This window comes from Roseivivax sp. (assembly GCF_054552075.1).
Map to the genome: position 1 here is coordinate 110,963 of NZ_JBTOLZ010000004.1, position 111,867 is coordinate 222,829.

105 protein-coding genes and 1 tRNA gene (2 of these 106 only partly in view) are annotated in these 111,867 nt (G+C 69.5%); 59 read left to right on the forward strand and 47 right to left on the reverse strand.

From position 1 onward, the window contains the following. Positions 1–42, reverse strand: partial view of a leucyl aminopeptidase gene (locus tag ACX938_RS04470; RefSeq protein ID WP_459430140.1) — the 5' end (the start) only. Its footprint begins 1,425 nt before the window's first position; 42 of the gene's 1,467 nt are visible here — the first part of the coding sequence; the start codon lies at positions 40–42; its stop codon lies beyond the left edge, outside the window. A 207-nt stretch (positions 43–249) separates the two neighbouring features. Here ACX938_RS04470 and ACX938_RS04475 point away from each other — a divergent pair, with 207 nt between their 5' ends. From ACX938_RS04475 to rsmA, 6 genes are read left to right on the forward strand one after another with little or no spacing between them, the layout of a single operon-like run. Further along, positions 250–1,368, forward strand: coding sequence for an LptF/LptG family permease (locus ACX938_RS04475; RefSeq protein WP_255702825.1), 1,119 nt, complete (start codon positions 250–252; stop codon positions 1,366–1,368). Then, positions 1,365–2,462 carry an LPS export ABC transporter permease LptG gene (gene lptG / locus ACX938_RS04480; RefSeq protein ID WP_459430141.1) on the forward strand — a complete coding sequence of 366 codons (1,098 nt, stop codon included), beginning with the start codon at positions 1,365–1,367 and terminating at the stop codon, positions 2,460–2,462. The genes ACX938_RS04475 and lptG overlap by 4 nt, the downstream gene beginning before the upstream one ends. Further along, positions 2,462–4,618 (forward strand): LPS-assembly protein LptD, encoded by a 2,157-nt coding sequence (locus ACX938_RS04485; protein WP_459430142.1) that lies wholly within the window; start codon positions 2,462–2,464, stop codon positions 4,616–4,618. Before lptG ends, ACX938_RS04485 begins: the two co-directional genes overlap by 1 nt. Next, entirely contained in the window at positions 4,603–5,835 is a 1,233-nt protein-coding gene (locus ACX938_RS04490) for a peptidylprolyl isomerase (RefSeq protein WP_459430143.1), read from the forward strand. The genes ACX938_RS04485 and ACX938_RS04490 overlap by 16 nt, the downstream gene beginning before the upstream one ends. Beyond that, positions 5,832–6,803 carry a 4-hydroxythreonine-4-phosphate dehydrogenase PdxA gene (gene pdxA / locus ACX938_RS04495; protein ID WP_459430144.1) on the forward strand — a complete coding sequence of 324 codons (972 nt, stop codon included), beginning with the start codon at positions 5,832–5,834 and terminating at the stop codon, positions 6,801–6,803. The genes ACX938_RS04490 and pdxA overlap by 4 nt, the downstream gene beginning before the upstream one ends. After that, on the forward strand, positions 6,800–7,651 hold the full coding sequence (gene rsmA / locus ACX938_RS04500) for a 16S rRNA (adenine(1518)-N(6)/adenine(1519)-N(6))-dimethyltransferase RsmA (RefSeq protein ID WP_459430145.1): 852 nt from the start codon (positions 6,800–6,802) through the stop codon (positions 7,649–7,651). The genes pdxA and rsmA overlap by 4 nt, the downstream gene beginning before the upstream one ends. 296 nt (positions 7,652–7,947) lie before the next feature. Here the strand turns inward: rsmA and ACX938_RS04505 are convergent, their stop codons facing one another. The 3 genes from ACX938_RS04505 to prfA form a co-directional block, all read right to left on the reverse strand. Next, positions 7,948–8,667 (reverse strand): DUF4167 domain-containing protein, encoded by a 720-nt coding sequence (locus tag ACX938_RS04505; RefSeq protein ID WP_459430146.1) that lies wholly within the window; start codon positions 8,665–8,667, stop codon positions 7,948–7,950. A gap of 252 nt (positions 8,668–8,919) precedes the next feature. Continuing rightward, positions 8,920–9,756, reverse strand: a complete 837-nt coding sequence (gene prmC / locus ACX938_RS04510; RefSeq protein WP_459430147.1) for a peptide chain release factor N(5)-glutamine methyltransferase — start codon at positions 9,754–9,756, stop codon at positions 8,920–8,922. After that, positions 9,753–10,802: a peptide chain release factor 1 gene (gene prfA, locus ACX938_RS04515; protein ID WP_459430148.1), complete on the reverse strand. Its 1,050-nt coding sequence runs from the start codon at positions 10,800–10,802 to the stop codon at positions 9,753–9,755. Before prfA ends, prmC begins: the two co-directional genes overlap by 4 nt. A gap of 127 nt (positions 10,803–10,929) precedes the next feature. Here prfA and ACX938_RS04520 point away from each other — a divergent pair, with 127 nt between their 5' ends. Then, complete coding sequence (locus ACX938_RS04520) at positions 10,930–11,223, forward strand: hypothetical protein (RefSeq protein ID WP_232752747.1); 294 nt, start codon at positions 10,930–10,932, stop codon at positions 11,221–11,223. Here the strand turns inward: ACX938_RS04520 and ACX938_RS04525 are convergent. The 3 genes from ACX938_RS04525 to ACX938_RS04535 form a co-directional block, all read right to left on the reverse strand. Further along, positions 11,165–11,584: a DUF1499 domain-containing protein gene (locus ACX938_RS04525; RefSeq protein ID WP_459430149.1), complete on the reverse strand. Its 420-nt coding sequence runs from the start codon at positions 11,582–11,584 to the stop codon at positions 11,165–11,167. The two genes, ACX938_RS04520 and ACX938_RS04525, sit on opposite strands and share 59 nt — an antisense overlap. A 40-nt stretch (positions 11,585–11,624) precedes the next feature. Continuing rightward, a complete protein-coding gene (gene speB, locus ACX938_RS04530) occupies positions 11,625–12,593 on the reverse strand; it encodes an agmatinase (RefSeq protein WP_459430150.1) in 969 nt (322 codons plus the stop codon). Positions 12,594–12,832: 239 nt separating this feature from the next. Further along, complete coding sequence (locus ACX938_RS04535; protein WP_459430151.1) at positions 12,833–13,999, reverse strand: M20 aminoacylase family protein; 1,167 nt, start codon at positions 13,997–13,999, stop codon at positions 12,833–12,835. A gap of 65 nt (positions 14,000–14,064) precedes the next feature. On the opposite strand from ACX938_RS04535, the gene mazG reads away from it, so the two are divergent. Together mazG and ACX938_RS04545 are read left to right on the forward strand one after the other, a co-directional pair. Further along, positions 14,065–14,874, forward strand: coding sequence for a nucleoside triphosphate pyrophosphohydrolase (gene mazG, locus ACX938_RS04540; protein WP_459430152.1), 810 nt, complete (start codon positions 14,065–14,067; stop codon positions 14,872–14,874). Positions 14,875–15,297: 423 nt separating this feature from the next. Continuing rightward, complete coding sequence (locus ACX938_RS04545; protein ID WP_459430153.1) at positions 15,298–16,254, forward strand: YihY/virulence factor BrkB family protein; 957 nt, start codon at positions 15,298–15,300, stop codon at positions 16,252–16,254. A gap of 900 nt (positions 16,255–17,154) precedes the next feature. Here ACX938_RS04545 and ACX938_RS04550 read toward each other — a convergent pair. The 3 genes from ACX938_RS04550 to fabD all read right to left on the reverse strand — a co-directional run bounded on the left by ACX938_RS04550 (position 17,155) and on the right by fabD (position 19,297). After that, positions 17,155–17,388 (reverse strand): acyl carrier protein, encoded by a 234-nt coding sequence (locus ACX938_RS04550; RefSeq protein ID WP_232752737.1) that lies wholly within the window; start codon positions 17,386–17,388, stop codon positions 17,155–17,157. Between the two features lie 194 nt (positions 17,389–17,582). Continuing rightward, a complete protein-coding gene (fabG, locus tag ACX938_RS04555; protein ID WP_459430154.1) occupies positions 17,583–18,320 on the reverse strand; it encodes a 3-oxoacyl-ACP reductase FabG in 738 nt (245 codons plus the stop codon). A gap of 44 nt (positions 18,321–18,364) precedes the next feature. Next, the gene (gene fabD / locus ACX938_RS04560; protein ID WP_459430155.1) at positions 18,365–19,297 is read right to left on the reverse strand and encodes an ACP S-malonyltransferase; all 933 of its coding nucleotides are present in this window, start codon (positions 19,295–19,297) and stop codon (positions 18,365–18,367) included. 189 nt (positions 19,298–19,486) lie between these two features. Here fabD and ACX938_RS04565 point away from each other — a divergent pair, with 189 nt between their 5' ends. Beyond that, a complete protein-coding gene (locus ACX938_RS04565; RefSeq protein ID WP_459430156.1) occupies positions 19,487–20,722 on the forward strand; it encodes a cytochrome b/b6 domain-containing protein in 1,236 nt (411 codons plus the stop codon). A 480-nt stretch (positions 20,723–21,202) separates the two neighbouring features. Here the strand turns inward: ACX938_RS04565 and ACX938_RS04570 are convergent, their stop codons facing one another. Next, the gene (locus ACX938_RS04570) at positions 21,203–21,796 is read right to left on the reverse strand and encodes a YceI family protein (RefSeq protein ID WP_232752732.1); all 594 of its coding nucleotides are present in this window, start codon (positions 21,794–21,796) and stop codon (positions 21,203–21,205) included. A gap of 679 nt (positions 21,797–22,475) precedes the next feature. Here ACX938_RS04570 and rpsF point away from each other — a divergent pair. The 3 genes from rpsF to rplI are packed head-to-tail and all read left to right on the forward strand — an operon-like array spanning position 22,476 to position 23,731. Further along, positions 22,476–22,832, forward strand: coding sequence for a 30S ribosomal protein S6 (rpsF, locus tag ACX938_RS04575; RefSeq protein ID WP_232752731.1), 357 nt, complete (start codon positions 22,476–22,478; stop codon positions 22,830–22,832). A 25-nt stretch (positions 22,833–22,857) separates the two neighbouring features. After that, entirely contained in the window at positions 22,858–23,085 is a 228-nt protein-coding gene (gene rpsR, locus ACX938_RS04580) for a 30S ribosomal protein S18 (protein ID WP_232752730.1), read from the forward strand. A 10-nt stretch (positions 23,086–23,095) separates the two neighbouring features. Further along, entirely contained in the window at positions 23,096–23,731 is a 636-nt protein-coding gene (gene rplI, locus ACX938_RS04585) for a 50S ribosomal protein L9 (protein ID WP_459430157.1), read from the forward strand. Positions 23,732–24,514: 783 nt separating this feature from the next. Here the strand turns inward: rplI and ACX938_RS04590 are convergent. The 3 genes from ACX938_RS04590 to ACX938_RS04600 all read right to left on the reverse strand — a co-directional run bounded on the left by ACX938_RS04590 (position 24,515) and on the right by ACX938_RS04600 (position 28,298). Next, positions 24,515–26,488, reverse strand: coding sequence for a bifunctional 2',3'-cyclic-nucleotide 2'-phosphodiesterase/3'-nucleotidase (locus tag ACX938_RS04590; RefSeq protein WP_459430158.1), 1,974 nt, complete (start codon positions 26,486–26,488; stop codon positions 24,515–24,517). 369 nt (positions 26,489–26,857) lie between these two features. Next, positions 26,858–28,189 (reverse strand): trigger factor, encoded by a 1,332-nt coding sequence (gene tig, locus ACX938_RS04595; RefSeq protein ID WP_232752727.1) that lies wholly within the window; start codon positions 28,187–28,189, stop codon positions 26,858–26,860. A gap of 24 nt (positions 28,190–28,213) precedes the next feature. Continuing rightward, positions 28,214–28,298: transfer RNA gene (locus ACX938_RS04600), tRNA-Leu, on the reverse strand. Positions 28,299–28,503: 205 nt separating this feature from the next. On the opposite strand from ACX938_RS04600, the gene ACX938_RS04605 reads away from it, so the two are divergent. Further along, entirely contained in the window at positions 28,504–28,968 is a 465-nt protein-coding gene (locus tag ACX938_RS04605; RefSeq protein ID WP_459430237.1) for a Hint domain-containing protein, read from the forward strand. 170 nt (positions 28,969–29,138) lie between these two features. Here the strand turns inward: ACX938_RS04605 and ACX938_RS04610 are convergent, their stop codons facing one another. Further along, positions 29,139–30,815 (reverse strand): NAD(P)H-hydrate dehydratase, encoded by a 1,677-nt coding sequence (locus tag ACX938_RS04610; RefSeq protein ID WP_459430159.1) that lies wholly within the window; start codon positions 30,813–30,815, stop codon positions 29,139–29,141. Positions 30,816–30,983: 168 nt separating this feature from the next. On the opposite strand from ACX938_RS04610, the gene ACX938_RS04615 reads away from it, so the two are divergent. From ACX938_RS04615 to ACX938_RS04635, 5 genes are all read left to right on the forward strand, one after another. Further along, complete coding sequence (locus tag ACX938_RS04615; RefSeq protein WP_232752725.1) at positions 30,984–31,322, forward strand: P-II family nitrogen regulator; 339 nt, start codon at positions 30,984–30,986, stop codon at positions 31,320–31,322. A 46-nt stretch (positions 31,323–31,368) separates the two neighbouring features. After that, a complete protein-coding gene (glnA, locus tag ACX938_RS04620) occupies positions 31,369–32,775 on the forward strand; it encodes a type I glutamate--ammonia ligase (RefSeq protein ID WP_232752723.1) in 1,407 nt (468 codons plus the stop codon). 361 nt (positions 32,776–33,136) lie between these two features. After that, complete coding sequence (locus ACX938_RS04625) at positions 33,137–33,925, forward strand: hypothetical protein (protein WP_459430160.1); 789 nt, start codon at positions 33,137–33,139, stop codon at positions 33,923–33,925. Between the two features lie 114 nt (positions 33,926–34,039). Continuing rightward, positions 34,040–34,855 (forward strand): lytic murein transglycosylase, encoded by an 816-nt coding sequence (locus ACX938_RS04630; protein ID WP_232752721.1) that lies wholly within the window; start codon positions 34,040–34,042, stop codon positions 34,853–34,855. 128 nt (positions 34,856–34,983) lie between these two features. Continuing rightward, positions 34,984–35,829 (forward strand): hypothetical protein, encoded by an 846-nt coding sequence (locus ACX938_RS04635; protein ID WP_459430161.1) that lies wholly within the window; start codon positions 34,984–34,986, stop codon positions 35,827–35,829. On the opposite strand, the gene ACX938_RS04640 is transcribed toward ACX938_RS04635, so the two are convergent. The 3 genes from ACX938_RS04640 to ACX938_RS04650 all read right to left on the reverse strand — a co-directional run bounded on the left by ACX938_RS04640 (position 35,794) and on the right by ACX938_RS04650 (position 37,779). Beyond that, positions 35,794–36,645, reverse strand: a complete 852-nt coding sequence (locus ACX938_RS04640) for a heme-dependent oxidative N-demethylase family protein (RefSeq protein WP_459430162.1) — start codon at positions 36,643–36,645, stop codon at positions 35,794–35,796. The genes ACX938_RS04635 and ACX938_RS04640 overlap by 36 nt on opposite strands. Next, positions 36,642–37,241: a biotin transporter BioY gene (locus ACX938_RS04645; RefSeq protein ID WP_232752718.1), complete on the reverse strand. Its 600-nt coding sequence runs from the start codon at positions 37,239–37,241 to the stop codon at positions 36,642–36,644. The genes ACX938_RS04640 and ACX938_RS04645 overlap by 4 nt, the downstream gene beginning before the upstream one ends. A gap of 73 nt (positions 37,242–37,314) precedes the next feature. Further along, positions 37,315–37,779: a DUF6314 family protein gene (locus tag ACX938_RS04650; RefSeq protein WP_232752717.1), complete on the reverse strand. Its 465-nt coding sequence runs from the start codon at positions 37,777–37,779 to the stop codon at positions 37,315–37,317. Between the two features lie 86 nt (positions 37,780–37,865). Here ACX938_RS04650 and purB point away from each other — a divergent pair, with 86 nt between their 5' ends. The 3 genes from purB to ACX938_RS04665 all read left to right on the forward strand — a co-directional run bounded on the left by purB (position 37,866) and on the right by ACX938_RS04665 (position 41,442). Then, on the forward strand, positions 37,866–39,173 hold the full coding sequence (gene purB, locus ACX938_RS04655; RefSeq protein ID WP_459430163.1) for an adenylosuccinate lyase: 1,308 nt from the start codon (positions 37,866–37,868) through the stop codon (positions 39,171–39,173). Between the two features lie 943 nt (positions 39,174–40,116). After that, on the forward strand, positions 40,117–40,269 hold the full coding sequence (locus tag ACX938_RS04660) for an adenylosuccinate lyase (protein WP_232752715.1): 153 nt from the start codon (positions 40,117–40,119) through the stop codon (positions 40,267–40,269). Between the two features lie 153 nt (positions 40,270–40,422). Further along, positions 40,423–41,442, forward strand: a complete 1,020-nt coding sequence (locus ACX938_RS04665; RefSeq protein WP_459430164.1) for a lysophospholipid acyltransferase family protein — start codon at positions 40,423–40,425, stop codon at positions 41,440–41,442. 244 nt (positions 41,443–41,686) lie between these two features. Here the strand turns inward: ACX938_RS04665 and ACX938_RS04670 are convergent, their stop codons facing one another. Beyond that, positions 41,687–42,391 carry a DUF1223 domain-containing protein gene (locus ACX938_RS04670; protein ID WP_459430165.1) on the reverse strand — a complete coding sequence of 235 codons (705 nt, stop codon included), beginning with the start codon at positions 42,389–42,391 and terminating at the stop codon, positions 41,687–41,689. A 221-nt stretch (positions 42,392–42,612) separates the two neighbouring features. On the opposite strand from ACX938_RS04670, the gene acnA reads away from it, so the two are divergent. From acnA to ACX938_RS04685, 3 genes are all read left to right on the forward strand, one after another. After that, the gene (acnA, locus tag ACX938_RS04675; RefSeq protein WP_459430166.1) at positions 42,613–45,402 is read left to right on the forward strand and encodes an aconitate hydratase AcnA; all 2,790 of its coding nucleotides are present in this window, start codon (positions 42,613–42,615) and stop codon (positions 45,400–45,402) included. Between the two features lie 644 nt (positions 45,403–46,046). Beyond that, complete coding sequence (locus ACX938_RS04680; protein WP_459430167.1) at positions 46,047–47,354, forward strand: short-chain fatty acid transporter; 1,308 nt, start codon at positions 46,047–46,049, stop codon at positions 47,352–47,354. 235 nt (positions 47,355–47,589) lie between these two features. Next, a complete protein-coding gene (locus tag ACX938_RS04685; RefSeq protein WP_459430168.1) occupies positions 47,590–47,790 on the forward strand; it encodes a hypothetical protein in 201 nt (66 codons plus the stop codon). A 77-nt stretch (positions 47,791–47,867) separates the two neighbouring features. Here the strand turns inward: ACX938_RS04685 and ACX938_RS04690 are convergent, their stop codons facing one another. The 10 genes from ACX938_RS04690 to yajC form a co-directional block, all read right to left on the reverse strand. Then, complete coding sequence (locus tag ACX938_RS04690; protein ID WP_459430169.1) at positions 47,868–48,425, reverse strand: DsbE family thiol:disulfide interchange protein; 558 nt, start codon at positions 48,423–48,425, stop codon at positions 47,868–47,870. Further along, positions 48,418–48,564, reverse strand: a complete 147-nt coding sequence (gene ccmD, locus ACX938_RS04695) for a heme exporter protein CcmD (RefSeq protein WP_370634868.1) — start codon at positions 48,562–48,564, stop codon at positions 48,418–48,420. The genes ACX938_RS04690 and ccmD overlap by 8 nt, the downstream gene beginning before the upstream one ends. Beyond that, entirely contained in the window at positions 48,564–49,292 is a 729-nt protein-coding gene (locus ACX938_RS04700) for a heme ABC transporter permease (RefSeq protein ID WP_232752707.1), read from the reverse strand. The genes ccmD and ACX938_RS04700 overlap by 1 nt, the downstream gene beginning before the upstream one ends. Positions 49,293–49,372: 80 nt before the next feature. After that, positions 49,373–50,029, reverse strand: coding sequence for a heme exporter protein CcmB (gene ccmB, locus ACX938_RS04705; protein ID WP_232752706.1), 657 nt, complete (start codon positions 50,027–50,029; stop codon positions 49,373–49,375). Further along, on the reverse strand, positions 50,026–50,637 hold the full coding sequence (gene ccmA, locus ACX938_RS04710; protein WP_459430170.1) for a heme ABC exporter ATP-binding protein CcmA: 612 nt from the start codon (positions 50,635–50,637) through the stop codon (positions 50,026–50,028). Before ccmA ends, ccmB begins: the two co-directional genes overlap by 4 nt. Positions 50,638–51,122: 485 nt before the next feature. Next, positions 51,123–51,476 (reverse strand): Mth938-like domain-containing protein, encoded by a 354-nt coding sequence (locus ACX938_RS04715; RefSeq protein WP_232752704.1) that lies wholly within the window; start codon positions 51,474–51,476, stop codon positions 51,123–51,125. Positions 51,477–51,493: 17 nt separating this feature from the next. Next, positions 51,494–52,249 (reverse strand): sulfite exporter TauE/SafE family protein, encoded by a 756-nt coding sequence (locus ACX938_RS04720; protein ID WP_459430171.1) that lies wholly within the window; start codon positions 52,247–52,249, stop codon positions 51,494–51,496. Continuing rightward, positions 52,242–53,213, reverse strand: a complete 972-nt coding sequence (gene secF, locus ACX938_RS04725) for a protein translocase subunit SecF (protein ID WP_232752701.1) — start codon at positions 53,211–53,213, stop codon at positions 52,242–52,244. The genes ACX938_RS04720 and secF overlap by 8 nt, the downstream gene beginning before the upstream one ends. An 11-nt stretch (positions 53,214–53,224) precedes the next feature. Continuing rightward, positions 53,225–54,886 carry a protein translocase subunit SecD gene (secD, locus tag ACX938_RS04730; protein WP_459430172.1) on the reverse strand — a complete coding sequence of 554 codons (1,662 nt, stop codon included), beginning with the start codon at positions 54,884–54,886 and terminating at the stop codon, positions 53,225–53,227. Positions 54,887–54,944: 58 nt separating this feature from the next. Further along, a complete protein-coding gene (yajC, locus tag ACX938_RS04735) occupies positions 54,945–55,232 on the reverse strand; it encodes a preprotein translocase subunit YajC (protein ID WP_232752699.1) in 288 nt (95 codons plus the stop codon). A gap of 153 nt (positions 55,233–55,385) precedes the next feature. Here yajC and ACX938_RS04740 point away from each other — a divergent pair, with 153 nt between their 5' ends. The 4 genes from ACX938_RS04740 to ACX938_RS04755 all read left to right on the forward strand — a co-directional run bounded on the left by ACX938_RS04740 (position 55,386) and on the right by ACX938_RS04755 (position 58,970). Then, on the forward strand, positions 55,386–56,033 hold the full coding sequence (locus ACX938_RS04740) for a trypsin-like serine peptidase (RefSeq protein ID WP_459430173.1): 648 nt from the start codon (positions 55,386–55,388) through the stop codon (positions 56,031–56,033). A gap of 71 nt (positions 56,034–56,104) precedes the next feature. After that, complete coding sequence (gene serS, locus ACX938_RS04745; protein WP_459430174.1) at positions 56,105–57,397, forward strand: serine--tRNA ligase; 1,293 nt, start codon at positions 56,105–56,107, stop codon at positions 57,395–57,397. Beyond that, the gene (locus ACX938_RS04750) at positions 57,394–58,110 is read left to right on the forward strand and encodes a hypothetical protein (RefSeq protein ID WP_232752696.1); all 717 of its coding nucleotides are present in this window, start codon (positions 57,394–57,396) and stop codon (positions 58,108–58,110) included. Before serS ends, ACX938_RS04750 begins: the two co-directional genes overlap by 4 nt. Continuing rightward, positions 58,110–58,970, forward strand: a complete 861-nt coding sequence (locus ACX938_RS04755; RefSeq protein ID WP_459430175.1) for a sulfotransferase family protein — start codon at positions 58,110–58,112, stop codon at positions 58,968–58,970. Before ACX938_RS04750 ends, ACX938_RS04755 begins: the two co-directional genes overlap by 1 nt. On the opposite strand, the gene ACX938_RS04760 is transcribed toward ACX938_RS04755, so the two are convergent. The 4 genes from ACX938_RS04760 to ACX938_RS04775 form a co-directional block, all read right to left on the reverse strand. Then, positions 58,957–59,994: a glycosyltransferase family 2 protein gene (locus tag ACX938_RS04760; RefSeq protein WP_459430176.1), complete on the reverse strand. Its 1,038-nt coding sequence runs from the start codon at positions 59,992–59,994 to the stop codon at positions 58,957–58,959. The two genes, ACX938_RS04755 and ACX938_RS04760, sit on opposite strands and share 14 nt — an antisense overlap. An 87-nt stretch (positions 59,995–60,081) precedes the next feature. Beyond that, a complete protein-coding gene (gene rpsI, locus ACX938_RS04765; RefSeq protein ID WP_232752693.1) occupies positions 60,082–60,579 on the reverse strand; it encodes a 30S ribosomal protein S9 in 498 nt (165 codons plus the stop codon). Further along, the gene (gene rplM / locus ACX938_RS04770) at positions 60,579–61,043 is read right to left on the reverse strand and encodes a 50S ribosomal protein L13 (RefSeq protein WP_232752692.1); all 465 of its coding nucleotides are present in this window, start codon (positions 61,041–61,043) and stop codon (positions 60,579–60,581) included. Before rplM ends, rpsI begins: the two co-directional genes overlap by 1 nt. 183 nt (positions 61,044–61,226) lie before the next feature. After that, positions 61,227–62,639 carry an aminotransferase-like domain-containing protein gene (locus ACX938_RS04775; protein ID WP_459430177.1) on the reverse strand — a complete coding sequence of 471 codons (1,413 nt, stop codon included), beginning with the start codon at positions 62,637–62,639 and terminating at the stop codon, positions 61,227–61,229. Positions 62,640–62,771: 132 nt separating this feature from the next. On the opposite strand from ACX938_RS04775, the gene ACX938_RS04780 reads away from it, so the two are divergent. Both ACX938_RS04780 and purL read left to right on the forward strand, forming a co-directional pair. Then, positions 62,772–63,002, forward strand: coding sequence for a DUF1127 domain-containing protein (locus ACX938_RS04780; protein WP_232752690.1), 231 nt, complete (start codon positions 62,772–62,774; stop codon positions 63,000–63,002). A 372-nt stretch (positions 63,003–63,374) separates the two neighbouring features. Next, positions 63,375–65,534, forward strand: a complete 2,160-nt coding sequence (gene purL / locus ACX938_RS04785; protein WP_459430178.1) for a phosphoribosylformylglycinamidine synthase subunit PurL — start codon at positions 63,375–63,377, stop codon at positions 65,532–65,534. 437 nt (positions 65,535–65,971) lie between these two features. On the opposite strand, the gene ACX938_RS04790 is transcribed toward purL, so the two are convergent. The 3 genes from ACX938_RS04790 to ACX938_RS04800 all read right to left on the reverse strand — a co-directional run bounded on the left by ACX938_RS04790 (position 65,972) and on the right by ACX938_RS04800 (position 70,937). Beyond that, a complete protein-coding gene (locus tag ACX938_RS04790; protein ID WP_459430179.1) occupies positions 65,972–68,194 on the reverse strand; it encodes an OmpA family protein in 2,223 nt (740 codons plus the stop codon). 391 nt (positions 68,195–68,585) lie between these two features. Then, entirely contained in the window at positions 68,586–69,848 is a 1,263-nt protein-coding gene (locus ACX938_RS04795; protein ID WP_459430180.1) for a vWA domain-containing protein, read from the reverse strand. 186 nt (positions 69,849–70,034) lie between these two features. Continuing rightward, complete coding sequence (locus ACX938_RS04800) at positions 70,035–70,937, reverse strand: AAA family ATPase (protein WP_459430181.1); 903 nt, start codon at positions 70,935–70,937, stop codon at positions 70,035–70,037. Positions 70,938–71,893: 956 nt separating this feature from the next. Between ACX938_RS04800 and ACX938_RS04805 the strand changes: the two genes are divergently transcribed. The 6 genes from ACX938_RS04805 (at position 71,894) to ACX938_RS04830 (ending at position 78,877) form a co-directional block, all read left to right on the forward strand. Beyond that, on the forward strand, positions 71,894–72,925 hold the full coding sequence (locus tag ACX938_RS04805) for a glycosyltransferase family 2 protein (RefSeq protein WP_459430182.1): 1,032 nt from the start codon (positions 71,894–71,896) through the stop codon (positions 72,923–72,925). Then, entirely contained in the window at positions 72,922–73,548 is a 627-nt protein-coding gene (locus ACX938_RS04810; RefSeq protein ID WP_459430183.1) for a hypothetical protein, read from the forward strand. Before ACX938_RS04805 ends, ACX938_RS04810 begins: the two co-directional genes overlap by 4 nt. Continuing rightward, positions 73,545–76,013, forward strand: a complete 2,469-nt coding sequence (locus ACX938_RS04815) for a glycosyltransferase family 2 protein (RefSeq protein WP_459430184.1) — start codon at positions 73,545–73,547, stop codon at positions 76,011–76,013. The genes ACX938_RS04810 and ACX938_RS04815 overlap by 4 nt, the downstream gene beginning before the upstream one ends. Next, positions 76,013–76,699 (forward strand): FkbM family methyltransferase, encoded by a 687-nt coding sequence (locus ACX938_RS04820; RefSeq protein WP_459430185.1) that lies wholly within the window; start codon positions 76,013–76,015, stop codon positions 76,697–76,699. Before ACX938_RS04815 ends, ACX938_RS04820 begins: the two co-directional genes overlap by 1 nt. Before the next feature lie 4 nt (positions 76,700–76,703). Next, positions 76,704–77,753, forward strand: coding sequence for a glycosyltransferase family 2 protein (locus tag ACX938_RS04825; RefSeq protein WP_459430186.1), 1,050 nt, complete (start codon positions 76,704–76,706; stop codon positions 77,751–77,753). 116 nt (positions 77,754–77,869) lie between these two features. Then, positions 77,870–78,877 carry a phosphoadenosine phosphosulfate reductase gene (locus ACX938_RS04830; RefSeq protein WP_459430187.1) on the forward strand — a complete coding sequence of 336 codons (1,008 nt, stop codon included), beginning with the start codon at positions 77,870–77,872 and terminating at the stop codon, positions 78,875–78,877. 14 nt (positions 78,878–78,891) lie between these two features. Here the strand turns inward: ACX938_RS04830 and ACX938_RS04835 are convergent, their stop codons facing one another. Beyond that, on the reverse strand, positions 78,892–79,167 hold the full coding sequence (locus tag ACX938_RS04835) for a hypothetical protein (RefSeq protein WP_459430188.1): 276 nt from the start codon (positions 79,165–79,167) through the stop codon (positions 78,892–78,894). Between the two features lie 129 nt (positions 79,168–79,296). Here ACX938_RS04835 and pyrC point away from each other — a divergent pair, with 129 nt between their 5' ends. The 15 genes from pyrC (at position 79,297) to ACX938_RS04910 (ending at position 94,531) form a co-directional block, all read left to right on the forward strand. Then, positions 79,297–80,331 (forward strand): dihydroorotase, encoded by a 1,035-nt coding sequence (gene pyrC / locus ACX938_RS04840; RefSeq protein WP_459430189.1) that lies wholly within the window; start codon positions 79,297–79,299, stop codon positions 80,329–80,331. 71 nt (positions 80,332–80,402) lie between these two features. Further along, positions 80,403–81,083 carry an orotate phosphoribosyltransferase gene (locus ACX938_RS04845; RefSeq protein ID WP_232752669.1) on the forward strand — a complete coding sequence of 227 codons (681 nt, stop codon included), beginning with the start codon at positions 80,403–80,405 and terminating at the stop codon, positions 81,081–81,083. Between the two features lie 477 nt (positions 81,084–81,560). Then, entirely contained in the window at positions 81,561–83,051 is a 1,491-nt protein-coding gene (locus ACX938_RS04850) for a replicative DNA helicase (protein ID WP_232752668.1), read from the forward strand. A 530-nt stretch (positions 83,052–83,581) separates the two neighbouring features. Continuing rightward, complete coding sequence (alr, locus tag ACX938_RS04855; RefSeq protein ID WP_459430190.1) at positions 83,582–84,616, forward strand: alanine racemase; 1,035 nt, start codon at positions 83,582–83,584, stop codon at positions 84,614–84,616. A 1-nt stretch (position 84,617) separates the two neighbouring features. Beyond that, entirely contained in the window at positions 84,618–85,007 is a 390-nt protein-coding gene (locus ACX938_RS04860) for a hypothetical protein (protein WP_459430191.1), read from the forward strand. 213 nt (positions 85,008–85,220) lie between these two features. Then, on the forward strand, positions 85,221–86,054 hold the full coding sequence (locus ACX938_RS04865) for a DNA repair protein (RefSeq protein ID WP_459430192.1): 834 nt from the start codon (positions 85,221–85,223) through the stop codon (positions 86,052–86,054). Positions 86,055–86,100: 46 nt separating this feature from the next. Next, the gene (gene radA, locus ACX938_RS04870; protein ID WP_459430193.1) at positions 86,101–87,471 is read left to right on the forward strand and encodes a DNA repair protein RadA; all 1,371 of its coding nucleotides are present in this window, start codon (positions 86,101–86,103) and stop codon (positions 87,469–87,471) included. A gap of 30 nt (positions 87,472–87,501) precedes the next feature. Then, entirely contained in the window at positions 87,502–88,074 is a 573-nt protein-coding gene (locus ACX938_RS04875) for a CvpA family protein (protein WP_232752663.1), read from the forward strand. 236 nt (positions 88,075–88,310) lie between these two features. Next, positions 88,311–89,768: an amidophosphoribosyltransferase gene (gene purF / locus ACX938_RS04880; RefSeq protein WP_232753168.1), complete on the forward strand. Its 1,458-nt coding sequence runs from the start codon at positions 88,311–88,313 to the stop codon at positions 89,766–89,768. Further along, positions 89,765–90,325, forward strand: coding sequence for a DUF2199 domain-containing protein (locus ACX938_RS04885; RefSeq protein ID WP_459430194.1), 561 nt, complete (start codon positions 89,765–89,767; stop codon positions 90,323–90,325). The genes purF and ACX938_RS04885 overlap by 4 nt, the downstream gene beginning before the upstream one ends. Before the next feature lie 114 nt (positions 90,326–90,439). After that, positions 90,440–90,712, forward strand: coding sequence for a pilus assembly protein PilP (locus ACX938_RS04890; protein ID WP_232752661.1), 273 nt, complete (start codon positions 90,440–90,442; stop codon positions 90,710–90,712). A gap of 138 nt (positions 90,713–90,850) precedes the next feature. Continuing rightward, positions 90,851–91,510, forward strand: a complete 660-nt coding sequence (locus tag ACX938_RS04895; RefSeq protein ID WP_459430195.1) for an SDR family NAD(P)-dependent oxidoreductase — start codon at positions 90,851–90,853, stop codon at positions 91,508–91,510. Positions 91,511–91,837: 327 nt separating this feature from the next. Further along, the gene (gene surE / locus ACX938_RS04900; protein ID WP_459430196.1) at positions 91,838–92,626 is read left to right on the forward strand and encodes a 5'/3'-nucleotidase SurE; all 789 of its coding nucleotides are present in this window, start codon (positions 91,838–91,840) and stop codon (positions 92,624–92,626) included. Then, complete coding sequence (locus tag ACX938_RS04905; RefSeq protein ID WP_232752658.1) at positions 92,623–93,267, forward strand: protein-L-isoaspartate(D-aspartate) O-methyltransferase; 645 nt, start codon at positions 92,623–92,625, stop codon at positions 93,265–93,267. The genes surE and ACX938_RS04905 overlap by 4 nt, the downstream gene beginning before the upstream one ends. A 124-nt stretch (positions 93,268–93,391) precedes the next feature. Then, the gene (locus ACX938_RS04910) at positions 93,392–94,531 is read left to right on the forward strand and encodes a peptidoglycan DD-metalloendopeptidase family protein (protein ID WP_459430197.1); all 1,140 of its coding nucleotides are present in this window, start codon (positions 93,392–93,394) and stop codon (positions 94,529–94,531) included. A 324-nt stretch (positions 94,532–94,855) separates the two neighbouring features. Here ACX938_RS04910 and ACX938_RS04915 read toward each other — a convergent pair whose 3' ends face one another. From ACX938_RS04915 to ACX938_RS04930, 4 genes are read right to left on the reverse strand one after another with little or no spacing between them, the layout of a single operon-like run. Beyond that, on the reverse strand, positions 94,856–95,653 hold the full coding sequence (locus ACX938_RS04915) for an ATP-binding protein (RefSeq protein WP_255702819.1): 798 nt from the start codon (positions 95,651–95,653) through the stop codon (positions 94,856–94,858). Positions 95,654–95,694: 41 nt separating this feature from the next. Next, on the reverse strand, positions 95,695–96,582 hold the full coding sequence (gene tatC, locus ACX938_RS04920; protein WP_232752655.1) for a twin-arginine translocase subunit TatC: 888 nt from the start codon (positions 96,580–96,582) through the stop codon (positions 95,695–95,697). Further along, positions 96,579–97,043, reverse strand: a complete 465-nt coding sequence (tatB, locus tag ACX938_RS04925) for a Sec-independent protein translocase protein TatB (protein ID WP_459430198.1) — start codon at positions 97,041–97,043, stop codon at positions 96,579–96,581. The genes tatC and tatB overlap by 4 nt, the downstream gene beginning before the upstream one ends. 11 nt (positions 97,044–97,054) lie before the next feature. Next, entirely contained in the window at positions 97,055–97,273 is a 219-nt protein-coding gene (locus tag ACX938_RS04930; RefSeq protein ID WP_232752653.1) for a twin-arginine translocase TatA/TatE family subunit, read from the reverse strand. A gap of 213 nt (positions 97,274–97,486) precedes the next feature. Between ACX938_RS04930 and ACX938_RS04935 the strand changes: the two genes are divergently transcribed. Then, complete coding sequence (locus tag ACX938_RS04935; protein ID WP_459430199.1) at positions 97,487–98,155, forward strand: helix-turn-helix transcriptional regulator; 669 nt, start codon at positions 97,487–97,489, stop codon at positions 98,153–98,155. 195 nt (positions 98,156–98,350) lie between these two features. Here the strand turns inward: ACX938_RS04935 and ACX938_RS04940 are convergent, their stop codons facing one another. From ACX938_RS04940 to ACX938_RS04950, 3 genes are all read right to left on the reverse strand, one after another. After that, positions 98,351–99,436 carry an ABC transporter ATP-binding protein gene (locus ACX938_RS04940; RefSeq protein ID WP_232752651.1) on the reverse strand — a complete coding sequence of 362 codons (1,086 nt, stop codon included), beginning with the start codon at positions 99,434–99,436 and terminating at the stop codon, positions 98,351–98,353. 78 nt (positions 99,437–99,514) lie between these two features. Further along, positions 99,515–100,072, reverse strand: a complete 558-nt coding sequence (locus tag ACX938_RS04945; RefSeq protein ID WP_459430200.1) for an RSP_2648 family PIN domain-containing protein — start codon at positions 100,070–100,072, stop codon at positions 99,515–99,517. Beyond that, entirely contained in the window at positions 100,069–101,271 is a 1,203-nt protein-coding gene (locus ACX938_RS04950; RefSeq protein WP_459430201.1) for an RSP_2647 family RNA methyltransferase, read from the reverse strand. The genes ACX938_RS04945 and ACX938_RS04950 overlap by 4 nt, the downstream gene beginning before the upstream one ends. Before the next feature lie 242 nt (positions 101,272–101,513). On the opposite strand from ACX938_RS04950, the gene edd reads away from it, so the two are divergent. Together edd and eda are read left to right on the forward strand one after the other, a co-directional pair. Then, a complete protein-coding gene (gene edd, locus ACX938_RS04955; RefSeq protein ID WP_459430202.1) occupies positions 101,514–103,319 on the forward strand; it encodes a phosphogluconate dehydratase in 1,806 nt (601 codons plus the stop codon). Positions 103,320–103,376: 57 nt separating this feature from the next. After that, a complete protein-coding gene (gene eda / locus ACX938_RS04960) occupies positions 103,377–104,018 on the forward strand; it encodes a bifunctional 4-hydroxy-2-oxoglutarate aldolase/2-dehydro-3-deoxy-phosphogluconate aldolase (protein ID WP_370634883.1) in 642 nt (213 codons plus the stop codon). Here eda and ACX938_RS04965 read toward each other — a convergent pair. Both ACX938_RS04965 and ACX938_RS04970 read right to left on the reverse strand, forming a co-directional pair. Then, complete coding sequence (locus tag ACX938_RS04965) at positions 104,015–104,281, reverse strand: hypothetical protein (RefSeq protein WP_232752646.1); 267 nt, start codon at positions 104,279–104,281, stop codon at positions 104,015–104,017. The genes eda and ACX938_RS04965 overlap by 4 nt on opposite strands. After that, on the reverse strand, positions 104,278–107,058 hold the full coding sequence (locus ACX938_RS04970; protein WP_459430203.1) for a [protein-PII] uridylyltransferase family protein: 2,781 nt from the start codon (positions 107,056–107,058) through the stop codon (positions 104,278–104,280). Before ACX938_RS04970 ends, ACX938_RS04965 begins: the two co-directional genes overlap by 4 nt. 128 nt (positions 107,059–107,186) lie before the next feature. Between ACX938_RS04970 and ACX938_RS04975 the strand changes: the two genes are divergently transcribed. The 4 genes from ACX938_RS04975 (at position 107,187) to ACX938_RS04990 (ending at position 109,713) form a co-directional block, all read left to right on the forward strand. Beyond that, complete coding sequence (locus tag ACX938_RS04975) at positions 107,187–107,654, forward strand: YbaK/EbsC family protein (protein WP_232752644.1); 468 nt, start codon at positions 107,187–107,189, stop codon at positions 107,652–107,654. Positions 107,655–107,845: 191 nt separating this feature from the next. Continuing rightward, positions 107,846–108,268, forward strand: coding sequence for a DUF2852 domain-containing protein (locus tag ACX938_RS04980; RefSeq protein WP_232752643.1), 423 nt, complete (start codon positions 107,846–107,848; stop codon positions 108,266–108,268). A gap of 75 nt (positions 108,269–108,343) precedes the next feature. Beyond that, on the forward strand, positions 108,344–108,787 hold the full coding sequence (locus tag ACX938_RS04985; protein WP_459430204.1) for an RDD family protein: 444 nt from the start codon (positions 108,344–108,346) through the stop codon (positions 108,785–108,787). Positions 108,788–108,900: 113 nt separating this feature from the next. Next, entirely contained in the window at positions 108,901–109,713 is an 813-nt protein-coding gene (locus ACX938_RS04990; RefSeq protein WP_459430205.1) for an arginyltransferase, read from the forward strand. An 830-nt stretch (positions 109,714–110,543) separates the two neighbouring features. On the opposite strand, the gene ACX938_RS04995 is transcribed toward ACX938_RS04990, so the two are convergent. After that, positions 110,544–111,867, reverse strand: partial view of a TRAP transporter large permease gene (locus ACX938_RS04995; RefSeq protein ID WP_459430206.1) — the 3' portion only. It continues 1,031 nt past the right edge of the window; only the last 1,324 of its 2,355 coding nucleotides appear in the window; the start codon falls outside the window, past its right edge; its stop codon occupies positions 110,544–110,546.

Sequence of the window (111,867 nt, forward strand, 5' to 3'; positions counted from 1 at the left end):
GAGGTCCGTCGCCGTCACCGTGATCGCGCGCAAATCGGTCATGCCTGTCTCCTTCGCAACTCTCAGAATGTCATCTCGGGCGTCACCGGAGCCCCCCTGAAGGAGCCGCGGGCGCCGCGGGTTGTCCCAGAGGTAGCGAGGCAGGCAAGGCTTGACCAGAGGCACCTTTCCCGGCCCTTCCCGATGGGCTAGGGTCGCGCGGAACTGACGGTCGGTCTGGGGGGATCGGTGGCCAAATTCGACAGGTACATGCTGTCGCGCCTCATGGTGCTTTTCGGCTTCTTCGCGCTCGTCCTGGTCTCGGTCTACTGGGTCAATCAGGCCGTGATCCTGTTCGAGCAGCTGGTCTCGGACGGCCATTCGGTCGGCATCGTGCTGGAGTTCACCGCGCTCTCGCTGCCCACGACCATCGTGCGGGTGCTGCCGCTCGCGGCCTTCGTCTCGGCGCTTTACTTCACCCAGCGGCTGATCGGCGATTCCGAGCTGACGGTCATGCAGGCCACCGGCTATTCGCCCTGGCGTCTGGCGCGGCCGGTCCTGGCCTTCGGCGGGCTGGTCGCCGCGATGATGCTGATCCTCGCGCATGTGCTGGTGCCGCAGTCGCTCGAGCAGCTGCGCCTGCGCGAGGCCGAGATTTCCAACGCCGCCTCGGCGCGGCTCCTGCGCGAGGGGGTCTTTCTCAGCCCCGCCTCGGATGTGACCTTCTACATCCGCGAGATCACCGAGGACGGCGAGCTGCGCGACGTCTTCCTGACCGACCGCCGCCAGCCGGGCCGCGAGGTCACCTATACCGCCGAACGCGCCTTCGTGGTGGGGGACGGCGCCGACGAGGCCAACCTGGTGATGCTGAGCGGTCTGGCGCAGACGCTGGAGCTTCAGACCAACCGGCTCTCGACCACCACCTTTGCCGATCTGACCTATTCGGTCTCGAGCCTGATCGAGGAATCGGGGCTCGGGAAACAGAAGCTCGAATCCACCCCGAGCTGGGAGATCCTCGCCGATTTCACCGGCGTGATGGAGCGCACCCGCGAACGCCCGGCGGAGCTTCTGGTGGCGCTCTTCTCGCGGGTGCAGCAGCCGCTCCTGGCGCTGGTGGGCGCCTCCATCGGCTTCGCGGCGCTGCTGACCGGCGAGTTCTCGCGCTTCGGCGTCGGGCGGCAGATGTTCCTGGCGGTCGGGCTGGTGGTGCTGGTCTATTTCCTCGAAACCGCCGTGGCGGGCGCCGCCGAGGTCAGCATGGCCAGCACCGGGCTGATCTTCCTGCCCAGCATCGTGGGCCTCGGCATCGCGGCCGGGCTCCTGCATCTCGCCGCGCGGCCGCGACGGCCGAAACGCGGGGCGGCCCAGGGCCAGGAGGCGCCGGCATGATGCTGCATCTCTACTTCGCGCGGCGCTTCCTCGTGACCTTCCTGTCGATCCTCGGCGGCGTGGCGGCCTTCGTCTATGTTCTTGATTTCGTGGAACAGATCCGCCGCTTCGACGATGACAACGTCTCCTTCGGCGGCCTCGCGCATCTGACGCTCCTGAACGCGCCGGCCTCTCTGTACGAGATGATGCCGCTGGTGATGATCCTGTCCTCGGTGGCGCTGTTCCTGGCGTTGGCGCGCTCCTCCGAGCTGGTGGTGACGCGGGCCACGGGCCGCTCGGGCATGAGCGCGCTGGCGGGCCCGGCGCTGGTGGCGCTCATGGTCGGTATGGTCTCGGTCGCGGTCTTCAACCCGATCGTCGCGGCCAGCACCCAGCGCTTCAGCGAGCTGCGCGAGCTTTACGAGGACGGGCGGCAAAGCGTGATCTCGATCGGCGCCGACGGGCTCTGGCTGCGCCAGGGCGACGAGAGCGGCCAGACGGTGATCCGCGCGGCGCGCTCGAACGCCGATGCGACGCTGCTCTACGACGTCTCCTTCCTGCGCTACCAAAGCGGCGTCGGCCCGACCCGGCGGCTGCTCGCGGGCGAGGCGGAGCTGGCCGAGGGCGCCTGGCGGCTGCGCGACGTGAAGGCCTGGCCGCTTGGCCCCGAGATCAACTCCGAGGCCAATGCCGAAAAGCTCTCGCAGATGGAGATCCCCTCGACCCTGACCCGAGACCGCATCCGCGACCGCTTCGGCCAGCCCTCGGCGATCTCGATCTGGGCGCTGCCGACCTTCATCGCCGACCTCGAACGCTCGGGCTTCTCGGCCAGGCGGCACGCGGTCTGGCTGCAGATGGAGCTGGCCCGCCCGATCTTCCTGGTGGCGCTGGTCCTCGTCGGCGCCGCCTTCACCATGGAGCACGCGCGCCTCGCAAGAACCGGCATCGCTGTCATGTCGGCGGTGCTGATCGGCTTCGGGCTCTTCTACGTGCGGAACTTCGCGCAGATCCTCGGGGAAAGCGGCCAGCTTGGACCGCTCGTGGCCGCCTGGGTGCCGCCCGCGGCCTCCCTTCTGCTTGCGCTCGGGCTGCTTTTGCAGAAGGAAGACGGCTGATGCGGCGCCTTCTCTGTCTTCTCGCGGCCCTGGTCTGGCCTCTCTCCGCCTCCGCCCAGGAGGCCGGCGGCACCACGCCACCGGCGCTGCTTGTGGCCGATATGGTCTATGTCGAAAGCGAGGACGTCCTTGTCGCCGAGGGCAACGTCGAGGCGGTCTACGACGGCCGCCGCCTGACCGCGAGCCGGGTGGTCTACGACGACGGCGCGGGCACCCTGTCGATCGAAGGCCCGATCCGCATCACCGAGGCCAATGGCGACGTGCTAACGGCCAGTTCGGCCTCGCTGGACGAGGGCTTCCGCAACGGCATCCTCGCCGGGGCGCGCATCGTGCTCGACGAACAGCTGCAGCTTGCGGCGGTCGAGGCCCGGCGCGTCGGCGGGCGCTACACCGAACTGTCGAAGGTCGCGGTGACCTCCTGCCAGGTCTGCGGCAAGAACGAGAAACCGCTCTGGCAGATCCGCGCCGGCCGGGTGGTGCACGACCAGGAGGCGCGGCAGATCTACTTCGAGAACGCCACCTTCCGCGTGCTCGACGTGCCGGTCTTCTACTTCCCGCGGCTGCGCATCCCCGATCCGACCCTGAAGCGCGCGCGCGGCTTCCTGCCGCCGCAGGTCCGCACCTCGACGCTTCTGGGCTTCGGGATCAAGCTGCCTTATTTCATCCCGCTCGGGCCGCATCAGGACGTGACGCTCACGCCTTATCTCTCGACCGAGGGGCGCACCCTCGAGATGCGCTACCGCCGCGCCTTCACCAATGGCGACATCCAGATCGACAGCGCGGTCAGCAGCGACAGCCTGGTCGAGGACCTCCGGGCCTATGCCTTCGTCTCCGGCAATTTCGACCTGCCGCGCGACTTCGTCCTCGACTTCGGCATCGAGACCACCAGCGACGCGGCCTATCTCGACGTCTACGGCTTTTCCTCGAGCGACCGGCTGAAGAACTTCGCCGAGATCACCCGCTACAAGCGCGACAGTGCCTTCTCCTCGGCGGTGAGCTTCTACGAGACGCTGCGCGACGAGGACACCACCGAGACCCGGCCCTCGGCGATCCTCGATTTCACCTACGAGCGGCGCTATTTCCCGGCGGCCATCGGCGGCGAGCTGCGGCTGAGCGTGGATTCCCACGCGCATTTCCGCCCCTCGGACCAGCCCTTCGACGGCTCGGACGCCGACAGCGTGGTCGACGGGCGCGACGTCAGCCAGCTTTCCGCAACGGTCTCCTGGCGGGACCGCTACACGCTGCCCGGCGGGCTGCGGCTGGGGCTTGTGGGCCAGGTCTCGGGCGACCGCATCCGCATCGCCCAGGACGACACCTCTGAGCCCGAGGCCTCGGTGCTGACGCCTGCCGCCTCGGCCGAGCTGCGCTGGCCCTGGGTCCGGCGCGGCGCCTCGGGGGCGCGGACGCTGATCGAACCGCTCGCGCAGATCGCCTGGTCGGGCGGCGAACGGCCCACCACCGCCGCCGACGAGAGCACCCGGCAGGAGTTTGACGAGGGCAACCTCCTGTCGATCTCGCGCTTCCCGGCGCCCGACCGGCGCGAACGCGGGGTGGTCGGCGTCGCGGGCATCCGCTGGCGCCACAGCGACCCGCTGGGCTGGAGCGCGGGCCTGACCATGGGCCAGGTCTGGCGCGAGGAGCGCGACCCCGCCTTCACCAAGTCCTCGGGCCTGAGCGAGACCGATTCCGACATCCTGATCGCCACGCATTTCGCCTCCGCGCTTGGCTTCCAGGTCTCGGGCCGCGGGCTTCTGGACCTTGATGCCGCGGATTTCTCCAAGGCCGAGGCCCGCGTCGACTGGGAGACCCGGCGCTTCGAGCTGGGCGCCTCCTACCTGCTCCTGAAGGCCGATCCCGCCGAGGACCGCGACGAGACGCAGTCCGAATGGACCCTCGACGGGGCCTATGAATTCACGCCCGACTGGTCGGCCGACGGCTACTGGCGCTACGACCTCGGCGACAACCGGTCCGACCGCGCCGGGCTGGGCGTGACCTGGCAGAACGAATGCGTGCTGGCCGAGTTTTCGGTCTCGCGCCGCTTCGCCTCATCCACTAACCTCGAACCGTCCACAGATTTCGGCCTGACCGTCTCGCTGAAAGGCTTCAGCACGGGCGGCAGCGCCAAGGAGTACCGCCGCACATGCTCGACCTTCTGAAGACCACGTTGAAACCCGCGCTCGGCGCCGCGCTTCTGGCCGCAGCCCTGACGCTGCCCGGCGGCACGGCGGAGGCGCAGAACCTCTTTGCCCCGGCGATCCGGGTCAATGACGCGGTCATCACCAACTACGAGATCCAGCAGCGGGCGCGGATGCTCGAGGTGCTGAGCGCGCCGGGCGACCCCGAGGAACAGGCGCGCGAGGCGCTGATCAACGACCGGCTGCGGATCGAGGCGGCGGCCCGCCTGGGGCTGACCCCGTCGGAAGAAGAGATCGTCGAGGGCATGGACGAGTTCGCCAGCCGCGCCAACCTCAGCCGCGAGGAATTCATCCAGGCGCTGGCGCAGGACGGCGTGGCCGAGGAAACCTTCCGCGACTTCGTGCGCGCCGGCGTGGCCTGGCGGCAGGTGGTGCGGCAGCGCTTCGCGGGCCGGGCCAATGTCTCGGCCGACGAGGTCGAGCGCGCGCTCGGCAGCGGCGGCACCGGCTCCAACGTGCGGGTGCTGCTCTCCGAGATCATCATGCCTGCCCCCCCGCAGGAGCGCGCCGCCGTGCGCGCCCGCGCCAACCGCATCGCGCAGTCGCAGTCCGAGGGCGAGTTCTCGGCCTTCGCGCGGCAGTTCTCGGCCACCGCGACGCGGCAGTCGGGCGGCCGCCTGCCCTGGCAGGACCTCTCGGAGCTGCCGCCGCAGCTGCGCCCGATCGTCCTGGGCCTCGCCCCCGGCGAGGTCTCCGACCCGTTGCCGATCCCCAATGCCATCGCGCTTTTCCAGCTGCGCGGCATCGAGGAGACGGGCTATGACGCGCCGGAATATGCCGCCATCGAATATGCCGCCTACTACCTGCCCGGCGGGCGCACGCCCGAGAACCTGGCCCGGGCGCGGGTGATCGCCACCCAGACCGACCGCTGCGACGACCTCTACGGCATCGCCAAGGGCCAGCCGGCCTCGCGGCTCGACCGCGAAAGCGCGGCTCCGGGCGACCTGCCGACCGACGTGGCGCTGGAGCTCTCGAAGCTCGATCCCGGCGAGGTCTCCACCGCGCTGACGCGCTCGGGCAACCTCATGGTGCTGATGCTCTGCGGGCGCACCCAGGAGGTGAACCAGGACGCCGACCGCGAGGACCTGGCCATGGGCATCCGCAACCGCCGGCTCGACGCGCTCTCCGAGGGCTATCTGGCCCAGCTCAAGGCCGACGCCTACATCGTCACCCAATGAGCCCGGCCCCCATCGCGCTGACCTGCGGCGAGCCCGCGGGCATCGGCCCCGAACTGGCACCCAAGGCCTGGGCGGCGCTGAAGGACGAGTTGCCCTTCTTCCTGATCGGCGATCCGGCGCATCTGCCCGAGGGCACCCCGGTGGTCGAGATCACCCAGCCGCAGGAGGCGCCCGCCGCCGCCGCGCGCGGGCTGCCGGTCCTGCCCGAACGCATGGCGGGCCCGCGGGTGCCCGGACGCCCCGACGCGGCCCAGGCGCGCGGCGTCATCGCGGCGATCGAGCGGGCGGTGTCGCTGGTCTCTTCGGGCAAGGCCGGGGGGCTCTGCACGCTGCCGATTCACAAGCAGGCCCTGGCCGAGGGCGCGGGCTTCGCCTTCCCCGGCCATACCGAGTTCCTGGGCCACCTGGCCGAGGTCTCGGAGGTGGTGATGATGCTCGCCTCGGAGCGGCTGCGCGTGGTGCCCGCGACCATCCATATCGCGCTGTCGGAGGTGCCGCGCGCGCTGACCGCCGAGCTTCTGGAGGCGCGCCTGCGCATCACCCGCGCCGGGCTGATCCGCGACTTCGGCATCGCCGCGCCGCGCATCGCCGTGGCCGGGCTCAACCCCCACGCGGGCGAAGGCGGCAAGATGGGCCGCGAGGAGATCGAGGTGATCGCCCCGGTGCTCGAGAAGCTGCGCGCCGAGGGCTTCGACATCGCGGGGCCGCTCTCGGCGGATACGATGTTCCACGAGGCCGCCCGGGCGCGCTACGACGTGGCGGTGACCATGTATCACGACCAGGCGCTGATCCCGATCAAGACGCTGGATTTCGACCGGGGGGTGAACGTCACCCTCGGCCTGCCCTTCGTGCGCACCTCGCCCGATCACGGCACCGCCTTCGACATCGCCGGCAGCGGCAGCGCCAATCCCGGTTCGACTATCGAGGCGCTGCGCCTGGCCTGGCGCATGGCCGGAGCGCGGGCATGAGCGGGATCGACGGGCTGCCGCCCCTGCGCGAGGTCATCGCGGCCCACGAGCTGCGCGCGCGGAAGTCACTGGGCCAGAACTTCCTTCTGGACCTGAACCTGACCGCGCGGATCGCGCGGGCGGCGGGGGACCTCAGCCAAAAGGACGTGCTGGAGGTCGGCCCGGGCCCCGGCGGGCTGACGCGCGGGCTCCTGGCCGAGGGCGCGCGCCGGGTGCTGGCCATCGAGAAGGACCGCCGCTGCCTGCCCGCCCTGGCCGAGATCGGCGCGGCCTATCCCGACCGGCTCGAGGTGATCGAGGGCGACGCGCTCGAGGTCGACCCGCTGGCCCATCTCACCCCGCCGATCGCGGTGGCGGCGAACCTGCCCTACAACGTCGGCACCGAGCTTTTGGTGCGCTGGCTGACGCCCGCCGACTGGCCGCCCTTCTGGGACAGCCTGACGCTGATGTTCCAGAAGGAGGTCGCCGAGCGCATCGTGGCGCAGCCCGGCTCCAAGACCTACGGGCGGCTGGCGATCCTGGCGCAGTGGCGGGCCGAGGCGCGGATCGTGATGACCCTGCCGCCGGGGGCCTTCACGCCGCCGCCCAAGGTGTCTTCCGCGGTGGTGCATCTGACCGCCCTGCCCGAGCCGCGCTTTCCCGCCAATGCCAAGGTGCTGGAAGAGGTCGTGGCCAAGGCCTTCAACCAGCGCCGCAAGATGCTGCGGGCGAGCCTGAAGGGGCTGCACCCGGAGCTGGAGGGCCTGTTGGAGACGGCGGGCATTGTGCCCACCGAGCGCGCCGAGCAGGTGTCTCTGGAACAGTTCTGCGCGCTGGCCCGCGCCGTGAAGGCTGCGCGGCAGGGGTAGCGGGACGCGCGGCGCGGGGATAGCGCCTCGCGGGCGTGGATCGCCCACATTCACGCCGTCTAGCTTGCCATTGAAATTGGAAGTCGGTGAGAGCCGGGGGCCGGCCTCTCAGAGCCGCGCCCACGTCTCCTGTAAGCGCGTGCTTCCTACAGGAGAGCTACCCGCAGCATCACCGCAGACACTTGGTTACGCGGCCAACCGGCGACGCCGCCACCCTACGCCCCCACGCCCCTCAAACACGAAAAAGCCGGCCACCCCGGGCCGGCTTCTCTCGTCTCTAAAGGCAAGCCCTGCGCTCAGTCGCCGCCCGAGGCGGTGGCCTGTTCGGAGCCTTCCGCGGGCTGCTCGGCCGCGGGTTTCTTGCGCGGCTTGCGCTTGGGTTTCTCGGCGTTCTCGGGGGTCTCCACGAGGTTGGAGTCGCCGTCCGAGTTGTTGAAGTCCACGACCTCGGCGAAGCCTTCGCCCTCGCCGCCCTCGCGGGTGCCGGATTTCTCGGCCTGGCCGCCCTGGCCGCCGCCGCCCGAGGACTTCGCGCGCTTCTTGCGCGGCTGCCCGCCCGAAGCATTCTGGCCGTCGTTGCCGTTGCCGCCCTTGCCGCCGCCGGACTGGCCGTCCTGGGCGCGGGTGTCACTGCCGGAGTTGGCATTGCCGTCGTCCTGCTCGTCGCCGGACTTCTGGTCGTCGCCGTCGCGCTCGGCGCGTTCGCGGTCGCGCTGCGACTGGCGTTCGCGGTTCTCGCGTTCCTGCTGCTCGCGGCGCTGTTCCTGCTCGCGCTGCGCCTCGCTCAGGAGCCGCTGGTAGTGTTCGGCGTGCTGCTGGAAGTTCTCGGTCGCCACGCGGTCGTTGGCGAGCTGCGCGTCGCGGGCCAGCAGGTTGTATTTGTCGATGATCTGCTGCGGCGTGCCGCGCACCTTGCCGTCGGGGCCGCTGGAGTCGAACACCCGGTTGACGACGTTCCCCATCGCGTTCCGGTTACGATTGTTCTTCGACCGGGACCGTGATTTCGATGATCTCATAACTCAGGTCAGTCCTGTCTCTGACTGTGGCCAGTGATCCCTGCGGGACAGGTGTGCCCGCTGCACTGGATCACCATTTTGTCTGGCTTGATACCGGGCACGACGGAACAACCGTCCGAGCCAACTCCCGGTGTCTATGAGTAAACACGCAAGGTGCGATTAAACAAGGGGCAATCGCCAAAAAAGCGGTGTTTTGCGGCGCAAGAGGGCTCTTGCAGGGCGGCAAACGCGGATTTCCGCGGGTTTTGCGCCTCAGGTGCGCCGCGCCGAGACCACCCGGTCGCGGCCGTCGAGGTCGCGGATCACGCTCACCTCGCCCAGGCCCGCGGTCCGCAGGATGGCGCTGACCGCCTCGGCCTGGGTCGGCCCGGTCTCGAGGAGAAGCCGCCCGCCCGGCGTCAGGTGCCGCCCCGCGCTCGCGCCGATCTGGCGGTAGGCGTTGAGCCCGTCGGCCTCGTCGGTCAGCGCCATGCGCGGTTCGTGATCGCGCACCTCGCGGGTCAGCCCGGCCATCTCGTCATAGGCGATGTAGGGCGGGTTCGAGACGATCAGGTCGAAGCGCTGCCCGCGTGCGAGCGGCACGAACCAGGAGCCCTCGAGGAAGGCCACCCGGTCGGTCAGCCCCAGCGAATTGCGGTTCCAGAAGGCCACGTCGAGCGCCTTGTGCGACAGGTCGGTGGCGATGCCCGTGGCATTCGGCAGCTCGGCGGCGAGCGTCAGTGCGATGCAGCCCGAGCCGGTGCCGAGGTCGAGGAACCGGCTCACCGGCTCGGACAGCGCCGCCTCGATCAGGGTCTCGGTCTCGGGGCGCGGATCAAGCACGTCGCGGCTCACCAGGAACTCGCGGCCGTAGAACAGCCGCCGCCCGATCAGATGCGAGATCGGGATGCGCTCGCAGCGGCGTTCGATCAGCACCCGGAAGATCACCGTCAGGTCCGGGTCGACCTCTTCGGGCAGAAACAGCGTCAGCCGCGCCGGCGGCACCCGCAGCACATGCGCCAGGAGCCGCCGGGCGTCGCGGCCCCCGTCGGGCACGCCCGCGCCGGTCAGCGTGGCGGTGCCCTCGGCGAGAAGCTCGGAGCCCTTCATCCGCCCATCTCGGCCAGGAGCGTCGCCTGGGCGTCCTGGATCAGCGCATCGGTCACCTCGTCGAGGTCGCCCGCCATGACCTGGTCGAGCTTGTAGAGCGTGAGGTTGATGCGGTGGTCAGTCAGCCTCCCTTGCGGGAAGTTGTAGGTGCGGATGCGCTCGGAGCGGTCGCCCGAGCCCACCTGCGCGCGCCGCAGGTCCGAGCGTTCCGAGGCCGCCTTCTGCCGCTCAGCGTCGAAGAGCCGGGTGCGCAGCACCTGCATGGCGATCTCGCGGTTGCGGTGCTGGGACTTCTCCGAGGAGGTCACCACGATGCCGGTGGGCACATGGGTGATCCGCACCGCGCTGTCGGTGGTGTTGACGTGCTGGCCGCCCGCGCCGGAGGCCCGCATGGTGTCGACGCGGATCTCGTTCGGGTCGATCTCGATGTCGACCTCGGCGGCCTCGGGCAGCACCGCGACGGTGGCGGCCGAGGTGTGGATGCGGCCGCCGGATTCGGTCGCGGGCACGCGCTGGACCCGGTGCACGCCGGATTCGAACTTCAGCCGGGCGAAGACCTCGGCGCCCTCGATCCGCGCGACGACCTCCTTCACGCCGCCGAGCTCGGTCAGCTGTTCCTCGATCAGCTCGAAGCGCCAGCCGCGCGCCTCGGCGTAGCGCTGATACATGCGCAGAAGGTCACCCGCGAAAAGCGCCGCCTCCTCGCCGCCGGTGCCGGGGCGGATCTCGAGGACCGCGGGCCGCGCGTCGGCGGCATCCTTGGGCAGAAGCGCGATCTGCAGCGCCTCCTCGACCCCGGGGCGCTTCCCGGTCAGCTCGGCCAGCTCCGCCTCGGCCAGCTCGCGCATCTCGGGGTCCTCGGTCAGCGCCCGGGCCTCGGCGATGCCCGCCTCGAGCGCGCGCCACTCTGCGATCACGTCGACCACCGGCTTCAGCTCGGCGTATTCGCGCCCGAGCGCCGCGATATCCCCCGATCCCTCCGCCATGCGGGCCTCGAGATATTCGAACCGTTCGGTGATCTGGGACAGGCGTTCTTCCGGAATCATGCAGCGGTGGTTGCCCATCGGCCCGGCGGGGTCAAGCCCGCCCGCGCGCCCGGCGAAAGGATGCTGCGCGAAGGCCCGGCACGACGAAAGACTTGATCGAAACCCCGCTTGGCCGCAGGCTTGAGGGATGTTCCGTCGGGCCTTGATGATCGCCGCCCTCGGCGGCCCTGCCCTCGCCGATGTGCCGGTTCCCGGCGGTCGGGCGATCCCCTGCTACTGCACCGACAGCCAGGGCGACCGGGTCGAGCTGGGCGAGGTCATCTGCCTCAGCGTCGACGGCCGCAGCTTCACCGCGCAGTGCCAGATGTCGCTCAACAACCCGATGTGGCGCGAGCTCCACGAGGGCTGCCTGTCGAGCCGGGTCAGCCCGCCTCCTGCGCCCGCAGCTCCTGAAGCCAGCCCTCGACCCGCGCACGGTTGACCCCGAGGTCCGCCTGACCGAAGCGCAGCCGGGCGTAAAGCTCGATCACCTCGCCGTCGAGCTCGAGCGTGGTGTAATCGGGAAAGCCCATCCACTTCGAGCGGGTGACATAGGTGATGCGGCCGTCCTCGACGCTGCCGGCCAGAAGCTCGGTGCGCGGCGTCGACAGGATGATCCGGTCGAGCGTGGCCATGGCCTCTTCGCCGCCGGGGATGCGGCGGCGCACGCCGGAAGCAAGGTCCTGGTCGGCGCTGACCTGCGGATCGACATGCCAGACCGCCGGGTCGGAGGGTGCGAAACGGATGAAGGCCGCCCCGCCGATCGCCAGGAGCACCAGGAGAATAAGGATATATTTCAGCACGTTCCGCTTGCCTCCTTGGCTTTTACCACCGCCGAACGCATCAGCGGCCCCTGCGGGTCCAGCCCCAGAGGCAAATGATCTCCATCGCGACATGCGCGCCCGCCACCGCGGTCGCCCCTGTGGTATCGTAGGGCGGCGAGACCTCAACCACATCGCCGCCGACAAGCGGCAGACCGGCAAGATCCCGCAGACAGATCGCCGCCTGCCCCGAGCTGAGCCCGCCCCAGACCGGCGTGCCGGTGCCCGGCGCGAAGGCCGGATCCAGGCAATCGATGTCGAAGGTCAGATAGGCCGGGGTCTCGCCGACGATCTCGCGGATGCGCCGGGCGGTGGCGGCGGGGCCCTCTTCGTGCACGAAGCGCGCATCCAGCACCTCGACGCCGAGGGTGTCGGGATTGGTGGTGCGGATGCCCACGGCGACGGAGTTCTCGGGCTTGATGAGCCCTTCCTTCACCGCCTTGTAGACGAAGGTGCCATGGTCGATCCGCTCGGGGTCGTCGTCGACCCAGCTGTCGGAATGGGCGTCGAACTGCACCAGCGCGAGGGGCCCGTGCCGCGCCACATGGGCGCGCAGGATCGGCAGGGTCAGGAAATGGTCACCCCCGAGGGTCAGCGCCGCCGCCCCCTGGTCGAGAATCGCGCCGATATGGGCCTCGGCCGTGGCCGGCACCTCGGCGGTCTTGGCGTAGTCGAAGGCCATGTCGCCGTAGTCCGCGATGGCGAACTCCGAGAGCGGGTCGAAGCCGTCCCAGCCGTAGGGCGGGTCATAGGGCTGCAGCGTCGAGGCCTCGCGGATCGCCCGCGGCCCGAAGCGGCAGCCGGGGCGGTTGGTCACCGCCTGGTCGAAGGGCATGCCGGTCACGGCAAGGTCCACGCCCGCGAGGTCCTTGGTGTAGCGCCGGCGCAGGAAGCTTGTCGCGCCCGCGAAGGCGTTCTCGTAGGAGAGCCCGCGCGCGCCCTCGCGGGTGAAGGCGTGGTCGATCTGGGTCTTGGCGTCTTCGAGGGCCATGGGCGGGGCTCCTGTCGGGGCTGGGTTTGGGCTCTTCGGTCTGTTGTGCCGACGGGTCGGCCTGGTGGCGGGGACGGGAGCGATGGGGCTGTCTGCCCCCTCGCGCTCCCCCGAGAGGTATTTTTGGCCCGATCATGCAGCGGGCGGGGGGTCTGCGGGCCGGGCGTTGGGCGCAAATTGCGGCGTCGCGGGGCCTTTTGCCAAGCGACGCGCATGGCGGCGCGCCGCTTCGGCAGCTCTCAGGCCGCGCGGCCGTGGCGGGTTTCGATCAGCTTCACGAAGAACGAGGCCCCGAGCGGCGCCACGGCGTCGTTGAAGTCGAACTTGGCGTTGTGCACGCCCGGCCCGACGCCCTGGCCGAGCTTGACGTAGGCCCCCGGGCGCGCCTCCAGCATGTAGGAGAAATCCTCGGCCCCCATGACCGGCGGCGTGTCCTCGTCGACGCCCGCGTCGCCGGCCACCTCGGCGGCGATCCTCGCGGCGAAGGCGGTCTGGTCGGCGTGGTTCACCGTCGGCGGATAGGAGCGGTCGTAGTCGATCTCGACCTCGAGGTCGCCGCCCGCCGCCGCCGCCTCGGCCAGCGCGCGGATGCGCCGCTCGGCCATGTCGCGCACCTCGGGGTCGAAGCTGCGCACGGTGCCCGCGATCATCGCGCTGTCGGGGATCACGTTCCAGGCCGAGCCTGAATGGATCTGGGTGATCGAGACCACCAGCTGTTTCATCGGGTCGGTGTTGCGCGCCGCGATGGTCTGCATCTGCAGGCCCAGCCCCATGGCCGCGGGGATCGGGTCGCGGGTGCCATGCGGGCGCGCCGCGTGGCCGCCCTGCCCCTTGAGCGTGATGGTGAAATCGTCCACCGCCGCCATGATCGGCCCGGAGCGCGTCGAGAAGCGCCCCTCGGGGTTCGCGGGGTCGGTGTGGATGGCATAGACCTCCTCGATGCCGAAGCGCTCCATGATGCCCTCTTCGACCATGATGCCGCCGCCGCCGCCGGATTCCTCGGCCGGCTGGAAGATCACCGCCACGGTGCCCGCGAAGTTGCGCGTCTCGGCGAGGTAGCGCGCCGCGCCCAGGAGCATGGCGGTATGGCCGTCGTGCCCGCAGGCATGCATCCGCCCCGGCACCTTGGAGGCATGCGGCGCGCCGGTCTCCTCGGTCATCGGCAGGGCGTCCATGTCGGCCCGGAGCCCGGTCACCGGCCCCGCGCCCTGCCCCCGGATCAGCCCCACGACGCCGGTGCGCGCGATGCCCTCGTGCACCTCGTCGAGGCCGAAGCCGCGCAGCTTCTCGGCGACGAAGGCGCCGGTCTCGTGGCAGTCGAGCGAGAGCTCGGGATTGGCATGCAGATGGTGGCGCCATTCCGCCATCTCGGCGGCGAACTCGGCGATCCGGTTCACGGGGGGCATTGCTGGACTCCTTCTCGGGCTTGGGCCATGCCTCGGCACAGAACCCGATCCGGAGGCCGAGCACAATGGACGACGCGCTGATCCACAACCCCGAGGGCGGGATGCCGCGGCTCCTGGCCATCATGGCCGCCCTGCGCGACCCCGAGGCGGGCTGCCCCTGGGACGTCGAGCAGGACTTCGACACGATCGCGCCCTATACCATCGAGGAGGCCTATGAGGTCGCCGATGCCATCGAGCGCGCCGATTGGGGCGACCTCAAGGGCGAGCTCGGCGATCTGCTCTTCCAGTCGGTCTTCCACGCCCAGATTGCCCAGGACCGCGGGCTCTTCGACTTCGACGACGTGGCCAATGGCATCGCCGACAAGATGGTGGCGCGGCATCCGCATGTCTTCGGGGCGGAATCGAACGCGAAGAGCGCCGAGCAGCAGACCCGCGACTGGGAGGCGGTGAAGGCCGCCGAACGCGCGGCGCGCGCCGAGACCGGGGTGCTCGAGGGCGTGGCCCGCGGGCTGCCGGCCCTGACCCGCGCGGTGAAGCTGCAGAACCGCGCGGCGCGGGTGGGCTTCGACTGGCCCTCGACCGAGGAGGTCATCGACAAGATGATCGAGGAGGCCCAGGAGCTGCGCGAGGCCGAGGATGCCGCCCACCGCGAGGAGGAGTTCGGCGACCTGATGTTCGTCATGGCCAATCTCGCCCGGCACCTGAAGATCGACCCGGAGGCGGCGCTGCGCGCGGCCAACGCCAAGTTCGAGCGCCGCTTCGGCGCGGTCGAGGCCGGGCTGCGGGCGCGCGGCAAGAGCCCCGCCGAGAGCGACCTGGCGGAGATGGACGCGCTCTGGGACGCGGCCAAGCTGCGGGAGAAGGCGGCGCGGTAGGGCTTGCCTGGCGTGGGTGATGCCGGCGCGAGGCAGGATTGCTTTGAGAGACCGGGGTTGGGCGAGGGTGTGAAGCCGTCTTTCTCAGCCCCGTAAGAACGGGGCAGCACGTCCGACTGCCTGCCGCCAAACCACCACGCCCGAGACGCCTAGCCCGCCCAAAAGCATCTTTCCGCCCTTTTGCTGCACCGCCGCGCTTGACCCGAGTATTTTTGTCGGGCAAGAAGTCAGGGACCGCCCGGGCTCCCGGCCCGGGCCATGGTTTCGGCGTCTTCGGTTCCCTCCGTTTCGTCGATCTGGGCCTCGGCGAGACGTGACGCCGGGGCCCTTTTTTCTGCCCCTTCCTCCCCCGTGACGCCGCGCGAAACTGGCGGCTTTCCGCTCAGGCGCTATACTTTCGCGGGCAACGACAAGGGTTCCAGAATGACCAAGCATCCCGGCTCCGACGCCGCGACGCCCCTGCAAATGCCGAGCCGCGGCTGGTGGCAGATCCTGCGGCGGGTCTATGCCGACACGATCGACGACAACGTGCTGGTCATCGCCGCCGGTGTGGCCTTCTTCGGGCTCCTGGCGATCTTTCCCGCCGTGACCGCGCTGATCTCGGTGGCGGGCTATGCGCTCGATCCCACGGATGTGGCCAACGAGCTCGACGAGCTGGCGACGCTCCTGCCAGAGAACGCCGCGCTGATCATCCAGGACCAGGTGATCCAGGTGACCGGCGCCTCGGAGACCGCCAATGGCCTCTTGTCGCTCTTCTCGCTGCTCCTGGCGATCTATGGCGCCACGCGCGGGGTGAAGACGCTCATGGCCGGGATCAACGTGGCCTACGGCGAGCGCGAGCGGCGCGGCTTCCTGCGGCTGAACCTGACCGCCTATGTGCTGACCGTGGTGCTGATCTTCGGGGTGCTGGTCTCGCTGTCCATGATGATCGGCACGCCGGCGGCGCTGGCCTTCCTGGGCCTCTCGCGCCACGCTGAGACGCTGGTCTTCCTGGCGCAGTTCAGCCTGCTGGCCGCCATGTCGGTTGGCGGGCTGGCCTTCCTTTACCGCTACGCGCCCTCGCGGCGGGCGGCGAAATGGCGCTGGGTGCTGCCGGGGGCGGTGCTTTCGACCTTCCTGTGGATGCTTGGCACCAGCGGCTTCTCGGTCTACGCGCAGAACTTCGCGAGCTACAACGAGACCTACGGCGCGCTTGGCGGGGTGATCATCCTGCTGACCTGGATGTGGCTTTCGGCCTTCATCATCCTGCTCGGCGCCGAGGTGAACGCGGAGCTGGAATACCAGACGCGGCGGGATTCGACCCGCGGCCGCGACCGCCCCGAGGGCAAGCGCGGGGCGGCGAAGGCGGATCGCTACCCGGAGCGTTACGCGGCGCATTGAGGGGGCTGAGGGGCTGAGGGCGCGTGGTCTCTGGGTGCACAGCCACCCGAGGGGCACAGGCTCCGCATTGACCAAGCGCGCTTCTCCGCTCACCGCACATCCCCACGCCGGGCTTTGATCACAACAGAGGGCGCGCGCCGGACCGGGGGCCGGCGCTGCCGACATCAAAGCTAAGCGCTTTATCCCAGCAAGGTCATTGTTAGCTGTAGGCTATGCACGCCATCCGAAGGAGCGCCGGCCCAAGGGGCCGGTCCGGCGCGCGCCCGGCACCTTCGGTGCTGTTCGGGCGCAAGTTGGACGAGGGTGTCTCGCGGCGTGGCGCTGTGTGAGCCGGGGTTCAGCGGAACGCTGACTAAGCGCACCTCCCCGCTCACCGCACACCCCCACGCCGGGCTTTGACCACAACAGAGGGCGCGCGCCGGACCGGGGGCCGGCGCTGCTGACCGCAGGGCTATGCGCTTTATCCACGCAAGGTCAGGGCTAGGGGGGAGCTAAGCACGCCACCCCAAGGAGCGCCGGCCCAAGGGGCCGGTCCGGCGCGCGCCCGGCACCTTCGGTGCTGTTCGGGCGCAAGGGGGCGCGAGGGTGTCTGGCGGCGTGGCGGAATGTGCGCCGGGGTTCAGGGGACTCGTGAGCGGCGGTGCTTTCGCTCGGAATGTGTCATCCCTCGGATTGGCCGCCCAAGCAGCGCAGCTCCCGGTCGACACGCCTCGCTCAGAGCAGCGCGCGCCGAGCGACAAGGCCAAACTTCCCGGCAGCCACGCCTACATGCCCTACCCGCGCGTCGAAGCATCCTTGCGGCCTGCAGCCCACAGCCAGTCCGCCCCCACTCGCACCCCAAAACAAAACGGCGCCCGAACCCGGACGCCGTTTCAGAATTCAATGCGGTGCAGGAGACGCTCAGGCGGCGTCCTTGATGAACTTCACCGCGTCGCCGAAGGTCTGGATGGTCTCGGCCGCGTCGTCCGGAATCTCGATGCCGAACTCCTCTTCGAAGGCCATGACCAGCTCGACGGTGTCGAGGCTGTCCGCGCCCAGGTCGTCGATGAACGAGGCGTTCTCGGTCACTTTCTCTTCCTCGACGCCAAGATGCTCGACCACAATCTTGCGCACGCGATCTTCGATGTCGCTCATTTCCTATTCCTCATCGTTTTCCGGGCGACTTGGCCCAATGTGCCCCGCGCAGGTCGCGCAGTGCGGTTGCCCCTATTCCGGGGCGTTTCACGGGTTCTCGGGCCCGGATCCTGTCCCGGCTCCAAACTGCGTGCGCCTATAGCACAGCACGATGGCATGGCAAACGCTTTCCGGGCCGCGCGTCAAGCCTTGGCTCAGAGCATCGCCATGCCGCCGTTGACGTGCAGTGTCGTCCCGGTCACGTAGCCCGCGCCGGGGCTGGCCAGGAACAGAACGCCCGCGGCGATCTCCTCGGGGCTGCCCATGCGGCCCATGGGAATCTGCTCCATGATCTGGGATTTCTGGTCGTCGTTGAGCTTCTCGGTCATCGCCGTCTCGATGAAGCCCGGGGCCACGGCGTTCACGGTGATGCCGCGGGTCGCGACCTCATAGGCGAGGCTTTTCGACATGCCGACCATGCCCGCCTTGGCGGCGGCATAGTTCGCCTGGCCGGGGTTGCCGGTGGCGCCCACGATCGAGGAGATGTTCACGATCCGGCCCCAGCGCGCCTTCATCATGCCGCGCATCACGCCCTTGCAGAGCCGGAAGGTCGAGGTGAGGTTCACGTCCAGGACGCTCTGCCATTCCTCGTCCGACATCCGCATGAAGATGTTGTCGCGGGTGATGCCGGCGTTGTTCACCAGGATGTCGACGCTGCCCATGGCCTCGCTGGCCTGTTTCGGCAGGGCGGCGACCGCCTCGGCGTCCGAGAGGTTGCAGGGCAGCACGAAGGCGCCTTCGCCCAGCTCGCCCGCCAGCTCCTGCAGCGGCGCCTCGCGGGTGCCCGAAAGCCCCACCTGGGCGCCGGCGCCGTGCAGCGCCCGCGCGATGGCGCCGCCGATGCCGCCCGAGGCACCGGTGATGAGCGCGGATTTTCCCGTCAGATCGAACATGTCTGGCCTTTCCTGTTGAGAGCCTGATGTGGGAGGCGCGCCGCTCAGCCGGCGCGCGCCGCCTCGACGTCGGCAGGGGTGCCGATGTTGCGGGTCGCGGCCTCGCGGCTGATGCGCTTGACCATGCCCGAGAGCGCCTTGCCCGCGCCGACCTCCCAGAAGTCGTCGACGCCCTGCCCGGCCATCCAGGCGACGCTTTCACGCCAGCGCACGGCGCCGGTCACCTGCTCGACCAGGAGCGCGCGGATGCGGTCGGGCTCGCTCACCGCCTCGGCGGAGACATTGGCCACCAGCGGCACCGCGGGGGCCGAGATGTTCACCTTGCCCAGGGCCTCTTCCATGACCGCGGCGGCCGGGGTCATCAGCGCCGAGTGGAAAGGCGCCGAGACCGGCAGCATCAGCGCCCGCTTGGCGCCTTTCTCCTTGGCCAGCGCCGCGGCGCGTTCCACAGCGGCCTTCTCGCCCGAGATCACCACCTGCGCGGGGTCGTTGTCGTTGGCGGCCTGGCAGACCGCGCCCTCGGCGGCCTCCTCGGCCAGCGCCCGCACCGCCTCGATGTCGAGCCCCAGGATCGCCGCCATGGCGCCCTCGCCCACCGGCACGGCCTCCTGCATGGCGCGGCCGCGGGTCCGCAGAAGCTGCGCGCAATCGGTGATGCTCAGCGCCCCGGCAGCGGCCAGCGCGGAATATTCGCCCAGCGAATGGCCCGCGACATAGGCCGCATCGGTGATCTTCACGCCCTCGGCCTCGAGCGCGCGCATCGCCGCCAGCGAGGTCGCCATGAGCGCCGGCTGGGCGTTCTCGGTCAGGGTGAGCTTGTCGGCCTCGCCCTCCCAGATCAGCGTGCTCAGCTTCTCTCCGAGCGCGGCGTCGACCTCGTCGAAGACCGCCCGCGCGGCGGGATAGGCCTCGGCCAGCTCGCGGCCCATTCCGATGGACTGGCTGCCCTGACCGGGAAAGATGAATGCTCGGCTCATGGTGTCCACTGCTCCCAAGTTGCGCCCCTCCGGGCTGCGGCATTGTCGCGCGGGTGTAGCGGCGCGGGCGCGATGACGCAACGGCGCGCGCATCGGCTGTGCGTCCGGGCGCGATTGCGAAGCGCGCCGGACCCGCTAGGTCTGCACCTGCATGTCACACCGCTGACCCGAGGACAAAGGCCCCGCGTGATGCCCGCCACCAATTCCGAGACCCGCTACGGCTGGGTCGCCAAGAGCTTTCACTGGATCGTCGCCTTCGGCATGATCGCCAATATCGCGCTGGGGCTCTTGGCCGACTGGCTGCCGATGGGCGACGCCAGCGAGATCGCCCGCAAGACCACCGCCTTCTCGATCCACAAGACGCTGGGGCTGGTGGTGCTCTTCACCGCCATCCTGCGCATCCTCTGGGCGCTCTCGCAGCCCAAGCCCGCGCCCCTGCACCCCGAGCGCCGGGCCGAGCATTTCGCCGCCGAGGCCGCGCATTGGCTTCTCTACGGCTCGATCGTGCTGATCCCTCTGAGCGGCTGGCTGCACCATGCCGCGACCGAGGGCTTCGCGCCGATCTGGTGGCCCTTCGGGCAGTCCCTGCCCTTCGTGCCGAAGTCCGAGGCGCTGGCCAGCACCTTCGGCAGCCTGCACTACATCCTGAACCTGGTGCTCTGGGTGACGCTGGCGGCGCATGTGCTGGGGGCGCTGAAGCACCATTTCCTCGACCGCGACCGCACGCTGGCGCGGATGCTGCCGGGCCGGACCGAGGCGGGCGCCCCGCGCCGGGCCCGCGCCCATGCGCTGCCCGCCTTCGCCGCCCTGGCCGTCTGGGCCGTGGCGCTTGGCGGCGCCGGGGCTGCGGGCTGGTTCTCGCCCGCCCCGGCGGGGGCCGGGGCCTCCGAGCTCGCCGAGGTCGAGTCGGACTGGCAGGTGCAGGAGGGCTCGCTCTCCATCGCGATCGTGCAGAACGGCCAGGAGGTCGAAGGCCAGTTCGCCGACTGGACCGCCGAGATCGACTTCACCGAGGGCGTGGCCCCGGGCGTCTGGGGCGATGTGCGCGTCGAGGTGGCGATCGGCTCGCTGAGCCTCGGAGGCGTGACCCAGCAGGCCAAGGGCGCGGATTTCCTCGCCGCCGAGGCGCATCCCACCGCGGTCTTCGCGGCCGAGATCCACAAGGTCGCCGACGGCTACGAGGCGCGCGGCGACCTGACGATCCGCGAGAACACCGTGCCGGTGACCCTGCCCTTCGCCATGCGGCTCGAGGGCGACCGCGCGGAGATGGAAGGCCGGCTGACCCTCGACCGCCGCGACTTCGGCGTCGGCGAGAACATCTCCGACCCCGGGCAGCTCGAGTTCGCCGTGGAGGTGCGGGTGAAGCTGACGGCGCTCCGGGGCGGTGCGGCGCCCGGGCCGGAGAGCTCGGCCTCGGAGGGCTGAGGGCGCGGGGCGCGACGCCAGACACTAGGACACGCAGAGACAAAGACGCGGCTCCCTCGGGGGCCGCGTCTTTTGTTTGGGCCGCTGTGGTGGCTGGCGCGGAGGTGCACCCCGAGGGCTTAGGCGTGGGCGGTGAGCGCGTGCTTGGTGCCTTGGGGCGGGTCGGTGCATCAGCAAAGCTGGCCCTTCGGTGTCCGCGCTGTGAGGCGCTCAGGTGCATGCCATGAAGGATGCGTGAGCGCAGGGTGTGGCCGGCGCGTCTGGGCAGGAAGCCGGGCTGCTCCAAGCCCCCAGGGCCCAACCCGTTCCAAGCCAGCCGCAATGCTCTACGCATCGCGCAGGCGCTCCATACACGCGGCGCCGGTCCGCAGCCCTTCCTTGCCCACAGCACAAGCCGTCGCGCCCAAAACGCCCGCACAAAAGAAAACGCGCCCGGCCACTCAGGACCGGGCGCGTTTCTCAGCGCGATAGTGCCCGCGCTTACTGGGCTTCGGCGGAGTCGCTGCCGGCCTTCTGGGCTTCGATCGAGATGAAGACCTCGACCTCGTCCGAGACGTAGGGCGCGAACATGCCGACCTCGAAGTCCGAGCGCAGCAGCGTGGTGGAGGCGTTGAAGCCGACCCAGGGCGCGTTCTCCATCGGGTGATCCATCTGCTGGGTCATCGTGGCGTCCAGCACGACCTCCTGGGTCACGCCGTTCATGGTCAGGTCGCCGGTGATATTGGCGGTGTTCTCGCCGGTCACCTCGATGCCGGTCGAGGAGAAGGTGACCATGTCGCCTTCCTCGGCACCGAAGAAGTCGTCCGACATGAAGTGCTGGAAGCGCTCTTCCCAGCCGGTCAGCATCGAGCGCACCGGGAAGGCGACCTCGACCGAGGAGTTCGCCGGGTCTTCCGCGTCGAACATGATCGTGCCGTCAAAGCCCGAGAACATGCCGTAGGTCGTCGAGAAGCCGAGGTGGTTGTAGTTGAATACGACCTGGCTGTGGCTCGGGTCGAGGGTCCATTCCTCGGGCGCGGCGAAGGCGGCAAGGGGCAGCGTCGCGAGTGCGGCGGCATAGGCGAAGGTCTTCATCCGGGTCTCTCCATGATTTCGGATAATATCGACGTGGAGGTAGAGATGGCAGCAAGAGCGCCGGGGCCAAGGGGGGCGCGGCTCACAGACCCTGTTGAGAAACACACAGCCCAGCCCTGCAGGCCGCGCATGGCGGGCCGAGGCGCGGAGATGTGCCGGGGTTGGCGCGGATATGCTGAAATTTTGGGCACTTAGCGAACGGGAGGGGGTTGTGCGGGGTGGTTGAGCGGGCCGGAAGAGGAGTGCGAAGCGCGGCGGGCTGACCGATTTGGCGGGGGTCTTGAGGTAGCTGAGACGATGCCGCGCAGACAAACGCACGAGAGGCGTCACTCGGGTTCCGCAGCGTCTCGGATCACCAAGAGCCGGACGCCTACCCCCGACATCTCTGAGAAGCGGGCCTCCCGTCCGGTCGGCACCGCGCCCCGTGTCGCCGCGCCCTACGGACCCAGACCATCGGGGCCTGCCGGCACCCCACGCCCGGCACCGCCCTGCATCACCCTCACACCACGCCCCGCCCGGCCCCACCGCGCCGCCCGCGCCCCCTTGCGTCACGGGCCCATGGGTGTATATGGGGCGCTCCTTTCGCATGGACGAAACCCGTGCGCAGCCTCTCGTGGACAGGGGCGAAAGGACCCTAGCCCTGTCCTATGAAATGCGCCTGAACATGAACGGAGACCACATGCCGCTGTACGAGCATGTCTTTATCGCGCGTCAGGACCTTTCCAACGCGCAGGCCGAAGGTCTGATCGAACACTTCTCCACCGTCCTCGGCGACAATGGCGGCAGCCTTGTCGAAAGCGAGTACTGGGGCGTGAAGACCCTGGCCTACAAGATCAACAAGAACCGCAAGGGTCACTACGCCTTCCTGCGCACCGACGCCCCCGCGACGGCCGTGCAGGAGATGGAGCGCCTGATGCGCCTGCATGACGACGTGATGCGCGTGATGACCATCAAGGTCGACGTGCACGGCGAAGGCCCGTCGATCCAGATGCAGAAGAAAGACGAGCGTGACAACCGTCGCGACCGCCGCAACTGATCGCCTGAGAGAAAGGACGTAAACCATGGCTGCAAAACCGTTTTTCCGCCGCCGCAAGGTCTGCCCGTTCTCCGGCGAGAACGCGCCGAAGATCGACTACAAGGACACCAAGCTGCTGCAGCGCTACATCTCCGAGCGTGGCAAGATCGTGCCCTCGCGGATCACCGCCGTGAGCTCCAAGAAGCAGCGTGAGCTGGCCCGCGCCATCAAGCGCGCGCGGTTCCTGGCGCTTCTGCCCTACGCCGTGAAGTAAGGAGAGAGAGATGCAAGTCATTCTGCTCGAACGCGTGGCCAAGCTGGGCCAGATGGGCGATGTCGTCGACGTCAAGCCCGGCTACGCGCGCAACTACCTCCTGCTTCAGGGCAAGGCCCTGACCGCCTCGCAGGAGAACATCGCCCGCTTCGAGGCCGAGAAGGCCCATCTCGAGGCGCAGAACCTCGAGACCAAGAAAGAGGCCGAAGCGGTCGGCGACAAGCTGGGCGGCCAGCAGTTCGTCGTGATTCGCCAGGCCTCCGACGGCGGCAACCTCTACGGCTCCGTGACCACCCGCGACGCGGCGCTGGTCTGCAAGGAAGAGGGCTTCGAGGTCGACCGCAAGCAGGTCATCATCCGCGAGCCGATCAAGGAGCTGGGCCTGCACGAGGTCGAGCTGCACCTGCACCCCGAGGTGATGATCACCATCACGCTGAACGTCGCGCGCTCGCCCGAAGAGGCCGAGCTGCAGGCCTCGGGCAAGACCATCCAGGACGCGGCCGCCGAGGAAGAAGCGCAGGCGGAGTTCGAGATCTCCGAGCTCTTCGACGACATCGGCGCGGCACAGCTCGACGATGGCGACGAGGGCGACAGCCCGCGCGGCGCCGATGCCGAGACCTCGGACGAGGAAGACACCCAGGCCTGAGGCTTCGGGCGTTTGGTGAAAGATTGGACCGCGGGGGGCGCGCCTTCCCGCGGTTTTTTTTGTGGCTGGGGTGTGGGGGGAGTGAGCGCCGTTGCGGTGTTCGCCGGTGCCAGGTGCCTTAGAAGGCTCCGCTCCTCAGCAGCGCCTCATTCCGACGCTCCACTCGACCCTGACGCACCACAGCTCTTTGCGCCCGAATAGCATCGAATGTGGCTGGGTCCCGCCCACCGTTCACCGCACTCGGCAACCTTTTGGCGACACCTCCCGTCACACCGCGCCGCGCGTCATAGCCTCGCGCCTTCTTGCGCCCGAATAGCACCGAAGGTGCCGGGCGCGCGCCGGACCGGCCCCTTGGGCCGGCGCTCTTGTGGATGGCGTGCTTAGATCATCGCTAGCCCTGACCTTGTTGGGATAAAATGCTTTGCTCGGAGGGCAGCAGCGCCGGCCCCCGGTCCGGCGCGCGCCCTCTGTTGGTGCGGGTGGATAGGGCCGCTCGTTGAGGGGGAGAGCCTAAGCACATAGGGCTTGCGAGTGGTGCGGGGTCTCCCCCCCCCTGAGGCGGCGCAGCTTCACACCGCAATGCGAGGGTTGTGGCGGGGGACGGCACAGCTTCGCTACCAAGGCGGGCAACACGAGGGCCTACAGGCGCCCAAACCGCCGTCCACCTGCAAACCCCAAACACAGCACCCCTCCAACACCACCCACGCTAAAAGGGCGGCCCACCACAGGCCGCCCCAATCCATCACCTAAAGACCAGGGCACACCCCGGCCCCCTCACACCGCTCAAAGCGAAATGCGGAACCGCTGGAAGCCCTCGACGACCTCGGCGGTCTCCTCGATCTCGACGCCCTTCACGTCGCCCACGTATTGCGCCGCCGCGGGACCGGTGTCGAACAGGACCGTCGTCTCCGGCATCGGCGCGAAGGTCCAGTTGGCATCCGCCGCGGGCGAGATCGTGCCCTGGTCGACGATGTAGCGGACGATCACGTCGCGGTTGGTGTCCGGCGCCTCGAAGACCGTGGTCTCCGGGCTGGCGCCGGGGAAGCTGCCGCCGCCGCCCGCGCGGTAGTTGTTGGTCGCCACGATGAACTCCTGCCCGGGGTCGATCGGCGCGCCCTCGAACTCGAGGTTCACGATCCGGTTGGCCTCGGGGTTCACCACGTTGCCGTCGCGGTCGAACTTCGAGGGTTGCGACAGGTCGATCTGGTAGGTGACCCCGTCCATCACGTCGAAGTTGTAGGAGGGGAAGTCGGGGTTCAGCAGCGTCGCATCCGTGGCCCCGGGTTCGATCTGGTTGAACATGCCCGCGGAGCGCTCGAGCCAGTCCTTCACCTGCGCGCCGGTGATCTTCACCGCGCGGACGGTGTTGGGATAGAGGTAGAGGTCCGCGACGTTCTTGATCGCCACGTCGCCCTTGGGCACATCGGTGTAATACTCCGGCCCGCCGCGGCCGCCGGCCTTGAAGGGCGCCGCCGCCGAGAGGATCGGCAGGCCCTCGTGCGCGGTGCCCTGCATCATCTGCCGCACGTACCAGAGCTGCGCGTTGGAGACGATCTGCACCGAGGGATCATCGGCCACCAGCGCGAAATAGGAATAGAGCGGCGCCTCGGTCTTGCCCACCGCGCGGCGCACGTAAGCCAGCGTCGCCTCGTGTTCCGCCTCGACGCTTTCCAGCACCGCATCGACGCTTTCGACCAGCGGGGTGATCTTGCGGTCCTCGCCGCGCTCGTAGATCGGCCGTGTGGCGCTTTCGGTCGAGACCACGCGCCATGCCCCGCCCTCGCGGGTCAGCATGAGGTCGATCACGCCGAGGTGGCTGCCCCAGTAGCCGCCCATGACCGCGGGCTTGCCCTCGATGGTGCCGGCGCCAAGGTCGGTGCCTGCGAAGCCCTCGTAGTCGGGCGAGGGGAAGACCAGGTGGCTGTGGCCGGTCATCAGCCCGTCGATGCCGGCAACCCGGGCGAGCGGCACCGCGGCGTTCTCCATGCCCTCCTCGTGCTGAGCGGCGCCGATGCCCGAATGGCTGAGCGCGATGATGATGTCGGCGCCCTCCTCGCGCATCTGCGGCACGTAAGCCTCGGCGGTGGCGACGATGTCGCGGGCCTCGACGCTGCCCTCGAGGTGCTGGCGGTCCCAGTTCATGATCTGCGGCGGCACGAAGCCGATCACGCCGACGCGCAGGGGATGGGTCTCGCCCGCGCCGTCGGTGACCTCGCGGTCGAGGATCACGTAGGGTTTGACCAGCGTCGTGTCCTTGGTCGGATCGCCGCCTTTCTCCTTGACCACATTGGCCGAGACCACCGGGAAATCGGTGCCCGCGAGCGACTTCATCAGGAAATCGAGCCCGTAGTTGAACTCGTGGTTGCCGAGCGTCGAGGCGTCGAATCCCAGCGTGTTCATCGCCGAGATCACCGGGTGCATGTCGCCCTCCTTCATGCCCCGCTCGTAGGCGATGTAATCGCCCATCGGGTTGCCCTGCAGGAAGTCGCCGTTGTCGAGCAGGAGGCTGTTGGTGGCCTCGGCGCGGATCGCCTCGACATGGGCGGCGGTGCGGGCGAGGCCCATCGTGTCGACCTCGCGGTCGCCGTAGTAGTCATAGGGGAAGACATGGACGTGCAGGTCCGTGGTCTCCATCAGGCGCAGGTGCACCTGCCCGGCCTGGGCGCGGGCGGAATAGGGATGCAGAAGCGTCAGCGCGGCGGCGGAGGTGCCGGTGGCGAGAAATCCGCGGCGCGAGAGGGAAAATCGGCTGGTCATGGGATCGCTCCTCTAAATGGGGGTCAGCGCAAGCCCATCTGAAGCCGAGACGCGTGACGAGACAATGAAAATCCGCCGGAGCCGCACCCGACGTCAGGCGGAGGGCGCAGGGGGACGCTGTCGCGGGAGCTGGGAGTGGGAGGCTTGGGTATGGTGTGGCGCGGCCTCTGCCGGGCGTGCTGCGCGGGAGGCCGGGCGCGGCGGGCAAAGCGCAGCACCGCAAATAGCGGGCCTTGCGGTATTCAGGCTGACTGCACTGACCCTGGCCGCGCCAGCCCGAGGGCCACACGCCCTGCCCTTGCCCCCCAAACAAAAAACGCCGCGGAGCCCTGGGGCCCCGCGGCGCAACGCGCGCTAATGCGGCGCGGATCACTCGTCGTCGAGCTTCTCGACCTCTTTCTGGAGGTCTTCCTTGGAGATCTCCTTCTCGGTGACCTCCGCCTGCTCGGCGATGTGGTCGATGACCTTGTCCTCGAAGATCGGCGCGCGCATCTGCTGCTGCATCTGCGGGTTCTGGCGCACGAAGTCGAAGAAGGCGCGCTCCTGGCCCGGGTACTGGCGGGCCTGGTTCATGATCGCCTGGGTCATCTCGGCGTCGGTCACCTGGACCTCGGCCTTCTGGCCCAGCTCGGCGAGCAGGAGGCCCAGGCGCACGCGGCGCTCGGCCAGCTTGATCTGCTCGTCGCTGGGCTCGATCTCGCCGTGGTCATGGCCCTGGTGCTCGGGGTTTTCCTCGTGCCAGAGCTGGTGCGCGATCTGCTTGGCCTCGGCGTCGACGAGGCTCGGCGGCAGGTCGAACTGCACCTGGTCGTCGAGCGCGTCGAGCACCTGGCGCTTCATCACCTGGCGCGCGGCGCCTTCGTATTCGGCCTCGAGCCGCTCGCGGATCTGGCCTTTCAGCGCCTCGAGGTCCTCGGCGCCGTATTTCTGCGCCAGCTCGTCGTTGATCTCGGCGGCGACGGGCTTCTTCACGGCCTTCACGGTCACGTCGAAGACCGCCGGCTTGCCGGCCAGGTTCTCGGCGCCGTATTCCTCGGGGAAGGTGACCTCGACCGAGGTCTCATCGCCTTCCTTCACGCCCACGAGCTGCTCTTCGAAGCCCGGGATGAAGGAGTTCGAGCCCAGGACCAGCGGGTAGTCCTCGGCGGCGCCGCCCTCGAAGGGCTCGCCGTCGACCTTGCCCAGGAAGTCGATGACCACCTGGTCGCCGTCCTTGGCCTTGGTGCCCTTCTTGCGGTCCTCGAAGTTCTGCGCGCTCTCGGCGAGGTTCGCCAGCGCCTCGTCGACATCGGCGTCCTGCGCCTTGGCGACCAGCTTCTCGAGCTTCAGACCAGCGAGATCGACCTCGGGGACGTCGGGAAGCTTCTCGTACTTCATCTCGACCTTGACGTCGTCGCCCTCTTGCCAGTCCTCGTTGGTCATCTTGACCTCGGGCTGCATCGCGGGACGGTCGCCGCTGTCCTCGAAATGCTGGTTCATGGCGCCGTCGACGGCTTCCTGCATCGACTCGCCCAGGAGCCGCTGGCCGAACTGCTTCTTCAGGAGCGCCATCGGCACCTTGCCCTTGCGGAAGCCCTTCATCTCGATCTCGGGCTGCGCCTCGGCGAGCTTCTCGTTGACCTTGGCCTCAAGTTCATCGGCCGTCACGGTGATCGCATATTCGCGCTTCAGGCCTTCGTTCAGGGTCTCGGTGACCTGCATCTCGGTGTCCTTTTCCTCATCCTCTGGTGCGGGTGGAGGGACTTGAACCCCCACGCCTCGCGGCGCCAGAACCTAAATCTGGTGCGTCTACCAATTCCGCCACACCCGCCAATACCGGGACGGGGCCGAGCGGCGCCCGACCCCTGATCGGGGTGGTCTCTAGCAAAGCGCGAAACCGGATGCGAGAGGAAAAATGGGCTCAGAAAAAGCGCGACTTTAACCGCTTGTTGCCATATTCTGCCGAACAATAAGAGGCAGGAACAAGCAGGGTAGCGCCCATGGAACCGAAAACGGTCCGGCGCGCAGGCGGGGACGTGGTCCCCTTGCGCCATTTTTCTCGTGACGACATGCCGAACGCGCTTCTGGCGGGCACCCGGGTGCTGACGCTCGAAGGCGAGATCCCGGTGGAATACCTCTCCCCCGGCGACAGGATCATCACCCGCGACCGCGGCATGGTCACGCTCGACGACCTGCGGATCATGCGCGGAAAGGTGCCGGTGATCACCATCCGCGCCGGCAGCCTGGGCCATATGCGCCCCGAGGCGGACGCCGATCTGCCGGCCAGCCAGGAGGTGCTGATCCGCGACTGGCGCGCACAGGCGCTTTACGGGCGCGCCCGCGCCATGGTGCCCGCCGAACGGCTGGTCGACGGGGAGTTCATCCGCCCCGCGGGCCTGCGGGAAGTGACGCTGGTGGCGCTGGTCTTCTCGGAGCCGCATGTGATCTACGCCGAAGGGCTGGAGCTGGCCGCCGCCGTGCGGGAGACGAGCGCGGCCTAAGACTGCGCGCGGCGGATGCTTCGGCAAAAGTTGGCGTGCCGTGACGGGCGGTGCATCGGGTTTCGTTGCGACGGACGGTGCATCCGGTTTCGAAGCCTGATGACGAGTGGCTGAGTGTAGTTGAGCGCGCCCGCCAACACCCCGGACAGCCGCCCCACCGCACCTCGCACTCACTCCACCGCCGCCAGCACCTCCGGCAGTTTCTCCGCGAGATCCTCCGCGATCATCCCCGGCCCCGCCGCCCGGGCGCAGGCCACATGCAGCGCTGCGCCCTGGGCTCCCGCCTCCAGCGGCGCCAGCCCGCGCGCCAGAAGCCCCAGGATCAGCCCGCTCAAGACGTCCCCCGCGCCGGCCGTGGCCAGCCAGGGCACCGCCCGCGCCCCGAAGGAGGCTATGACCCGCGCCGTCCCGTCGGGTGCGGCCACCACCGTGTCGGGGCCTTTCAGAAGCACCACCGCGCCCGAGCGTGCGGCGGCCATTTGCGCGGCCTCGATCTTTGAGAAGGCCGGACCGCGGGGCGCCTCGCCCGAGAGACGCGCCGCGAGGTCGGGGAAAAGCCGCGCGAACTCGCCGCCATGCGGGGTCAGCACGGCGCCATCGTGCAGGGCCTCGAAGAGCCGATCGGGTGCCTCTTCGAAGGCGGTCAGTGCGTCGGCATCCAGCACCACCGCCCGGCGCGAGGCCAGCGCCTCGGGCACCAGCTCTTCCGCACGGGAGAGGCCCAGCCCGGGGCCGAGGCAGAGCGCCGATAGCCGCGGGTCCGCCAGCGCCTCGGCGAGGTCGGGCGCGCCGTCGATCCGGCGCAGCATCAGCGCGGTGATCTGCGCGGCGATCTCGGCCTGGGCATTGCCCGGCGCGCCAAGGCTCACCAGCCCCGCGCCAACCCGCAGCGCCGCCCGCGCCGCCAGCCGCGCCGCGCCGCTTTTGCCGAAGCCACCCGAAAGCACCAGCGCATGGCCGTGGTCATACTTGTGCCCGGCAAGTTTCAGAACTGAGCGGTCCGGCGCGGAGACCGCGCGCACCGCGCCCGGGTGGGAAGGTTTGGAGTCGGCACCGCCCGCGTGGCCGTCACCACCGCGCGCCCGCTTGGGTTGCTCGCCGCCTTCGCGTTCCAAAGCTGAGTCAGCCGAACGCGGCGCGGCACCGGCCACCCCAGCCCGCGCCTCCAACCCGATGTCGACCACCCGCAGCGCGCCCTGCCGGGACGCCAGCGGCGCGAGCAGGTGGCCGCGCTTCGGGCGGTGGAAGGTCACGGTCAGATCGACCGGCAGGTCATGCGCCGCGCCCTCGGGGCCGAGAAGCCGCCCGCTCTCGGCGCAGAAGCCGCTCGGCAGGTCCACCGCGACGCGAAAAGCCCCCGGCAGGGCGGAAAGCCCCAGCGCCTCGGACAGATCCCCCGCCACGGGGCGGTTGAGGCCGATGCCGAAGACCGCGTCGATCACCAGGTGACAGGGCGCCCCGCGCTGCGCGGCGACACTCCCGGGGGTCAAGGGCTCCACCGCGCCGCCCATCTCCTGCCAGGCCAGGGCCGCGGCGCGGGCGTCGGGCGGCATGGCCTCGGGCGCCGCCATGGCCAGGACGCGCACATCCCAGCCCTCATGCGCGAGCCGCCGCGCCATGACGAAGCCGTCGCCACCGTTGTTGCCCGGCCCGGCCAGGACCAGCGCGGCATGCGGCGCGCGGGCGAGATCCGGGCGCTCGGCGAACACCGCCGCGACGGCCCCCTGCCCCGCGCGCTCCATCAGCTCGCCGCCGCTCCCGTGCCCCGACGCGATCCAGGCCGCCTCGGCGCCGCGCATCTCCTCGGCGCTGAGAACCGCGCCCCCGGGTCCGCTCTCCTGCCGCATTGCGCCTCCTCGCGATTCAAAACTGATGCTTTTTCGGGCATCCCGCCCATTTTTTCACCGCGTCCCGCCGCGCATCCGGGCGCTTGCCGCTTTCTTCGGCAGCTGCAATTGTCCCGCCCCGGCGGACGTGGTCTGCAGCGTTCCAAACGGTTTGCGAGGAGGCAAGGCATGAAAAAGATCGAGGCGATCATCAAGCCTTTCAAACTCGACGAGGTGAAAGAGGCGCTCCAGGATGCGGGCATCCAGGGCCTCTCGGTCGTCGAGGTGAAAGGTTTCGGGCGGCAGAAGGGCCATACCGAACTCTACCGCGGCGCGGAATACGTCGTGGATTTCCTGCCCAAGGTCAAAATCGAGGTTGTCCTCGAGGACGACCAGGTCGACGGCGCCATCGAGGCCATCGTCTCGGCCGCCAAGACCGACAAGATCGGCGACGGCAAGATCTTCGTGAGCCCCGTCGAGCAAGCCATCCGCATCCGGACCGGAGAGACCGGCGCCGACGCGCTGTAACTCCGGCCCCCGGCCAGACCCCATATCAAGAAAGGGAACTCAGGGAATGAGCAAGGACACCGTTCTCAAGCTGATGAAGGACGAGGACGTCGAGTATGTCGACATCCGCTTCACCGACCCGCGCGGCAAGCTGCAGCACGTCACGCTGATGCACGACCAGGTCGACGAGGATTTCCTCGACGAGGGTTTCATGTTCGACGGCTCCTCGATCGCCGGCTGGAAGTCGATCGAGGCTTCCGACATGAAGCTGATCCCCGACACCACCTCGGCCTATATCGACCCCTTCTACGCCGAGAAGACGCTCTGCCTGCATTGCACCGTGGTCGAGCCCGACACCGGCGAGCCCTACGAGCGCGACCCGCGCGGCACCGCCGAGAAGGCCGAGGCCTACCTGAAGTCCTCGGGCATCGGTGACGCGGCCTACTTCGGCCCCGAAGCGGAGTTCTTCCTCTTCGACAACGTCAAGTTCTCCAACGCGATGAACAAGGTTTCCTACGAGGTCGACGCGCTCGACGCCTCCTGGAACACTGACAGCGACTACGAGATGGGCAACATGGGCCACCGCCCGGGCGTCAAGGGCGGCTACTTCCCGGTGAACCCGGTCGACCACGGCCAGGACATCCGTTCGGAAATGCTCTCGACCATGAAGCGCATGGGCATGAAGGTCGACAAGCACCACCACGAGGTGGCGTCCTGCCAGCACGAGCTGGGCCTGATCTTCTCCTCGCTGACCGACCAGGGCGACCAGCTGCAGAAGTACAAGTACGTCATCCACAACGTGGCGGACGCCTACGGCAAGTCGGCGACCTTCATGCCGAAGCCGATCTACGGCGACAACGGCACCGGCATGCACGTCAACATGTCGATCTGGAAGGACGGCAAGCCGCTCTTCGCGGGCGACAAATACGCCGACCTCAGCCAGGAGGCGCTCTACTTCATCGGCGGCATCCTGAAGCACGCCAAGACGCTGAACGCCTTCACCAACCCCTCGACCAACTCCTACAAGCGCCTGATCCCGGGCTTCGAAGCCCCCGTGCTGCGCGCCTATTCGGCCCGCAACCGTTCGGGCTGCGTGCGGATCCCCTGGACCGAGAGCCCCAAGGCCAAGCGCGTCGAGGCCCGCTTCCCCGATCCCTCGGCGAACCCCTACCTGTGCTTCGCCGCGCTCCTGATGGCCGGTCTCGACGGCATCAAGAACAAGATCGACCCGGGCGAGGCGATGGACAAGAACCTCTACGACCTGCCGGCCGAAGAGCTCGAGGGCATCCCGACCGTCTGTGGCTCGCTGCGCGAGGCGCTGGACGCGCTGAAGGCCGATCACGCCTTCCTGCTGGCCGGTGACGTCTTCACCAAGGACCAGATCGACGGCTACATCGACCTGAAGATGGAAGAGCTCGAGCTTTACGAGCACACCCCCCATCCGGTCGAATTCCAGCTCTACTACAGCTGCTAAGGCCTTCCGAGGGACAGGAAGACCGGTTTGGGCGCCCTTCGGGGCGCCCTTTCCTTTTTGGGGTCTGGCGGTCTGGAATCGGGTGTCCGGGGCCTCTGCCACACCGGCCCGCGCGCGCCGCCGCCATCGCCCTGATTCCGCTACAATTTTATGTAGAACGCCCCGCCACGACACACGTGGACCCCTCGAAATACGCCCAAAGCGTGGCAAATTGCGCGGATCGCGGCGGGATTGTGGCGCCGCAAAAGCGGCTTTGCAGCATTTTGCCGAAGCCGCCGCAATAATTTCCAGATCAGCACCAAAACCCACCCTTATTCCCCATCACCCTATCCTTTGGGACAGAATGTCTTGGGGACCGACAATGAAATGTCAGGCGAAACTCGTCTTCGAAGCGGAGGCGGAATTTCCGATCGACGAGCTGGGCAGAAGCCTGGCGGTGGCGATCGGCCAACAGGGCCTCGGCCCGTCCGAGATCGAGGCGCGCTCGAGCGGCCTCGAGGCCAGCGCCGGGGCGCATGCGATCACGCTGGACATCCAGCGCGACGCGACCGCGACCTACCTGGTGATCGGCGTCTTCCGGCCCGGGCCCGAGGCCCAGCCGGTCAAGAAACTCCTGGCCGGGATCACCCGCACCTTCGCGCTGAACCAGGCGCCGGGCTCGGTGGTCTGGCTCGAAACCGAGGTGCCGCTGCCGCGCGACGCCTTCCTCGAAGCCTTCGCGCCCGATGCCGCGCCCTGCCGCCCGGTGCGCCCGCGCCGCGTCGACCATGCCGAGGTGGCCGTGGAGCCGCGGCATGCCCTGCCCGAGATCGCAAATACCGGCGTTGCGCCGCGCGCGCTGCGCGCCGACGCCCATGTCCGCGCCTACGAGAAACACCTGCGCGAGGTGCTGCGCCGCCCCGCCACGCCCGAGGAACTGGAAGAGCTGCGCGAGGCCGCGGGCATCCAGCCGACCACGGTGCGGCTCTCGACCTGGGCGATGTCGCTGGCGGTGGCCTCGATCTCGCTGCCGGTCGCCGCGCCGGTCATCGTGCACAACCTGGTCAAGGGCGAGGACTTCCGCTTCGCCTCGCTGGCCATGGGGCTGAGCGGGCTCTTCGTGGCGCTCGACACCACCGGGGCCATGGCCGACATCGTGACGAACCTCTAGGCGGCGCCCCCGGGCCCGCGCCCCGGCGTTTGCTCTTTCGCAGAGTCACCTTTGTCTTGCGCGCATTCGAGGCTAGGCTCCTGCGGCAGTCATTTCGCCGGAACGAGGACATCCATGCAACGTCGCATTTCCCTGGCCGTCGTCGGCCTGACCGCCGCGCTTGGCGCGGCCCTTGCCGCAGGCAGCGCCAGCGCGGCCTCTTGTTCGAACACCTCTTCGGGCTTCGAGGCCTGGAAGGCCGATTTCGCCCGCCAGGCCTCGGCCGCCGGCGTCGGGCAGCGCGGTCTCGAGGCGCTGTCGAACACGCGCTATTCGCAGTCCACCATAAGCGCCGACCGCAACCAGAAGAGCTTTCGCTATTCGCTCGACAAGTTCATGGAGATCCGCGGATCGGCGACCATCGTGCGCCAGGGCCGCGACCGCAAGGCGCGCAACGCCAATTTCTACGCCTCGCTTGAACGCGCCTACGGGGTGCCGGCGGGCGTGCTGATCGCGATCCACGGCATGGAGACCGGCTTCGGCCGCTTCATGGGCGACAGCGAGGTGGTCTCGGCGATCACCACCCTGGCCTTCGACTGCCGCCGCTCGGAGTTCTTCAAGCCGCATGCCCTGGGCGCGCTGAAGCTGGTCGACCGCGGCTCGATCACCCGCCAGACCCGCGGCGCCAAACACGGAGAGCTGGGTCACACCCAGTTCCTGCCCGGCAACGCCCTGCGCTACGGGGTCGACGGCAACGGCGACGGCCGGGTCGATTTCTACAATGAAACCGATGCCCTGGCCTCGACCGCGAACTTCCTGCGCCAGAAGGGCTGGCGCCCGGGCCAGGGCTACCAGCAGGGCCAGCCGAATTTCCGGGTGATCGAGGCCTGGAACGCGGCCACGGTCTACCAGCAGGCCATCGCGATCATGGCGCGGCAGATCGACGGCTGAGCGGGATGCCGCCGGGGGTCGGACCCGGGGCCGAAATTGCGCAGAACTGTGCGTCTTTGGCCCAAGTTTGACCCCAATGTCCGGCTAGCTTGGGCACAGGTCGGGACTCGCCCGACAGACCAGAATTCGTGAGCCTCATCTTGCGCCCTTATGCTGCCATCGCCATCGCCCATGCCGTCAGTGTCGAGCAGGATCGGTTCCTGCGTCTCGTGGCCCAGAGCCTTGCCCGCCAGGACATGGCCGGGGGCGGCGAGCCCAAGGTCTCGCTGAAGCACGGGGCGGTCGCCTCGGACCGGCTGATCGTGAAGCTGACCACCCAGGTCTCGCCCGGCGCGGGCGGCCGCATCGTCTTCCGCATCGCCCCGCGCGCCAATGCCGAGGCGCTGCCCATGGACCGCACGGTCGAGATCCTCTCGGACATCGTGCTGAAGGCGCTGCAGCGGGTGGACGCGCGGCACGTCGAATGGCTCGACCCGCGCACCAAGCTCTCGCCCGAGGAGTTCCAGATTTCCTGCTCCTACGTCTCGCCGAAGCGGCAGCGCCGCGAGATGGCCGATACGCCCGAGAGCACCCAGTCGACCGAGGACATCGAGAAGAGCCTGGCGCGGATGTTCGAGGACATTCCCGTGGTCAGCGAGCCCGGCCACGGCGAGGAACGCCAGGCCGAGGTCGCCCGCCGCCGCGCCGCCGCGCGCCGCGACATCGAGGCCCGCGCGCCCCAGGTCTTCGACGAGGACCAGGTCGACGAGTTCCAGGACGCCGATTTCGCCCGGATCGCCGCGATTGCCGAGAAGGCCGAGGCCCGCGAGGCCGAAGAGGCGGGCGAGGCGCCGCGCCGCCGCTCGCTCCTGCGCAGCCTCGCCGCGGCGCTGCCGCTTCGGACCTTCGGCCATATGCTGGCCCTGGGTGGTGTCGCGGTGGTGTTCTGGAAAAACGGGCTATTCGACCCGCTTCTGAACATCATCGGCAGCTGATCCGGGCCCCTCGGGCACATCCTCCGCCGCCAGCATGTAGGTATGGATCGAGAAGATGACCGCGCGGGTCTTCGGCAGCCGCCGCAGCACTTGCCGCTCGGTGCGCAGGTAGGCCGCGCGCTCGGGCGCCCATTTCGGCCGCGCGGCGGGCGGGCCTGGCTGATGCAGCGTCGGATCGTCGTGCCAGAGCACGTTGAAGCGCCAGATCGGCAGGCCGGGGCGCAGCCCGTCGAACATCCGCTGCACCCGGCGCGCGACGCCTTCGTCGTATTCCGGCACCGGCGCGTGGATCGCCACCAGCGGGCGCATGAATTTCTCCGAGAGCCGCCAGCGCGCGGGAAAACAGAGCGCCGCGGCGGTCAGGACGTGTTCCTCCGCGCCCTCGGGTTTTTCGAGAATGCAGAGGTCTTCCTGCACCAGGCGGCAGAGCGTCTCCATCGGGCGCGCGGGGTCGATCGCGATGCTCACGCCGTCGGGCCGGGTGACCTGATCGCCCGCCTGCGCGAAGCCCGCGGGCAGCTCCGCCAGCACCTCTTCCAGCAGCTCCTGCGCGGCGGGCCGGGCGCCGGGATCGAGGGCCAGCACCACCTCGGGGCAATCGGCCAAGAGCCGGTCGCGCAGGGCCATCTGGCCGGCATAGGCCTCGTCGGCGATGAGCCAGGGCGCCTCGCCCAGGGGCCTCGTGCCCGGCAGCCGTGCGCCGGCACCCGGGTCATAGGGCAGATGCCGCTGCAGGACCGGGGGGCCTTCCTCAAACGCAAACGGCGCGCCGGTCTCCCGGCGCGCCGCGTTCTGTCCGTCCTGTCTCACGCTCACCGGCGGGCGTCGCCGACCAGCTTCCAGACCAGCGGGAGAAGGCCCGCGGCCAGCGCCAGCTTCAGCGCGTCACCGATCAGGAAGGGCGTCAGGCCCCACTGCAGGATCGGCTTGTCCCAGCCGTAGAGCATGCCGAGCCAGACCAGGCCCGGGACGTAGATGATCACGTTGCCGAGCAGCATGGCGCCCGCCATCTTCGGCATCGAGCGGTCCCAGCCCGCGCGGGCCGCGACACCCAGCGCCAGCGTCGCCAGCACGTAGCCCACCAGGTAGCCGCCGGTGCCGCCCATCATGTAGGTGAGGCCGGCGCTTTCCGCGCTCGAGCCCGCGAAGACGTCGAAGCCGAGCGCGCCGATGATCATGTAGCCCAGGATCGTCGCCAGGCCGAGGCGCGGGCCATAGGCGGCGCCCACGGTCAGCACCGCGAAGGTGCCCATGGTGATCGGCACGGGCCACATCGGCACCTTGATCTTGGCGGCAAGCGCCAGGAAGGCGATCCCCACGACCACCAAGGCGGCCTGTTTCGCCCGCAGAGCGGCACCTTCGGTGGCGCCGAACATCTCCACCAGCACGTTGCGGTTGAGCGCTTCCGTCATCGGGGTCTCCCTCGTGTCATTGAACCCTTCGGGACTTCATGCCGTGCCGCGGCGCGGCGCGCAACCCCGAAGCTCAGCGGCAGGATTTCTCGCGCACGTAGAGCGTGTCCATGCGGTAGTCCTTGCGCGGTCCGCGCACTTCCCAGGTCGCGCCCCAGATCGGCCAGTCGCCGAAATCATAGGTCACCTCGTAGCGGTCCTCGCCGCAGGGGTGCAGGTCGCAGGGGCGGCTTTCGCCGAGGCCCAGCTGGTGGAAGGGCCGCCCGTCCTCGAAGAGGACCTCGATGCCGCGCGGCCCCGGACGCCAGCGGTAGCGGCGGCTGCCCTCGATCGGCGGCTGGCCCGGCATCGAGAGCGTCAGCACCTCGTGGTAGATCAGCCCGTCGCCCTCGGGGGCGAAGGTCAGGACGCCCTGCCCGTCGCTTTCCTGCCCGAGCTTGCGGTCGTAAATCTTTCTGCGGAACCGCCAGGCGCCAGTGAAATCATCGAGCTCTCGGGGCAGATCGGGCGCGGGGCGGGTCGAGAGGTGGATCGTCATGCGCGCCTCCCTTCCCTTGTCCAATGTGTGGGGTTCAGTCTAAGACCGCGCGCGATGCCGTTACAAGTCAGGAAAGGCTGCCCCGCATGATCCCTCGCTATTCCCGCCCCGACATGGTCGCGATCTGGGCGCCCGAGACGAAATTCCGCATCTGGTTCGAGATCGAGGCCCATGCCTGCGACGCCCAGGCCGCGCTGGGGGTGATCCCCAAGGCCAATGCCGAGGCGGTCTGGAAGGCCGACGGCGTGGATTTCGACGTCGCCCGCATCGACGAGATCGAGGCGGTGACCAAGCATGACGTGATCGCCTTCCTCACCCATCTCTCCGAGATCGTGGGCGCCGACGAGGCGCGCTTCGTGCACCAGGGGATGACCTCCTCGGATGTGCTCGACACGACCTTCAACATCCAGCTGGTGCGCGCCGCCGACATCCTGATCGCCGATCTGGAGAAGCTTTTGGCCGCGCTCAAGACCCGCGCCTTCGAGCACCGCGAGACCGTCCGCATCGGGCGCAGCCACGGCATCCATGCCGAGCCCACCACCATGGGCCTGACCTTCGCGCGCTTCTACGCCGAGATGGACCGCAACCTCGCGCGCATGAAAACCGCCCGCGAGGAGGTGGCGACCGGCGCGATCTCCGGCGCCGTCGGCACCTTCGCCAATATCGACCCCTCGGTCGAGGAGCACGTCTGCGCCAAGCTCGGCCTCAAGCCGGAGCCGATCTCGACCCAGGTGATTCCGCGCGACCGCCACGCCGCCTTCTTCGCGGCCATGGGCGTCGTCGGCTCCTCGATCGAGAACATCGCCACCGAGATCCGTCACATGCAGCGCACCGAGGTGCTGGAGGCGGAGGAGTTCTTCTCCAAGGGCCAGAAAGGGTCCTCGGCGATGCCGCACAAGCGCAACCCGGTCCTGACCGAGAACCTCACCGGGCTGGCGCGGCTGGTGCGCATGGCGGTGGTGCCGGCGATGGAGAACGTGGCGCTCTGGCACGAGCGCGACATCTCGCATTCCTCGGTCGAGCGGAACATCGGGCCGGACACGACGGTGACGCTCGATTTCGCGCTGGCGCGGCTGACCGGGGTGATCGAGAACCTGGTCGTCTACCCCGAGACCATGCTGGCCAACATGCACAAGTTCCGCGGACTGGTGATGTCCCAGCGGGTACTCCTGGCGCTGACCCAGGCCGGGGTGAGCCGCGAGGACGCCTACCGCCTGGTGCAGCGCAACGCCATGAAGGTCTGGGAGCAAGGCGCGGACTTCAAGGAGGAGCTCCTGAAGGACGGCGAGGTCACCGCGGCGCTGAGCGCGGGCGAGATCGAGGAGAAGTTCGACCTCGGGTATCACACCAAGCACGTCGACACGATCTTCCAGCGGGTCTTCGGCGAGAGCTGAGGGGGCGCGGCGGTCTGGGGGGGCCGGTCCGACACCTAAGGTCCTGTTCAGGCGCAAGGCGGCGGCTTGGCTCCGGCGTGGCGTCCAACCGAGAGGTCTGATCAACGCGCCGACGCCTTGGACCGCCCCACCACCCTCTCCACCAGCTAGACAGAGGGCGCGCGCCGGACCGGGGGCCGGCGCTGCCGACCTCGGGGCTGTGCGCTTTATGGAAGCAAGGTCAGGACTAGAGGTGATCTAAGCACGCCAGCCCCAGGAGCGCCGGCCCATAGGGCCGGTCCGGCGCGCGCCCGGCATCTTCGATGCTGTTCTGGCGCAAGGGGGTGCCTTGGCCCCGGCGTGGCGTCCTACCGAGAGGTCTGATCGTCGCGCTGTCGCCTCATACCGCCCCGCCACCCTCTCAACCAGCGCCAACGGAGGGCGCGCGCCGGACCGGGGGCCGGCGCTGCTGACGGGAGAGCTGTGCGCTTTATCCCGGCAAGGTCAGGGCTAGCGACAAGCTATGCACGCCACCCCCAAGAGCGCCGGCCCATAGGGCCGGTCCGGCGCGCGCCCGGCATCTTCGATGCTATTCGGGCGCAAGAGGGCGCCTTGGCCCCGGCGTGGCGTCCAACGTAGAGGTCTGATCAACGCGCTGTCGCTTTGCGCCGCGCCGCCACCCTTTCCACCAACGCCAACAGAGGGCGCGCGAGGGTGGTTGGGTTTGGCGGTTTTGCCGGGGTCGGGTGTGCTGAGGCCGCTTGGACGGAGCCACGGAGCGCCGTGCCCCGAGCCGCCATCGACCGGCGATGCGCCCCAAGTCCAAGACCGGGCCCTGCCCCTCTGCGCCGCCATCAAAACCACCCCCCAAACACCCAACCGCCCGTCTCCGGGCCAGATTCCCCGTTTTGACGTAACGTCAACCCGTGGTATCATCGCCCCATCCAGCATGGAGACAGAAGAGATGATCAAGACGGCATTCGCGGCTTTCGCCCTGACGGTCTGTTCCACCCTGACGGCCTATGCCGCCTGCGGACACGGACAGGCCAGCATCACCTGCGCCGAGGGCACCGTCTATGACGCAGCGAGTCAGAGTTGTAAGGTCGTGACCGGCTGATCCCGAGCGTAGGCTCTCTTATGTCAGGGCGGCCCAATTACGGGGCCGCCCTTTCTCTTTGCGCGGAGGTCCGCGGACCCGAACAGCGCCCCGCCAGCCGCACCGGCCACCCCGCCCTTGCCGCCTCCCCGGCGCGCCCCTAAGACGGGCGGGATGACCAAGCCCCCCGATCAGAGTCCCGACCAGAGCCCCGAGAGCCAGACCCGGACCGCGCCCGCCGAGCAGCCCGAGCCCGCGGAGCCCCTCGAGGGCAGCCGCGCCGACTGGATCACCGACCGCCTCTTGCGCGGGCTGATCGCGCTGGCGCTGCGGATCCCGCTCCGGGCGCGGCTGGCGCTCATGGGGGGCGTGGTCTCGCGGGTCGTCGCACCCCTCGCGGGCTACCGCGAACGCGCCGAGGCCAACCTCGACTACGTCTGGCCCGACCTGCCCGCCGAGCGCCGCCGCGAGATCGCGCGCGGCGCCGCGCGCAACGCCGGGCGCACCATGATCGAGAACTACGACGTCACCGGGCTGCGCGACCGCATGGCCGAGGCGCCGCTCTCGGGCGCGGGCCTCCCGGAGATCGAGGCCGCCCGCGCCGAGGGCCGGCCGGTGCTCTTCGTCACCGGGCATTACGGCAATTTCGAAGCCCCGCGCGCGGCGCTGGTGGCGCGCGGCTACCAGATCGGCGGGCTCTACCGGCCGATGACCAACCCCTTTTTCAACGCCCATTACGCGCGGAACATGCATGCGCTCTCGGGGCCGGTCTTCGAGCAGGGACGGCGCGGGACCATGGGGCTGATCCGGCACATCCGGCAGGGCGGCATGGGGGTGCTGCTCTTCGATGTCTACGACAGCTCGGGCGCGAAGATCGACTTTCTCGGCAAGCCCGCGCCGACGCTGACCTCGGCGGCGGAGATCGCGGTGAAGACCGGGGCTCTGCTGGTGCCTTTCTTCGGCATCCGCCAGCCCGACGGGGTGAGCTTCGCCTGCGTCTTCGAGGCCTCCATTGCCCATGGCGACCCGGTGGAGATGACCCGCGAGATGACCCGCCGCCTCGAGGCGCGGATCGAGGAGGACCCGGCGCAGTGGTTCTGGATCCACCGCCGCTGGAAGCCGCGCCGGCAGAGCAAGCAGGCGAAGAAACGCGCCCGCCGGGCGGCGGAAGCGGCGGCGAAGAAAAGCGGCTGAGAGCGGGGCTGCGGGTCTGGAAGCTGGCAGCGCATGGGCCGGGACGTCAAAAGCTGACCCGAAAATGGATGCAGAGAAACCGCGCGGCCCGGCCTCGGCACCTCGCGGCGCAGACTAGCGCACATCACAAGACACAACCGCGACGCCCTTGGCCCCAGAGCGCGCCCCGCGCACCCTGCCCCGTCTTCATGGCAAAAACCGACCTCAGCCGTCCGCGCAGCCCGAGCGACCCGCGCTCAAGCCCTCAGCGCAGCTCCGCCGCGGTCACGATCGGGCCGTAGCCCGGGGTTTGCGCGAGCACCACGATCGGGCTGTCGCCGCTCACCAGCACGTCGGCCTCGAACTCGCCCTCGCCGTCCCAGCGCGCGACCACGTCCCAATCGGTCACGATATGCGAATAGCTGAGCTTGTGGCCGGCGTTCTCGCCGCGGGCGATGGCGACCTGCGCCTTGGGGCGGTAGCGCACCAGGTGCAGCTCGAGCGGCCCGACCGGCGCATCGGCCGAGAGCGCGATGCTCAGCCGGTCGCCCTGGCGGTCGAGCGTCAGGTCCACCGGCGTGCCCTGCCCCTCTTCGCGGGCGATGAGCGCGGTCACGTCCTTGGCGCGGTTGCCCACCACGTCATGGGTGCCGTCGATGATCATCTGCGGGGTGTAGATCGAGCGCCGGCCCGCGGCCTCGGCATAGCCCTTCTGGCGGGCGGTGAAGGCGGGCCGGGCGAAGCTGTCCTTCCAGCCGATGTAGTCCCAGTAATCGACGTGCAGCGCCAGCGCGATGACGCCCTCGCGGCCCGCCAGCTCGCTCAGGAGCGCATCGGCGGGCGGACAGGAGGAACAGCCCTGCGAGGTGTAAAGCTCGACCACCACCGGCGCGTCGCCGGCTTGGGCCGATGCGCCTGTGGTAAGGCCCGCGGCCAGGACGGCCGCCCGCAAAAGGTCAGTGAGACGCATGCTTCCCCGCGATCTTCGAACCTTGAAAGGTCTACCGTCAGGCTGGTGTAATGAACAATCAAGGAATTGCGAGAGCCCGCGAGGGCGCCCTGCCGCGCCCCCGCCGCCGGCCTTCGTGCACAATGGTATACAATTTTGATGACAGCCCCTTGATCGGGCACCGGGCTTGATGCAGATAGCGCCCAAGTCCTCACTTCTCACGTCAAGCATGGAGGCTTCCTATGCCCATCACCGTTGGCCAGGACACGGCCAAGACCCGCCAGACGTTGACCGCGGGCGGCAATTCCGTCTCGTTCTACTCGATCGCCGCCGCCGAGAAGGCGGGGCTCGGAGATTTCTCGAAACTGCCCAAGTCGCTGAAGGTGGTGCTCGAGAACATGCTGCGCTTCGAGGACGGCAAGACCGTCGAGACCGATGACATCAAGGCCTTCTCGGACTGGGCCGCGAACGGCGGCCGCGCCAACCGCGAGCTGGCCTACCGCCCGGCCCGCGTGCTGATGCAGGACTTCACCGGCGTGCCCGCGGTGGTCGATCTCGCGGCGATGCGCGACGGCATCCAGGCGCTTGGCGGCGACGCCCAGAAGATCAACCCGCTGAACCCCGTCGACCTGGTCATCGACCACTCGGTGATGATCGACGAGTTCGGCAACCCGCGCGCCTTCCAGATGAACGTCGACCGGGAATACGAGCGCAACATCGAGCGCTACACCTTCCTGAAGTGGGGCCAGAAGGCCTTCAACAACTTCCGCGTGGTGCCGCCGGGCACCGGCATCTGCCACCAGGTCAACCTCGAGTACCTGAGCCAGGTGATCTGGACCGACGAGGACCAGAACGGCGAGACCGTGGCCTATCCCGACACGCTGGTCGGCACCGACAGCCACACCACCATGGTGAACGGCGCGGCGGTCCTGGGCTGGGGCGTCGGCGGCATCGAGGCCGAGGCGGCCATGCTGGGCCAGCCGATCTCCATGCTGATCCCCGAGGTCATCGGCTTCAAGCTGACCGGCGAGATGGTCGAGGGCACCACCGCCACCGACCTCGTCCTGCGCGTCTGCCAGATGCTGCGCGAGAAGGGTGTGGTCGGCAAGTTCGTCGAATTCTACGGCGACGGGCTCGACAACGTGACGCTCGCGGACCGCGCCACCATCGGCAACATGTCCCCCGAGTTCGGCGCCACCTGCGCCTTCTTCCCGATCGACGACGAGACCCTGCGCTACCTGCGCACCACTGGCCGCGACGAGGACCGCATCGCGCTGGTCGAAGCCTATGCCAAGGAGCAGGGCATGTGGCGCGAGACCGGCTCCGAGCCGGTCTTCTCGGATACGCTCGAGCTGGACATGGGCACCGTGAAGCCCGCGATCTCGGGCCCGAAGCGCCCGCAGGATCACGTCAACCTCGACGCCGCCGCCGAGACCTTCCACAAGTATGTCGAAGGCCAGCGCGAGGCCAAGGACGCCACCGCCAAGGAAGAGGTCCGCTGGGAAGGCGAAGGCGGTATGCCCGAGCCCCGCGACATCCCCGGCGACAGCGGCAAGCACAAGCGCGGCTTCGTCAAGATGAAGGACATCGACGGCGACGAGGTCGAGTTCCAGCTGCATGACGGCTCGGTGGTGATCGCCTCGATCACCTCCTGCACCAACACCTCGAACCCCTATGTGATGATCGGTGCCGGCCTCGTCGCCAAGAAGGCGCGCGAGAAGGGCCTCGACCGTCAGCCCTGGGTGAAGACCTCGCTGGCCCCGGGCTCGCAGGTGGTCTCGGCCTACCTTGAGGCCTCGGGCCTGCAGGAAGAGCTCGACGCCATCGGCTTCAACCTCGTCGGCTACGGCTGCACCACCTGCATCGGCAACTCCGGCCCGCTGGCGCCCGAGATTTCCAAGTGCATCTCCGACAACGACCTGATCGGGGTCTCGGTGCTTTCGGGCAACCGCAACTTCGAAGGCCGGATCAGCCCCGACGTGCGCGCCAACTACCTGGCCTCGCCGCCGCTGGTGGTCGCCTATGCCATCGCCGGTGACATGAACATCGACGTGGCGAACGACCCGATCGGCCAGGACCACGACGGCAACGATGTCTACCTCAAGGACATCTGGCCGACCCAGGCCGAGATCTCCGAGCTGGTCGAGAAGACCGTCACGCGCGAGAGCTTCCAGGAGAAATACGCCGACGTCTTCAAGGGCGACGAGAAGTGGCAGGAGGTCGAGACCACCGACGCCGAGACCTACGACTGGCCGGCGACCTCGACCTACGTGCAGAACCCGCCGTATTTCCAGGGCATGTCCAAGGAGCCGGGCGAGATCGAGAACGTCGAGGGCGCCCGCGTGCTGGCGGTCCTGGGCGACATGATCACCACCGACCACATCTCGCCGGCGGGCTCCTTCAAGGAGACCACCCCGGCCGGTCAATACCTGGTCGACCGCCAGGTGCCGCCGCGGGAGTTCAACTCCTACGGCTCGCGCCGCGGCAACCACGAGGTGATGATGCGCGGCACCTTCGCCAACATCCGCATCAAGAACGAGATGCTGGACGGCGTCGAGGGCGGCTACACGCTCGACCCTGAGGGCAACCAGGCGGCGATCTTCGACGCGGCCATGGCCTTCCAGGAGCAGGGCACGCCGCTCGTGATCTTCGGCGGCGAGCAGTATGGCGCGGGCTCCTCGCGCGACTGGGCGGCCAAGGGCACGGCGCTTCTGGGCGTCAAGGCGGTGATCGCGGAGAGCTTCGAGCGGATCCACCGCTCCAACCTCGTCGGCTTCGGCGTGGTGCCCTTCGAGTTCACCGGCGGCGAGACCCGCAAGAGCCTCGGGCTGACCGGCAAGGAGACCGTCTCGATCTCCGGCCTCGACGCGGTGACGCCGGGCGCGGAGCTGCCCTGCAAGATCACCTTCGAGGACGGCTCGGAGAAGGAGATCACCCTCAAGTGCCGCATCGATACGGCGATCGAGGTGGATTACGTCAAGCACGGCGGCGTGCTGCACTACGTGCTGCGCAACCTGGCGAAGGCGGCCTGATCGGGGGCTTTGCCTCTGGGCTTCCAGGATGACGATGCGCGCCGCCCTTGGTTGGGCGGCGCGTTTTTTTTGGGGTTGGGGGGAGTGCGCGTTCGGCGGCATTCCTGCGGATGATCGGGGGCCGTCACCGCCCTGCCCGGCTTTGAACCGTTCCCTTCGACCACCCGCCAAGCCCGCGCAACAGAGGGCGCGCGCCGGACCGGGGGCCGGCGCTGCTGACCTCTGGGCTAGGCACTTTATCCCAGCAAGGTCATTGCTCGCTGCGAGCTAAGCGCGCCACCCAAGGAGCGCCGGCCCAAGGGGCCGGTCCGGCGCGCGCCCGGCACCTTCGGTGCTATTCGGGCGCAAGGGGGCGCTGCGGCAAGGGGCGGGCCCGGAATGCCATGTGTTTCGTTTGGTTGTGACGCTGTCTGGTGTTGAGACCAGTCCCAGTTCTCTGCCTCGGGCCTTGCGTCTCGCGCCTTGTGCCAAACCCTACTCTACCGCCGCACAAACGCCCCCCAGCATGCCCGGAGCGTTCCCCGCCCCCAACCCCCCAACCAACCACCCCACCCCGCCCTTGCGGAAACGCAATCCCGGCTCTCCGTTGGGTTCCGCCACGTCGCTTGATAGGGGCTCGCGGGACACGTGAAAGGAGGCACGACATGCTCAACGCCGTCTCGCGGCCGCTCGTCCGGGTGGTCGACAGATACCTTCCCGATCCCTTCGTCTTCGTCCTGGTGCTGACGCTCATCGCGGCGCTGGCGGCGATCCTGACCCAGGGCACCACCCCGCTCGAGGTGGTGGAAATCTGGGGCGACGGATTCTGGTCGCTCCTGAGCTTCTCCATGCAGATGCTCCTGGTGCTGGTCACCGGCTACATGATGGCCTCGACGCCGCTTGTGCGCGGGCTCCTCGCCCGGCTCGCGGGCCTCGCCAAGGGCGCCTCGGGGGCGATCCTGCTCGTCAGCCTGGTCTCGCTCGCGGCCAGCTGGATCAACTGGGGCTTCGGCCTCGTCGTCGGCGCGCTCTTCGCCAAGGAGCTCGCCCGCGCGGTCAAGGTCGACTACCGGCTCCTGGTCGCCTCGGCCTATTCGGGCTTCATCGTCTGGCACGGCGGGCTCGCGGGCTCGGTGCCGCTCTCGATCGCGACCGAAGGCCACCCCTTCGCCGAGCAGATCGGCGTGGTGCCCACCGGCGAGACGATCTTCTCGGCCTACAACCTGGTGATCGTCATCGCGCTTTTCATCGCGGTGCCGCTGATCAACCGCGCGATGATGCCGAAATCCGGCGAGGAGGTCTTCGTCGACCCCGAGCTCCTGAAGGAGACCCCGCGCGAGAAACCGGCCTCGCCGACCCCGGCGGAATGGATCGAGAACAGCCCGATCCTCTCGGTGCTGATCGGCATCGGCGGGCTGGCCTGGGTGGCGAGCCATTTCGCCTCCGGCGGCGGGCTCTCGCTCAACGTCATCAACTTCCTCTTCCTGACGCTGGCGATCCTGCTGCACGGCACGCCGCGCAACCTGCTCGACGCCCTGACCGAGGCGGTCAAGGGCGGCGCCGGCATCGTCATCCAGTTCCCCTTCTACGCGGGCATCATGGCGATCATGGTCGATTCGGGGCTGGCAGCCTCGATCTCCGAGGGGCTGATCGGCTTTGCCAGCGCGGCGACCCTGCCATTCTGGACCTTCCTCTCGGCGGGCGTGGTGAACTTCTTCGTGCCCTCGGGCGGCGGCCAATGGGCGGTGCAGGCCCCGGTGATCCTGCCCGCGGCCGAGGCGCTCGGCACCGATGCGGCCCGCGCCGCCATGGCGGTGGCCTGGGGCGATGCCTGGACCAACATGGTGCAGCCCTTCTGGGCGCTGCCGATCCTCGGCATCGCGGGTCTGCGCGCCAAGGACATCATGGGCTTCTGCATCGTGCACCTGGTGCTTTCGGGCGCGATCATCGCGCTGGGGCTCAGTTTCCTCTGAGCCTGCGGGACCCATGCTGACAAACGAGACCGGCCCGTGCCTCAGGCGCGGGCCGGTTTTTGTTCCGGGGCTCAGAGCAATTGATCGACCGGCAGCGCCGCTACCCGGGCGGCTTCCCGCCCGTCACTGTGCGGCATCCCGCCGATGGCCCCGCCCCGCACGCCGCGCCCTCTGGCGAAGCGGCCCCCGCAGCCCCATCTCCCGCCGAGGCAAGAAAAACCCCACGGGACGCGACATGAAGATCCTGACCATCCTGCAGGCCGCCGCGCTGATCGGCCTGACCGTCTACGGCGCGAGCGGCGCCGACGAGCACGCCAACCAGGCCCCGCTCTGCGGCCCCGCCGAGGCAGCCTGTCTGACCGCCAGCGCCGACATGGAGGGCGAGCGCCCCGAGGCGCCCCTGCCCGCGCTGCGCGAAGCCGGACGGCCGTCATAAGGGCCGCGCCGCAGCGCGCGCCCAAGGGCGCGCCCTGCCCGGCTCTCACCCCCGAAATCCTGAAAAAGCGCCCGCGCTCAGCCGTCCGCGGCCAGCTCCGCGCCCTGCGCCGCCTCGAGCTCGGGCTTGAAGCGGTTCTCGTAATCGGCCCCGATCAGCGGGCCGATGAAGCGGTAGAGCACCGTGCCCTCGGCATCGAGGATGAAGGTCTCCGGCGGCGCGGTCACGCCCCAGTCGATCGCCGTCCGCCCCTGCGGATCGAAGGCCACCGCGGCAAAGGGGTTCTCCTCGTCGACCAGGTAGCTCTCGGCCGCGCCGGGCTTGTCCTTGATGTTCACCCCGACGATCCGCACGCCCGCCTCGGCCAGCTCCAGGAGCTTCGGATGCTCCGCCCGGCAGGGCGGACACCAGCTCGCCCAGAAGTTCACCAGCGTCACCTGCCCCTCGGTCAGGTCGCCCTCCACGAGGCCCGGGTAGTCCGCCAGCCGCGCCTCGGTCACCGGCGGCGCCGCCTGGCCGACGCGCGTCGAGGGCAGCCCGTCGGGGTCCTCGCGCTGCATGCCGACATAGGCGAGCCCCGCGAAGGCCGCGAAGATTAGGGGCGGCAGCACCATGAGCGGCGAGATCCTAGCCATTGCGCGCCTCCACCCGTTCGAGCTGGCGCTTGACCTGGCGCGCGCGCAGCACGCTGGCCAGCACCAGAAGCGCCAGCAGCACCAAGGTCACCGCATAAGCGGACAGGACCGTATCGGCGTATTTTCCAAGATCGGGCATCAGGCCATGCGCTCCCGCGCGAGCAGCACCCGCATCCGCCGCGCCCGGATCTCGGTCTGGGTGCGCAGGAAGACAAGCGCGATGAACAGAAGGATGAAGCCGCCCATGCAGACGAGGAGCGGCAGGTAGAAGACATCCGCCACGTTCTCCTCCTTGTCGAGCGACAGCGAGGCGCCCTGGTGCAGCCCCTGGTTCCAGAAGTTGACGGCGTAGCGCGAGAGCACCGCGAAGACCGAGCCCACGAGGCAGAGGATCGAGGTCAGATCCGCCGCGGTGTCGTCGTTCTCCACTGCCGCCCAAAGCGCGATATAGCCCAGGTAGAAGAGGAACAGGATCAGGAAGGAAGTGAGCCGCGGGTCCCAGGCCCAGTAGGTGCCCCACATCGGCTGGCCCCAGATCGCCCCGGTCGCCAGCGCGATCACCGTCATCACCGCGCCCACCGGCGCCGCCGCCCGGGCCGCCAGCGCGCTGACATGGTGGCGCCGCACGATCCAGACCAGCGAGGCCACCAGCATCATCAGCCAGCCGTTGATCGCCATCAGCGCCGAGGGCACATGCAGGTAGATAATCTTCACCGTCGAACCCTGGCGGAAGTCGTCGGGGGTGAAGAAGAACCCCCAGATCAGCCCGACCACCAGGCAGGCCCCCGCGAGCCCCGCGAGCCAGGGCAGCACCCTGTCCGTGGCGCGGATGAACTTGACCGGATTTGCGTATTCCCAAAGCGACATGGCGGTTCTCTAGTGCCTTCCCTCGGCGCTCACAATTCACATCTGGTCGCGCCGGGGCAAGGCCCGGTCCGCGGCGCGCCCTAGCGCAGATTGACGCGCAGCACCGCCGCCGAGGCGAAGGGCAAGAGCGCCAGCGCCCCGAAGGAAAGCCCCGCCAGCAGCAGAAGCGGCGTCTCCACCGTCAGCCCCGCCGCGCCGCGCCGGGCCACCTCGGCGCCGAAGATCAGCGTCGGCACGTAGAGCGGCAGCACCAGGAGCGACAGGAGGAGCCCGCCGCGCTTCAGCCCCACGGTCAGCGCCGCCCCGAAGGTGCCGATCACCGAGAGCGCCGGCGTGCCGATCAGGAGCGACAGGAAAAGCCAGGCATAGCCCGGCCCCGGCAGGCTCAGCAGCACCCCCAGGAAGGGCGCGGCCAGGACCAGCGGCAGCCCGGTGGTCAGCCAATGCGCCAGCGCCTTGACCGTGACGATTCCTTCGAGCGGCAGCGGCGCGGTGGCCAGGAGGTCGAGCGAGCCGTCCTCCTGGTCTAGCGCGAAGATCCGGTCGAGCGACAGCAGGCAGGCCAGGAGCGCCCCGATCCAGAGGATGCCCGGCGCGATCTCCGACAGGAGCGCCGCCTCCGGCCCGACCCCGAAGGCCACCAGCACGGTGACGATCAGGAAGAAGGCCAGCCCCAGCCCGAAGCCGCCGCCGGCGCGCACCGCCAGCGCCAGGTCGCGGGTCAGAAGCGCCCTCACAGGAAGGCCTCCTCGGCGCTGCCCGGCGTGGGCCGCCGGGCCTTGTAGGGGCCGAGGTCAAGGACCCGCGCCTCGGGCAGGCCGAGGTCGATATGGGTGGCGATCACCGCCGCGCCGCCGCCCTCGAGGTGGCGCCGCACGGCGCCCGCAAACAACGCCACGGCGCCGGCATCCAGCGACACGGTCGGCTCGTCCAGCGCCCAGACCGCCCGCCCGGTCACCAGGAGCCGCGCCAGCCCCAGCCGCCGCTTCTGCCCGGCCGAAAGATTGCCCGCCAGCCGGTCCTCGAGCCCCGCGAGATCAAACGCCGCAAGCGCCGGTCCGATCTCGCCGGTGCCGAAGACCCGGGCCCAGAAGCGAAGGTTCTCGGTCACGCTCAGCGCCGATTTCAGCCCGTCGAGATGGCCCGCATAGGCCAGCGCCTCGCCGCCCTCGACGGTCCCTGAAAGCGGCGGCTGCAGCCCCGCGAGCGTGCGCAGCAGCGTGGTCTTGCCCGATCCGTTCGGCCCGCGCAGCACCAGCGCCTCGCCGGGCCCGAGCGCGAAGCTCACCCCGTCGAGGACCGGCAAACCGCCGCGCGCCACAGACAGATCCGACACCGTCAACATCGCCCCGAGGTCTATCCCGCCCCGCCCGCCGACAAAAGCGCATAGTGCCCGCCGCCGCGCCAGGCGCGACACCTCACCCCCGACGCGCCCCCGCCTCACCCCGCGCCAGCTCCCGGCCTGACCGGGCCACAAATACCTCTCGGGGGAGCACGAGGGGGTAGACAGCCCCCTCGTTCCCGCACGCGCAACAGGCGCGACACCTCACCCCGACGCGCCCCCCACATCACCCAGCACCAGCCCCCCAGCCTGACCGGGCCACAAATACCTCTCGGGGGAGCGCGAGGGGGCAGACAGCCCCCTCGCTCCCGAACCCGCAACAGGCGCGACACCTCACCCCCGACGCACCCCCGCACCACCCAGCGCCAGCCCCTCGGCCTGACCGGGCCATAAATACCTCTCGGGGGAGCGCGAGGGGGCAGACAGCCCCCTCGCTCCCGCAGGTTCAACAAGCGCAAGGTTTCGATAAAGCGCCCCGCCCCAAACCCTCAGGTCGGCAGCACCGCCAGGGCCACGCGCCGCCCCTCGGAGAGCAGCACGTTGTAGGTCCGGCAGGCCGAGGGCGAGGCCATGACCTCGACGCCGAGGCCCGCCTCCTCGAGGCGCAGCCGCAGGGGTTTCGGCAGGAAGGCGATCTCGGGGCCGGTGCCGACGAACAGCACGTCGACCTCCTCGGCGAGGGCCAGCAGCGTCTCGGCATCCTCGAAGCCGCCCCAGGCGCTGACGCCCTGCGGGCCGAGGCAGAGCGCGCCCTCGCGGATCTCGCCGTCGACGCGGAAGAAGCCCGGACCGTAGCCATCGACCGGCAGGGCGTCGGTATATGTCACTTCGTTCAGGCGCATGATGTCCTCATTTCAGCTTATCCGTCCCAGAGGGGCAAGCCCGCGATCACGGCGCTCAGGATCACCAGATAGGCGATCAGCCGGTAAAGTCCCTCGCGGGCGGGGTCGAACCAGGCCTGGCCGAGCCTTGCGCCGAGCCCATAGGGCAGAAGGAGCGCCGCCCCGAGCGCCAGCGCCTCGAGCCCGAGAAGTCCCTGCAGCGCCATGAGCGGCAGGAGCAGCGCGGAGGTCACGGTCAGGAAGACAAGCGCGGTGGCGCGGCTCTGGGCGACGCGGGCGCCGCTGGCGAGCTGGAACAGCACCATGATCGGGCCGAGGAGCCCGGTGGCCCCGCCGACAAAACCCGTGGCGGCCCCGATCGAGGCATGGGCGGCGGGGCTCGGCGGGATCGGGCGGCGCCAGCCCGCGACCAGCGCCAGGAGCGTCAGCGCGGTCACCCCCGTCACACCCCAGCGCAGCCAGGTGAGATCGGCGACCCGCAGCACCCAGAGCCCCAGAGAGGCGCTCGCGGCGGCGCAGAGGATCATCACCCCGAGCCCGCGCCGGTCGACCTGCGGCAGCGCCCGGGGCAGCACCGTCACGAAGGAGGCGAGTGCTGCCACGTTGAAGGCGGCGACCGCCATCTCGAGCGGCATGAGCGCCGCGGCGGGCGGCATGAAGACCAGCGCCGCGCCGAAGCCCGCGAAGCCGTAGACCGCGCCGGCGGCGAAGGTGAGGGCCAGGAGCGCGGCCAGCCCCGAGGGATCGAGCGTGGCGGCGAGCGCCTCAGGCATCCACGTTGGCGAACTGCGTGCCGGCGCCGCTGTCGGGCTTGTCCCAGTCGCGCTTCACGCCGAGCCGGAACAGCAGCGCGGTGGCCACGAAGATCGAGGAATAGGTGCCCACGATCACGCCCCAGATCATCGCGAAGACGAAGCCGCGGATCACGTCGCCGCCCAGGATGAACAGCGTCACCAGCGCGATCAGCGTGGTCATCGAGGTCATGATGGTCCGGCTCAGGGTCTCGTTGATGGAGATGTTGAGCACCTCCTTCAGCGGCCGCTTCTTGTATTTGATCAGGTTCTCGCGGACCCGGTCGAAGACCACCACGGTGTCGTTCAGCGAATAGCCGACGATGGTGAGGAGCGCGGCGATGATCGACAGGTCGAACTGGATGCGCAGCTCCGAGAAGATCCCGATGGTCAGCAGCACGTCGTGCACCAGCGCGGCCACCGCGCCGAGCGCGAACTGCCATTCGAAGCGCAGCCAGATGTAGATCAGCACCGCCCCGATCGCGAGTAGCACCGCGATCACCGCGGCCTGGATCAGCTCGCCCGAGACCTTGGGCCCGACGCTTTCGACCGAGGTGAAGCTGATGTCGGGGGCCACCGCCTGCAGCGCGGTCTCGACCGAGGCGATGGTGTCCTGGGTCACCGCCTCCTCGTCGCCCTGGGGCGCGATGCGGACCATGGCGACGTTCTGCTCGGGGCCGAAGCTGGGGTCGAAGACCTCGGAGATGACGATGTCGCCCAGTTCCAGCTCGCGCAGCGCCGCGCGGTAGGCGCCGACGTCGACGGGCTGGGCGCTCTCGGTGCGGATCGTGGTGCCGCCCCGGAAGTCGATGCCGAAGTTCAGCCCCTGGAAGATGAAGGAGACGAAGGCCACGACCATCATGACCGCCGAGATCCCGAGCCAGAGCTTGCTGCGCGAGAAGAAGTCCAGAGAGGTGTCTTCGCGGATGAGTTTCAGACGACGCATCTTCTATCCTCTCAGACGGTGATGGTCTTCGGGCGCGTGCGCTCGAACCACATGGTGACGAAAAGCCGGGTGACGTAGATCGCGGTGAAGACCGAGGTCACGATGCCGAAGCCCAGGGTGATCGCGAAGCCGCGAACCGGGCCCGAGCCCATGGCGAACAGGATGATCGCGGTGATGATCGTGGTGATATTGGCGTCGACGATGGCCGACAGCGCCTTCTCGTAGCCGCGTTCGATCGCCCGGGCGGGCCCGCGCGCGGTCTTCAGCTCTTCCCGGATGCGCTCGAAGATCAGCACGTTGGCGTCCACCGCCATGCCCACGGTCAGCACGATGCCGGCGATGCCGGGCAGCGTCAGCGTCGCCCCGATAACCGACAGGATCGCGAAGAGAAGCGAGATGTTGATGATCAGCGCCACGTTGGCGAAGAGCCCGAAGAGCCCGTAGGAGGCGAACATGAAGGCCAGGACGAGGGCGAAGGCCACCAGCGTGGCCACCTGCCCGGCCTCGATCGAATCCTGCCCGAGCTCGGGGCCGATGGTGCGTTCCTCGAGGAAGGTCAGCCCGGCGGGCAGCGCACCGGCGCGCAGGAGCACCGCAAGCTGGGTCGATTCCTCGACCGTGAAGCGGCCGGTGATGATGCCCGAACCGCCCGGGATGTGGCTCTGGATCACCGGGGCCGAGATCACCTCGTCGTCGAGCACGATGGCGAAGGGGTTGCCGATGTTCTCGGCGGTGTAATCGCCGAACTTGCGCGCGCCCGAGGAGTTGAACCGGAAGTTCACCGCGGGGTTGCCGTTCTGGTCGAAGGCGGGCTGCGCGTCGACCAGCTCCTCGCCGGTGACGACGGGGGCGCGTTCGAGTTCGTAGAAGACGCCCTCCTCGTCGAGCGACGGCACCACCTCGTTGCCGATGCCCGGATCGGTGCTTTCGGACACCCCTCGCGAGACGACCGGCTGGAAAGTCAGCTGCGCGGTGGTGCCGATGATCTCCTTCAGCTCCGAGGCCGAGCCGATGCCCGGCACCTGGATCAGGATGCGGTCGGCGCCCTGGCGCTGGATCGTCGGCTCGCGGGTGCCGACCTCGTCGATGCGGCGGCGGATGATCTCGAGCGCCTGGCGCACGGTGCGATCGTCGGTGGCCGCCTGTTCGGCGTCCGAGAGCCGCACCACCAGGGTGTCGCCCTCGCCCGAGACGGCGAGGTCCTGCGCCCCGGCGGAGGCCACCGAGGCCACCGGCTGGGCCAGCTCGCGCACCGCGGAGAGCGCCTCCTGCATGCCCGAAGGCTCGCCCAGGCGCACGCGCAGCTCGCCCGGCGTGTCGGCCTGGAGCCGCACCGTGCCCACGGTGTCGCGCAGCGGGCGCAGCGTGTCGCGGACCTCGGGCCAGAGCGCCTCGAGGCGGGCGTCGTAGACGTCCTCGACCTCGACCTCGGCCAGGAGATGCGCGCCGCCGCGCAGGTCCAGCCCGAGGTTGACCAGCGTCGCGGGCAGCCAGTCGGGCCAGACCGACTTCTCGGCCAGCCGGTCCTCGGTCTCGCCCTGCCGCTCGATGGCGGTCATCGCGTCGTTATGGGTCTCGACGCGGTCGTAGAAGAGGTTCGGCGCGGAGAAGACGATCCCGAAGGCCACGACAAGCCAGATGAGGACGCGCTTCCAGGTGTCGATCTGCAGCATGGCGGGGCCTTCGTGCATCGAGGGCGCGGGCGCGGGGCACCGCGCGCCCGGTCAGGGATCAGGAGTTCGCGGGCTCGGTCTTGGAGAGGACCTGGGCGACGGTGTTCTGCACCACGCGGACCTTCACGCCCTCGGCCAGTTCGACCTCGAGCTCGTTGTTCTCCTTGACCTTCACGACCTTGCCGATGAGGCCGCCCTGGGTGACCACCTGGTCGCCGCGGCGCAGGCCCTCGACCATCTTCTGATGTTCCTTCATCTTCTTCTGCTGCGGGCGGATCAGCAGGAAATACATGATCGCGAAAATGAGGATCAGGGGCACGAACTGCGCAATCGCATTGCCATCCATCGGAGGCTCTCCTTGTCAGTGAGACGCAGGGCGGCAATCCGCCCGGGCGAGGTTGCGCGGAACCTATGGAAGGCAGGGGGCCGATGCAAGCGGGCTTGGCGCCGCCGTGACGGGGCGTTTGACCCCCCGCGGCCCGCGCCTAATCTCGGCTCCATGCGCGCCGCCCTGATCCTGCTTCTGTGCCTGGCCTTCGCCCTGCCCGCCCGCGCCACCGAACCGGCGGTGGGGCGGCTCTTCGGCGGCGGTTTCTCGGCGCTGCGGATCTGTTCGGGCACGCTGGTGGGCCCGGCGACGGTGCTGACCGCGGCCCATTGCGTGACCTTCCCCGACGGGCGCAAGCGCGGCACGCGGGGGCTGGGCTTCGTGGCGGGCTGGGAAGAGGGCCGGCACGCGGGTGCGGCCAGCGTCGAGGAGATTCTCCTGCATCCCCGCGCCAGCGACGCCGAGGGCATCGTGGTCGCCTATGACATCGCCATCCTGCGGCTCGACCGGGCGCTGCCCATGGCCCCCATCCGGGTCGGGCGTTCGGGCCCCGAGGGCGGCTTCTCGATCATCGGCTACGGCCGCGAGGACACCGCGCATCAGGCCCTGCAGGAGGGCTGCGCGGGCCGGCTCAAGGGCCCGCGCTGGTATCTCTCCTGCCCGGTCTCGCAGGGCATGTCGGGCGGGCCGGTGCTGGCGGGCCGCGGCACCGCGCGGCGGGTGGCGGGGGTGATCTCGGCGATCTCGGGCGAGGAAGCCGTCGCCGCCCGCGTCGACCCTTGGGTCCTGCGGGAGCTGGCGCGCCCCTACACACCCTGAAAGACTTGAGGCATAAGCGTCGCGACTCGGGCCGAACACCGACAGACGCAAGCCAATAAGGAGCCCCGGCGATGCACGACATCCGCTTCATCCGCGAGACCCCAGAGGCCTTCGACAAGGTCATGTCGCGGCGCGGGCTGTCGCAGGCATCGGCGCCGCTTCTGAAGCTCGACGAGGAGCGCCGCGCCGCGATCCACGCCGCCGAGACCGCCCAGGCCGAGCAGAAGCGCGCCTCCAAGGAGGTCGGCCAGGCCAAGGCCAAGGGCGACGAGGCCGAGTTCGAGCGCCTGCGCGCGCTCGTCGGCGAGAAGAAGGACGAGGTCGCCGCCATGCAGGCGCGCGCCAAGGACCTGGACGCCGAGCTCGAGGCGCGGCTGATGGAACTGCCGAACCTCGTTTACGACGACGTCCCCGAGGGCGCCGACGAAGAGGACAACGTCGAGATCAAGCGCTGGGGCACGCCCCGCAGCTTCGCGTTCGCCCCGAAGGAACATTTCGACCTGCCCGCGGTGCACGACGGCATGGACTTCGAGACCGCGGCCAAGCTGTCGGGCTCGCGCTTCGTGGTCATGTCGGGCGCGGTGGCGCGGCTGCACCGGGCGCTGGCGCAGTTCATGATCGACACCCATGTCGAGGAGAACGGCCTCACCGAGACCTGGACCCCGGTGCTGGTGCGCGACGAGATGATGTATGGCACCGGCCAGCTGCCGAAGTTCGGCGAGGACAGCTACCGCACCACCAACGGCTGGTGGCTTGTGCCCACCGCCGAGGTGACGCTGACCAATATCGTCAACGGGCTGACCGTCGAGGAGGACTACCTGCCCCGCCGCTACGTGGCGCACACCCAGTGCTTCCGCTCCGAGGCGGGCAGCGCGGGCCGCGACACCGCGGGCATGTTGCGCCAGCACCAGTTCGAGAAGGTCGAGATGGTCTCGGTCACCCACCCCGAGGAAAGCGAGGCCGAACACGCCCGCATGACCGCCTGCGCCGAGGGCATCCTGGAGAAGCTGGGCCTGCCCTACCGCACGGTGACGCTTTGCTCCGGCGACATCGGCTTCGGCGCGCGGCGCACCCATGACATCGAGGTCTGGCTGCCCGGGCAGGACAGCTACCGCGAGATCTCCTCGGTCTCGACCTGCGGCGACTTCCAGGCCCGCCGGATGAACGCCCGCTTCAAACCCAAGGGCGGCGGCAAGCCCGGCTTCCTGCACACGCTGAACGGCTCGGGCCTGGCGGTCGGCCGGGCGCTGATCGCGGTCCTCGAGAACGGCCAGGAGGAAGACGGCTCCGTCACCCTGCCCGAGGTGCTGCATCCCTATCTCGGCGGCCGCAGCCGCCTGACCGCGGAGGGTGGCCTGGAATGAGGCAGGAGACGGCCAGCACGCTCTGGGCGGGTGCCGTCCTTCTCGCGGCGCTGAGCTTCGCGCTCTCGCCGCTCGTCTCGGCCGGCTTCAACGGCTTCGAACCGGGGCAATTCCCGGTCCCGCAGGAGGACCCGCCGGTGCAGCCCGCGGGCTATGCCTTCTCGATCTGGGGGCTGATCTACCTCTGGCTCATCGCCGGGGCGGGCTTCGGATTGTTGCGCCGCCGCGACGAGGAGGACTGGGCCCCGGCCCGGCCCTGGCTGTTCCTGAGCCTCGCTGTCGGCACGCTCTGGATTCCCGTCGCCAACCTCTCGGTGCTGGCGGCCACGGTGATGATCTGGATGATGCTGGCCGCGGCGCTGCTGGCGCTTTTCCGCGCCGGCGACGAGGACCGCGGCTGGCAGCTCTCGCCCATCGCGGTCTACGCGGGCTGGCTGACCGCCGCCTCGGCGGTCTCGCTGGGGCTGGTCCTCGGCGGCTATGACTTCCTGCCCGGCACGCCCGCGGCTCTTGTGGCGCTGACCATCGGGCTCGCCATCGCGCTGGTGGTGCAATACCGCCTGCACCGCGCGCCGGAATACGGGATGACGGTGATCTGGGCGCTGGTCGCGGTGATCGTCTCCAACGCGCAGCCCTTCAACATCGCGGTGGCGGGCCTCGCGGTCCTCGGCATCGTGGCGATCCTGGCGCTGCGCGGCACGGACACCGAGTGATGACCGAGCGGGTCTTCTACCTGGGCCTCGGCGGGCAGAAATGCGGCTCCTCCTGGGTGCAGGCCTATCTGGCGCGGGCGGCGGGCTCGGACTTCGGGCGGCTTGGCGAATACCAGGTCTGGGAACACGGCGTCGGCGGCGCCTTCGCGCGCTACCGGGTCGCTCCGCCCAGCCTTCCAGAGCGCCTGCGCGCCCGCGCCAAGACGCTCGTCGGCGGCGCGGAACCCGCGCAGCACCTGCGCTGGCGGCTGCAATCCGATCCCGAGGCTTATTTCGACTATTTCGCGGGCCTCCTCGACCGCCCCGGCGTGACCCGCACCGGCGACATCACCCCGTCTTACGCGGCCCTGCCGCCCGAGACCCTGGCGCGCATCCGCGAAGGCATGGCCAAGCGCGGCATCACAACCCGCGCGATCTTCGTCATGCGCGACCCGGTGGAGCGGCTGCGCTCGCAGATGCGCATGGAGATGGAGAAGGGCCGCCTGCCCTACTCCGACGAAAACGAGGCCCCGCTCCGCGCCTTCTACGCCGACCCCGAGGCCGAGGCGCGCAGCCGCTACGATCGGACGCTGGCGGCGCTGGAGGCGGTCTTCGCCCCCGAGGAGCGGCATGTGGCGCTGTTCGAGGAGCTCTTCACTGCGCCGGGCATCCGGGCGCTAGCCGAGTTCGCGGGCGTCCCCATCGAGGCCGAGGCCGGCGGGCAGAAGGTCAATGCGCGGGGCCGCGGGCTCGCCGTCTCCGAGGCGCTGGCAACCGAGATCGCGCTGCATTACGCGCCGGTCTACGAGGCCGCCGCCCGGGTCTGCCCGCAGGTGCGCAGCCTCTGGCCCAGTGCCGAGCCGGTCTTCACCAGGCCATGAGCCCCGCCGCAACAAGTTGCTCGGGCGCGCGGTAACGCGCTGACCGGGGGCCAAGAAAGCTGCCCGAGCCGGCGGCCATCTTCTCCAGAAGCTCCGCGTAGAAGGTGTATTTCGCCGCCCCCTGGGTATGCGCCTTCCAGTGCCGCGCGCGCTCGATCTTGGCCGCGAACTCGGCGGTGAAGACGAAATGCGCGATCGAGAGCAGCATTTCGGGATCGGGCGGCAGGCTGGCGTAATGCGAGCCCACCTGCCAGCTCTCACCGTCGCGGCGCAGGAAGGGCAGCTTGTGCCGGGCCGAGCGGTTGAAGGGCGCCTTGCCCTTGCGCCCGAGCAGCCGGTCGGTAAGCCGGCGCTTCGGCGCGCCGATGCCATGGGCCGCAAAGAGCCGGTTGGTCTTGGAGGTGCCGAAGGGATCGGGCTGGGCGCCGGGGCTCAGCGCCACCAGCGGCTCGGCCTCGAAATAGGGATAAGCGGCGAAAAGCCCCTCGGGCGTGTGGGGCATCGGCGCCGCAAGCGCGGCCAGATCCTCGGGGAAGAACTCTACCAGCGAGGCGCAGATCGCGGGCGTGGCGCGGGCCTCCATGCGGGCGTAGACCTCGGCGACCGAGGTGACGCCGGGTGGCAGGATCAGGAACTCGTCGGCGTCGAAATAGGCGACCACCTCGCCCGGGGCCTCGACATGCGGGAGCGCCGCCTTGACCCAGGTGCCGAAGCGGTCGGGGCGGGTGCTGCCGTCGGGAAAGACAATCTCGACCGGCGCGCCGAAGCCCATGCCCGCGCGGTAGAGGACCACGTCCTCCTGCGCTTCGAGATAGGCGCCGCCGCCGTCCTCGGAGCCGTCGTCGAAGACCAGGAACTGCTCGAAGCCGATGGCGCGGTAATGCCCGAGGAAGGCGGGCAGAAAGGCCATCTCGTCGCGCAGGATGACGAAGAGCTTGCGCGCGCCGGGCCGGGGCGCGCCCTGCACGCGGCGCACCTCTTTCCACAGATCCTCCAAGCCGAGCCGTTTGCCGCTGTCTGCCATATCGGAAGTCCTACCCTGCCTCGCACACAAGAAAAAGGCCGCCCCCTGGGGACGGCCCTTTCCGGTATCTCGCAATCCCGAAGGGGATCAGCGCTTCGAGAACTGGAAGCTGCGGCGGGCTTTCGCGCGGCCGTACTTCTTGCGCTCGACGACGCGGCTGTCGCGGGTCAGGAAGCCCGCGGCCTTCAGGGCCGGACGCAGCGCGGGATCGTAGAGCTGCAGCGCGCGGCTGATGCCGTGCTTCACGGCGCCCGCCTGGCCGGAGAGGCCGCCGCCCTTGACGGTGGCCATGACGTCGAACTGGTCCTCGACACCGGCGACGGTGAAGGGCTGGCGCAGGATCATCTGCAGCACCGGGCGCGCGAAATAGACGTTCAGCTCGCGGCCGTTGACGGTGACCTTGCCGGAGCCCGGCTTGATCCAGACCCGCGCGGTGGCGTCCTTGCGGCGGCCGGTCGCATAGGAGCGGCCGAACTCGTCGCGGACGGGCTCGCGGGTGATCGCGATCTCGGTCTCGGGCGTGCCGGCAGCGTCGACGCCTGCGGCCTGGCCCAGTTCTTCGAGGGAATTGATTTGCTCAGCCATTACTTCGCCACCCGGGTGTTCTTGGAGTTCAGCGACTTGACGTCGATCACTTCGGGCGATTGCGCCTCGTGGGGGTGCTCAGCACCCGCGTAGATGCGCAGGTTGCCCAGTTGCTTGCGGCCCAGGCGGTTGCCCGGAACCATGCGCTTGACGGCCTGGAAGACCACCCGCTCGGGGTGCGCGCCTTCGAGGATCTGCTCCTTCGTGCGCGACTTGATCCCGCCGGGATAGCCGGTGTGCCAGTAGAAGTGCTCCTGGCGCTTCTTGCCGGTCAGCTGGACCTTGTCCGCGTTCACGATGATGACGTTGTCGCCCATATCCATATGGGGGGTGAAGGACGGCTTGTGCTTGCCGCGCAGCCGGTTGGCGACGATCGAGGCGAGACGACCGAGAACGACGCCTTCCGCGTCGATCACGATCCATTTCTTCTCGATATCGGCCGGCTTTGCCGAGAAGGTTTTCATGGCGGGTGACCCCTGGTTCTTGACTGTTCAGGCCGGGTGCCGGGCAGAGGCCCGGACCGGCGCGATCCGATGGGCGGGTTATACGCATCGCGGACCGACAGTCAAGCGCGGGAAATCCGATAAAACCGCGCGTTTTCAGTGTCTTGCAAAATAGGTATTCATATACCCCACAAAATCGCCCCCTCAGACCGCGATCCGCTCGGGCGGGTTCTCCAGAAGCCCGCGCACCCGCCCCAGCGCCGCCTCGAAGGCCGGCAGCCCGACCTGGGCGTTGATCGCGATGCGCACCGCATGGGGTGCGAAGCCGTCGCGCAGGGCGAACTCGTCGGCGGCGCGGAGCTGCACGCCCTCGAACTCGGCGGCCTGCACGAAGGTCGCCGCCCGCCAGCCCGCCGGCAGCCGCAGCCAGAGGAAAGGCACGCCTTCGCGCCAGCCCACATCGTGCCCGCCCAGAAGGTTCACCGCCGCGCGGATGTAGCGGTCGTATGCGCGCCGCACCTCGTCGAGGATCGCGGGCAGCTCGGGCCGGCGCAGCAGGTCGGCCACCAGGTCGCCCAGCGGCTGGGCCAGCCCGAAGAACCCGTGTTCGACCGAGCGGCGCAGGTCCGCCCGCCGCGCCTGTGGCGCCACAACAAAGCCCACGCGCAGCGCCGGGGTGATTGACTTCGAGATCGAGGCCACCAGCCAGCCCTGCTCGGGCAGAAGCGCCCGGTAGCCGAGCCCCGCGCGCGGGCCCAGCCGGTAGCAATCGTCCTCGAGCACGTGGAAGCCGCGCCGCTGTGCGACCGCGGCGATTTCCTTGCGGCGGCGGTCCGGGGTCTGGCGGCCGGTCGGGTTGTGGATCTCGGGCGAGGTGCAAAGAAGCTGCGCGTCGTGCCGCCGGGCGAGCTCGTCCAGCGCCTCGGGCAGGATGCCGTCCTCGTCCATCGGGACCGAGACCACCTCGGCACGCAGCAGCTCCGCCGCGCGGCGGAAGCCCGGATAAGACAGCTCCTCGACCAGCACCACCGGCCGTGCGCCGCGCAGCACCGTCTGCATGACGATGCCGATGCCGTTCTGCCCGCCGTGGCAAAGCGTCAGGTCCTCTTCGCTGACCGGCCCCAGCGGCGTGTCCGAGAGCCAGTCCAGCACCGCCTCGCGCGCCGGTTTGAAGGCCGCGCGCGAGGGATAGTTGATCAGCGATTCGACCGGGTGCCGGGAGAGCCGGGCAAAGCCCTCGCGGATCAGCGCGATCTGTCCGCAGTCGGGCAGTTTCGGCGCGACGAAGCTCACGAAGCGGCCCGATTGCGGCGCCTCGGTCTGCGGCCAGGGCGCATCGGGCAGGAGCTTGCGCGTGCCGCCCGCCTCGCCCCCGGCCACGAAGGTGCCGCGCCCAACCTCGGCCCGGGCCGCGCCGCCGTCGGTCAGGATCGTATAGGCCCGCGCCACCGTGCCGGGCGTGATCCCGAGGTCGAAGGCCAGGTCGCGCACCGGCGGCAGCTTGTCCCCGGCCGCCAGCTGCCCCGCCGCGATGGCGCCCCGGATGGCATCGGCCAGCCGGCGGTATTTCGGCAGATCCGCGGCGCCCTCGGCATAGGCGGACAATATTGTATCCATGACAATGTTTCCCTCGACCAATACACGCACCTTATTGTATCACTCATTGCATGGCAACAGCGCCGTATTGTATCGACACGAACGCAGACAACCGCAAATAACCCAAGAGATCGCATTCAAGGAGACCTCCAGATGTCCGCCGCAGCCCCTCACGCCGCACTTCTCGACACGCTTGCCCGGGCGCCGCGCCTGACCGCGCCGGCCGAGATCGCCCTCAAGGCCGCGGTGGTGCTGACGCTCTGGACCGACCGCGCCCGCAGCCGGAAACATCTGGCCGGGCTCGACGCCCATCTCCTCCGTGACGTCGGGCTGGACCGCGCCGAGGCCGCGCGCGAAGCCGCCCGCCCCTTCTGGCAGGGCTGAGCCCTCCAGGACCTCCGGGCGCCCTCCTGTATCCCTGGGCGCGCGGAGACCTCTCCCTGTTGGGCCGCCTTCGGGCGGCCCTTTTTTCGTGGTGGTTCAGGTTTTGGTGTCGCCCCGCACTTTGCGCCGGGCGACACCCTGAGTCCGCGCGTCGCGCGCCACGGCCGCTAGGCGCGCGCCACGGTTCGTCGCCCCGGCACCGCGCCCTGCCCCAATGCCCCGACCTGAGCCCAGCCGCACGCCCGCACCATGCCGCCTCACCCCGGCCCACAGGCGCCACGCAGCCGCCTGCCCCGGTCCGCCGCCCCCTTCACACCGCCCCGGCCCTGCCCTAAAGAGCGCATCACCAGTAGCGAGGATGCGCCGAGACCCATGCAAGAGCCCGACATCACCCCCGAGCTGATCGACGCCCACGGCATCAATCCCGAGGAATACGACCGGATCCTCGAGATCATCGGCCGCGCGCCCTCCTTCACCGAACTGGGCATCTTCTCGGCGATGTGGAACGAGCATTGCTCCTACAAGTCCTCGAAGATCCACCTGCGCAAGCTGCCGACCAAGGGCCCGCAGGTGATCTGCGGCCCGGGCGAAAACGCGGGCGTGGTGGACATCGGCGACGGCCAGGCGGTGGTCTTCAAGATGGAGAGCCACAACCACCCCTCCTACATCGAGCCCTACCAGGGCGCGGCGACCGGCGTGGGCGGCATCCTGCGCGATGTCTTCACCATGGGCGCCCGGCCCGTGGCGGCGATGAACGCGCTGAGCTTCGGCGCGCCGGAGCATCCCAAGACCCGGCAGCTCGTGCATGGCGTGGTCGAGGGCATCGGCGGCTACGGCAATGCCTTCGGCGTGCCCACGGTCGGCGGCGAGACCCGCTTCGACCCCGCCTACAACGGCAACTGCCTGGTCAACGCATTTGCCGCGGGCCTCGCGGATGCCGACAAGATCTTCTATTCTGCCGCCTCGGGCGTCGGCCGCCCGGTGGTCTACCTGGGCGCCAAAACGGGCCGTGACGGCGTCGGGGGCGCGACCATGGCCTCGGCCGAGTTCGACGAGACCATCGAGGAAAAGCGCCCCACGGTGCAGGTCGGCGATCCCTTCACCGAGAAGCGCCTGATGGAGGCCTGCCTCGAGCTGATGCAGACCGGCGCGGTGATCTCGATCCAGGACATGGGCGCCGCGGGGCTGACCTGTTCGGCGGTCGAGATGGGCGACAAGGGCAACCTCGGGGTCAAGCTGGAGCTCGACCGCGTGCCCTGCCGCGAGCCCGGCATGACCGCCTACGAGATGATGCTCTCCGAGAGCCAGGAGCGGATGCTCATGGTGCTCGACCCCGCCAAGGAGGCCGAGGCCCGCGCGGTCTTCGAGAAATGGGACCTCGATTTCGCCATCGTCGGCGAGACCATCGCCGAGGACCGCTTCCTGATCGAACAGGGCGGACGCGTAATGGCCGATCTGCCGCTGAAGGCGCTCTCGGGCACCGCGCCCGAATACGACCGTCCCTGGGTGCCGACGCCCGCGGCCGAGCCGCTGGCCGACGTGCCGCAGATCGACCCGATCGACGGGCTGAAGGCGCTCCTGGCCTGCCCCAACCACGCCGCCAAGAACTGGCTCTTCGAGCAATACGACAGCCAGGTCATGGCCGACACGGTCGAGGGCCCGGGCTACGGCGCGGGCGTCATCCGGGTGCATGGCACCGACAAGATGCTGGCCTTCACCTCAGATGTGACGCCGCGCTACGTCAAGGCCAATCCCGAGGCGGGCGGCGCCCAGGCCGTGGCCGAGGCCTACCGCAACCTCTCGGCGGTGGGCGCGCTGCCGCTGGCCACCACCGACAACCTGAACTTCGGCAACCCCGAGAAGCCCGAGATCATGGGCCAGTTCGTCGGCGCCCTGACCGGCATCGGCGCGGCCTGCGAGGCGCTCGACATGCCGATCGTCTCGGGCAATGTCTCGCTTTACAACGAGACCGACGGCACCGCGATCCTGCCGACGCCGACGATCGGCGCAGTGGGGCTGATCGCCTCGGGCGAGACGCCGATCCTCGACCGCCCGCGCGAGGGCCATGTGCTCCTGATGATCGGCGCGCGCGGCAGCCATCTCGGCTCCTCGGCGCTCCTGGCCGAGGTCTTCAACCGCACCGACGGCGACGCCCCCGCGGTGGACCTCGAGGCCGAGCGCCGGAACGGCAGCTTCATCCGCGACAACCGCGACCTGATCCGCGCCTGCACCGACATCTCCGACGGCGGGCTGGCGCTGGCCGCCTTCACCCTGGCCGAGGCCGGGGGCGTGGGCCTGACGATCGACGAGGAGGACACGCCCTTCCTCTTCGGCGAGGACCAGGCGCGCTACCTCGTGGCCTGCAACTTCGACATGGCCGAGGCGCTGATGTCGCGGGCCACCGCCGCGGGCGTGGAGATCGCCTCGGTCGGCCGCTTCCACGGCGAGAGCCTGCGCATCGGCAGCTCCGAGGCGCCGCTCACCGAGCTCTCCGCGCTCTACCGCCGCGCCTTCGCCGAGACCTTCGCGTAAGCGCGGGCCGCGCCGCCGCCCGGAGCCGCCCTCAGCACGCCACCCAAACACGTCGCGCGCCCGCCCCCTTGGGGCGCGCGCCACCGCGGCTCCAGCGCGCCACCGCATAATCGGTGCGGCCGCGCCCGCCGTTTGCGGCCCACGCCTCCTGAGGCCCGCCAGCCTCTACGCGCGCCCTCGCCTGCCGCACAGCCGCCAAACCCAGGCCCGGCGCGCACCACCTCCACAAGCGCCACGCAAAAACCCCCGACGCGCCACGCCGCCCACCCGCGCGCACCCCCTTCCCCCCTTCAGCTTGGCTCAAATACCCTCGGGGTGAATTGGCGGCGCAGCCGCCAAGAGGGGCAGAGCCCCTACACACAAAAAACAAAAAAGACGCCCCGCGAAGCCGCGGGGCGCCCGTTTTCTTCAACATTATTAACCCGTGACGCGCCGCGTCACTGCCGCGCCGTCAGGAGCGGCGTGATCCGCCGCACCGCCGCGCGGCGGTTCTTGATCTCGGCCTCGGTGGTCGAGACCAGAAGGTCGCTCTCGCCGTAGCCCTGGATCACCAGGTTTTCCGGCGGCACGTCGAAATACTCGGTCAGCGCCAGGGCAACCGATTCCGCCCGCCGGTCGGAGAGCGCGAGGTTGTAGCCCGCGCCGCCCACGGCGTCGGTATGGCCCTCGATCAGGAAGACCTCGCCGGGGTTCTCGGCGATCAGCTCGGAGATGGCGTTGCCCAGCGCGCGCAGCTCCTGGGCCTCTTCGGGCTGGATCACCGCCGAGCCGGTGGCGAAGTTGATCGTGTCGACGTTGATCTCGGGCACCAGTTTGCGCACCGGGTCGATGCTGCGGATCTGGTTGAGAGAGAAGCTGCGCTCCACGCCTTCCGCCTCGATCGCTGCCAGGGCGTTGGCCAGCTGGTCCTCTTCCACGTCGCGGAAGTTGGTCACCCGGCGGTCGCGGGTCTGCGGCAGCTCGTTGACCTCGACCTGCTGGCTGGCGCGGGTGTCGTCGAAGAGCACCACGCTTTCGCCGCTGGGCAGGTTGCGCACCCGGCGCAGCACCCGGCCATCGCGCGAGCGGATGGTCTCGATCTCCGAGCCGTCGCCGCGGGTCACCACGGTGCGGGTCGAGCCGTCGTCGTAGCGGTAGGTGGTCACATCCGAGCCCGGCTGACGCAGCAGCGCGTCGTCGTTGCGCAGCACCCGGTATTGGCCGTCACGCTGGACGACGATGCGGTCGCCGGAGTTCGAGACCACGTCCTCGTTCGGGCGCAGGATGTCGTCGAGGGCCAGCGCGCCGAGCCCCAGGAGCGCCGCGCCGGCGCCGCGCAGGGCCTCGTCGTTGCGGGCGTCCTCGTCGTCGTCCTCTTCCTCGGAGCGCGCCTGGCTTTGCGCCTGGGCGTTGACCTCGGTGTCGAACTCCTCGTTCGAGGAGCGGGCGTTCTCCTCGGTCACGGTCTCTTCGACCACTTCGGCGCCCTCGGTGCCTTCGGCGCTGGCCGCGGCGGCCGAGGCGGCCTCGGCGTCTTCCTCGGAGACGGCATCCGCCTGGGACTGCTGCTCCTCGGGGGTGGGCTCGGCGGCGGCGTCGGCTTCTGCCTCGGCGCCGGCGTCGCCGGGTTCGGCATCGGCTTCGCCGGAGGTCTCTGCCTCACCGGAAGTGTCGGCTTCACCCGAGGTCTGTGCCTCGCCTTCGGCGGGCGCCTCGGTGCTCTCGCCGGTCGGCTCGGCGTTGCCGTCCGTCGGTTCCGCATTGCCTTCGGCATTGCCCTCTGCGGATGCCTCTCCGCCATCGGCGGGCTCGCTTGCGTCAGCGGGCTCATTGCCATCGGCAGGCGCCCCGGCATCGGCGGGTTCGCTGCCCTCGGCGGGTTCGCTGGCCTCAGCCGGTTCGGCACTCTCCGACGCTGCGGGTTCCGCGTTGCCGGTCTCGGCAGGCTCTTCGCTGCCCTCGGAGGCCTGACCTTCGGCCTGGGTCTCGGAGGTTGCAGCCGCGTCGCCTTCAGCGGGGGCGTCGGTCGGTTCGGCGGTCTCACCCGCCCCCTCGGCCGGAGCGGACTGGGCCTCTGCACCGGCATCGCTCTCGGCGGCCTCTGCGGGCGCGTCCTGCGGTTCGGCGTTCGGCTCGGCGTCCTGGGGTTCCGCATCGGCGCCAGCTTCCGCGCCAGCCTCGGCCTCTACGTTGGCCTCACCCTGGGCGGCTTCGGCGGGCGCGTCCTGGGGTTCTTCGGCAGGGGCTTCCTGAGGTTCCGCGCCCGCGTCGGCGGGGGCTTCACCCTGCGGCTCGGCCGGGGTCTCGGCGCCGGGCTCCGTGGGCTCGGCTGGCTCCGTGGGCTCGGCAGGCTCCGTGGGCTCGGCAGGCTCCGTGGGCTCTGCGGGGGTCTCGGGCGTGGCGGGCTCCGCCGGGTCGGCGGGCTCACCCGGCTCTGCGGGGGCGGCCTCGGCGCCTTCCTCGGCCTCGAGCTGGGCGCGCAGGCGCTCCAGCTCGGCGCGGATCTCGGCCTGGGCCTCTTCGTCGTTCTGCACCTCGGGCAGCTCCAGTGCGGCCTCGAGCTCGGCGATCACCTCGGCGGTGGACATGCCGCCCTGCTCCTGGGCGGGCAGCGCCATGGGCATGGCCAGCGCGGCGCTCAGCGCCAGCGCCGTGGTGGTCTTCAGAAAACGCGGTGTCATTCGCAACACTCCTGTCATTCCGCCCCGGCGCGCTTCGCACCGGGACAATCTGGCTCAAAACGCGGCAGGGGCGCCGGGGTTGCGGGGCCCGGCGCGATCGGCGGGAAATTGCCGGATGCGCGGGGATGGAGGGGCTCTGCGGGAGCGCCCAGCGCGGCGGAGCGCGCATGGCGCAAGCGGTTGGGACGCAAGCGGAAATTCTAGGCGGACGGGGTGCGCGGCGGGGCGTTCCACCGCGGTGCGCCGTCGTGTGCAGAGAACAGGGCGCTGCCCCTAGGTCACCCGCTGGATGCCCGCGTGCCCGCCCCGTTCTTGGCCCGCTAGTCTCTCTGTGTCCGGCCCCACAGCGCATCGACGCAGGCACGCCACCCCCAGCCGTCCTGCCGCCCCTTCAGGCCTCGGACAAAGCCCGCATCAGCCGGGTCTTCTCGCCCGGGTCGTCGGGCTGCGAGATCGCCAGCGCCAGGTCCTCCAGCGTCTGCACCGAATGGCCGGCGCGGAAGCTGTCGACATGGGGCAGCATGGCGCGGATGCCCTGGGCCTTGGGCGCAAAACCGTCCCAGCGCAGGAGCGGGTTCAGCCAGATCAGCCGCCGGGCCGAGAGCTTCAGCCGCTCCATCTCGCGCCCGAGCCCGGCCTCGGGGTCGCGGTCGAGCCCGTCGGTGATCAGGAGAACCACCGCCCCCTGCCCCATGACCCGCCGCGACCAGTCGCGGTTGAAGGCGTGCAGGCATTGCCCGATGCGAGTGCCGCCCTCCCAGTCGCGGGCCTCGGAGCCCGCCGCCTTCAGCGCCTGGTCGACGTCGCGGGTGGCGAGATGCCGGGTGATGTTCGTCAGCTCGGTGCCGAAGGTGAAGGCATGCACCCGGGCCCAGCCGTCGCCCTTCTCGTTGGCGACCGCATGCAGGAAGTGCAGCACCATCCGGCTGTATTGGCTCATCGAGCCCGAGATGTCGCACAGGACCACCAGGTTCGGCCATCGCGGCCGGGCGCGGCTGCGCGCGAAGCTCGTGACCTCGCCGCCCTGGCGCATGGCCTTGCGCAGGGTGCGGCCCCAGTCGGCCCGGTGCCCCCGCGGCGAGGCCATGCGCCGGCGCGAGAGGATCGGCTTCACCGGCAGCCGCAGCCGCGCCAGCATGCGCTTGGCCGCGGCGATCTCGGCGGTCGACATCTGTTCGAAGTCGAGGCTGCGCAGGCGCTGTTCCTCCGAGGCGGTCTGCGAGGCGTCGATCTCGATCGGCAGCTCCTCCTCGGGGGGATCGGGCTGGTCCGGCAGCTCGGGCGCGGTGCCTTCCAGCAGCGCCTCGGCGGCGCGTTTCTCGGCGGCCTGGGCGGGCTTGTCCTCCTGCACGCCGCGCACCGCGGGCAGCATCATCGACATCATGTGCTCGAGGTAGCGCGGGTCGCGCCAGTAGAGCCGGAAGATCTGGTGGAAGACCGCCCGGTGCTCGGGCCGCGAGACGAAACAGGCGTGCAGGGTCCAGTAGAAGTCCTGCCGCTCGGTGAAACCCGCGGCCTCGACCGCACGGATCGCGTCGATCACCCGTCCGGTGCCCACCGGCAGCCCGGCCTTCCGCAGCGCGCGGGCGAAATGCACCACGTTCTGGGCAAGCTTGGGGTGATCGGGCAGGTTGAGAGGGGCGTATTCGGGCATCTCAGGCCGGGGGTGTTTGGGTGGTGTGCGGCGCGAGACTGGCGCAGCGCGTCGTGGCTTGGGGCCTGGGGTGGTCCGCCTTGCGCGGCATCCCGGCGTTGCGCGCGCCGGTGTCGGGGAGCGCACGGGGGCTCTGCCCCCGCACCCCCGAGGTATTTGGGCCAAGATGAAGGGCTGGGAGGCGCATCAGGCGAGCTGGGCGCGGGCTTCGTCGAGGATGCGCTTGGCCTCGCCGCCCTCGATCTTTTGGATGTCGTCCTGGTATTTCAGGATCGCCCCGAGGGTGTCCGAGATCACCTCGGGCGAGAGGTCCACCACGTCGAGCGCGAGCAGGCATTTGGCCCAGTCGATGGTCTCGGCGACGCCGGGCTTCTTGAAGATGTCCTCGGTCCTGAGCCGCTGCACGAAGGCCACCACCTGCCGCGAGAGCGTCTCGGCGGCCTCGGGGGCGCGGGCCGAGAGGATCTCCACCTCGCGGTCGAAATCGGGGTAGTCGACCCAGTGGTAGAGGCAGCGCCGCTTCAGCGCGTCATGCACCTCGCGGGTGCGGTTCGAGGTCAGGATCACGATCGGCGGCTCCGGCGCCTTGATGGTGCCAAGCTCGGGGATGGTGACCTGGAAGTCCGAGAGCGCCTCGAGCAGGAAGGCCTCGAAGGGCTCGTCGGTTCGGTCCAGCTCGTCGATGAGCAGGATCGGCGCGCCGCCCTCGTCGGGGCGCATGGCTTCGAGGAGCGGGCGTTCGATCAGGTATTCGGGCCCGAAGAGCTGGGTCTGCAGCGCCGCGCGGTCGGCCCCGCCCGCGGCCTCGGCGGTGCGGATGGCGATCATCTGGGCGGGGAAGTTCCATTCGTAGACCGCCGAGGCGGCGTCGAGCCCCTCGTAGCATTGCAGCCGGATGAGCTTGCGCCCGAGTGCGGCGGAGAGCGCCTTGGCGATCTCGGTCTTGCCGACCCCGGCGGCGCCCTCGAGGAAAAGCGGCCGGCCGAGCTTCAGCGAGAGGAAGACCACGGTGGCCAGCGCCCGCCCGCAGACATAGCCCGTGCCGGACAGGAGCGCCTGGACGTCGTCGATCGAATTGGCGGCAGTCATGGTCTCTCCTTGCGTCGCTTCGGGCCAGAGGGCCTGCTCCGGCGCCGGGAATCAATAGGGCATAGGTCGGAGGGGGTGCGGTGGGATGGAGATGCGGTTTGGGGTGAGCGGTTCGTCGCGGGGACGGACTGCGGGATGGGTTGAGCGGCGTATTGGCGGTGCGGCGTAGAGGCGTTGCAGCCTGGAAGCCTAGAAGGCTAGAAAGCTAGAAGGCTAGAAGGCTAGAAGGCTAGAAGGCTAGAAGCGGGACACTTCATACCCGGACGATTGTCCATAAACCCAACGCCGCTCACCCCGCACCTCTCGCGCCCGAATAGCATCGAAGATGCCGGGCGCGCGCCGGACCGGCCCGATGGGCCGGCGCTCTTGTGGGCGAAGCGCTTAAGTCCCCTCTAGTCCTGACCTTGTTGGGATAAAGCGCTTCGCTCAGAGGTCAGCAGCGCCGGCCCCCGGTCCGGTGCGCGCCCTCTGTTGGTGCATGTTGCAACCGGGGTGTGGCGTGATGTGGAGCGGCGTGCGTGGGGCCGAGAGGAGGAGGTTGTGGCAACCGGGTGGCTGGACGGAATGAAACGGTGAACGCGTCATGTGTTGGGGAACTGCTGGAAGCCTTGCCCGCCCGCCTGCGCCCAGCGCATCGCCTCGTATCACATCGCAGCGCCTCGTCTCCGAGCGCAGTTCAGCGCCGACCACATACCAACCCACAGCACCACGCCACCTCCCACCACCGAGCGCAGTTCAGCGCCGATCACATGCCACCCCACAGCACCACGCCAGCTCCCACCACCGAGCGCAGCCCACCACTGCCCCACCAAGTCCCCCCCACACCCCCCGCAATTGACGCCGCGCGCGGCGCCATGCGAAGCTCTCGCGCAACGAGACGGGCGGGCCTGACCGCCCGCCGCAGAAGGGGCACGAGGGGCCGGGCAGATGAGCCGCGCGGGCAGAGGAGCGCAGTCATGCGGATAACCGCCGTGACCTGCGTGAAGAACGAAGGGCCGTTCCTCTTGGAATGGATCGCGTTCAACCGCCTGATCGGGGTCACCGACTTCCTGGTCTATTCCAACGATTGCACCGATGGCACCGACGCGCTGCTCGACGCGCTGGCCGCGCGCGGCGGGCTCACCCATTTGCCGAACCCCGCCGAGGGGCGCAACTACCAGATGGAGGCGCTCAAGGCCGCGGCCCACCGCCCCGAGGTGCAGGAGGCCGACTGGGTCTGGATCGCCGATGTCGACGAGTTCCTGAACATCCACGCTGGCGACCACAGCATCCCCGCGCTGATCGCGGAGGCCGGCGACCCGCAGGCGATCTCGGTCAGCTTCCAGTTCTTCGCCAATGACGGCGTGGAGAGCTTCGAGGACCGCCCGGTCATCGCGCAGTTCACCCGCAGCCACAATCCCGACCTCTGGTGCGCGGAGACCGCGATCGAGGTGAAGACCCTGACCCGGCGCGACTTCCCGCTGCAATATTACGGCGCGCATCGGCCGTTCTTCCGCAAGGGCCTGCCCGCGCACAAGCGCCCGCGCTGGACCGATGGCGCCGGGCGGGCGGTGCCGGAGAAATTCCTGCTGGCGGCCAATCCCCGCCGCATCCGGCGCTTCCCGGCCCAAGGTGCCCGCAGCCTCGCGACGCTCAACCACTACGCGCTGCGCTCGCTCGACAGCTACCTGGTCAAGAACGACCGGGGCGACGTGAACCGCGCGCACCGGGCCTTCGACGACACCTATTGGCGCGAGCGCAACGACCAGGCCTGGCAGGACCTCTCGATCCAGCGTTACCTGCCGGCGCTCGAAGAGGCATTGGCGGCACTGAAATCCGACCCCGAAATCGGCGCGCTGCATGCCGACTGCGTGGCCCGCCACCGCGCCCGGCGCGACGCGCTCCTGCGGGACCCGGAGTATCGCGCGCTCCGCGACGCGCTGCGGACCGCCCCGGCGCTGCCGCCGGGCGAGGACGAGTTGATCGCCGAACTGGGGCTCACCGCATGAGCCGGCTGCGGGTGATCAACCTCGGGCTGCCAAAATCCGGCACCACGACGCTGGGCAAGGCGCTGGGCCGGGCGGGGCTCCTGGTCGCCGACTGGAAGATCCGTCCCGGCCAGTGCAGCGCGCCCGAGCTGCAGGACCAGCTTGTCGGGCGGCTTCTCTACGAGGATTACTTCGCCACCGGCGACCCGCTGGCGCGCAGCGCCGAGTTCGACGCCTTCTCCGAGATCAGCGCCGTCGGCGGCGGCGAGAGCTTCTGGCCGCAGTTCGACTACGGGCTGCTCATGGCCATCGCAGAACACCACCCGGGCACCCGCTTCCTGCTCTCGCACCGCGCGCCGGGCGCCATCGTGGAGAGCATGATGGCCTGGCGCAATCTCGGCACCGCGCGGCTGCCGAAACACGCGGTCCCGGGGCTGCCTGCCGGTTTCGGCACCGAGCCCGCGCATCTCGAACGCTGGGTGGCGGGGCATTACGCCTACCTGCGGGCGGCCTTCGGCGGGCGGGCGGATTTCCTCGAATACGAGATCACCGACCCGGAGGCGCCCGCGAAGATCGGCGCCTTCCTCGGGCGCGAGCTGCCCTGGTGGGGCCATGCCAACGAACGCAGCGAGGCGGCGCGGTGAGGATCGTGCTGCACATCGGCCCCGAGGCCGGGCCCGCCGACCGGCTGCAGCGGATCTTCGACGCCAAGCGCGCGCAGCTCGCGGGCAAGGGCGTGCTCTACGCGCGCTCGCCCGGGGCGCGGAACCACACGCGGCTTTTCATGGCGGTCTCCGACCCCGAGGCCGTGGACAGCCTGCGCTTCAACCGGGGCTTCACCCTGCCCGAGAAACAGGCCGCGCTCCGCGCCGAGGTCGCCGCCGGGCTCGCCGCAGAGGTGGCGCGGGTCCAGCCCGAGGTGCTGGTGCTCTCCTGCCACCAGCTGGGCTCCGCGCTCGCGCGGCAGAGCGAACGGGCGCGGCTGCAGGCGCTCCTGGCGCCGCTGTCGGAGGACATCACCGTGCTTGCTCAGGTCGACGACCCGGCGCGGATGCTGGCGCGGGCCTATGCGGCGCAGGTGATCGAGGGCCGCGCGCGGCCGCTCGATGCCGATCTGGCGCTTCTGGAAGCGGAAAGCTGGTGGGACGCCGCGCTCGCCGACCGGCCCGCCCCCGCGCCCGAGCGCGGGCGCTTCGCCGAGGTGCAATCGGCGCCCTTCTGGATCGACAGCGCGCGGCTCGTGGCGGAATGGGACGCGGTCTTCGGGAAAGGCGCGACGCGGCTCTGGGGGCTCGATCCCGAGGCGCTCTGGTCCGAGGCGGCGCCCGAGGCGCTGCGCGCCGCGCTGGACCTCGCGCCCGGCTTCGGCAAGGCACAGCCCGCCGCGCCACCCGCGCCCCCGCCCGAGGCCTGGCTGAGCCGCGCGCGGGCCTTCAACGCGCTGGTACTGCGACTGCTGGAGACCCCCGAGACGATCCTCGCCCGCCCGCTCTGGCGCAAGCTCGTGATGGAGATGAAGCTGCCCGGCCCGGGGCTCGACCCCGGCGCGCTGTCCCCGGTCTCGGAGCGTTTCGCGCCGGACCTCGCAAGGCTCGCCGAGGCGCATCCGCTGCTGGCGGGCCCGGCGCTCACCCCGCCGCCCCCCGCGCCGCTTTGGCAGGAGGCCGACCCCGGCTTCGGCTTCCGGGCGACGCAATACCTTCTGGCCGCGCGCTGGCGCATCGAGAAGGCGGCGCGCGAGGAACGGGCGGCCAAGGCGGCGGAGCTCTCCGCGCTTTCCGAAGGGCTGCCTGTCGGTGAGGGGACGAAGGGCATCGCGCCCAGCGCAGCGCCTGCGGGTGGTGGTGACGGCCCCAAGGGATCAGGGACCGCGCCCAGCGCCACGCCTGCGCATGGTGCGGACACCATGAACGGCACCGCGCCCGGCGCATCCGACACCACCAGCCCACTCCCGCCCCTCGCAAGGCAGAAGTTCGTCCAGCTCCAGGGCTCGCCCTTTGCCCCGCACAACCGGCTGGGCGCGGTCGACGAGGAGGCGCTCGCGGCCCCCTATCCGCCCGTCCCGCCCCGCGCCCTGCCCGAGGGCTCCACCGGCCGGGTGATCGTCGGCTGCATGAAGAACGAGGCGCCCTATGTCCTCGAATGGATCGCCCATCACCGGGCCATCGGGGTCGATCACTTCCTGATCTACACCAATGATTGCAGCGACGGCACCGATGACCTCCTCGACCGGCTGGACGCGCTGGGGATCGTCACCCACCGCCGCAACGACGCCTGGAAGGGCAACTCCCCCCAGCAACACGCGCTGAACCAGGCGCTGAAGGAAGAGGTGATCCGCCGCTCGGAGTGGATCATCCACATCGACGTGGACGAGTTCATCAACGTGCGCTGCGGCGACGGGACGCTCGACGCCTTCTTCGCCCGGGCGCCCGAGGCGACCCATGTGGCGATGACCTGGCGGCTCTTCGGCCATTCCGGCGTGGCGCATCTCTCGGACGGGCTCGTCACCGAGGAGTTCGACCAATGCGCCCCGCGCTTCTGCCCCAAGCCGCATACGGTCTGGGGCTACAAGACCATGTCGCGCAACATCGGGGCCTATGCCAAGCTTTCCTGCCACCGGCCCAACAAGCTGGCCGAGGGCGCCGAGGCGCGGGTGCGCTGGGTCAACGGCTCGGGCCAGGACATGACCCAGGAGGCGCTGCGGAACGGCTGGCGGTCCTCGAAAAAATCCATCGGCTACGACCTTCTGCAGCTCAACCACTACGCGCTGCGCTCGGCCGAGAGCTTCCTGATCAAGCGCCAGCGCGGGCGGGCGCTGCATGTCGACCGCTCGATCGGGCTGAACTACTGGATCCGCATGGATTGGTCTGGCGCGCGGGACATCACCATCCAGCGCAACCTGCCGCGGCTCCGGGCCGAACGAGAGAGGCTCCTGGCTGACCCGGCGCTGGCGCGGCTGCATGGCGAAGGGCTCGACTGGCACCGGGCCAAGGCGCGCGAGCTGCACGCCATCCCCGAGTTCGAAGAGCTCTACCAGCGCGCGCTGGGGCTCGAGCTGACCGAGATGGAGCGCGTCGCCTATGCGCTCGCCCTGGACCTGGAGAGCTGATGCCCAAGACCCGCGAGACCATCGAGACCCCGCAGGGGCTGCGCTTTCCCCGCGCCGGTGTGCTGACGCCCGGGCTCGAGAAACGGCTACGCGCGGGCACCTACGAGGCCCGCGAGGCCGAGGCCGTGGGCCGTCTGGTGCGGCGCGGCGACCGGGTGCTGGAGCTGGGCGGCGGCATCGGCTTCATGTCGACGCTCATGGCCACCCGCCGCCCGCTCGAGGCGCTCGAGACCTACGAGGCGAACCCCAGGCTCTTGTCCTACATTCGGCAGGTGCACGCGCTGAACGCAGCCGCCCCCGCCGAGGCGGTCAACGCGGTCCTCAGCACCGGGGCGAAGGGCTCGGTGCCCTTCTACCTGCGCGGCAACCTCCTGGCGTCCTCGCTCGACAGGGGCGTCGACGAAGATCAGATCACCGAGACCTGCGAGGTGCCCCAGCAGCCCATTGCCGAGGTCATCGCGCGACTGCGCCCGACTTTCCTGGTCTGCGACATCGAAGGCGCCGAGGCGCAGCTTCTGCCCGCGGCCGACCTCTCGGGTCTGCGCGCCGCGGTGATCGAGCTGCACCCCCAGTGGATCGGCCAGCCCGGGGTGCAGGCGGTCTTCGACGCCATGGCCCGCGCCGGGCTGAGCTATTTCCCGCGGGTCTCGCAAGGCAAGGTCGTCAGCTTCAAGAGGGACTTCTAAACCGTTGCATATCCTTGGCATTCTCTGCGTCCGCAACGAGGCGGCCTATCTGCTCGACTGGCTCTCCCATGCCCGCGCGGCGGGGATCACCCATGTGCTGGCCTATTCCAACGATTGCGCCGACGGCACCGAGGCCATGCTCGACCGGCTGGCGGAGCTGGGGCATCTCACCCATGTCCACAACCCCGGGCCCTACGACAAGGGCGGCATCCAGTTCACCGCGCTCAAGGACGCCGCGCGGCGGGCCGAGCTGAAGCGCGCCGACTGGATCCTGCCGCTCGACATCGACGAATACGTCAACGTCCACACCGGCGCGGGCACCCTGCCCGATCTGATCGAGGCCCTGCCCGAGGCCACGGCGATCACCCTGACCTGGCGGCTCTTCGGCAATGCCGGAACGGTGCGCTACGAGGACCGCCCCCTGCCCGACCGCTTCACCCGCGCCGCGCCAAGGGTGCTGCACTGGCCCTGGCGCGCGGCGATGTTCAAGACGCTCTACCGCAACGACGGCATCTACCGCGGCCCCGGCGTGCACCGGCCGCGCGGGCCGAAACCCGACCGCATCGCCGAGGCGCGCTGGTTCGACGGCAGCGGACGGGCGCTCGACGCGCAGTTCGCCGAGCGGCGGATCTTCTCGGACTTCGGGCAGGACAACCATGCGCTGGCGCAGCTCAACCACTACCCGCTGGCCTCGATGGAGGAATACGTCCTCAAGGCCGACCGCGGGCGGGCGGTGCATTCCGATCACCTCCTGGGGCTCGACTACTGGGTCGAACGCAACTTCGCCGCCGAGGAGGACCGCAGCCTCGACCGTCTCGCCCCCCGCGCCGCCAATATCCGCGCCGAACTGGCGGATGATCCGACGCTGGCCCGTCTGCACGCGGAGGCCGTCGCCTGGCGCCGCGCGCGTTTCGAGGCGCTCATGCTGCAGGAGCCCTACCGCGCGCTCATGGGGCGGCTCCTCATGGCGCCCCTCAGCCGCGAGGTCAGCGCCGAAAGCGCGCGCACGCTGAAAGCCTATGGCCTCAAGGCGCGCGAATTGGGCCGCGACTAGGCAGCGCCCCCTTTGAATTTCCGCGCAACAGGCGCATTTTGAACAAATTGACGGGCGAATGTCCCGCTTCGAAAGCGTCGCCCGAAGAACGCCCGCGAATGAGGACGAGTGGCCCCATGCCCGAAGGACATCCCTGGAACGTCGAGCTGACCGGTCTCGATTATCCGACCTGGCGGTCGCGGCTCGAGACCGTGGGCGAGGCCCTGGGATTCTTCGAGCCTTTGGGGTCGAAGCACCACGCGCTGTTCCACGAGGAGGGCGACACGCTGCTCGTGAGCTTCGAGAGCTTCGCGGGCATCGGCGCGCTCAGCGAGAGCTGCCGCCCGCTCGGGCTCGAGGTGGCCGAGACCAACGGCTGGTCGCTCCTCTCGGTGGTCTCCAAGAACGACACCTGGTTCCGCGCCGAAGAGGTCTATGCCTTCTTCGACCAGCTCACCGACGACGGCTTCTTCGACGATTTCGACCGGGTGCTCTTCTACGGCGCGGGCCCCTGCGGCTATGCCGCCGCGGCCTATTCGGTCGCCGCGCCGGGCGCGGTGGTGGTGGCGCTGCAGCCGCAGGCGACGCTCGATCCCCGGGTGACCGAATGGGACGAACGCTTCACCGAACAGCGGCGGATGACCTTCACCGACCGCTACGGCTATGCGCCCGACATGATCGAAGGCGCCGAGCGCGGCCATGTGATCTACGACAACCGCGAGCCGCTCGACGCGATGCATGCGGCGCTGTTTCACCGGCCCAACGTGATGCGCCACCGGGTGCCCTTCCTCGGCACCACGCTGCAGGCCGCGCTGATCGAGATGGAGGTGCTGGACGAGATCCTCACCGCCGCCGCCGAGGGCGACCTGACGCGGCTGAGCTTCGCCCGTTTCCTGCGGGCCCGGCGCGACTACGGTCCCTACCTGCGGCGTCTGCTCGCGCGGCTGGAGATGGACCAGCGGCTGGAACTGGTGCGCATCCTCTGCGAGTTCGTGACCGCCCGGAAGACCGCGCCGCGCTTCCGCCGCAGGCTGCGCGCCCTGCGCCGGATCGAGGGCGAGAGCGGCGAAGGCGAGGACCCCGAGGGCTCGGGCCCCGGCGCGCCCGCCGGTCCGGGCGACCCCGAGGTCGCCGCCGCGCGCTGAGAAGCGACCCCGCCTCAGTTCCGCCGCGCGGCGATGGCGGCGCGCAGTTCCTCGTGGAAATACCCCACCAGACCACCGGCGATCAGCGGCAGCGGGTGCTGGTCGGCGCGCAGAACCCAGAGAAGCGCCGAGGCCCCGGCCAGGGCCAGCGCGAAGCCCAGCACCCGGCGCCCGGCCTCGTCAGGCAGGCGCTCCTCGGGCAGGTTGCGCCAGAGGAACTCGGTCAGGCGGGGCAGGAGCGGCTCGACCGCGTAGCCCGCGGCGGCGGCGACAAGCAGGGTCAGGATCATCTTCGGCGCGCCTCCTGGCTGGGGATCTCTGCCCCGGTTGTGCCCGATCCGTCCCGCCCGCTCAATCGCGTTCGCGCGGGCCGGGCATGACGCTGGCGCGGCGGCGGGGCGCGTGCTAACGCCAGCGCCATGAGCACGCTGACCCTCCGCCGCCCCGACGACTGGCACCTGCATCTGCGCGACGGCGCGATGCTGAAGGCCGTCCTGCCCGAAACCTCCCGGCATTTCGCCCGCGCGATCATCATGCCGAACCTGGTGCCCCCGGTGGTCACCGGCGCCGAGGCCGCGGATTACCGCGACCGCATCCTGGCGGCCCTGCCCGAGGGTGCGGAGTTCGAGCCGCTGATGACGCTCTACCTCACCGAGGACACCGACCCCGCCGACGTCCGCGCCGCGCACGACAGCGGGCTGATCAAGGCGGTGAAGCTGTATCCGGCGGGCGCCACGACCAATTCCGCCTCGGGCGTGAAGGATGTCGACCGGGTGCGCGGCACACTCGAGACCATGGCCGAGATCGGCCTGCCGCTCTGCGTGCACGGCGAGGTCACCGACCCCGCGGTCGACATCTTCGACCGCGAGAAGGTCTTCATCGACCAGGTGCTGGCGCCGCTGCGCGAGGCGACCCCGGGGCTGCGGGTGGTCATGGAGCATATCACCACCCGCGACGGCGTGGCCTATGTGCGCGCCGGCGGGCCCGACCTCGCCGCGACGATCACCACGCATCACCTGGTGATCAACCGCAACAACCTGCTCGTCGGCGGCATCCGCCCGCATTACTACTGCCTGCCCGTGGCCAAGCGCGAGATCCACCGCCTGGCGCTGCGCTCGGCGGCCACGAGCGGCGAGAGCTGCTTTTTCCTCGGCACCGACAGCGCCCCGCATGTGGATGCCGCGAAAGAGACCGGCTGCGGCTGCGCGGGCTGTTTCACCGCCACCAACACGCTGTCGATCCTGGCCGAGGTCTTCGAACAGGAGGACGCGCTCGACCGGCTCGAGGCCTTCGCGTCGCTCAACGGGCCGGGCTTCTACGGGCTGCCGCCCAACGAGGCGCGCATCACACTGCAAAAGGGCGAGCCGGTCGACTACCCCGCCAAGATCGAGAGCGGCGACGGGCCGGTGACGGTCTTCGACCCGGGCTTCCCGCTGCATTGGCGGGTGAGCTGAGCTGCACCCTTCCCCCGCCGGAGCTTTCGGGCTAACCGGACGGAAACGCGCGACTTGATACGAGGCCCGACATGATCCCCACGAGCTATCCCGCAGCCGAGGAAATCGCCCGTCTGACCGCGGCGATGCTGCTCGACATCGAGGCGGTGAACTTCAACACGCGCGAGCCCTACACGCTGGCCTCGGGCCTGCCCTCGCCGTCCTACATCGACTGCCGGAAGCTGATCTCCTTCCCGCGCATCCGCGCCACGCTGATGGACTTCCTGACCATGACGGTGATGCGCAACGCCGGGCTCGAGGCCTTCGACAATGTCGCCGGCGGGGAGACGGCGGGCATCCCCTTCGCGGCACTGGTCGCCGAGCGGATGGAACTGCCGATGACCTATGTGCGCAAGAAGCCCAAGGGCTACGGGCGCAACGCGCGAATCGAGGGGGCGATGAGCGAAGGGCAGCGGGTGCTCCTGGTCGAGGACCTGACCACCGACGGCGGCTCGAAGCTCTCCTTCGTCGATGCGATCCGCGAGACCGGGGCGAGCTGCGGGCATACGGCGGTGATCTTCTACTACGACATCTTCCCCGAGACGCCGAAGACCCTGGCCGATCACGGGGTGGAACTGCACCACCTCTGCACCTGGTGGGACGTCTTGGCCGAGGCGCGCCGGCGCGAGGCCTTCGACGCCGAGACCCTGGCCGAGGTCGAGAGCTTCCTGAACGATCCCCGCGCCTGGCAGGCCGCCCGCGCCCAGGGCTGAGGCCCGGGGGGCGGGAACCCGGGACGGGCCGCGGCCCGAGAGGCTCTGAGGGCCTCAGGGGTGGTGTCCGAGACCTGCCCATACCAGCCAACCTCGGAGCGCGTTTTTCACCGCACAGGCAGGAGGCGCCGACACCCCCCGAGGTCCCGACTCCACGCCCGCCCCGGCCTGACAAAACCCCGCTCCGGCCTGTGCCGGAACCGACCACCGACCCGAACCGCTCACCGCGCGGGCCTCGCAGTGACCCGCCGCAAGGCGTGCCGGGTCGCGCCAGGCGGAACGCGATGTTTCCCGGCAGGAAGACGCCAAGACAAAGGCCCCGCTCCGACCAGATGTTGACGCGCCCCCTACCCTGACCGCAAGATGAACCCCAGCCGGGGTTGTCCACAAGCTATCCCCAGAAAGATACAAGTTGATTGAAATGCCGCCGGAATCTATTCCCTCACTCCTGACCGATGTGACCTCCGAGGGGCAGGAATGAACGAGATCACCTCCTTCAACGCCACCGGCGCCGAGATCCAGTCTCCCGACACGATGCCGCATTCCATCGAGGCCGAGCAGCAGCTGCTCGGCGCGGTGCTGACCAACAACGACATCTACGACCGGGTCGCCTCGGTGATCTCGTCGAAGCATTTCTACGACCCGGTGCATGCCCGCATCTTCGAGGTGGCCGCCGCGCGGATCGCCAAGAACAACCTCGCCTCGCCGGTCACCCTCAAGGCCTTCATGCAGGACGACGAGGGCCTGAAGGAACTGGGCGGGCCGAACTACCTGGTGCGGCTTGCGGGCGCGGCGGTCTCGTCCTTCGCGGTGCGCGACTACGCCCAGATGATCTACGACCTGGCAGTGCGCCGCGACCTGATCGGCCTCGGTCGGGAAATCTCGGAGAAGGCCGCCAAGGTCGACGTGGCCTCCGAGCCCAAGGAACAGATCATCGAGGCCGAACAGGCGCTCTACCGGATGGCCGAACAGGGCCAGGCCGAACAGGGTTTCGTCTCCTTCCTGCGCGCGGTCACCGACGCGGTGAACGTCGCCAATGCCGCCTACCAGCGCGACGGCGGGCTGGCGGGCATCTCCACCGGGCTCATCGACCTCGACAAGAAGCTGGGCGGGTTGCACAAGTCGGACCTTCTGATCCTCGCCGGGCGCCCCTCGATGGGCAAGACCTCGCTCGCGACCAACATCGCCTTCAACGTCGCCAAGGCCTACAAGCGCGGCACCCGCCCCGACGGCACCGAAGGCGCGATCGAAGGCGGCGTCGTGGGCTTCTACTCGCTCGAGATGTCGGCCGAACAGCTCGCCGCAAGGATCCTGTCCGAGGCCGCCGAGGTGCCCTCGGAGCAGATCCGCCGCGGCGACATGACCGAAGAGGAATTCCGCCGCTTCGTCGAGGCCGCGAAATCGCTCGAGGCCTGCCCGCTCTACATCGACGACACCGCCGCGATCCCGATCGCCCAGCTCGCCGCCCGGGCGCGGCGGCTGAAGCGGACCCATGGGCTCGACGTGCTGATGGTCGACTACCTGCAGCTGGTGCGCGGCTCGGGCAAGGGCGACAACCGGGTGCAGGAGATCGCCGAGATCTCCATGGGCCTGAAGGCCATCGCCAAGGAACTCGACATCCCGGTGATCGCGCTCTCGCAGCTCTCCCGGACCGTGGAGAGCCGCGACGACAAGCGCCCGCAGCTCTCGGACCTGCGGGAATCGGGCTCGATCGAGCAGGACGCCGACGTGGTGATGTTCGTCTTCCGCGAGGAATATTACGCCGAGCGCGAGAAGCCCTCGGACGACAACCTCGAGAAGATGGCCGAATGGCAGGAGCGCATGGAGCGCCTGCACGCCAAGGCCGAGGTGATCATCGGCAAGCAGCGCCACGGGCCGATCGGCTCGGTGGAACTGTCCTTCGAGGGCCAGTTCACCCGCTTCGGCAACCTGGTGAAGCCCTGGCAGCAGGATCAGGGCGGCTTCTGAGGCGGGGCGCTTCGGTGGAGGTCTGGGCGTTTTTGTTTTTTGCAGGGGCTCTGCCCCTCTTGGCGGCTGGCGCCGCCAATTCACCCCGAGGGTATTTTTGCCAAGCTGAAGGGGGAAGGGGTGCGCGGCCTTGCGGGCGGGGCACCTTGGTGGGTCTCGGTGCGTGCTTGTTTTGGGCCGGGGGTGCGGCTTGGAGGGCGGTGCACCCGGGGTGGTGAAGCTGGGCGCTTGTTGGTGGCGGTGGAGGAGCTGCTTGGTGGGCGGCGCGCCGGGTTGGGCGGCTTTCGGGGGCCCAGGGGCGGTCGCGCCCCCGGGGACGCGGCGGCGCCCGGGAACTGTGGGCCTGTCTGTCGCCGAGAGAGGCGCGGCGTCTTCGGAACGTGTAGGGCGGCAGTCGGACGCGCGTCCCGGCCTCCGGGTGCGGCCCCTGCCCGGGCCGCCAGCGGAATGCTGCGCCGGGCGCGTTCCGGGCGACCTGGCGGGGCAATTTGCGGCTTGACGCTGCGGCCCGCCGTGCCATGACACGGGGCATGCAACCGACCCTGACCATCGACCTCGCCGCGCTCAAGACCAACTGGCGCGATCTCGACCGGCAAAACACCGGGGAAACGGCGGCGGTGGTCAAGGCCAATGCCTATGGGCTGGGCGCCGACCGCGTCGCCCCGGCGCTGGCCGGGGAAGGCGTGCGCAAGTTCTTCGTGGCCCTCGCCGAGGAAGGCGCCGCGCTGCGCCGCATCCTCGGGCCCGGCCCCGAGATCAGCGTCTTCTCGGGCCACATGCCCGGCGATGCCGAGCTGATCCGCGAGGCCGACCTGGTGCCCATGCTGAACAGCATCGACCAGATGCTCCTGCATGTGGAGACCCTGCCCGGCCATCCCTTCGGCGTGCAGCTCGATTCGGGCATGAACCGGCTCGGCATGGAGCCCGCCGAATGGGCCGCGCTGCGCGAGATCGCCCTGGCGCAGAAGCCGCGGCTGGTGATGAGCCACCTGGCCTGCGCCGACGAGCCCGCCCACGAGATGAACCCGCGCCAGCTCAAGAGCTTCCGCGAGATGGCCGCGGGGCTCGAGGCGCCGCTGTCCCTGGCGGCCACGGGCGGCATCCTGCTTGGCCCCGAGTATCACTTCGACCTGGCGCGGCCGGGCATCGGGCTTTACGGCGGACTGCCCTTCATCGACGCGCAGCCGGTGGCCTATCTCGACGTGCCGGTGATCCAGGTCCGCGAGGTCGCCCCCGGCGAAAGCGTGGGCTACGGCAACACCTGGGTGGCCAAGCGCCCGACCCGGGTCGCCACCATCGCCGCGGGTTATGCCGACGGCGTGCTGCGCGGCATGGGGCCCGAGCTTTACGCCTTTGCCGGCGAGACCCGCTGCAAGGTGCTGGGGCGGATCTCCATGGATCTCATCGGCGTCGATGTCACCGAGGCCGAGACCCTGCCCGACCATGTCGAGCTCCTGGGCCGCCACCAGTCGATCGACACGCTGGCCGATGCCGCCGGCAGCATCGGCTACGAGATCCTGACCGCGCTCGGCGCGCGCTACGCGCGGCGCTACACCGGCAGCTGAGATGGAAAACGCCTTCAGCCCCGATCCGCTGCTGCTGACGCTGATCTTCGTGAAGCGCTTCGTCTTCCTCGAGGTGCTCCTGGTGCTGGCGGTGCTGCGCTTCGCGCTGGCCGAAGGGGCGGCGCGGCTTGTCGCGCTGGGGGTGGCGCTTCTCTGCGCGCTGTTCATCCTGGTGAGCTTCGCACCCGCGCTCGGGCTGCAGGGCCTGCCGTTTTACGGCGAGCTCTCGCGGCTCATGGCGGCGGGCCAAGGGCTGCGGCTTCTTTTCGGGCATTCGGCGCTGTTTTTCCTCTCGGCGCTGCTGCCGAGCCGCGCGCGGGGCTGGATCGACCTGGCGCATATGGCGCTTCTGACGGGCTTCCTGGGGCTCTGGGCGGCCACGCTGGCCTGAGTCATTCCCGACGGTTTCCGGCTCAGGGGCAAACGTGGCATTTCCGCCGCATTGTAAAGATGCCTCCCGAACACTGAAATTTTTCTGCATCTTTTTTCGAATTCGGACGTTGTCGGCGTAACATTGCCGATGCGGGCAGTGATTAACGATTCGTTTTTGGGCTCGGGGGCTATTTTCATGAAACCTGCCGCGACGATCGCGTGGGCCATTCGCGTGTCATTTCAATTTCTGACCATGGCCCTTCTCCTGGTCCTGGGTGCCGGCGCGGTGGCCGCCTGCATCGCCGCGGCGGCGGGATATATCGCCTGGCTCGACATGCCGCTGAGTTTCGGCGGCTTCGATTTCCCCCAGGCCGGCATGGCCGCGCAGATCGCCGGGACGGTGCTGATCGTGGGGCTTCTGGCCTATCTGCCGGGAAATGCGCGGGTGCTGGCGCTGGAAAACAGCCACCGCCGCTTTCACCTGACCATGCAGGATGTGACCCGCGCCTATCGGCTGGCCCATGCCGCCGACCGGCAGGGCAATTTCAATCTCAAGTCCGAGTTCGATTCGGTCCGCGAGCGCATCGCCTATCTGCGCGACCACCCCGACCTGGCCGAGCTCGAGGCGCCGGTGATCGAGGTGGCGGCCCAGATGAGCCATCTCTCGCGCGACCTGGCGCGGGTCTATTCCGAGGACGCGGTCACCCGCGCGCGGGATTTCCTGACCCAGCGCCAGAACGAGCTCGAGGATTTCAACCGCCGCCTGGGCGAGGCCAAGGCCATGGCCGTGGAGCTGCGCTCCTGGACCGAGGCGGTGGAGATGGACGAGGCGGTGGCGCAGAGCCAGCTCTCGCGGCTGCGCGAGGAGCTGTCGGCGCTCTTGCCCGAACTGCAGGCGCGCGAGATCGAGGAGATCGCGCCTCTGCCCGAGCGCGCGGCCGTCGCGGGCCCGGCGCACGAGCGCGATTGGCTCGAGGTCTCCGAGGGTTACGGCGAGGACGAGGACACCGAGGGCCCGACCGCGCCGGACATCGTGGCGCTCAATTCGCGGCGCGCGGCGCAATGATCCAGGCGGCTTGTCACGGGGCGGCTGATCGGTGAAAACCGCCGCCATGGCCAAAGCCTCCAAGAGCAATTTCGTCTGCGCCAATTGCGGCAATGTCACCACCAAGTGGTCGGGCCGCTGCGAGGCCTGCGGCGAATGGAATTCCATCCAGGAAGAGGCCCCGCTCGGCACCGGGACGGCCTCCAAGACCATCGGCGCGGCGCGCGGGCGCCGGGTCACGCTGAGCGACCTGGCCGCCGAGGAGGCGCCGCCGCCGCGCACCTCCTCGGGCATCGCGGAGTTCGACCGGGTGCTGGGCGGCGGGCTGGTGCCCGCCTCGGCGATCCTGGTCGGCGGCGATCCGGGCATCGGCAAGTCCACCCTTCTGCTGCAGGCCGCCGCGGCCTTCGCGGCCGAAGGGCTGAAGGTGGTCTATATCTCCGGCGAGGAGGCCTCGGCGCAGATCCGCATGCGGGCGCAACGGCTGGGTCTCGGGGCGGCGCCGGTGATGCTCGGGGCCGAGACCAACCTGCGCGACATCCTCACCACGCTCGAGGCCGAGAAGCCGGACCTGGCGATCATCGACTCGGTGCAGACCATGTGGGCCGATCACGTCGAAAGCGCGCCGGGCTCGGTCAGCCAGGTGCGCGCCGCGGCCCATGAGCTGACCGCCTTCGCCAAGCGGCGGAATACCGCCGTGATCCTGGTCGGCCATGTCACCAAGGAAGGCCAGATCGCGGGCCCTCGCGTGGTCGAGCACATGGTCGACACGGTGCTTTATTTCGAGGGCGAGCGCGGCCACCAGTTCCGCATCCTGCGCGCGGTGAAGAACCGCTTCGGCCCCGCCGACGAGATCGGCGTCTTCGAGATGACCGGCGGCGGGCTGTCGGAGGTGCCGAACCCCTCGGCGCTTTTCCTCTCCGAACGCGGGCAGCCGGCGCCGGGCTCGGTGGTCTTTGCAGGGATCGAGGGCACGCGCCCGGTTCTCTGCGAATTTCAAGCACTTGTGGCGCCGACGCCGCTGGCGCAGCCGCGCCGGACCACGGTCGGCTGGGACGGCGGGCGGCTGGCGATGATCCTCGCCGTGCTCGAGGCGCGCTGCGGCATCCCCTTCGCGGGGCTCGATGTCTACCTCAACGTGGCGGGCGGCATGAAGATCTCGGAGCCCGCCGCCGACCTTGCCGTCGCCGCGGCCCTTCTGTCGGCGCGCGAGGACGCAGGCCTGCCGCCAGAGACGGTGGTTTTCGGCGAAATCAGCCTCTCGGGGGCGCTGCGCCCGGTGTCGCAAACCGAAAACCGGTTGAAAGAGGCGCAGAAACTTGGTTTCTCCGCAGCGATTGCGCCGGAAGGCGGCAAGGCCGTGGACCCGTCCGGGCTGAAGCTGAACCGCATGAGCGATCTCGCAGCCTTCGTCGGTGACGTGTTCGGGGCGGGATAACGCTCGTTAAGACGAGGAAAGAGCAGGCCTATGGAAGGGTTCACCATCATCGACGGCGTCGTGGCGATCGTCATCGTGCTCTCGGCGCTCCTGGCCTATTCGCGCGGTCTCGTGCGCGAGGTCATGGCCATCGCGGGCTGGGTCGCGGCGGCCTTCCTGGCCTTCATCTTCGCCCCGCAGGCGCAGCCCCTGGTCAAGGAACTGCCGGTGATCGGCGAGTTCCTGGCCGACAGCTGCGAATTGTCGATCATCGCGGCCTTCGCGGCGGTCTTCGCGGTGGCGCTGATCGTGGTCTCCTTCTTCACGCCGCTCTTCTCCTCGATCGTGCAGCGCTCGGCGCTCGGCGGGCTCGACCAGGGGCTCGGCTTCCTCTTCGGGGTGGCGCGCGGCATCCTGCTCGTGGCGATTGCCTTCTTCGTCTACGACACGGTGATCACCTCGCAGGACATCGCCATGGTCAACGACAGCCGCGCCGCGGCGGTCTTCTCGCGCTTCACCGACGAGATCGCGAGCCGCAACCCCGACCAGGCGCTCGGCTGGGTCACCCGCCAGTACGAAGAGCTGGTCGGCATCTGCGAGCTGCCCGCGGGCAACGACGCGTAAGCGCGCGGCGGATGCGGGGCGCGCGCAATGCCGCGCCCTGCCCCGGCACCTCCCGAAGCGCCTAATAAGGCACCCTGCCCGCCCGGATTTCGCGCCCTGCGTGTCTCGCGCACCAGCCTTCTGCTCTCCATGTGGAAATCTTCTGTGATAGTTCCGTGACAGCGCCGCGCGGAGCCACTAAGACACCCCCGTAAGCGAAGCTGGAATCGGAGCGACACTCCTTGTCCGACGCCCAAATGCCCCCCGCCCATCCTTTCGACGACGACAAGCTGCGCGAGGAATGCGGCATCTTCGGCCTCGTCGGCGCCTCGGATGCGGCGAATTTCGTGGCCCTCGGGCTGCACGCCCTTCAGCACCGGGGACAGGAGGCGGGCGGCATCGTCTCCTACGAACCCGAGCAGGGCTTCAACTCCGCGCGGCGCTTCGGCTACGTGCGCGACAACTTCACCTCGCAGTCGCTGATGCAGACCCTGCCCGGCAGCCTCGCCATCGGGCATGTGCGCTATTCGACCTCGGGCTCGAAAGGGCCGACGCAGATCCGCGACGTGCAGCCCTTCTTCGGGGAGTTCTCGGTCGGCGGCGTCGCCATCGCGCATAACGGCAATATCACCAATGCCGATGCGCTCCGCCGCGAGCTGATCGAGCGCGGCTCGATCTTCCAGTCCTCCTCGGACAGCGAATGCATCATCCACCTCATGGCGCGCTCGCTGCAGCGCGACATCCCGGCCCGGATGGAGGATGCGCTGCGCCGGGTCGAGGGCGCCTTCTCGGTCATCGCCATGACCCGCACCAAGCTGATCGGCGTGCGCGACCCGCTGGGCGTGCGCCCGCTGGTCCTGGGCCGCGTCGGCGGCGCCTGGTGCCTGGCCTCCGAGACCTGCGCGCTCGACATCATCGGGGCGGAGTTCATCCGCGAGATCGAGCCGGGCGAGATGGTCGTCATCACCGAGGCCAAGGGCGTCGAGAGCCACCGCCCCTTCCGCCCGCAGCGCCCGCGCTTCTGCATTTTCGAACACGTCTATTTCTCGCGCCCCGACAGCCTGATCGGCGGGCGCTCGGTCTACGAGACGCGCCGCCAGATCGGCGTGGAGCTGGCCCGCGAGGCGCCGGTCGATGCGGATCTGGTCTGCCCGGTGCCCGACAGCGGCACGCCCGCGGCGATCGGCTTCGCGCATGAAAGCGGCATCCCCTTCTCCATGGGGATCACCCGCAACCAGTACATGGGGCGCACCTTCATCGAGCCGACCGAGCAGATCCGCAACATGGGCGTGCGGCTGAAGCTCAACGTCAACCGCGCGCTGATCAAGGGCAAGCGGGTGATCCTGGTCGACGACTCGGTGGTGCGCGGCACCACTTCGCGCAAGATCAAGGAGATGGTCCTCGATGCCGGCGCCAAGGAGGTGCACTTCCGCATCGCCTCGCCGCCGACCGCCTGGCCTTGCTTCTACGGCGTCGACACGCCCCAGCGCGAGAAGCTCCTGGCCGCCTCGATGAGCGAGGACGAGATGCGCGACCACCTCTCGGTGGATTCGCTGCGCTTCATCTCGCTGAACGGTCTCTATCGCGCGGTCGGGGAATCGAAGGGCCGCGACAACGCCAGCCCGCAGTATTGCGACGCCTGTTTCTCGGGCGAATACCCGGTGGCGCCCTCGGACCAGATCGAAAAGGGCTTCCAGCTCAAGGCGGCCGAGTGAACCTTCTGGCGCTCGACGACCGGTGGCGGCGGCTGAACGACCCCGACTACGCCTGCCCCTGCTGCGGGCGCAGCTTCGGCGGGCTGATCGACTTCGGCTTCGGCGCGCCGGACGACTGGCCTTTCGCCCTGCCCGAAGAAGGCAGCGTGGTGGCCGAGGGGGAGGACAAGCTGTCAGAAGAGCTCTGCCGGTTCGGCGACCGGCGCTTCCTGCGGGCGCATCTGCCGCTCGCGGTGCGCGGTGCTGAAGACGCCGCGCATCTGGCCCCCTGGGTCGAGGTCGCGCCCGAGCATTTCTACGCCGCGCTCGATCGCATCGAGAGCGGCGCGACCGAGACGGTCGAGGTGCCCGCAACGCTTGCCAATGCCCTGCCCGCGCCCTTCGACGGGCCGCAACCGGGTAGCCTGGTCCTGGGCGCCCCCGAGGCGCGGCCGGGCTTTGCCCCCGAGGCCGGGCCCCTGGCCGAGGCGCTGCGCGAGGGGCTTTCCTTCGACGCGCTCCTCGATCTTTATGCCGGGCTCGGAGAGGACATCAGGCCGCATCTGACCGGGTGCTGATCCGCCGATCCTGCAGGGCGCGCGGGCGGGCGCCCGCCGATCCCTCCACACCCCCTTGCTGCGCTGCGGCAGAGACCATATCTGCGGCCTCTCTTCGGAAATTCGAGGCAAGGAATGGCCAACGCAGCAACGCCCCGCAACGTCGCGGACCAGGCGACGACACACGCCAATATCGACATGAACGGGATCTCCCTCCTGGGGGTCATGGGCACCGAGGCCCAGCCCACAGCACTTCTGCGCCTGCCCTCGGGCACGGTCGCCAAGGTCGCACCGGGCACCCGGGTCGGACGGCGCGTGGTGGCGGCGATCGACGCCGACCGGCTGGCGCTGGTCGAGGGCGACGGCCGCACGACCTGGATCCGCATCCCCGGCACGAACGGCGGCTGAGGGCGGCAGGGGCGGCAGGCGTGAAGCCTCTGGTCGTGGCGTGCGCCACCTCGCTCCCGATGCGGCGCCCCTCGCCCAAGCCCATCCCTCGCGCGCGGGAGTTGACACCGCCGCGCTGACGGGTGACATGCCCGGGCCATGACCAAACCCGCCGCCCTCATCACCGGTGCATCCCGAGGCCTGGGCTTCGCCCTCGCCGAGGCGCTCTCGGACCAGTATCACATCGTCGCCGTCGCCCGCACCGTGGGCGGGCTCGAGGATCTCGACGACCGCATCCAGGCCAGGGGCGGCGAGGCCACCCTGGCGCCCATGGATGTCACCAACCGCGATGCCATGGCGCATCTCTGCCGCTCGGTGCACGACCGCTGGGGCGGCGCGGCGCTCTGGGTGCATACGGCGGTGCATACCGGCCCACTGACGCCCGCCGACCACATCACCGAGAAGGACTGGGCCAAGTCGGTCGAGACCAATGTCACCGCCATGGGGCACCTCGTGCCCTACGTCTCGGCGCTGATCGGGCGCGAGGGCCGCGCGGTCTTCTTCGACGACGCGCAGGGCGGGCAGAAGTTCTTCGGGCTCTACGGCTCGACCAAGGCGGCGCAGATCGCGCTGGCCCGCTCCTGGGCGGCCGAGAGCGACAAGACCGGACCGGATGTGCGCATCCTGACGCCCGAGCCCTTCAGCGGCGCGACCCGCGCGCGCTTCTACCCCGGCGAGGACCGTGAGGCGCTGCTCTCGCCGCAAGAAGCTGCGGAGCGGCTCCTGCCGCAGATCACCGGGCCGCGCGCCACGGAGTGATGTGAGGGGGCCCGGGCGGGCCCCTTTTCGTTGGGCGCGGGTGCGTGTGGTGCGGCGGGTCCGACCGCTGGAACGGGGCGGGCCGTCAGCATCGCGAAGGGCAGTGGACCGGCGCGCTTAAAGCTCCCAGAGCGCAGCGAAGTGAAGCGCCCACCGCTCCCCTACAGACGCCTGTCCGGCCCAGCCCGTCCCACACACCTCCGCCCCCTGCCGCAAAGCCGTGCTTCCCGGGCCGCACCCCGGCCCCGCCCGGGCGAAAACACCCGCGGACCTTGCCCCGCATCGCCCCATTGCCTAGAGAACATGGCAAGGCAAACAGGCGGTTTCATGCGCATCCTCATCACCAATGACGACGGTATCAACGCGCCGGGGCTCGCGGTCCTGCGCGACATCGCGACCGAGATCGCGGGCGAGGCCGGCGAGGTCTGGACCGTCGCGCCGGCCTTCGAGCAATCGGGCGTCGGGCACACGATCTCCTATTCGAGCCCCTTCATGGTCTCCGAGCTGGGCCCGCGCACCTTCGCCGCCGAGGGCAGCCCCGCCGACTGCGTGCTCGCCGCCGTGCACGACGTGATGAAATCCGCGCCGCCGGACCTCGTGCTCTCGGGCGTGAACCGGGGCAACAACTCCGCCGAGAACACGCTCTATTCCGGCACCCTCGGCGCGGCCATGGAGGCCGCCCTGCAGGAGCTGCCGGCAATCGCGCTCTCGCAGTTCCTCGGCCCCGAGATCTGGGACGCGCCGGACATGTTCGAGGCCGCCCGCGTGCATGGCGCCGCGGTGGTCCGCCGCCTCCTGCCCCGGCTCGAGACCCGGGGCACGGCCAATTACCGGCTGTTCTACAACGTGAATTTCCCGCCCGTCCCCGCCGCGGCGGTCAAGGGCACCCGCGCCGCCGTGCAGGGCCGCCGCGAGGGCACCGGCTTCTCGGTCGCCCCGCAGCTCTCGCCCGCCGGACGGCGCTACCTCTGGATCAAGGGCGGCGACCAGCGGGTGCGCACCGCGCCCGGCTCGGACGCCGAGACCAACCTCGACGGCTACATCTCGGTCACGCCGATGCGCGCCGATCTCACCGACCACGCCGAGCTGAGCGCCACCGAAGAGCTGTTCGGATGACCGACGAGGCGGAACGCAAGATGCAGTTCCTCTTCGCGCTCCGCTCGCGCGGGGTGACCAACGCGCGCGTTCTGCAGGCAATGGAGACCATCGACCGGGGCCGCTTCATCCGCCACTATTTCCCCGACCGCGCCTATGAGGACATGCCCCTGCCGATCGCCTGCGGGCAGACGATCTCGCAGCCCTCGGTGGTCGGGCTGATGACCCAGGCGCTGCAGGTCAGCCAGCGCGACAAGGTGCTCGAGGTGGGCACCGGCTCGGGCTACCAGGCGGCGATCCTCAGCCAGCTCGCCCGGCGGATCTACACCGTCGACCGCCACATGCGTCTGGTACGCGAGGCCCGCGAGGTCTTCGAGGCGCTGGGGCTCGCCAATATCACCGCCTTCACCGCCGACGGCAGCCACGGGCTGCCCGACCAGGCGCCCTTCGACCGCATAATCGTGACCGCCGCGGCCGAGGACCCGCCGGGGCCGCTCTTGGCCCAGCTGAAGATCGGCGGTATCATGGTGCTGCCGGTCGGGCAGTCGGACGCGGTGCAGAGCCTGATCCGTGTGACGCGCACGGAGACCGGCTTCGAATACGACGAGCTTCGCCCCGTGCGCTTCGTGCCGCTGGTCGAAGGGCTCGGAAAGGACAGCTAGGGCGCGCCGACACGGGCACGCCGGGACAGGAACCACACGCCCCGGAGACAAGGGGCGGCGAAAGTTGAGGGAAGTCGAGATGGTCGAAGCGACCCGCCCGCTCCGCGCACGCGCAGGTTTTACCATGCTGATGACCGGGAGCCTCCTGGCCCTGACCGCCTGCGGGGAGGGGCCGATCGACCTCGACCTGCGCCCCGGGCCCTCGAGCACCGCCGAAGCCGCGGTCAATGCCACCGCCGACCGCCCGCAGCCCGACGCGCGCGGGGTGATCTCCTATCCGACCTACCAGGTCGCCGTGGCCCGCCAGGGCGACACGCTGGCGACCCTGGCGCAGCGCATCGGCGTCGATGCCGGCGCGCTGGCCCGTTACAACGGCATCGGCGCGAACGACCCGCTGCGCGGTGGCGAGGTCGTGGCCCTGCCGAGCCGGGTCTCCGAAGGCCCCGCCGCGGGAGAGGCCAATGACATCGCGGTCCTGGCCTCCAACGCCATCGATTCCGCCTCGCCCACGCCGATCACCAGCGGCACGCTGGCCCCCGCCCCGGGCGGGATCGAGCCGGTGCGCCACCAGGTCTCGCGCGGGGAGACCGCCTATACCATCGCGCGGCTCTACAACGTCACCCCCCGCGCGCTGGCGGAATGGAACGGGCTCGACGAGAATTACGCCGTCCGCGAAGGCCAGTACCTGCTGATCCCCGTGGGCGCCAATGCCGCCGCTTCGGGCAAGGCCGAGGCCAGCGCCTCGGCGTCGGCCTCGGATGTGACCGAACCCGGCCAGGGCTCGCCCACGCCGACGCCGCCCTCGGCCTCGCAGCCCCTGCCCGACGCGCCGACCGAGACCGCCGCGGCCGAGGAAGAGGCCGCCGCCACGCCCGCGCCGGACGTGGGCGAGGTCAGCGCGCCGCAAAGCTCCGACGCCGCCTTCCGGATGCCGGTCGACGGCACGATCATCCGCGAATACGCGCCCGGCACCAATGACGGCATCGACATCGCCGCCCCCGCCGGCACGCCGGTCCGCGCCGCCGCCAGCGGCACCGTCGCGGCGATCACCACCAACACCGACGGTATTCCGATCCTGGTGATCAAGCACCCCGACAACATCCTGACCGTCTACACCCATATCGACGGCGTCTCGGTCGCCAAGGGCGATGCGGTCAGCCGCGGCCAGGCCATCGCCCAGGTCCGCGCGGGCGACCCGGCGCGGATGCACTTCGAGGTGCGCGACGGGTTCGATTCCGTCGATCCGGGGCTCTATCTGAACTGAGGTTTTGGGTCTTGGCGCGTTGGGGCTTTGATGGGGCCGTTGCGCGCGCTGTGAGGTGAGGCCGGGGGGCCAGCCCCCCGGACCCCCCGAGGTATTTTTGCCAAGCTGAAGGTGGGGGCTGGGCGCTTTGGTGGAGCGGTCAGTTACCTGCGCCCTTGGGGGCTGCCTGCCCGGTGTCAGGCCGCCACTGCGGCAGGTGGACGACATCCGCCACGTTCTCTGTCGAGCGAGAGCGAGGCGGCCTGGTGCGGGCCCTGGTTCCAGAAGGTGATCGCTTAGCGCGAGGGCCCCGCGACGCCAGCACCCCCGCGAAGGGGCCGCGCCTCAGCCGACGGAGATCCCGGCGCGGCCGGCGAGGTCGGTGAAGAACTGCCAGGCGACCCGACCGGAGCGCGCGCCGCGCGTGGCCTGCCATTCGATCGCCTCGGCGCGCAGCGCCTCTTCCTCGAAGGGCACGCGGTAGGCCCGGCAATAGCCGCGGATCATCTCGAGGTATTCGTCCTGGCTGCAGGGGTGAAAGCCCAGCCAGAGCCCGAAGCGGTCGGAGAGCGAGACCTTCTCCTCCACCGCCTCGGAGGGGTTGATGGCGCTCGAACGCTCGTTCTCGATCATGTCACGCGGCATCAGGTGGCGGCGGTTCGAGGTGGCGTAAAACAGCACGTTCTCGGGCCGCCCCTCGATGCCGCCGTCGAGCACCGCCTTCAGCGATTTGTAATGCTCGTCGTCATGGCTGAACGACAGGTCGTCGCAGAACAGCAGGAAGCGGTAGGGCGCGCCGCGCAGGTGGCCCAGAAGCCGCGCCACGCTGGGCAGGTCCTCGCGGTGCAACTCGACGATCTTCAGGTCGTGCCCCTCGGCGCGGATCGCCGCATGCACGGCCTTCACGATGGAGCTCTTGCCCATCCCCCGCGCGCCCCAGAGGAGCGCGTTGTTGGCCGAGAGCCCCTGGGCGAACTGCCGGGTGTTGCGCAGGAGCGTGTCGCGGGTCCGGTCAAGGCCCAGGAGCAGGTCGATCTCGACCCGGTTCACCTGGGCCACCGGGTCGAGCCGGTCAGGCGAGACATGCCAGACGAAAGCCTCGGCGCCGTCGAAATCCGGTGTCTCGAGCGGCGCCGGGGCCATCCGCTCGAGCGCGGCGGCGATGCGCGTCACGGCCTCATCGGTCACTTCCGCGCGTCCCCGTCGTCATCCGCGGCGTCGAAGTCTTCCTCTTCCTCGTCGTCCTCGAACCAGAGACCCTGGGCCTTCAGCTCGGCGATGCGCTTGCGCTCCACCCGGGCCACCAGGAAGATCGAGATCTCGTAGAGGCCGTAGACCACCACGAAGAGGATCACCTGGGTGATCACGTCCGGCGGGGTCACCAGCGCGGCGAGCACCAGGATCGCCACCACCGCGTATTTGCGGACGTTGCCGAGCCCCTTGGCCGAGACCAGCCCGGCCTTGCCCATGAGCGTCAGCAGCACCGGCAGCTGGAAGCAGAGGCCGAAGGCCACGATGAACTTGATGGTGAGGTTCAGATATTCCTGCGCGGAGCCCTGGAAGACCACCGAGAGGCCCTGGTTCACCTCTTCGCCGACCACCGCCTCGCCGTCGTTGCCGAACTGCTGGAAGCCCAGGAAGAAGTCATAGGCCAGGGGCGTGACCACGTAGAAGGCGAAGGAGGCGCCCAGGAAGAACATGAAGGGCGAGGCCACGAGGAAGGGCAGGAAGGCGCCCTTCTCGGACTTGTAGAGCCCCGGCGCCACGAAGCGCCACATCTGGTTGGCGATATAGGGAAAGGCCAGGATGAAGCCGCCCAGGAGCGACACCTTGATCGCCACGAAGAAGCCTTCCTGCGGGCTGATGAAGATCAGGTCGCAGTTCTGCCCGCGCTCGGAAAGCACCTGGCAGAGCGGCGCGGTCAGGAAGTTGAAGATCGGCGTCGCCACGGTGAAGCAGATCACCATGCCGATGATGAAGGCCACCACCGAGTGGATCAGCCGGTTCCGCAGCTCCGCCAGATGTTCGATCAGCGGGGCGGAGCTGTCCTCGATCTCGTCCTCGACGCTCACGCCTTGTCTCCTTCGTCCGAGGCGAGGTCACGTTCCAGCTCGTCGGCGCGGCTGCGGGCCTCTTCGGCCTCGCGGGCCTTGCGCTCCGCGGCCTTGCGGGCCGAGGCGGCCTCGATCTTGCGGCGCGCGGCGTCCTTCTCGGGCTTCGGCGCCTCCGAGGTCTTGGCGGTCTTGGAGGTGCCGCCCTCCTTGAAGGAGGTCAGGTCCTTGGCGGCGTCCTTGACCCCGTCCATCGCCGAGGACATCGGGTTGGTCGCGGATTTGAAGGTTTTCTGCACGTCGCGCATGCCCGACTCGTCGGCGGCATCGTTCATGGCGCGCGAGAACTCGCGGGCCATGCCCTTGGCCTTGCCGACGAAGCGGCCGACGTTGCGAAAGAGCACCGGCAGGTCCTTCGGGCCGACGACGATAAGCGCGACGATCCCGATGACCAGAAGCTCGGTCCAGCCGAGGTCGAACATTCAGGGGCGCCTCAGGCTTTGTCTTTCTCTTCCTCGGGCGTCACGTCGCGCGCGCCCTCGGCCTCGTCGTCCTTCTCGAGTTCTTCAGAGCCGTCCTTCACGCCTTTCTTGAAGGCGGTGATGCCCTTGCCGACCTCGCCCATCAGGCTCGAGATCTTGCCGCGCCCGAACAGGACGAGCACGACGACGGCGATCAGCAGGAGGCCCGGCAGGCCGATGTTGTTGAGCATGGTTCACGTCTCCCAAAGGTCCGGCGCGGGCTCCGTCGCAGCCCGTCCCCGGTCAGAATACCGGCCCCCGGAATAACGTCTCGCGGGCCCTCACGAAAGCGCCAATGCGGGGAAATCACCCGCCCGAGGGGGTGGATTTGTCGCTTTCTTTGTCATTAATCTGTCAGTTGTCAGTTTTTTGGCAAAACCTGCCGTCAAAGCCCCGGAATCACCATGCCCCGCGCCGACCGACTCTATGCCCTGATGACCCGCCTGAAGGACGGGCGGCTGCACCGCGCCGAGGACCTCGCCCGCGAGCTGGGCGTGTCCTTGCGCACGGTCTATCGCGACATGGAGACGCTGGCCGCCTCGGGCGTGCCGGTCGAGGGCGAGCGCGGGCGCGGCTATGCCGCCCGGGCCATGACCACCCTGCCGCCTCTGAACCTCACCGATGCGGAGATGGAGGCGCTGCACCTCGGGCTCGCCGCCGTGGGCGCTGCCGAGATGGATGAGATCTCCGAGGCCGCGCAGGGGCTCTCGCGCAAGATCGAGGCGGTGCTGCCCGAGGACACCGGCATGGCCGCGCAACGCTTCGGCTTCGCCACCTACCCTTTTGCCGAGGCCGCCGCAGGCTTCCGGCACATGCCGGCCTTCCGCAAGGCGATCCGCGCGCGGCAGAAGCTGCGCATCACCCTGAGCGACGATCCCCGGCGGCGCGACGTGCGGCCGCTGCACCTTGATTACTGGGGGCGGATCTGGACGGCGGTGGTCTGGGACGAGGGCGCCGAGGCCTTCGATACCTTCCGCATCGACCGGGTGGCGACGCTGACCCCGATCGCGGGGCTTTTCGTCGACGAGCCGGGCAAGCGGCTCGAGGATTTCCGCGCCCACGGCACCGGCTGACCGGCCCCGCGCGGCGCCGGGCCAAGACCGTGGAACGTCCGGCGGACACTCGCCAAACGAAGCACAGATAACCATCCCCATAGGGGCCCACCGGACGTCCCGCGCGTAGCCACGGACAACCTGCCCTGCAAGTTTCTAAAAAAGATGAGAAAAATATGCTGACTTGGCGTCAACCGCCCCGCTTAGCGGTCTCATTCATCCGTCCTGAGCGGGAAAGACGAAGCAGCGGTCGCGCCGCACCGAGAGCCACATCGGCGTGCCGGGCTTCGGCAGGAAGACATTGGGCACCGTGGCGCGCAGCACCTCCTTGTCGTGGTCCATGCGGAACTCCACGAGGCTCTCCGAGCCCATGAAGCGCGCCCGTTCCACCAGCCCGCGCGCCGGCGTGCCCTGCATCGAGGTCGGGTTCGGCCCCCGGCCCTGGCGGTCGAAGTCGATGGCCACATGCTGCGGGCGGAAGACGATCTCCACCCGGCCGCCATCGGGCACGCCGGGGGCCAGGAACTGCCCGAAGGGCGTGTCGGTCAGCGCCCCCTGCACCGTGCCGGAGAGCACGTTGATGTCCGAGAAGAAGGCCACGGCGGCCTTGTCGGCGGGGGCGTTGTAGATGTTGTAGGGCGCGCCCTGCTGCACGATCCGGCCCGCGCGCATCAGCGCGATCTCGTCGGCCATGCGCATGGCCTCTTCGGGCTCGTGGGTGACCAGGAGCACGCTGGTGCCCTCTTCCTTCAGAAGCGCCAGGGTCTCGTCGCGGATGCCGTCGCGCAGGCGGTTGTCGAGCCCCGAGAAAGGCTCGTCCATGAGCATCACCCGCGGCCGCGGCGCCAGCGCCCGGGCCAGCGCCACGCGCTGCTGTTCGCCGCCCGAAAGCTCGTGCGGGAAGGCCTCGAGGTAATGCAGCAGCCCCACCCGGTCGAGCAGCTGCTCGACGCGGGCGCGGTTGGCCTCGCGCGAGCCGCTCAGCCCGAAGGCCACGTTCTGCGCCACCGAGAGATGCGGAAAGAGCGCGAAGTCCTGGAACATCAGCCCGATCGAGCGCCGCTCGGGCGGCAGCCGGTAGATCGTGTCGCAGATGAGCTGCCCGTCGACGTAGATCTCGCCCGAATCCTGCATGTCGACGCCGGCGATGATCCGCAACGTCGTCGACTTGCCGCAGCCCGAAGGGCCGAGCAGGCAGGTCACCTCGCCCGGCGCGATGCGCAGCGAGACGTCGTCGACCACCGTCTTCCCCTCGAAGCGGCGGGTCAGATTGCGGATCTCGAGCCTGGGCGCGTCGCTCACCGCCGGAGCCTCCTGAAAGACCGATGAAAAGCCTCGGACCCGCAGGCAGCTAGCAGCGTGCCCCCCGGGGTTCAAGGCTCAGCCGTCGCCGAGATGCGCGGCAAGCGCCTTGCCGAGCCGCGGCAGCCCGGCCTTCTTCAGGAGCGGGCGCATCTGCCAGCCGGGATCGGAAAGCCGCCGGGCCTCGGCCAGGACCGCCTCCGCGGCGCGGGCGACGGCCTCGGGGTCGGCCTTGAAATGGCCCAGCAGGAAGCTGTCGGGATCGGCGCGCGACAGGCCCTCCTCGGCCAGGGTGCCGCGCGGGAAATCCTTGGCGTTGTGGGTCAGGATCACATCCGCCGAGCCCGCGATGGCGGCGGCCAGCACATGCACATCCGCCGGGTCCGGCAGCCAGAGCCGCGCGGCCAGCGCCTCGGGCACGGCAACCTCGCGGCCCGGCCAATCGGCGGAGAGCGCGGCGATCTCGGCCCGGGCCTGGGCCTCGCCGTCGGGGCCGAGCTTGCGCGCCGCCCGGGCCCATTCCTCGAGGATGCGCGCCGACCAGAGCGGCCGGAAGGCGCCGGTCCCCGCCACCCCCAGCACCACCTCGCGCAGCACCGTGGGATAGAGGACATTGGTGTCGATCAGGACCTTCACAGCCGGAAGAACAGCGCCTTGAGGTAGCCGCTCTCGGCCAGTTGCGGCAAGAGCGGATGGTCCGGCCCGGCGCCGCCGGTGTGGATGAGCTGCGCGCGACGCCCGGCGCGCCCGATGCCGCGCAGACAGGCGCCCTGGAAGGCGCTCAGATCCGCCGCATGTGAGCAGGAGCAGAGGACCAGGTAGCCGCCCTCGGCCACCAGGGGCGCGGAAAGCCGCGCGACGCGCTCATAGGCGCGCAGTCCCGCTTCGAGCGCGGGTTTTGCAGGCGCGAAGGCCGGGGGATCGCAGATCACCAGCTCGAAGCGCGCCTGTTCCTCTCCGAGCGCGGTCAGCACCTCGAAGGCATCGCCCGCGCGGGTGGCAAAGCGCGCCTCGGCGCCCATGGCCTCGGCCCCGCGTGTCGCGAGCTCCAGCGCCGGGGCCGAGCCGTCGACCGCCAACGCCGATTGCGCCCCGCCCGCCAGCGCCGCCAGCCCGAAGCCGCCGACATGGCTGAAGACGTCGAGCACCCGCGCACCCTTGGCGAGCCGCTGGGCAAAGGCGTGGTTCGGGCGCTGGTCGAAGAACAGCCCGGTCTTCTGCCCGCCGGTCACATCGGCAAGGTAGGTAGCACCATTCATCTCGACCGTGAGCGGCGCCTCGGGCGCCGCGCCAGAGAGCACGCGGTCCTCGTCGTCCAGCCCCTCGAGCTGCCGTCCGCGCCCACCGGCGTTCTTCAGGACCGTGGTGACACCCGCCACCTCGCGTAGCGCCGCGGCGATCTCGTCGCAGAGCCGGTCAGCCCAGGCGGCGTTGGGCTGCAGCACCGCGAGGTCGCCGAAACGGTCGATGATCACGCCCGGCAGCCCGTCGGCCTCGGCATGGACCAGCCGGTAATAGGGCGCGTCATAAAGCGTCTCGCGGTGCGCCAGCGCCCGCGACAGCCGCGCGCGCAGCCAGTCGGGACCGATCTCGGCCTCGGCGTCGCGGTCGAGCATCCGCGCGGCGATCTTGGAGGCGGGCGTGACGCCGACGAGGCCCATGGGCTTGCGGTCGGCATCCTCGAGCCGGGCGATGGTGCCCGGGGCCAGCGCCTTGGCGCGGCGGTCGAGGACAAGCTCGTTGGAAAACACCCAAGGGAACCCCCGGCGGATCGCGCGGGCGTTGGATTTGGGCTTCATGCGCAGGGTCGGCATGTCGGAGGAAGGCGATGTCATGGCGCCCTCATACTGGCTTCCGCGCGCCGCGGAAAGCCCGGGAAAAGAGGTGCACACCGGCCCCCACGCGGGTCCCCCCGGGGCGCCCTGCCCGGCCCCGCGCGCGCTCCCGCGGACATGCCCGCCACAGGGGGCGCACGCGCCCCGATGCGGCCACCGAACAGGGCTTTACCGTTAGCGCTAACCGCGCTATGTCACCGGCAAGGATCACAGCTCCCAGAGACGACGGGAAAGGACGCGCCATGGCTCTCAACGCCACCATCGCCAAGGTCACCGACCGCATCGAGGAACGCTCCGAGACGCGCCGCGCCACCTATCTCGACCGCATGCGCCGCGCCGCCGAGGAAGGCCCGCGCCGGGCGCATCTGTCCTGCGGCAACCAGGCCCATGCCTATGCCGCCATGGCCGGCGACAAGGACGCGCTGGCGGGCGGCCGCAGCCCCAACATCGGCATCGTGACCGCCTACAACGACATGCTCTCGGCGCATCAGCCCTTCGAGCGCTTCCCCGACGTGATCCGCGCCGCCGCCCGCGAGGCCGGCGCCACCGCCCAGGTCGCCGGCGGCGTGCCCGCGATGTGCGACGGCGTCACCCAGGGCCAGGTCGGCATGGAGCTGTCGCTCTTTTCCCGCGACGTGATCGCGCTGGCCGCGGGCGTGGCGCTGTCGCACAACACCTTCGACAGCGCGCTTTACCTCGGGGTCTGCGACAAGATCGTGCCGGGCCTCGTCATGGCGGCGGCCACCTTCGGCTATATCCCGGGCATCTTCCTGCCCGCCGGGCCGATGACCTCGGGTCTGCCCAACGACGAGAAGGCCAAGGTCCGCCAGCAGTTCGCCGCGGGCGAAGTGGGCCGCGACAAGCTGATGGAGGCCGAGATGGCCTCGTATCATGGGCCCGGCACCTGCACCTTCTACGGCACCGCGAACTCCAACCAGATGCTGATGGAGTTCATGGGCCTGCACCTGCCCGGCGCCTCCTTCGTGAACCCGGGCACGCCGCTCCGCGAGGCGCTGACCGTGGCGGGCACCGAACGCGCCGCCGAGATCACCGCGCTCGGCAACGACTACCGCCCGGTCTGCGACGTGCTGGACGCCAAGGCCTTCGTGAACGGCATCGTCGGGCTGATGGCCACCGGCGGTTCGACCAACCTGGTGCTGCACCTGCCCGCCATGGCCCGCGCGGCGGGGATCGAGCTCGAGCTCGACGATTTCGACGAGATCTCCAACGTCGTGCCGCTCATGGCCAAGGTCTATCCGAACGGCCTGGCGGACGTGAACCACTTCCACGCTGCGGGCGGGCTGTCCTACATGATCGGAGAGCTGCTCTCGGCCGGGCTCCTGCACGACGAGGTGAAGACCGTCGCGGGCGACGGGCTGTCGCTCTACACCCAGGAGCCGAAGCTCGAAGAGGGCCGCGTGGTCTATGCCCCCGGCGCCGGGACGACGCAGAACGACAAGATCCTGCGTCCCGCCACCGATCCCTTCCAGAAGACCGGCGGGCTGCAGCAGCTGCGCGGCAACCTCGGCCACGGCATGATGAAGACCTCGGCGGTCGATCCCTCGCGCCACGTGATCGAGGCCAAGGCCCGGGTCTTCCAGGACCAGCAGCAGGTGAAGGACGCCTTCAAGGCCGGCGAGTTCACCGAGGACACGATCGTCGTGGTGCGCTTCCAAGGGCCCTCGGCCAACGGCATGCCCGAGCTGCATTCGCTGACGCCGACGCTGGCGGTCCTGCAGGACCGCGGGCTCAAGGTGGCGCTAGTCACCGACGGGCGCATGTCCGGCGCCTCGGGCAAGGTGCCCTCCTGCATCCATATCGCCCCCGAGGCGGCCAAGGGCGGCCCCCTGGCGCGGGTGCGCGACGGCGATATGATCCGCGTCGATGCCACCAACGGCGAGATCACCTGCCTGGCGCCCGATTTCGACAGCCGCGAGGCCGCGACGCCGGACCTCTCCGACAACGGCCATGGCGTCGGGCGCGAGCTCTTCGCCGCCTTCCGCGAGAACTGCGGGCTTTCCTCGAACGGCGCGGCTGTGGTGGTCTGACCCACGCCGCCCCCCGCCCTCTATCCTGACGATACCCAGAAAAGCGACTGACCCATGATCACACCCGCCGATGCCAGCGCCGCCTCCGAAGACCTCTGCCGCCTGGCCCCCGTCATCCCGGTCCTGGTGATCGACGACCTGGCCCATGCCAAGCCCCTGGCCGAGGCGCTGGTCGCCGGCGGCCTGCCGGTCCTCGAGGTGACGCTGCGCACGCCCGTGGCGCTCGAGGCGATCACCGAGATGGCCCAGGTCGAAGGCGGCGTGGTGGGCGCCGGCACGCTCCTGTCGCCGACCGACGTGGAGGCCGCGGTGACCGCCGGGGCGCGCTTTGGCGTCTCGCCCGGCGCGACCGAGGCGATCCTCGACGCCTGCGAGGCGCGCGACCTGCCGCTGCTGCCCGGCGCGGCCACCTCGACCGAGGTCATGCGGCTTCTCGAACGCGGCTACACCGTGCAGAAGTTCTTCCCCGCCGAGGCCAACGGCGGCGCCAAGGCGCTGAAGGCCATCGGCGCGCCCCTGCCGCAGGTGCGGTTCTGCCCCACGGGCGGCGTCTCGCTGGCCAATGCGCCGGACTACCTGGGCCTGTCGAACACGCTCTGCGTCGGCGGCTCCTGGGTGGCGCCCAAGGACAAGATGGAAGCCGGCGACTGGGCCGGGATCACCGAATTGGCCCGCGAGGCGGCGGCGCTGGCGCGCTAATGCCGTGAGCGGCTGCGCCCCCGCCAGCCGCCCCGGCGGCGGGGGCTCTGCAGCCCGCTGAGCCCTTCCCGCAGGACCTGCGTCATCGGGTGTTCCGGGTCGCCGTAGCGCTCCAGCATGGCGCGGATGGCGGCGCCGTTGTCGGCCTCGAGCGGCAGGCCGAGCGCCCAGTCGAGGAAGATCGTCCGGCAATCCTCGAGCGTGATGCCCTCGATGCGGTAGGCCTCGCGGATGAGGCCCTTGGGGTCCATCTCCTGGCTCATGCGCCCTCCTCCTGTCCGAGCGCCCGGTCGATGATCGCCCCGGCCTCGGCACCTTTCTCTTCCAGAAGCGCGCCGAGCGCGGCCATGTCCTCGGCGCCGGTCAGCCGCGACAGCAAGGCCCGTGCGCCGCCGCCCGCCTCCTCGGGGTCGAAGGCCCCGTCCGAGACCAGCCGCCCGCCGATCTGCAGCGCCCAGAAGAGGTCATAGGCCGCGCAAAGGGTGTCGCCCTCGCCCGGGGCGATCATGCCGATGCGCTCGGCCTCCGAGAGGGCCGCGTCGATGCGCTCGGGCGTGTGTTCCGACAGAAGCGCCGCGGCCTGGGCCAGAAGCTCGATCTCCTGCATCCGGCCGCGGCCGATCTTCACGTCCCAGGTGGCGCCGGTGCCCTTGGCCGCGGCGATGCGGCTGCGCATCTCGGCCAGCTCGCCCAGCACCTTGGCGCGGTCGCGCGGCTCGGCCAGGAGCGCCTGGCGGAACTCCGAGACCTCTTGGGCCAGCGCCGGCTCGCCCGCGACCGGGCGGGCGCGGGTCAGCGCCAGGTGTTCCCAGGTCCAGGCCTCCTCGGTCTGGTAGCTGCGGAAGGAGGCCAGCGAGGTCGCGACCGGCCCCTGGTTGCCCGAGGGGCGCAGCCGCATGTCCATCTCGTAAAGCCGCCCCTCGGCCATGGGCGCGGTCACGGCAGCCACCAGCGCCTGGGTGAGCCGCGCGTAATAGGCCCTTGAGGACAGGGCCTTTTTGCCGTCCGAGGCCTCGACACCATCGGGGTCGTAGATGACGATCACATCGAGGTCCGAGCGTGCGTGCAGCCGCCCGGCACCGAGCGAGCCCATGCCCAGGACCACCGCGCCCTTGCCCGGCGGCTGGCCGTAGCGCCGGGCGAAATCCTCGACCACATAGGGCATGAGCCCCGAGAGCGAGGCCTCGGCGATCTCGGCGTATTGCGCGGCGGCCTCCTCGGCGGTGGCGAGGCCCCGCAACAGATGCACGCCGGTGCGGAAGTGCCATTCCTTGCCCCAGCGCCGCGCCGCATCGAGCCGCCGCTCGTAGTCGCCCTCGCGCTCCAGCGTCTCCTGCAGCGAGGCTTTCAGCGCCTCGAGCCCCGGCCAATCGGCGAAGAAATCCCCGCCGATCACCGCGTCGAAAACTCCAGCGTTACGTGAAAGATACCGCGCAAGGTCCGGGGAAGTCGCGACAATATCGACCAGGAGGTCGATGAGCTGGGGGTTGGCCTCGAAGAGCGAGAAAAGCTGCACGCCCGCCGGAAGCCCCTCGAGAAAGCCGTCGAAGGCCGCCAGCGCCTCTTCGGGCCGCGCGGCGCATTGCAGGCGGGCGAGGATGTCCGGCTTCAGCCGGTTGAAGATCGCCACCGCGCGCGAGGAGCGCAGCGCCGGATAGCTCGGCCAGCGCTCGGTAATGCCCGCGCCGAAGTCCGGCTCCACCACGCCTTCGCTGGGCGCATCGGGGGCGAAGAAGCCCTCGGTCGTGGCGTGGGTCTCTTCGAGTCGCGCACGAATATCGCCCCGCAACTCACTGACATCCTTGTCACAAAGCGCCGCAAGCCGCCCGAAGCCCTCGTCGTTCGTCGGCAGGAGATGGGTCTGCGCGTCGTTCATCATCTGCACCCGGTGCTCGATCTCGCGATGCGCGCGGTAATGGCCGGTGAGCGTCTCGGCGCTGGCCGCGGGGATCCAGCCCTTCTCGGCGAGCCGTGCCATGCCCGCGACGGTGCCCTGCACCCGAAGGTCCGGGTCGCGGCCCCCGGCGATGATCTGCTGGGTCTGGGTGAAGAACTCGATCTCGCGGATGCCGCCGCGGCCCAGCTTCATGTCGTGGCCCTCGAGCGCGATGCGCTTGCCCTGCCCCTTGTGCTTGCGGATCCTCAGCCGCATGTCGTGGGCGTCCTGGATCGCCGCGAAATCGAGGTGCCGCCGCCAGACGAAGGGGCGCAGCGTCTCGAGGAATGTCGCGCCCGCCTTGAGGTCGCCCGCCGCGGGCCGGGCCTTGATATAGGCCGCGCGTTCCCAGGTTCGGCCGAGGCTCTCGTAGTAATGTTCCGCCGCCTCCATGGCCATGCAGACCGGCGTCACCGCCGGGTCGGGCCGGAGCCGCAGGTCGGTGCGGAAGACGTAGCCCTCGCCGGTCAGATCCGAGAGCATCTGGCACATCTTCCGCGTCGCCCGCACCAGGCTGGCCCGCGCCTCGTGGAAATCCTCGGGCGCAAAGCGGGTCTCGTCGAAAAGGCAGATCAGGTCGATGTCCGAGGAATAGTTCAGCTCATGCGCGCCCATCTTGCCCATGGCCAGCGCCACCATGCCGCCGGCCTCGGGGATGTCCTCCTCGGTCGCGCCGGGCAACTTGCCGCGCCGGATTTCGGCGCCGACCGTGGCCTCGAGCGCGAGCTGCACCGAGAGATCGGCAAAGCGCGTCAGCGTCGCGGTCACCGTCTCGAGCGGCCAGACCCCGCCGAGGTCGGCCAGCGCGGTCAGCAATGCCACCCGCCGCTTGGCCTCGCGCAGATCGCTCGGGCGGCTCTCGACGGGCCCGGCGCGCAGCGCCTCAAACAGCGTCTCGATCGCCGCCTCGGGGTCTTCGGCCGCGCCTTCGAGCCAGGCGCCCTCGCGCTGGATCAGCGTGCCAAGGTAAGGCGCGGTGCCGCCCGCCCCGGCGATCAGATCACCCATGCCGCCCGCGGCCCAGGGCGCGGCGGCGCGCGCCTCGGCGCCCTGTTCGGGATCATAAGGTCGGGGGCAGCGGGTCATGCGGGCATCGAAGGACATGGGCCGATCTGGTCACGACAGCGGCCCGAGCGCAATGGCCCGAAGCGCCCCCGGCTTGCACATCCCGCGCCGATCCTGTCTCGTCCGCGCCAGCCATCGGGACGGACAGGACGGGAGGGCATCGGCAGATGAGCAAGAGCCTCAAGCGCGTGCGCGCGGCCTTGGAAGCGGCGGGACTGGAGCCCGAAATTCGCGAGGTCGGCCAGGCCCGGACGGCGGCCGAGGCGGCCTCCTCGGTGGGCTGCGAGATCGACCAGATCGCCAAGTCGATCATCTTCCGCGCCGAGGAGAGCGGCGCGGCGGTGCTCTTCCTGACCGCGGGCGGCAACCGGGTCGACGCCGAGAAGGCCTCAGGCCTGGCGGGCGAACCCCTGGGCAAGGCCGATGCGGCGCTGATCCGGGCGCAGACCGGCTTTGCCATCGGCGGCGTCGCCCCGGTGGGGCATCTGAACCCGATCCGGGCCTGGATCGATCCGCGGCTCCTGGAGTTCGAGGCCGCATGGGCCGCCGCCGGCACCCCGCGCCACGTGGTGCGCATCGAAAGCGCCCGGCTGCCCGAACTGACCGGCGCCGAGGAGGCGGATTTCACCCTCTGAGCGGCCCGAGGCGCGGTTTTCCGGGGTTTATTTTCCGGGGTTTTCCGGCCCCGGGTGCGGCCCGCGTCGAAAAAATGTAAAACTCATTCACATCGCCCCTTGAAAGCACGGGCTCGCGTTCCGATCTCAAGTAATGTGAAAGACATTCACATCACGCCCCCGCGATACCGCCGCAACCCAAGGAGACCCAAATGAGCACCGTCGCCCAATCAAGCACCCTGCCCGCCACCGCAGGCTGGCTGAGCCGCGCGGAAGCCTGGCTCGACGCCAGGGGCAAAGGCGCCTGGATCGTCGCCATGATCGCAGGTTTCGTCCTTTTCTGGCCCCTCGGGCTCGCGCTTCTCGCCTATATGATCTGGAGCAAACGCATGTTTTCCTGTTCGTCCCGCCGTTCCTCGGCCTCGCGCCGCGCCTTCTCGGCCATGAAGCCCTCGGGCAACAGCGCCTTCGACGCCTACAAGGAGGAGACCCTCCGCCGGCTCGAGCATGAACAGGCCGAGTTCGAGAGCTTCCTGCGCCGTCTGCGCGAGGCCCGCGACAAGGCCGAGTTCGACGAGTTCATGAAGGAGCGCGACACCCGCGCCCGCGACGACGAGGGCGAGACCGCCTCCTGACAATGCCGCCCGCGGGGCCCATATGGGCCCCGTGACCCCGCCCGCCCGGACAGTGACCGACCGAGAGACAGACCCATGCACGCCGCAACCTCCCATCTTCCCGACCCGGTGACGCAGCCGGAGTTCTACGACAGCGTGACCACCAAGCGCCTTCTGGCCTGGGTGATCGACATGATCCTGGTGGCGATCCTGGTGATCCCGGCGGTGGTCTTCACCCTGGGCATCGCGCTGTTCTTCCTGCCGCTCGTCTGGCTGATGGTCAGCTTCCTCTACCGCTGGATCACCATCGCCAACGGCTCGGCCACCTGGGGCATGCGCGCCATGGCGATCGAGCTGCGCGACGCCTACGGCCAGCGGCTCGACGCCGGGCTCGCCTTCTTCCACACGCTGGGCTACGCGCTCTCGGTCTCGACCGCGATCGTGCAGGTCGGCTCGATCGTGCTGATGCTCACCAGCGAGCGCCGCCAGGGCCTGACCGACCTGGTCCTGGGCACGGTGATGATCAACCGCCGGGCCTGAGCTTGGGCCTGGACTGAAGGGCCCTCTGCGGGCGCGCGTCAGACCTTGGCGCGCGCCTGTTTCGTTGCTACCTTCCCGGATTACAGGCTGAGCAGGACGGAACCTTTCACAACATGCGCCACACGCTGCCCCTTGCCCCGCAATTCTACGTGACGGCGCCGCAGCCCTGCCCCTATCTCGAGGGGCGGATGGAACGGAAGCTGTTCACCGCCCTGCAGGGGCCGCAGGCCGAGCGGCTGAACGACTCGCTGTCGAAACAGGGGTTCCGGCGCTCGCAGAACGTGCTGTATCGCCCGTCGTGCTCGGAATGCGCGGCCTGCCTTTCGGCGCGGATCGACGTGTCGAAATTCGCCCCGTCGAAAAGCCAGCGCCGCACGCTGAAGCGCAACGCCCACCTGCTGCGCCGCGCGACCAGCCCCTGGGCCACCGAGGAGCAATACGGGCTCTTCCGCCGCTATCTCGACACCCGCCACGCCGATGGCGGCATGGCCGACATGGACATCTTCGAGTTCGCCGCGATGATCGAGGAGACCCCGATCCGCAGCCGGGTGATCGAATATGTCGACGGCGCCGACGACCATCTGACCGCGGTCTGCCTGACCGATGTGCTCGATGACGGCTTGTCGATGGTCTATTCCTTCTACGAGCCCGACACGCCCCGGCAGTCGCTGGGCGGCTACATGATCCTCGATCACATCGAGATCGCGCGGGAGGCGAAGCTGCCTTACGTCTACCTGGGCTACTGGGTGCCGGGCAGCCCGAAGATGGGCTACAAGCGCAATTTCAAGGGGCTCGAGGTCTTCCGCGACGGCGGCTGGGTGGCGCTGGACGGCAGCGAGGATTTCTCGCGCGACATGGACCCCGGGCATACCGACCCGATCGCCGAGCAGGTGGCGAATATCTCGCTGCCGGATACGGTGGGGTGAGAGGGGCGGCTGGGGTGAGGGCGCGATGGCTACGCCCTGGCCTTTTTTCCGCAACGCTTGTGAGCTGCGCCCACTTGCGCCCGAATAGCATCGAAGATGCCGGGCGCGCGCCGGACCGGCCCGATGGGCCGGCGCTCCTTGGGGTGGCGTGCTCAGCTATCCACTAGCCCTGACCTTGCTGGGATAAAGCGCATAGCTCAGAGGTCGGCAGCGCCGCCCCCCGGTCCGGTGCGCGCCCTCTGTTGAGGCTTGCTGATGCGTTGGGGAGCCGCGACCTCACCCCGTTTTCGCTGAATGGACCGCCGGTGCCCGGGTGTTCGGCCTCACCCCGCGCCATCTTGCGCCCGAATAGCACCGAAGGTGCCGGGCGCGCGCCGGACCGGCCCGATGGGCCGGCGCTCCTTGGGGTGGCAGGCGTAGCTATCCCCGAGCCCTGACCTTGGTGGGATAAAGCGCTTGGCACAGAGTTCGGCTGCGCCGGCCCCCGCTCCGGCGCGCGCCCTCCGGTGGGGCGGGTTGAGAGGGGGGAGTTGGGCGGCTGCGCCGGGTTGGGCAGTTGTTTGCCTGTTGGCGTCGCCCGCGCGTCGGCGCTTGCAGGACCAACACGCCGTGACCGGCAACCAGTAACCAACGACCAGTGACCAACGGGTCACGACCGGGCAATGGCCAACGAGCAGCAACCAGCGACCAGCGCTCGCGCGACCAGAGACCTGAGACCTGAGACCTGAGACCTGAGACCTGAGACCAACCCCCAACCCCCGCCCCCTCAAACAAAAAAGACGCCGCGGACCCCCTGCCCCGCGGCGCCTCACCTCTCTCTCCAAACCCGATCAGTTCGGGATCAGGTCCGGCACGATGGTCACGATGCCCGGGAAGAACCACAGGAGCGCCAGCCCGACCACCTGGATCAGCACGAAGGGGGCGACCCCGCGGTAGATGTGCCCCGTGGTCACCTCCTTCGGGGCCACCCCGCGCAGGTAGAACAGCGCGAAGCCGAAGGGCGGCGTCAGGAAGGAGGTCTGCAGGTTCACCGCGATCATGATGGTCACCCACTTCGGATCGAAGGAGCCCCCGTAGATCACCGGGCCGACGATCGGCACGACGATGTAGATGATCTCGAGGAAGTCCAGCACGAAGCCCAGCACGAAGAGCACGAGCATCACGATCAGGAAGACCTTGAACTCGTTGTCGAAGCTCTGGAGGAACTTCTGGATGTAGTGTTCGCCCCCGAAGGAGATCACCACCAGGTTCAGAAGCTGCGAGGCGATCAGGATGGTGAAGACCATCGAGGTCACCTTGGCCGTCTCGCGCACCGCGGGCGTCAGAACGCCGGAGGTGAAGAGCACCCAGCAGGCATAGAGCAGCCCGAAGAAGGCGAAGGCATAGGCGCCATAGGCCAGGAAGAACCCGAACCAGCTTCCCGCCGAGACCACCTCGGTGTTGATCCTGAGATCGAAGTTGATGCCGATCAGGATCGTCGCGATCACCGCCAGCGTCGCATAGACGATGACCCAGGGGTCGCGGTTCTGCTCGCGCAGCTTGCGGTAGGCCGCCAGCATGATCGCCCCCGCCGCACCCAGCGCCGCGGCGGGCGTCGGGTTGGTGATGCCGCCGAGGATCGAACCCAGCACCGCCACGATCAGCACGAGCGGCGGGAAGACCACGCGGATCAGCTCGTTCCGGCCCATGCGGGCGGCGGCGTGTTTCGCCCCGTAGAGCATCATCGCCCCCGGCACGACCATCCAGAAGAGCGTGGCCGAAGCCGAGGTCGTCGGCGCGATCACCACCACGTCCAAGAGCAGCAGCAGCAGCACGCCGGCGGTGCCCACGATCAGCGGCTTCGGCTCGTCGGTGGGCGCGATGCCCCGGCCGACCACCAGCATCAGCCCGAAGATCATCGCCAGGATGCTCATGCCGGTGCCGATCGGCGCCGCGTTCTGGGCCTTGAGGATCTCGGCCTCGGCGACCTGCTCGTCGCTCAGGCGGGTGCTTTCGACGCCGCCATCGCCCTGGTCGATGGCCCGCTGTTCCTCGACCGCGCGGTCCCAGGCCTCCTGGCCGTGCAGCTCGATCATCGAGGCCTGGCACTGGGCGTCGACATTGGTCCGCAGCGAGGCCGCCTCGCCGCTGGTGGTGAAGCTGTTCACCGTGGTG

Excerpts from the sequence above, each read along its gene's own strand:
- ACX938_RS04700 (WP_232752707.1), bottom strand. The coding sequence starts at position 49,292 with ATGTCGCTTTGGGAATACGCAAATCCGGTCAAGTTCATCCGCGCCACG.
- ACX938_RS04680 (WP_459430167.1), top strand. The coding sequence starts at position 46,047 with ATGCTCAACGCCGTCTCGCGGCCGCTCGTCCGGGTGGTCGACAGATAC.
- rsmA (WP_459430145.1), top strand. The coding sequence starts at position 6,800 with ATGAGCGGGATCGACGGGCTGCCGCCCCTGCGCGAGGTCATCGCGGCC.
- ACX938_RS04890 (WP_232752661.1), top strand. The coding sequence starts at position 90,440 with ATGGCCAACGCAGCAACGCCCCGCAACGTCGCGGACCAGGCGACGACA.
- ACX938_RS04645 (WP_232752718.1), bottom strand. The coding sequence starts at position 37,241 with ATGACGGAAGCGCTCAACCGCAACGTGCTGGTGGAGATGTTCGGCGCC.
- ACX938_RS04690 (WP_459430169.1), bottom strand. The coding sequence starts at position 48,425 with ATGGCTAGGATCTCGCCGCTCATGGTGCTGCCGCCCCTAATCTTCGCG.
- ACX938_RS04790 (WP_459430179.1), bottom strand. The coding sequence starts at position 68,194 with ATGACACCGCGTTTTCTGAAGACCACCACGGCGCTGGCGCTGAGCGCC.
- ACX938_RS04755 (WP_459430175.1), top strand. The coding sequence starts at position 58,110 with ATGACCGAGCGGGTCTTCTACCTGGGCCTCGGCGGGCAGAAATGCGGC.
- ACX938_RS04760 (WP_459430176.1), bottom strand. The coding sequence starts at position 59,994 with ATGGCAGACAGCGGCAAACGGCTCGGCTTGGAGGATCTGTGGAAAGAG.
- ACX938_RS04980 (WP_232752643.1), top strand. The coding sequence starts at position 107,846 with ATGAGCACCGTCGCCCAATCAAGCACCCTGCCCGCCACCGCAGGCTGG.
- ACX938_RS04950 (WP_459430201.1), bottom strand. The coding sequence starts at position 101,271 with ATGACATCGCCTTCCTCCGACATGCCGACCCTGCGCATGAAGCCCAAA.
- ACX938_RS04905 (WP_232752658.1), top strand. The coding sequence starts at position 92,623 with ATGACCGACGAGGCGGAACGCAAGATGCAGTTCCTCTTCGCGCTCCGC.
- ACX938_RS04975 (WP_232752644.1), top strand. The coding sequence starts at position 107,187 with ATGAGCAAGAGCCTCAAGCGCGTGCGCGCGGCCTTGGAAGCGGCGGGA.
- rplI (WP_459430157.1), top strand. The coding sequence starts at position 23,096 with ATGCAAGTCATTCTGCTCGAACGCGTGGCCAAGCTGGGCCAGATGGGC.
- mazG (WP_459430152.1), top strand. The coding sequence starts at position 14,065 with ATGGACGACGCGCTGATCCACAACCCCGAGGGCGGGATGCCGCGGCTC.
- glnA (WP_232752723.1), top strand. The coding sequence starts at position 31,369 with ATGAGCAAGGACACCGTTCTCAAGCTGATGAAGGACGAGGACGTCGAG.
- ACX938_RS04630 (WP_232752721.1), top strand. The coding sequence starts at position 34,040 with ATGCAACGTCGCATTTCCCTGGCCGTCGTCGGCCTGACCGCCGCGCTT.
- prfA (WP_459430148.1), bottom strand. The coding sequence starts at position 10,802 with ATGATTCCGGAAGAACGCCTGTCCCAGATCACCGAACGGTTCGAATAT.
- tatB (WP_459430198.1), bottom strand. The coding sequence starts at position 97,043 with ATGTTCGACCTCGGCTGGACCGAGCTTCTGGTCATCGGGATCGTCGCG.
- ACX938_RS04930 (WP_232752653.1), bottom strand. The coding sequence starts at position 97,273 with ATGCTCAACAACATCGGCCTGCCGGGCCTCCTGCTGATCGCCGTCGTC.
- ACX938_RS04810 (WP_459430183.1), top strand. The coding sequence starts at position 72,922 with ATGAGCCGGCTGCGGGTGATCAACCTCGGGCTGCCAAAATCCGGCACC.
- ACX938_RS04565 (WP_459430156.1), top strand. The coding sequence starts at position 19,487 with ATGCCCGCCACCAATTCCGAGACCCGCTACGGCTGGGTCGCCAAGAGC.
- ACX938_RS04545 (WP_459430153.1), top strand. The coding sequence starts at position 15,298 with ATGACCAAGCATCCCGGCTCCGACGCCGCGACGCCCCTGCAAATGCCG.
- ACX938_RS04625 (WP_459430160.1), top strand. The coding sequence starts at position 33,137 with ATGAAATGTCAGGCGAAACTCGTCTTCGAAGCGGAGGCGGAATTTCCG.
- ACX938_RS04845 (WP_232752669.1), top strand. The coding sequence starts at position 80,403 with ATGATCCCCACGAGCTATCCCGCAGCCGAGGAAATCGCCCGTCTGACC.
- ACX938_RS04800 (WP_459430181.1), bottom strand. The coding sequence starts at position 70,937 with ATGACTGCCGCCAATTCGATCGACGACGTCCAGGCGCTCCTGTCCGGC.
- lptG (WP_459430141.1), top strand. The coding sequence starts at position 1,365 with ATGATGCTGCATCTCTACTTCGCGCGGCGCTTCCTCGTGACCTTCCTG.
- purF (WP_232753168.1), top strand. The coding sequence starts at position 88,311 with ATGCCCCCCGCCCATCCTTTCGACGACGACAAGCTGCGCGAGGAATGC.
- pyrC (WP_459430189.1), top strand. The coding sequence starts at position 79,297 with ATGAGCACGCTGACCCTCCGCCGCCCCGACGACTGGCACCTGCATCTG.
- ACX938_RS04520 (WP_232752747.1), top strand. The coding sequence starts at position 10,930 with ATGTTCCGTCGGGCCTTGATGATCGCCGCCCTCGGCGGCCCTGCCCTC.
- purB (WP_459430163.1), top strand. The coding sequence starts at position 37,866 with ATGATCCCTCGCTATTCCCGCCCCGACATGGTCGCGATCTGGGCGCCC.
- ACX938_RS04505 (WP_459430146.1), bottom strand. The coding sequence starts at position 8,667 with ATGAGATCATCGAAATCACGGTCCCGGTCGAAGAACAATCGTAACCGG.
- ACX938_RS04915 (WP_255702819.1), bottom strand. The coding sequence starts at position 95,653 with ATGGCCCCGGCGCCGCTCGAGACACCGGATTTCGACGGCGCCGAGGCT.
- tig (WP_232752727.1), bottom strand. The coding sequence starts at position 28,189 with ATGCAGGTCACCGAGACCCTGAACGAAGGCCTGAAGCGCGAATATGCG.
- secD (WP_459430172.1), bottom strand. The coding sequence starts at position 54,886 with ATGCTGCAGATCGACACCTGGAAGCGCGTCCTCATCTGGCTTGTCGTG.
- purL (WP_459430178.1), top strand. The coding sequence starts at position 63,375 with ATGCAAGAGCCCGACATCACCCCCGAGCTGATCGACGCCCACGGCATC.
- ACX938_RS04895 (WP_459430195.1), top strand. The coding sequence starts at position 90,851 with ATGACCAAACCCGCCGCCCTCATCACCGGTGCATCCCGAGGCCTGGGC.
- ACX938_RS04610 (WP_459430159.1), bottom strand. The coding sequence starts at position 30,815 with ATGCGGCAGGAGAGCGGACCCGGGGGCGCGGTTCTCAGCGCCGAGGAG.
- ACX938_RS04850 (WP_232752668.1), top strand. The coding sequence starts at position 81,561 with ATGAACGAGATCACCTCCTTCAACGCCACCGGCGCCGAGATCCAGTCT.
- ccmA (WP_459430170.1), bottom strand. The coding sequence starts at position 50,637 with ATGTTGACGGTGTCGGATCTGTCTGTGGCGCGCGGCGGTTTGCCGGTC.
- ACX938_RS04830 (WP_459430187.1), top strand. The coding sequence starts at position 77,870 with ATGCCCGAAGGACATCCCTGGAACGTCGAGCTGACCGGTCTCGATTAT.
- ccmD (WP_370634868.1), bottom strand. The coding sequence starts at position 48,564 with ATGCCCGATCTTGGAAAATACGCCGATACGGTCCTGTCCGCTTATGCG.
- rpsF (WP_232752731.1), top strand. The coding sequence starts at position 22,476 with ATGCCGCTGTACGAGCATGTCTTTATCGCGCGTCAGGACCTTTCCAAC.
- ACX938_RS04570 (WP_232752732.1), bottom strand. The coding sequence starts at position 21,796 with ATGAAGACCTTCGCCTATGCCGCCGCACTCGCGACGCTGCCCCTTGCC.
- ACX938_RS04670 (WP_459430165.1), bottom strand. The coding sequence starts at position 42,391 with ATGCGTCTCACTGACCTTTTGCGGGCGGCCGTCCTGGCCGCGGGCCTT.
- ACX938_RS04775 (WP_459430177.1), bottom strand. The coding sequence starts at position 62,639 with ATGGATACAATATTGTCCGCCTATGCCGAGGGCGCCGCGGATCTGCCG.
- rpsR (WP_232752730.1), top strand. The coding sequence starts at position 22,858 with ATGGCTGCAAAACCGTTTTTCCGCCGCCGCAAGGTCTGCCCGTTCTCC.
- ACX938_RS04535 (WP_459430151.1), bottom strand. The coding sequence starts at position 13,999 with ATGCCCCCCGTGAACCGGATCGCCGAGTTCGCCGCCGAGATGGCGGAA.
- ACX938_RS04970 (WP_459430203.1), bottom strand. The coding sequence starts at position 107,058 with ATGTCCTTCGATGCCCGCATGACCCGCTGCCCCCGACCTTATGATCCC.
- yajC (WP_232752699.1), bottom strand. The coding sequence starts at position 55,232 with ATGGATGGCAATGCGATTGCGCAGTTCGTGCCCCTGATCCTCATTTTC.
- pdxA (WP_459430144.1), top strand. The coding sequence starts at position 5,832 with ATGAGCCCGGCCCCCATCGCGCTGACCTGCGGCGAGCCCGCGGGCATC.
- ACX938_RS04485 (WP_459430142.1), top strand. The coding sequence starts at position 2,462 with ATGCGGCGCCTTCTCTGTCTTCTCGCGGCCCTGGTCTGGCCTCTCTCC.
- secF (WP_232752701.1), bottom strand. The coding sequence starts at position 53,213 with ATGCGTCGTCTGAAACTCATCCGCGAAGACACCTCTCTGGACTTCTTC.
- edd (WP_459430202.1), top strand. The coding sequence starts at position 101,514 with ATGGCTCTCAACGCCACCATCGCCAAGGTCACCGACCGCATCGAGGAA.
- alr (WP_459430190.1), top strand. The coding sequence starts at position 83,582 with ATGCAACCGACCCTGACCATCGACCTCGCCGCGCTCAAGACCAACTGG.
- ACX938_RS04805 (WP_459430182.1), top strand. The coding sequence starts at position 71,894 with ATGCGGATAACCGCCGTGACCTGCGTGAAGAACGAAGGGCCGTTCCTC.
- ACX938_RS04665 (WP_459430164.1), top strand. The coding sequence starts at position 40,423 with ATGACCAAGCCCCCCGATCAGAGTCCCGACCAGAGCCCCGAGAGCCAG.
- ACX938_RS04910 (WP_459430197.1), top strand. The coding sequence starts at position 93,392 with ATGCTGATGACCGGGAGCCTCCTGGCCCTGACCGCCTGCGGGGAGGGG.
- ACX938_RS04795 (WP_459430180.1), bottom strand. The coding sequence starts at position 69,848 with ATGCCCGAATACGCCCCTCTCAACCTGCCCGATCACCCCAAGCTTGCC.
- rplM (WP_232752692.1), bottom strand. The coding sequence starts at position 61,043 with ATGAAAACCTTCTCGGCAAAGCCGGCCGATATCGAGAAGAAATGGATC.
- ACX938_RS04475 (WP_255702825.1), top strand. The coding sequence starts at position 250 with ATGCTGTCGCGCCTCATGGTGCTTTTCGGCTTCTTCGCGCTCGTCCTG.
- ACX938_RS04965 (WP_232752646.1), bottom strand. The coding sequence starts at position 104,281 with ATGAGCCAGGAGATGGACCCCAAGGGCCTCATCCGCGAGGCCTACCGC.
- ACX938_RS04750 (WP_232752696.1), top strand. The coding sequence starts at position 57,394 with ATGAGGCAGGAGACGGCCAGCACGCTCTGGGCGGGTGCCGTCCTTCTC.
- prmC (WP_459430147.1), bottom strand. The coding sequence starts at position 9,756 with ATGAAGGGCTCCGAGCTTCTCGCCGAGGGCACCGCCACGCTGACCGGC.
- ACX938_RS04835 (WP_459430188.1), bottom strand. The coding sequence starts at position 79,167 with ATGATCCTGACCCTGCTTGTCGCCGCCGCCGCGGGCTACGCGGTCGAG.
- speB (WP_459430150.1), bottom strand. The coding sequence starts at position 12,593 with ATGGCCCTCGAAGACGCCAAGACCCAGATCGACCACGCCTTCACCCGC.
- ACX938_RS04550 (WP_232752737.1), bottom strand. The coding sequence starts at position 17,388 with ATGAGCGACATCGAAGATCGCGTGCGCAAGATTGTGGTCGAGCATCTT.
- ACX938_RS04990 (WP_459430205.1), top strand. The coding sequence starts at position 108,901 with ATGCGCCACACGCTGCCCCTTGCCCCGCAATTCTACGTGACGGCGCCG.
- fabD (WP_459430155.1), bottom strand. The coding sequence starts at position 19,297 with ATGAGCCGAGCATTCATCTTTCCCGGTCAGGGCAGCCAGTCCATCGGA.
- ACX938_RS04720 (WP_459430171.1), bottom strand. The coding sequence starts at position 52,249 with ATGCCTGAGGCGCTCGCCGCCACGCTCGATCCCTCGGGGCTGGCCGCG.
- ACX938_RS04740 (WP_459430173.1), top strand. The coding sequence starts at position 55,386 with ATGCGCGCCGCCCTGATCCTGCTTCTGTGCCTGGCCTTCGCCCTGCCC.
- radA (WP_459430193.1), top strand. The coding sequence starts at position 86,101 with ATGGCCAAAGCCTCCAAGAGCAATTTCGTCTGCGCCAATTGCGGCAAT.
- ACX938_RS04685 (WP_459430168.1), top strand. The coding sequence starts at position 47,590 with ATGAAGATCCTGACCATCCTGCAGGCCGCCGCGCTGATCGGCCTGACC.
- acnA (WP_459430166.1), top strand. The coding sequence starts at position 42,613 with ATGCCCATCACCGTTGGCCAGGACACGGCCAAGACCCGCCAGACGTTG.
- rpsI (WP_232752693.1), bottom strand. The coding sequence starts at position 60,579 with ATGGCTGAGCAAATCAATTCCCTCGAAGAACTGGGCCAGGCCGCAGGC.
- ACX938_RS04985 (WP_459430204.1), top strand. The coding sequence starts at position 108,344 with ATGCACGCCGCAACCTCCCATCTTCCCGACCCGGTGACGCAGCCGGAG.
- ACX938_RS04820 (WP_459430185.1), top strand. The coding sequence starts at position 76,013 with ATGCCCAAGACCCGCGAGACCATCGAGACCCCGCAGGGGCTGCGCTTT.
- ACX938_RS04935 (WP_459430199.1), top strand. The coding sequence starts at position 97,487 with ATGCCCCGCGCCGACCGACTCTATGCCCTGATGACCCGCCTGAAGGAC.
- ACX938_RS04715 (WP_232752704.1), bottom strand. The coding sequence starts at position 51,476 with ATGCGCCTGAACGAAGTGACATATACCGACGCCCTGCCGGTCGATGGC.
- ACX938_RS04875 (WP_232752663.1), top strand. The coding sequence starts at position 87,502 with ATGGAAGGGTTCACCATCATCGACGGCGTCGTGGCGATCGTCATCGTG.
- ACX938_RS04650 (WP_232752717.1), bottom strand. The coding sequence starts at position 37,779 with ATGACGATCCACCTCTCGACCCGCCCCGCGCCCGATCTGCCCCGAGAG.
- ACX938_RS04860 (WP_459430191.1), top strand. The coding sequence starts at position 84,618 with ATGGAAAACGCCTTCAGCCCCGATCCGCTGCTGCTGACGCTGATCTTC.
- ACX938_RS04490 (WP_459430143.1), top strand. The coding sequence starts at position 4,603 with ATGCTCGACCTTCTGAAGACCACGTTGAAACCCGCGCTCGGCGCCGCG.
- fabG (WP_459430154.1), bottom strand. The coding sequence starts at position 18,320 with ATGTTCGATCTGACGGGAAAATCCGCGCTCATCACCGGTGCCTCGGGC.
- serS (WP_459430174.1), top strand. The coding sequence starts at position 56,105 with ATGCACGACATCCGCTTCATCCGCGAGACCCCAGAGGCCTTCGACAAG.
- ACX938_RS04615 (WP_232752725.1), top strand. The coding sequence starts at position 30,984 with ATGAAAAAGATCGAGGCGATCATCAAGCCTTTCAAACTCGACGAGGTG.
- ACX938_RS04590 (WP_459430158.1), bottom strand. The coding sequence starts at position 26,488 with ATGACCAGCCGATTTTCCCTCTCGCGCCGCGGATTTCTCGCCACCGGC.
- surE (WP_459430196.1), top strand. The coding sequence starts at position 91,838 with ATGCGCATCCTCATCACCAATGACGACGGTATCAACGCGCCGGGGCTC.
- ACX938_RS04780 (WP_232752690.1), top strand. The coding sequence starts at position 62,772 with ATGTCCGCCGCAGCCCCTCACGCCGCACTTCTCGACACGCTTGCCCGG.
- ACX938_RS04660 (WP_232752715.1), top strand. The coding sequence starts at position 40,117 with ATGATCAAGACGGCATTCGCGGCTTTCGCCCTGACGGTCTGTTCCACC.